The sequence below is a fragment of the Spirulina sp. LEGE 11439 genome (assembly GCF_059821285.1).
Genome location: NZ_JCAMRX010000009.1, coordinates 1 through 115343 on the forward strand (window position 1 = coordinate 1; position 115343 = coordinate 115343).

The following is a 115343-nucleotide window of genomic DNA, read 5'->3' on the forward strand; positions in this document are numbered from 1 at the left end:
GAACTACTTAAGAATCTCCCTCCTTTAGCGAAGCGGAGGAGGGGGAGAAGTCAAATGAGTCCGAAGAAGTGGAGAACCCCTTGTCCGGTAATCAATTCGACGGCGATCGCTGCAGCAAAACCAATCATGGCAAAGCGACCATTCAAGTTTTCTGCTTTTTCGGTAAAGCCAAATTTAGCGGTGGAGTTTTCTTGAGCGTTCATTGTTTTTCGAGATAGAGAGAGAAAGATAATTACAGAAGCTTTTGTCAAGCCCTACACAATCAATGTAACAAAAATTTACAAAAATGACAAGGCGATCGCAAATTTAAGGACATGCCTTCTTATCCTTTGGTTTGCACAAGCAAGAAAATTCAGGCTTTGTCACTCATTTGTGCGAGGAGGCGATCGCAGATCATCCAGCGTTCCGAGCCTCGTTTAATCCACTGATGCTTACTCTCATCGTAATCGCGCTGCTGTTCGATCGCGCGTTTGAGACGCTGCTTTTGTTGGGGAGGGAGACGGGGAATCATCTCTTCTGCGACCCGCAAAGCGCTCATTTGCTCGAAAGCCGAATCCGGCGACGCGATCGCTGCCAAAACCGGGGAAAAATAAGCCTCAATTTCTTGCATTTTTGCCAAACAAGACAAGCCCACCAAACGCCGCCCTTGATGCTGGGACTGTAAGTGAGATACAATCTCAGACTCCGATAAATCCGCCGCATTGACCAGCGATCGCATTCCCCCTCCCACCGCCTCAAACAAGAAATTCCGCCGCGTTCCCGAGGGATAGTCCTCCTGTAGCATTTGATAGCGATCGGCCAATTTAACCAAATCCTGTCGCGCTCGTTCCGTGGGGACGCGATCGCTGCACTCCTCGGCTAATTGTTCGCGGATTTCTCGCAATTGACCCTGTTGGCGATAAGGGGCAATTTCCTCGGCATCTTCTAAGACCACCTTAAACGCCCCCAATACCTCATCGCGCGTTTCCGGGGCAATTGCCTGTAAAATCCCTTCCAGTCCTCCTGTGCTAAATCCTCCCGTGGGGGTCTCAATACGCCCTCCCACCAACGCCAATAACTTAATCCCAGCAGGAATCCACACCGCCGCTAACAAAAGAACTGTCGCATTTTTCACCCCAAAATTAAAGATAAATCCTTCTCCATCTGTCCAACCCACCTGAAATAAACTTAAAAACGCCAACAATAATATCGGTTTTAACCAAACCGAAGGCAAGCGCAACAGCGATCGCAATAATTGCGCGATCGTCTCGAGTTTAACTGGGGAAGGAACGCGATCGGACATAAAAAGCAGGAATTGGGAATTGGGAATCGGGAATTGGGAATGGAAAAGAACAAAACAAAAATTTGCTTTTTCTCTATCCTGATAGTTTAAGACTGTACTAGCTTGGCCAGCCACGCATCGTAGTGTCCGGCGTTTTCCCCTTCCATTGCATCATCGGTATAGCCGGTAATATAGATATTGCCGCGAGCATCTAAAGCGATCGCATTGCAACCATCTTCCCCAGAAGTCCCGATCTGTTTAATCCAATGTTGCTTGCCATCCATATCGTATTTTGCCACCCAAGCATCGGACTCTCCTGCATTTTCGCCCTCCATTGCCCCAAACGTAAAACCTGTCAGATAGACATTCCCTTCGCGATCGATCGCAACTCCAGTCGATTCCTCATCATCTTGGCTACCCAGTTGTTTGACCCATTGTTGAGTTCCTTCTGCATTATACTTAGCCACCCAAGCATCATTGCCCCCCGCATTTTCTGCACCCATTGTTCCCTCTGTATAGCCAGAAACATAAATATTGCCCCGATCGTCGATCGCAATATCATTGCATCCTGTTTCCTCTGCATTGCCCAAAGGCACAATCCATTTTTGAATACCTTCACCACTATAGCGAGCGATCCAAGCATGAGACATTTCTCCGCGCCCTGCAATGGGCATAGAGGTATTGCCCGCCACGTAAACATTAATATATGTCCGTCCCGTATGGGAGCTAACCTCTTCCCCAAGTGCTAAAGTTGTCGCCGCTTCTTCGTGATATTTCCCCAAAGGAGTCCACCACAACTGCACTCCCATCCCATCATATTTTGCCAACCATGCTTCCCAGTCACCTTCTTCCGGGACGGTATAACCCGTAATATAGAGATTGCCTTTGCGATCGACCCCGATACTATTGGGGATTTGCGGATGGATTTCCGTGAGAGGTTTGAGCCATTCTTGCCGACCTTCAGAACTGTATTTTGCGAGCCACGTCCTCGCAATTTGACTTTCACTATTATCGAAACTGTAGGTATAGCCCAAAATATAAACGCTATCATCTGGCGCGATCGCGACACCATTCGACTCATCTTCTCCCACCGTTCCCAACTGCTGTACCCAAAGCTGTTGGCCTTCAGGGTTATACTTCGCAATCCAAGCATCATTGCCTCCCTGATTCTCTCCCGACAGGGCACCAGACGTATAACCTGTCACATAAATATTACCTACCGAGTCCACAGCAAGATCGTAAGCATCATCTTCTCCAGCCGTTCCCAACTGTTGGATCCATTCAACCGTTGCGTTACTCATAATTCAGTTCTCTTTAGAATTTTGCTTAGAATGAATTCTATTATTTCATCGATCGCCATTCAATTGATAATCGATCGTCGTTCATTATTCATGAGTTTTCCAGAAACCACCGCTTACGTCCGCATTACCCAACAATCATGGCAACAGGGACGCATCGCAGGAGAAGTCCAAGCTGCCGATTACGAATGGCACTTTCAATGGCACTTTCGTCAGGGTAAATTGCTCGTGCGCCCTTCTTTAGGACGTGCCCTCATTCTCGAACCCCTCAACCGTTTTCTAGAACGGTGTGACTATCAACTCGAACCAGGAGGCGATTATCAATTTACTGTGAGAGCAAAATTGTAACGAGTGACTGAAATCATTTTCGCTTTTCACAAAAAAATCCACCACAATAGAAAAAAGGTCATACTTGGAGGGTTAATGGAAGGAGATACACGACAGGTTTTGCTGATGTCTAACAATGCCGAAGATTATCAGCAATTGCAAAACTTATTCGATCGCCTCCCTCAATTTGAGTTGCACTGGCAGCAAACCCTTTCATTTCCAGTCGATCGCAACTGGGATGCCTGTATTCTGAGCGATCGCTGGCTGGAAAGCTTTCCAGCTTGTCCCGTTATTCTCTTGGTCGATATTCCCGAAACCGGAATTGCCGCCCGAGGGAGGGGAATTACCGATTATTGGTTGCGAGAAGAATTGACCCTCGCCTTTGTCGATCGCGCCTTGCGATCGCTCCTCGAACTTCACTATCTGCGACAGGAAAACCAAACCCTTACCGAAGAACTCGGCAAAAGCCAACGCATTGAAGGGGCTTTTCGCCAAAGCGAAGCCAGACTTCTCGAACTCATCTCGATCGCCTCCGATGGCATTCTCATTATCGATCGCCAAGGCCTCATTCGTTTTGCCAACCCCGTTGCGGCCAAACTTTTCAACCGTTCTCTTGATGAATTAATGGGGAGTGAATTCGGCCAGCCGATGATAACCGGAGAAAACATAGAACTGAATCTATTGCGTACCGATTGTCAATTGGGAATTGGGGAAATGAGAGTCACGGAAACGGAATGGCAGTCCGAACCCGTCTATATGGTTGCCCTGCGGGATATTACCGAACGGCGAGATGCAGAAAGTGCCTTGAGAGAAAGTGAAGAACGCTTTCAGCAAATGGCTGACAATATTCAAGATGTCTTTTGGCTGGCCTCCCCCCAACTCGATCGCTGGTTTTACGTCAGTCCCGCCTACGATCGCATCTGGGGACAGTCCCGCGATCGCCTCGATATCGAGGCAGATTCTTGGTTGGACGCGATCCATCCCGACGATCGAGATATCGCCCGCAATCTGCTCAAAAACGGGCCAAACCGTCCGTCGAATTCCTGTGAATACCGCTTGCAACGACCCGACGGCGAAATCTGTTGGATTTGCGCCAGAATTTTCCCCATTTACAATGAAGAAGGCGAAATTATTCGCATTGCTGGAGTTTGGGAAGAAATTACCCAACGCAAACAAGCAGAAATTGCCCTCGAAGCCTCGCGATCGCGCTTGGCTGGAATTTTAGAAATTGCCGACGATGCCATTATTTCCATCAATCTTCAGCAAAATATCACCCTTTTTAATCACGGCGCAGAGAAAATTTTTGGGTATAAAAGCGAGGAAGTTTTAGGACAATCTTTGAGCTTTCTCTTGCCCGATCGCTCGATGGATTTACATCAACAATACGTGGCTCAATTTTCCCACAGTTCCGGCAAGGCGAGAAAAACGGGAAAGCGAAGCACAATTCTCGGTCGCCGCAAAAATGGGGAGGAATTTCCCGCCGAAGCCTCTATTTCCATGTTGGAAATAGACGGCGAGAAGATTTTGACGACGATTTTGCGAGATGTTAGCGATCGCCGACAAGCGGAAGAACGATTGCAAAGAAGTCAGCATTTTATTCAGAGGGTGGCCGATGCTAGCCCCAGCCTGCTTTATATTTACAATCTGGTTGAAAATCGCAATGTTTATTTGAATGGCGATTGTAGCGTTCTGGGCTACTCCCGGGAAGAAATTATCCAGATGGGCGATCGCTTTTTGTTCCGTCTCTTTCATCCCGAGGATATCAAAGGACTCCCCCAACACCTGCAACGCTTACAGCACGCAAAAGATGGCGATGCGATCAAAACCGAATATCGCATTCGTCATAAAAATGGCCAGTGGCGTTGGCTTTACAGCCGCGATATTGTTTTTTCTCGTTCTCCAGACGGTCAACCCCGAGAAATTATCGGCGTTGCTGTTGATATCAGCGATCGCAAGGAAGCCGAAGCGCAGCTCAAAGAATATCGCGAACGTCTCGAAGAATTAGTGACTCAGCGTACGGACGAACTGCTCGCGACGAACCAAAAATTGCAACAAGAAATCCAAGAACGAAAACAAGCACAAGCGGCTCTTTATTTTCAAGCACGCTTACTCGATATGGTCGATCATGCCATTATCGCAACGGATCTCGTGGGAACGATTACCTATTGGAATCGAGGAGCCGAGATGCTTTACGGCTGGTTAGTAACAGAGGTGATGGGACGCAATATCATGGATATTACTCCCTCTCATACCAATCGAGAACGGACTGCGGCAATCATGGACTCTCTCTCCCGAGGCGAAAGTTGGTGTGGAGAATTTATGGTTCAACGGCGAGATGGTAGAGAATTTCCCGCGATCGTGATGGATTCTCCCGTTTATAACAAAACCGGAGAATTAATCGGGATTGTGGGCATTTCCTTCGATAACAGCGAACGCAAACAAGCTGAAGCCGCTTTGCGGAAAGCCAATGCAGAATTAGGCATTACCGTCGAACAGAAAACCCGAGATTTAGGAGGGGCGATCGAGAAACTCCAACAAGAAATCGTCAAGCGCAAACTCGCTGAAATTGAATTGCAAGAAAGTGAAGAACGCTTTCGCGTTGTCTTGCAAACGTCTCCGGTGATGGTTTTTCACCAAGATATCGACCTGCGTTACACTTGGATTTATAACACTCTCGATCCTTTCAAACCTGAAGATTTTCTCGGTAAGTGCGATGAAGATCTCTTCGACTCGGAAACTGCACAACACCTCGATCGCATTAAACGCGGAGTCCTCGAAAGCGGTCAGGGAACTCGCGTGGAAACATCAGTATTGTACGAGGATAAAGTTCTCTATTACGACATAACCCTAGAGCCTTTACGCTTTCGTTCCGGACGCATCATCGGTTTAACCGGAGCCGCGATCGAGATTACCGATCGCAAGGAAGCTGAAGAAGCTCTCAAGCAGCAAATGGAACGAGAGCGGTTGTTAGGACAAATCGCCCGTCACGTCCGACAATCCTTGCAACTTGACGATATTCTCAATACCACCACTCGAGAAGTTCGGCAACTCCTGCAAAGCGATCGCGTTCTCATTTTCCGCTATTATCCCGACGATAAAGGCATTATTACTCACGAATCCGTTCGGGAAGGACAAGAATGCCTTTTCGGTCTGGAAATTCACGAGGAAGTTCTCCATCGCAATTGCTATGAAAATTATTATCAGGGTAAAGCCCGCATTCTCTCTCTCCTTGACGATGATGAGATACCAGATTGCCTGCGAGAATATTTACAAGCCTTGGGGGTCAAATCTTCTTTGCTCGTTCCCATTCTCCAACAAAGCGATCTCTGGGGGTTGCTGATCGTTCACCAATGTCAAACCGTGCGCCAGTGGCAGCCTTGGGAAATTACGTTACTCGAACAATTGGCCGTACAGGTGGCGATCGCCATCCAACAAGCTGAATTGTATCGCCAACTCTCCGAGAAATTAGACCAAGAAAAGCAAGTTCAACTGCAATTACAACAAGCCAAAGAAACTGCTGACACCGCCAACCATGCCAAAAGCGAATTTTTAGCCAATATGAGCCACGAACTTCGCACCCCTCTCAATGCCATTCTCGGTTTTACGCAAATTATGGCGCGATCGCCTCTTTTGCCTCCCGACGAACAAGAATATTTAGAAATTATCAGCCGTTCGGGAGAACATTTGCTCTCACTCATTAACGATATTTTAGATTTATCGAAAATTGAAGCCGGGCGCATTTCCTTCGATCGCGAAGGATTCGATTTATTTGAATTCCTCGACAATCTGCAATCGATGTTACAACTCAAGGCCGAATTGAAGGGATTGTCTTTAGAATTTCATCGGTCTGCGGATCTGCCCCAATTTATCCAAAGCGATCGCAAAAAGTTGCGCTCGACTCTCATCAATTTAGTGGGGAATGCCATTAAATTTACCGAACGCGGCAGGGTCAAGATATCCGTCACCAGTCACCAGTCACCAGTCACCAGTCACCAGTCACCAGTCACCAGTCATCAGTCACCAGTCATCAGTCACCAGTTAATCAACCGATAACGATACGATTTGAAATTGAAGATACGGGAGTGGGGATTGCACCCGAAGAACTCGAGACTTTATTTGATGCTTTCGTGCAAACCAATTCTCGTCAAAAAGCGATGGAAGGGACGGGGTTGGGTTTAACCATCAGTCGTCATTTTGTCCGCTTGATGGGCGGCGATATTGAAGTGAGCAGTACCCTCGGACAAGGCTCGACTTTTGCCTTTTCGATCGCGACTCCCGCGATCGATGCACGGGAAATTTCAGCGAGTCCGAGCGATCGCCGCATTATCGGCCTCGAATCTGGGGAAACGATTTATCGCCTTCTTATTGTTGAGGATCGCTGGACGAATCGCAGATTATTGCGGGAATTGCTGGCGGCGATCGGCTTTACCCTTCGCGAAGCGACCAACGGACGAGAAGCGATCGCCCTATGGCAAGAATGGCGGCCGCATTTAATTCTTATGGATATGCAAATGCCCGTTATGGATGGTTACGCAGCCACGCAAGTAATTCGCCAGCAAGAAGAGAAAATGAGGACAGGGGAAATTGAGGGAGAACATCATCATTTAGTATCCATCTTTCCCAAGACTCCTATCATTGCACTGACTGCTAGTGCGTTCGAGTCGCAACGCCCTTCTATTTTAGCGGCGGGGTGCGACGATCTGGTTGTTAAACCTTTCTCGGAAAATGACCTGCTCGAGAAAATTTCTGCTCATCTGGGAGTGCGCTATCGCTATGAAATGATTCCCGAATCCGCATTCCCTTCCTTGGCTGCTCCACCCGTGCAGCTAACTCCCGAAGACCTCCAAACTCTTCCTCGAGAAGTGCGATCGCAACTCCATGAATTAGCACTCTGCGCTCGCGGGCGACAATTACGCGAGCGGATTGAGGAATTCCCTCAAGATGATGCCGACTTGGGGCGATCGCTTCTCTATCTCGTCGATAATCTTCATTTTGAACGCATCCTCGAATTAATCGAACTGGCACAAGGAGATTGAACTTAATTCTCAATATTATGAAGAAATCTTGCAAATTCTTAGCCTTTGCCTGTAAATAAATGGCAAATTTGTTAACAAAGTTGTAGAAGGTTGAAGCCGTTAGCTGATATGAAATTTCAACTTTATATCGATTCGATATTTTACTTTACGATTCCCCAATTAAAAGTGGATAATTAAACAGTAACCGATCGCTTGAGGAGAAGAGAAAGTAAACGTCGCTCACCTTTTATTTCTTTCTTTTCTTGTTAACATGGCCAGTCATGTCGAATTTACAATCAAAGGGGATATTTTAGTCGTTGACGATATTCCAGAAAATGTACGCTTATTGTTTGAAATGCTGGTCAAACAAGGGTACGAAGTTCGGCAAACGATTACGGGAAAGCAGGCTTTGCAAGCCATTCGCCACGATCCGCCGGATTTAATTCTCCTTGATGTCATGATGCCAGAAATGGACGGCTATCAAGTTTGTCAACGCCTGAAAGCCGACCCGAAAACCCGAGGCATTCCCGTTATTTTCCTCAGCGCCAAACACGACGCGCCCGCACGGGTTCGCGCCTTTCAAGTCGGCGGTGCGGACTACATTCACAAGCCCTTTCAGGTCGAAGAAGTGTTAGCGCGAGTCGAACATCAACTCACTTTGGTTCGACAACAAAAACAGCTTCGATCGCAAAATACTCGCTTACAACAAGAAATTGAAGAACGGAAAAAAGTCGAGACTGCTTTAAAAAATCAACAGGAATTTTTGCGCCTCGCGATCGATGCCAATCCCAATTTAATCTATGTCAAAGATGAACAAGGAAAGTTTACCCTTGCCAATCGTTCTTTGGCCGAACTGTATGATACAACCGTCGAAAATTTACTGGGAAAAACCGAGACTGATTTCAATCGCGATCGCCCCCAAACTCCACACAATTCACCTAAAAGTCTAGAAGCGATCGATATTCATGATAATACGACTTTAACAACTCAAACCTTTGCTGCCGAGCCGATCTTCGATCGCAAAACTGGAGAAATACGCTGGTTTCAAACCACGAAAACGCCTTTTGCTTCTCCCGACGGGAAAACCTTGGTGTTGGGGGTCTCCGTCGATATTACCGAACGCCAGCAAGCTGAACTTTCTCTCTGGCGACAGGCAGAACGAGAGCGCCTTTTGCGAACCATTGCTCAACGCATCCGCCAATCCTTAGAGGTTGATGAAATTCTCCAGCAAACGGTCAAGGAAATCCAGCAATTTTTACAAGCCGATCGCGTTTCGATTTGTCGTCGAGAGAGCGATCGCTCCTATCAGATCGTAGTAGAGTCGGTTTCCACGGAATGGCCTTCTCTCAAAGGGGTGACGATTGAGGATGAATGGCTCGTGCAAATCGCTCGAGAGTGGGAAGATAACGGCCAATTTCCCTCCTGTACCAGTGCGACGGCACACAATATTTCCCCAGCTTTAAAAGATTTTCTGCACGCATGGCAAGTTTGCTCTCAATGTATCGTACCGATTTTTAAAAGCTACCTCCCTAAAGTTCCTCTTGTTCATACACTTTGGGGGGCGATTGTCGTTCATCACTGTCGTTCTCCGCGAGAATGGCAGGAAGGAGAATTGGAAATCCTTTCTTCTCTAGCGGTTCAAGTTGCGATCGCGGTACAGCAAGGAGAATTGTTGGCTAAATTTGAGGCGGCCAACCGCGAGTTAAAAAATTTAGCGAATTTAGATGGGCTGACGGGACTGGCCAACCGACGGCGATTTGACGAAATCTTGCAAAAAGAATGGCAGCGAATGCAACGCGATCTCGCTCCCCTCTCCTTGATTTTAGCCGATATCGATTTTTTCAAGCGCTACAATGACACCTACGGCCACCAGCATGGAGATGAATGTTTAAAGGCCGTCGCTCGGGCTATTCGGGGTTGTAGCAAGCGATCGTCGGATATTGCCGCTCGCTATGGAGGAGAAGAATTTGCAGTGATTCTCCCCAATACACCCCTTGAAGGTGCTGTCCAAATCGCCCGTCAGATTCAAGAACGGGTGCAAGGGTTACAGATCGAGCATTCTCAATCGTCGATTCATCCCTATCTGACGATTTCATTGGGTGCAGCCAGTCAGTTTCCTCATCAGCAAGCGACTTTAGACGATCTCATCGGTGCGGCAGATGCGGCACTATACCGCGCCAAGGCCTCCGGACGCGATCGGGTAGAGTTTTAACAGTTATCAGTTATCAGTTATCAGTTATCAGTCACCAGTCACCAGTCACCAGTTATCAGTTATCAGTCACCAGTTATCAAGGAATGAGAATATGAGGAAATGAGGAACGATATCCACCATAAAATAAATAGAGGTACAATTCCTGAAATGAGGGTGCATTCGCGGAGAAAAGAGGAAAGGTATTGCCAATGACCAATTTCCATTACCGATAACTAATGCCAGCTTTAAACCGAAATGATAGCTTACAAGCCTTTTTTGAGCTTTGCCCGGATTTACTGTGCATTCGCGATCGCAATGGTTATTTTCGGGATTTGAATGAGGTATGGACGCAAGTTGTGGGTTGGAGTTTGGCGGAGTTGCGATCGCGACCTTGGCTGGATTTCGTTCATCCCGATGATGTCGAGATGACTTGGGAATTAGAGCAGCAAAATGAGCAAAAGCCCGATAATCTGCCTCAGCAATACAAACATCGCTTTCTCTGTCAAAATGGCGGCTATCGCTGGCTGAAATGGCGCTGGTCTCCTCCTCGCGATGGGATCTGCTACGGTATCGCCCGAGATGTGACGGAAACGCGGTGGCAGGGATCGGATAGTTATCGCAACACCGTCCGAGAAGCTGTTAAATTACGCGATCGCGCCATTGAAGCGAGTACCGTTGGCATTGTTATCGCCGATGCCCGCCTGCCGGACATGCCTTTAATTTACGTTAACCCTGCATTTGAGCGCATCACGGGCTATACTGCTGAGGATGTTTTGGGAACGAATTGCCGCTTTCTCCAAGGACAAGAAACCCAACAACCCGCTCTCAATGACCTCCGGACTGCCATTAAAGCCGGAGAATCCTGCACCGTTACCCTGCGGAACTATCGTAAAGATGGCCGGTGCTTTTGGAATGAACTCACTATTTCTCCGATTTACGACGATCTTGAGGTTCTCACTCATTTTGTTGGCATACAAAGTGATGTTAGCGATCGCATCCAAGCCGAACAAGCTTTGCGTCAAGAAAAGCATAAATCCGATCGCCTCCTCCTCAATATTCTTCCGGAAACCATTGCCAACCAACTTAAAGAGGCACGCGGGACTCTGGCCGAACAATACCCTCATGCTGCCATTCTCTTTGCCGATCTGGTGGGATTTACCCCCTTATCTGCCCAAATGCAGCCGTTAGAATTAGTCAGCATTCTCAACGATATTTTTTCCCGCTTCGATCGCCTGGCCGAAAAACACCAAGTTGAAAAGATTAAAACCATCGGCGATGCTTATTTGGCAGCAGGAGGTTTACCCGTACCGAAGGAAGACGGACTGGAAGCCATTGCAGAGATGGCTTTGGACATGCAAACCGCGATCGCAGATTTTTCGCTTTCTACGGGAAAACTTTTTCAACTCCGTATTGGCATCGATACGGGTATGGTTGTTGCGGGAGTCATTGGCATTAAAAAATTTATCTACGATCTTTGGGGCGATACCGTCAACACCGCCTCTCGGATGGAATCCCACGGACAACCGGGCAAAATACAGTTGACAGATCGAGCGGCTCGAGTGTTACAAAAAAAGTATATTTTAGAAAAGCGGGGCATAGTATCTATCAAAGGCAAAGGCGAAATGACAACCTATTGGTTAATTGGTAAAAAATAATATGCTGATTAATAATCAATAATCGTTCATTCTGTTGATACTTGCTCGTTGCTCATTGAAAAGATGCACCGATTATTAAAACGTCAGCTAAAACGATATCTCGGCATTGTTAATATAGAGGAAATTCCTTCTCATTTAGAGAAATTTATACAAGCGATCGACAATGCTTACGAACAATCCGATACAGACCGCCTTCTGCTCGAGCGCAGTATGGAATTAAGTTCTCAAGAACTCCTTGAAGTGAATACGCAAATGCGGGCAGCTATTCCCGATCTCTTTTTGCGTCTCGAGCGCGATGGCACAATTTTAGACTATAAACCCGGTCACACGAATGATGATGTTTATGTCCCGCTTATCGAACCCATCGGTAAATATTTGCAAGATTTTCTCCCGGAAAAAGTCGCTCACAGATTTGAGTCAGCCCTCGATTGTATTCATAAAGACCAAACTATTATTAGCCTCGAACATTCTTTAATCCTCGATCGAGAAAAATATTACTATGAAGTCCGATTATTTCGCCTGACCAACAACCAAGCGATCGCGATCGTTCGCAATATTACCAGTCGCAAACAAGCCGAACAAGCACTCAAAAAGGCTAAAGAAGAAGCTGATGCTGCTAATGTGGCCAAAAGTCAATTTCTGGCAAAAATGAGTCATGAACTTCGCACTCCTCTCAATGCTATTCTTGGTTTCAGCCAACTCATGACGCGAGATGATGCTTTGAGTCGCGAACAGAAAGAACATCTCAATATTATCAACCATAGTGGCGAACATTTACTCGCTTTAATTAATGATATTTTAGACCTATCCAAAATTGAAGCCGGACGCACGATATTAGGAGAAAATGTTTTCGATCTCCTCGAACTTCTCAATAGTATTTCCTCTCTATTGCAAATTAAAGCTGCAACAAAGGGATTGAAATTAATTTTTAACCTCGATCCTGAATTACCGCGATCGATCGAAGCCGATGAAGGAAAATTGCGTCAAGTACTCATTAATTTGTTAGGGAATGCAATTAAATTTACATCCCAAGGAGGCGTGACGCTACGAGTCAGACAATCTCCTCGCTGGCCAATGAACAGCGAACAGCGAACAGTTAAAAATGAACAGTCACTAATCCAGCAATCAATCACTAATTTAACTTTTGAAATTAGTGATAGTGGAATTGGGATTCCTCCAGAAGAAATTAAGGAACTGTTTCAACCTTTCGTGCAAAGTAAAATTAATCGCAGTTTTCAAGAAGGGACAGGATTGGGATTGCCCATTAGCAAACAATTTGTAGAACTGATGGGAGGAAAAATTGACCTTTACAGTGTTGTTGGAGAAGGAACGACTTTTGTGATTAATCTTCCGGTAAAACTCGTCTCAGAGGAATATCTCCCAACAGCGATTGAAACCAAACGCGCGATCGCGATCGCTCCCGATCAACCTCTATACCGTTTACTCGTGGTTGAAGATCGACCCGAAAATAGTCAACTTCTCGCCAAACTTCTGATGTCGGTTGGGTTTCAAGTTCGCACTGCTGAGAATGGCCAAGAAGGTATAAAAATTTGGGAAGAATGGCAGCCTCATTTTATTTGGATGGATATGGAAATGCCTGTCATGAATGGATATGATGCTACAAAAATTATTCGTAAAAAAGAGAAAGAAAGGCACGGTAAAAACCCAGAGAAAAATGTTCCTATTGTCGCTATTACTGCCAGTGCTTTTGAAGAAGATCGAGATATTGTCATCGCCGTAGGATGCAATGATTTTGTCCGCAAGCCATTTAAAGAGGCTATTATTTTTGATAAAATGGCTCAATATATGGGAGTGCATTATATTTATGAAAACGCGATCGTCAATGGAAAACTACAAGAATCCATCGGTAGCGATCTCGCTGAGGAACAGAAACAAAGCCTTGCCAAAGAACTTAAAAAATTACCGATAGACTGGGTTAATGCCATCTACCAAGCCGCCCTAGAAGCCGACATTGAGATTGTTGAAATATTGCTTGCAGAAATTGCCAATTCTTCATTGCAGATCGTGCAAACTTTTAGCGACTGGGCAAATAATTTTCAGCTTGAAAATATCGTCGAGCTTGTAGAATTTATTAATCGCGATCTCTGACCCACTATCTGCGAATAACTAAGAGGTTAAAACATGAAAATCGAACAAACGCGCTGGAGTGAAGAAAAAGGATGGGAACCCAATTCCCTTGAAGTCTCTCGCTGGGGAAAAACCGTCCAACTGGTTCTTGTTTTTGGCGATCGCTTGCTTCTCCTCCGAGCAGAACTCCTCGAGGTGATAAAAAATGCTTATCCTAATGCTTATTTACTCGGTTGTTCGACGGCTGGGGAAATTTACGATACCGAAGTTTCCGATGCAACCCTAACAATCGCGGCGATTGAATTTGAACGCACGCAAATTAAAAGCGCTTGCGTTAATATTCGCGAGGCTGGGAATAGTTTTGAGGTGGGGCAAAAGCTATCACGATCGCTTGCTCCAGAAAACTTAGTTCACGTCTTTCTACTTTCTGAAGGCATTAAGATTAACGGCAGCGATTTAGTTCGCGGCATTGCACAAAATTTGCCCCAAGGAGTCACTGTAACGGGAGGATTATCGGGAGATGGCGCAAACTTTCAAGAAACATCAGTACTCTGGCAGAATCGCCCTCATACCGATGTTGTTGTCGCTTTAGGGTTTTACGGACAGCATTTAAAAGTGGGTTACGGTTCTTGGGGAGGATGGGATCCATTTGGCCCCGAACGAGTTGTCACTCATTCTGAGGGGAATATTCTTTATAAATTAGATGGAAAATCAGCCTTGGGACTCTACAAACACTATTTAGGAGAATTTGCCAAGGAGTTACCTGCAAGCGGTCTGTTATTCCCGCTCAGTTTACGAATTGAATCGGAAGATATGCCAGTCGTTCGGACAATTTTGGGCGTTGATGAAGCCAAACAAACCTTAATTTTTGCTGGAGATATTCCGGAAGGAGGAACGGTGCGTTTGATGAAAGCTAATTTCGATCGCTTGGTTGATGGGGCGATCGAGGCCGCAGAAAAAAGCTATGTTGCTAATGGTTCGATCGCTCCCGATCTCGCCATTTTAATCAGTTGCGTGGGGCGAAAATTAGTTCTCAAACAACGTATTGAAGAAGAAGTTGAAGGCGTTCGAGATGTAATGGGAGATAAAACTATTCTGACGGGATTTTATTCCTATGGAGAAATCTCGCCCTTTGAAGAAGGAGTGCGCTGCGAATTACACAACCAAACGATGACCATTACAACTTTACGAGAAGAGTGAAAGCCGATTGCGATCGCATTCCCCAAAGCTCTCCCGAATTAATCTCTATTTAAGGATTTTGACGGATTTGCAACGCACTCTACTTCCTTTCTTCCGATATCATAGAATGCGATAGCCCGTACTAGAGGGGTGAAAATTATGCCCGATCCCGGATTGCGGAAACTCGCTTCGCAACTCTCCGACAAACTCAAAAAAGATCGACTTTTACAAGACACTGTTACTCAACTTCGCCGTTGCTTGGATTGCGATCGCGTAATTCTCTATTATTTTTATCGAGAATGGCAGGGTCAAGTTACCTTTGAGTCCTTAAAAGCACCAGAATTCTCGATTTTTGGCAGTACTGGAGCGGATGATTGTTTTAATGACGAATATGCCTTCCTCTATCAGCAAGGTCGCACCCGAGCGATCGCAGATATCGAAACCGAACCTCTCCATCCCTGTCACCAAACCTTCCTCCGCAGCTTGCACATCCGCGCCAATCTTGTCGTTCCGATTTTAACACCTCGCCTGTGGGGATTACTTATTGCTCACGATTGTACTCAGCCTCGTTCTTGGTTAACAGAGGATATCGAAACTATGAAAAATTCAGCCCGCAAACTCGCTCTTTTTCCCACAATTTGCGAGAAATAATTGTTTGTTGTAACTTTTGTTTTCGTTTTGTAAAATAATTTAAAGAGAATCTAAGAAGAGTAAAGTATAAGCGAACACAATAATTGTGGTAGAATTAGCAATGTCCTTATGAAATAAGAGAAACAGAGGAATTGAATGGGATGTCGCCAGCATTGGGGTCGGCGAGATCGGACAGTTTATTAGTTATCGATCGCCGATTATCGCGTTTATCACTTGAGTTAAAGTCACTCCACGCTTGATGGAAGGGGTCGATCGTGGGTCGAAAGTTCTCAACCTACACCAGATAACTGTTCGCTGTGTGGAGATGCTCGACGAGATCGGACAAAAGTTATTTCAGGATTTAAAGACAGATGAATTGCGATCGCAGCACAATCCCCAAGGCAAAAATTTGGCTGGTGGAGAATACCCAAGCCTCATTTCCCGATTTAGAGTCTCGACTCGAGAAACGAGGATATAAAGTGAAGCGCGTATCCTCAACAACCTATTTTCATCTCGACGAGAGCAGCGATCGTCCGGACTATATCCTGTGCGGGCAACCGATCGAGGGGAATTTAGCCTGTCAAAAATGCAAGTCTTGGCAATCCTCCGATCGCGCCACTACCATCCCTGTTTTATGCTTGCGGGATACCTTACAAAATCCAACTAGCGATTGGCAAGAAACCACCGCACCTCAAATCTCTCCCTCTCTTTGGGACATTGTCCTCGATTGGTTAGAACGAGAAAACAACAAAATGCCATCCTCTCAACCCCATCGCGATCGCCAAACTCACCTCGAAGCAGAAAATCAACAATTGCGGCGAGAACTCCAACACAGCCAACAAGCAGAAGAACGGTTATTGCGAGAGCGCACTCATTTATTAGAAGCCCAAAACGTAGCTCGGGCAGGGAGTTGGGAATTTGACGCGATATCGAGAACGATGGTTTGGTCAGAAGAAGCCTTTCGCATTTTCGGCCTCGCTCCCCAACAATCTCCCCCCACCTACGCTCACTTTCTCGCCAGCCTTCATCCCGAAGACCGAGAGCGCTTTCAAACCCTGCGAGAGCGAACGATTGCCCTCGGTCAGTCTGGAGAAATCGAACTGAGAATTGTGCGCTCGTTTGGGGAAATTCGCTATATTTTTCTGAAAATCCAGCCGATCTTAAATTCCGCAGGACAACTGCTGCGTTGGGTAGGAACCGTGATGGACATCAGCGATCGCAAAGAGGTCGAACGAGAACGGGATCTCTTTTTTACTTTCTCCCCCGATCTGCTCTGCATTGCCGATTTTTCGGGAAATTTTAAACGCTTGAGTCCTTCTTGGGAAAAAGTTCTCGGCTATTCTCTCGATGAATTGCTGGCGACCCCCTTCCTCGACTTCATTCACCCCGATGACCGAGAAATCACGCAAAAAATTTACGCCAAGATTTTAGCTGGAGAATCAATTCGCGATTTCACCAATCGCTATCGCGGGAAAAATGGGGGCTATCATTGGTTGGAATGGACGGCAATTCCTTTTCAGCAAGGAAGTTCCATCTATGCGATCGCGCGGGACATCAGCGATCGCATTATGGCCGAACAAGCCTTAAAACTGAGCGAGGCACAATACAAACGCTTAATTGACAGTTCCCCAGATTTGATCTATGCGTTTAGCGATCGCCGAGGAGGGATTTACTATTCCCCCAGTATCGAATCGATTTTAGGGTATTCTCTCCCCTATCTCTACGCCCATCCTCAGTTATGGTGGGACTCCCTTCACCCCGAAGATCGCTCGCGAGTCGAAACGGCGATCTCCGACTGTTTCCAAGGTCAAGACTTTGAGATGGAATATCGCATTCGCGATGTTGAGGGAAATTTACACTGGCTGTACGATCGCTCCATTGGCCGGCGCAAGGAAGGAGAAGAAATTATTATTGAAGGATTGGCGATCGATATTAGCGATCGCAAACAAGCTGAAGCCGAACTGCATCAGAGCAAAACCCGCCTTCATACCATCGTTCGCAACACCTCCTATGGCATCTTGCTAGTGGATCGCCAAGGAATCGTCCGCTTTGCCAACTCCGCCGCCCTCGTCCTCTTTAACCGCAAATCAGAAGACCTCATGAACCGGGAATTTGGCATTCCCATTGCCGTTGACGAACGCATCGCCGAGCTCAACCTCCTGCAAGCCAACGGTCAAACGAGTACCGTAGAAATGAGGGTTTCGGCGCTGGAATGGGAAGGAGAACAAGTTTATATGATTTCTTTGCAGGACATTACCGATCGCAAGCTGGTGGAGGAACAATTGCGCCATCGTGCTTTTTATGATGCCCTCACAGAACTTCCCAATCGCATTTTATTCGTCGAACGTCTCGATCGAGCCCTCCTGCGGACTCGCAAGAATCCGAATTATCAGTTTGCTGTTTTATTTTTGGATTTGGATCGCTCCAAAATCGTCAATGATAGTTTGGGTCACATTCTGGGGGATAAATTACTGATCGCGATCGCTCGCCTCCTCGAAACCTTAATTACGCCGAGGGATATTGTCGCCCGTTTCGGCGGCGATGAATTTACGATTTTACTTGAAGATATTGGCGGGTTGCAGCAAGCAACTCGCTTAGCAGAAGACATTGGCACGGCGTTGCAATCTCCGTTTCTCTTAGACGGTCACGAAGTGTTTACCACCGCCAGTATTGGGATTGCCCTCTCCTCCCCGGAATATTGGCAGCCCGAGGAATTGTTACGCAATGCAGACTTAGCTATGTATCAAGCTAAAGCTAAAGGACGGGCGCGATATGAAATCTTTAATCGCAGCCTGCACGATCTGGCCGTACAACGCTTGCAAGTGGAGCAGGATTTGCGTCGCGCCTTGTCTGAGGAAGAATTTCTCGTTTTCTATCAACCGATTGTGAATTTGCGCTCGGGACGGCTACAAGGATTTGAAGCCTTAATTCGCTGGCAGCATCCCCAGCGAGGTTGGATTGCCCCAGATGAGTTCATCCCCATTGCCGAAGAAACGGGATTGATTGTCGCGATCGGCGAATGGGTATTGCGAGAAGCCTGTCGTCAAAAGGCGCAATGGCAAAAGCAATTTCCCCTCGATCGCGGGTTGAGCATTAGCGTTAATCTTTCCGGGCAGCAACTGAAAGATCCGGAGTTTGTCGGCAAACTCGATCGCATTTTGGCGGAAACAGGACTTCCGGGCAGTAGTTTAAAACTGGAACTGACTGAAAGTATGTTAATGAAAGATGTCGATGCGATCGTGCTGCGGTTGTCTCAATTGCGAAGGCGAGCCATTCAACTCAGTATCGATGACTTTGGTACGGGCTATTCTTCTTTGAGTTACCTACAGCGTTTTCCCGTCAATACTTTAAAAATCGATCGCTCGTTTATTCACCGGATGTGCGAAAAAAGCGACAATTTAAATATTGTGGAAACGATCGTCACTTTGGCCCATCAATTGGGAATGGACGCGATCGCGGAAGGCATCGAAACGAAAGAGCAATTGGAACAATTACATCGTTTGGGGTGTGAAGCCGGCCAGGGTTATTTGTTTGCCCCGCCGTTAACACCAGAAGAGGCAGAATTGGCCATCGCTTCGCCGAGTTTATTTGTGGCTTCGGGTTATGGTTATCTTCTTTCCCTGCACAATTGGTCATTGGAAACCTCTCAATCTCCGTGAGGCGATCGCATTATCCCACAAAAATCAGAGGATACAGCAAGGTCTAATTCGAGGCAGCAACGCGATCGAACTTTGTTAATTGATGGGAACAAATGGACTTGAACAGCGCTAGAATTGTTAAGGTCTCCTGCAAGCCGTCCTCATGTCCCTAACTCTCGATCTGTCCGATCGCTTACCCAGCCTCGAAAACGAACCCGACTCGCGCAACACCATTCGCATTCGGGGAGCCAGACAGCATAATCTGAAAAATATCGATTTGGATTTACCTCGCGATCGCTTGATTGTCTTCACGGGAGTATCGGGATCTGGGAAATCTTCCCTTGCTTTCGATACCATCTTCGCCGAAGGACAGCGACGCTATGTGGAGTCCCTCAGTGCTTATGCGCGACAGTTTTTGGGACAATTGGACAAACCCGACGTAGATGCGATCGAGGGGTTGAGTCCCGCCATTTCTATCGACCAAAAATCCACTTCTCACAACCCGCGTTCTACTGTCGGCACTGTTACCGAAATTTACGACTATTTGCGACTGTTATTCGGACGGGCGGGAGAACCTCACTGTCCTCACTGCGATCGCAATATTGCCCCGCAAACCATTGATGAAATGTGCGATCGCGTCATGGAACTTCCTGATCGCACCCGTTTCCAAATTCTGTCCCCCGTGGTTCGTGGCAAAAAAGGAACGCATAAAAAACTGATCTCCGGTCTTGCTTCCGAAGGATTTGTGCGCGTGAGAATCAATGGAGAAATTAGAGAGTTAACCGATGCGATCGAATTGAAGAAAAATCAGACTCACAATATTGAGATTGTTATCGATCGCCTGATTAAAAAGTCCGATCTGCAAGAACGCCTTGCCGATTCTCTCTCGACCTGTCTCAAGCGTTCTGAAGGTACGGCAATTATTGCCCTACAACCGCAAAATGAGTCGGAAAAACCCCAAGAAATTGTATTTTCGGAAAATTTTGCCTGTCCGGAACACGGTGCGGTCATGGACGAGCTTTCCCCGCGTATGTTCTCCTTTAACTCTCCTTACGGTGCTTGTTCTCACTGTCACGGTATCGGCAGTATGAGAACTTTTTCTCCCGAACTGGTTATTCCCGATCCTTCGCAACCCCTCTATAGTGCGATCGCGCCTTGGTCGGATAAAGATAATTCTTACTATCTCTCCCTTCTCTATGGGATTGGACAGGCATATGGTTTTGAATTGCAAACCCCGTGGCATAAATTAACGCAAAAACAGCAAAATATTCTCCTTCATGGTTGCGAAGAACCCATATTAATTGAAGCAGAAAACAATCGTGAGGGCGGTTACTATCGTAAATTTTCGGGAATTGTCAATAACTTAGAACGTAACTATCAAGATACTAATTCAGAAGCGGTCAAACAAAAACTCGAGCAGTATATCGTTTTTCAAACCTGCGAAACTTGTCAAGGAAAGCGCCTCAAACCCGAATCTCTTTCAGTCCGTTTGGGACAGTATAATATTGATAATTTAACCAGCGTTCCTATTCACGAATCCTTAGAAAGAATTAATGCTTTAAACTTAACTCAACGTCAAGCAATCATTGGAGAATTGGCACTCAAAGAAATTAGAGAGCGCTTGCAATTTCTTCTCGATGTCGGCTTAAATTATTTAACCCTCGATCGCGCTGCGATGACCCTATCGGGAGGAGAAGCGCAACGCATTCGCCTCGCCACGCAAATCGGGGCGGGATTAACGGGAGTATTATACGTTTTAGACGAACCCAGTATCGGCTTGCATCAACGGGATAACGATCGCCTTTTAAAAACTCTGAAAAAATTGCGAGATTTGGGTAATACTTTAATTGTTGTGGAACATGACGAAGATACTATTCGTAATGCCGATTATTTAGTCGATATCGGTCCGAAAGCCGGACTTCATGGGGGAGAAATTGTTTGTCAGGGGGACTTTCAAACCTTACTAGAAAATGAGCGATCGCTGACGGGAGCGTATTTATCGGGACGCAAAGCGATCGCAACTCCAGAAGAACGCAGAAAAGGCAATGGACGCTCTCTCATTCTCAAAAATTGTCATCATAATAACCTGCAAAATATTGATGTTACGATTCCTCTAGGAAAGTTAGTTTGTATTACTGGGGTTTCCGGTTCTGGGAAATCCACTTTACTCAATGAACTCCTGTATCCGGCGCTTAAACACAAGCTCTTTAAAAAAGTACCTTTTCCCAGCAATTTAGATTCTTTGAAAGGTATTAATGCTATCGATAAAGTTATTGTTATCGACCAATCTCCTATCGGTCGCACGCCGCGATCGAATCCCGCAACTTATACGGGAATTTTTGATGGCATCCGCGCTATTTTTACAGAAACAGTAGAAGCGAAAGCACGGGGTTATAAGCAAGGAAGATTTTCTTTTAATGTCAAAGGAGGGCGCTGCGAAGCCTGTAGCGGACAAGGGGTAAATACTATCGAAATGAACTTTCTTCCAGACGTTTACGTCCAGTGCGATATTTGTAAAGGCGAGCGCTACAATCGAGAAACATTACAAGTTAAATATAAAGGATATTCCATCGCTGATGTTTTAAATATGAGCGTTGAAGAAGCCTTAGAAGTTTTTCAAAATATCCCTCGGGCGGCCAATCGTTTACGAACTTTAGTCGATGTTGGTTTGGGTTATGTAAAATTAGGTCAACCCGCGCCAACTTTATCAGGAGGAGAGGCACAACGAGTAAAACTAGCCTCAGAATTATCTCGTCGCGCAACAGGGAAAACCTTATATTTAATTGACGAACCGACAACGGGTTTATCGTTTTATGATGTGCATCATTTATTAAATGTTTTGCAACGTTTGGTGGATAAAGGCAATTCTATTTTAGTCATCGAACATAATTTAGATGTTTTGCGCTGTGCGGATTGGATTATCGATTTGGGGCCCGAAGGAGGAAATAAAGGAGGCGAAATTATTGCAGAAGGAACCCCAGAAACTGTGGCAGAATGCGAAAGTTCTTACACGGGACTCTATTTAAAACAAGTTCTAAAACAGCATTCTGTCTCGGCGATCGCCTAAATATTACAGGGAAAATAGAATCCAATGGCAACGGTAGCAGAATACAAACGAGCGATCGCGGCATGACAATGGGAAGAATTGCGATCGCTACCTACACGTAGCAGCCAGTAACAAGAAAGCCTCAAACCAGCAATAATGATTACCTATAATTCGAGATTCGAGTTCTTTATTGCTGGCTGCTATACTTTTGAAGTTCTACTCACTTTCATAGCTACATGAAACTTTTGTTTTACCTGTCTTAGTATTATAACTAGCCTTGCATGAAAATTCTGCCCTTGGCATATGTTCAGGAGGAGGATTAACTGCATTTCGAGTTAGTTTGTAAACTGTTACAAAAGAATTTGCTCCCTCTGTTTTGAAGAAATCAAGTAGCTCTCCATCCGTCATTGTTTCTAATTCATTGCTACGAATTTCAAGCTCGAATGTGTACCTAGATTGTTCAGACATAATTTTACCTCACTAAAGTAAGACTTAAGACATCTAATTAAATGGTGAAAATTGATTGTCTTATAAACTCCTCATTTTGATATCCAAATTGTTCATAATTAGGTGTTTGTATGGGCGGCATAATAGAAACTATTGATTTACAAAAATCATAGTAGTTACCTTTATAAGTACCATTATTCCAAATGTGCTTGAGTGCAGATGTGAATCTCCCATTCTTCACTCCATCAGCAGCAAATTGATTATCTTGACACGCTGATAAAGAAATTATGCTAGCTAAAATTGGCAAATGATGACCTCTAAAAGTTATCCATTGATTAGCATCATATAAGTCTTGATCATTCAAATAGCTATTCAGTGCTATATCTGCTGGCAAGCTACGACTAACCAAAGACTCATTTATTGTATATCCTGAAGTTAAGGATTCTGAATCTAGTCCTTCCCTTGCTATTGAGCCACTACGACAACTATCTGAGATAACAACGATGCGAACACCTTTTTCAAAATAAGACCACAATTGATACAATTCATCGTCAAGCAACATTTGGTTATATAAAACCCAAGTTTCATCCATTTCATCTGACTCATCTCCAGATATATCTTTTATTTGCGATCCATGCCCTGCATAGGTAACTAGAAATATATCACCTTGCTTAAGTATTGTTGATGCTAAACTTATTTGCTTAATAACATTCAGATAAGTTGCTTCTTTTGTTAAGAGCAATGTTGCTTGATAACCTAAATCATCTACGATTGATTTCATATCATTGGCATCATTTTCACATGACTTCAAATTTCCTGACCATCCATTGTAACATTTAGAGTCAACCTTATTTAGTCCAATATGAAGTGATAAACCTTTAGGCATGGCTTTTTCCTCACATGAATAATGTATTCTCTTGCTTGACATATTACTATAATATCAATCTAATAAGGTCATAATTCTAATTCAACATTATTCGTTACAAAAGACAAGAAAAGTTTACTAAGAGCAAAGTGATAAATCTGGCTATATTTAAAAACCCAAAATAAAAAACAATAATATTGTTTAAATATCAAATTTAAAAAGCTGTGGTACTAAGTGTAACAGCCAGTAATAACAGAGGCTCAAACCAGCACGATCCTTCCTTTTGAGCCAGCATTATTTGCACTAGACTGAGCCTTTGAACCATAATGTGGGTCGAAAAATGCCTTGTTTGCAGGTCGCTACACCCACAAGTATTGCTTGCAACAGAATTACTGGGAAGTCTGAGCTAAGTTGGAAAAGGCAAAAAATGATGATTTAAACTTAGGAAGCAAGTATGCAAAGTGTAGGAGTCCTCAGCAAATTCCATCAGTCCGTTTGGAAAGATGTTTACGCAGACTCCAGTGGCTTGCTCGGTCTCTAAATATCCTCGCTACCCAACCCTGTCATTTTCAAGTTTTTCCTTTCCCTCTAATAGATTTTGAATTGATTAGAGAGAAAAGAGTTTCTTGTTGTGATATGGGAAAAATTACAAAATTAAGTCGTATATTCGGCGTTAATTTTGACGTAATCGTAACTCAAATCGCAACCCCACGCCTTACCCGTTCCCGAGCCATTGCCCAAATTAACGGCAATAATTAAAGGACTATCTAAGTGTTGAATGAGTTGACCCGTTGCTGTTTTCCCGGAAGATTTTTCGGCAATTTCTTTCATATAATTGCTGGCAGCTTGTCGGTCAAACGGTAGCGGTTGTCCCTCTTCTATTAAGAGAAAATCTCCTAATTTAATGGTTAAGCGATCTTGCTCGAATCGCACCCCTGCCCGTCCTGCGGCTCCAGCAATGCGTCCCCAGTTGGGATCTCGGCCAAAGATTGCAGACTTCACTAACGACGAGCCAGCAATGGTTTTGGCAACCTGTCGCCCGTCGGCATCATCCGGCGCACCGGAGACTTGCACTTCAATTAAACAGGTGGCTCCTTCTCCATCGCGAGCGATCGCTTTGGCTAAATACTGGCAGACTTCTGTGAGCATGGCTTCTAGCTTTTCCGCATCGGGTCCCATTTCTCGGATCGCCGTGGTGCGAGATTGACCGTTAGCAAGGGCAATTAAAGTGTCATTGGTGCTGGTGTCCCCATCGACGGTAATTTGATTAAAACTCTTATTGGCGGCGCGTCGGAGCATTTGCTGCCACAGATCTGAGGAAACTAAGGCATCGCAGGTCACAAAAGCGAGCATGGTGGCCATGTTGGGATGAATCATCCCCGATCCTTTAGAGATACCGCCGATCCGGACTGGGCGATCGCCAAAGGTTGTCTCGAGGGCGATAGATTTGGTCACTAAATCTGTGGTCACGATCGCGGCTGCCGTGTCATCTCCTCCTGTCGGAGATAGTGCGGACACTAATTGGGGAATTCCAGCGCGAAACGATTCCATCTTCATGCGCTGTCCGATTACTCCTGTGGAAGCCAGTAAAACGGCATCGGAGTCAATGTTTAAGTTTTCGCCGATTAAACGGGCAGTTTCGAGGGCATCTTGTAATCCTTGTTCTCCAGTCGCCGCATTCGCTTGTCCGGCATTACAGAGAATGGCACGGGCAACGGCTTTCTTTTGCAAAACCTTGCGGCAATAGTCTACGCAGGCTGCCCTCACGACGGATTGCGTAAATACTCCCGCCGCGATCGCTTCTGTTTCCGAGACGATCAATGCTAAATCTTTGGCCCCGGAAGGCTTTAATCCGGCGGCGATTCCTGCTGCTTTGTATCCTTTGGGGGCTGTGATTCCGCCGTTTACCTGCTGCCAATCTGCCATATCAATGAATAATGCGATCGATGAACAATTATCAATTATTAATCATTAATCATTAATCGCGCAATTCAGTGATGATGAAATTCAAAGCGAAACAAATATACTGCAATGAACTTATTCTTGAAGGAGAGTAGCTCAATGAGTAGAGCCTGCGGTTGAAGCCCGCAAAATACGGGTTCAATTCCTGTCTCTCCTGTAATCGAGTTACGATCTGAGAAGTAAGTTGATTGAATTCGCGATCGGTTGTTTTTTCGATCGCTTCTTTTGTGTCATGAGGAGGGTATTAAAGGAAGAGAAGAAGCGATATAAACTTAGCAAAATAAAGTTTAATATTAAGTTTTTTTGATGATTTGATTGAGTTCTTGTTTATGCGATCGCATTGTGATATGCTTATTTCAAAATGGGAAATAGTGGCAGCTATAGATAAGTCAAAATATTCCCATTATGATACAAATAAAAATAACAGAAAAAACAATAAAAAGCAAGGATTTTAACCCAAAAAAATGTTAAAAAATATTACTAACAGCCATGAACAGTTATCGATATCAAGTTGGCGGAAGTTTAACCAATGATGCACCGAGTTATGTAGAAAGAAAAGCCGACTCAAAACTCTATAATGCCTTGAAAGCAGGAGAATTTTGCTATATTCTCAACTCGAGACAAATGGGAAAATCCTCTCTCCTCGTCCGTACTAAATATCGACTCGAAGCCGAGGGATTTCATTGTACAGCATTGGATGTAACGGGAATTGGTAGCGAAAACATCACCTCAGAACAATGGTACAAAGGAGTCGTTTCTCAACTCTGGCTGGGTTTCAACTTACTCGGTAAAGTCAACCTAAAAACATGGTGGCAGGATCGGAGTGATTTATCACCTCTGCAACGTTTAAGTCAGTTTATTGCCAATATTATTCTGCCACACTTTGAAAGCGATCGCATAATTATTTTTATCGATGAAATTGATAGTATCCTGAGTTTGCCTTTTCCCATTGATGATTTTTTTGCACTTTTACGTTTCTTTTATAATCAGCGAGCGATCGATCCAGAATATCAGCGCATTACCTTTGCAATTTTTGGCGTTGCGACTCCTTCTGATTTAATTCGCGATAAAAAAAGAACGCCATTTAATATTGGTCAAGCCATCCCATTATCTGGTTTTACCCTCGAGGAAGCACAACCGCTAAAAAAAGGATTAAGTGACAATGAAGCCAAAGCCCAAAATATCCTCGAAAAGATTCTTGAATGGACAGGAGGACAGCCATTTTTAACTCAAAAATTATGTAAATTGCTGAGAGAAGAAGAAACAGTCACCAGTCACCAGTCACCAGTTGAACAACAGATCGGAGAAAATAGCGATCGAAATCTAGTTGCTCAAGTTGTTAATCTGCGTATTCTTGAGAAATGGGAATCTCAGGACGATCCGGAACATTTACGAACAATCCGCTATCGCATTCTCAGTAATGAATATAGGGCAAGTCGCTTATTGGGAATTTACCAGCAAATTTTGAGAGGAGAAGAAGTTAAAACTGATGATAGTCGGGAACAAATTGAATTGCTACTCTCTGGATTAATAGAAAGCGATCGCGGCAAATTACAGATCAAAAACCCAATTTATCAAGCTGTTTTTAATGAGAAATGGGTCATTACGCAATTGGAAAATTTGCGTCCATACTCTCTTAAATTTAATGCTTGGATTAAATCCAAACAACAAAATGAAACGGAACTCTTACAAGATTGGGAATTGAAAGAAGCCCTCGCATGGTCTCAAAACAAGCAACTCGGAGATCTCGATTATCGTTATCTCGGAGCGAGCCAAGAACTCGCCAAACGTAACGCCGAAAGTAACTTAGCTGTCGCCAAAGAAGAACGAGAAAAAGCAGAATTTGCTTTGCAAGCAGCAACCCAAGCCAATCATCTTTTAGTCGAAGCAAGAAACACTGTAAAAACCGCCGCAAAAACTTTGCGATCGCGACCTATTTGGATCCCTTCGATTGCCGCATCGGTCGCAGGCGGTATATTATTATTACGCTGGCTGAGTCTCTTACAAGGACTGGAATGGGTCGCGTTAGATTGGCTGTTTCAAAATCGTCCTGCATCAGGAATTGACCCGAGAATTACTATTATTACAATTGACGAACCCGATTTACAAAAAATTGGTCAATATCCGATTCCTGATGGTATTTTAGCTCAAGCGATCGCAAATCTTAAACACCACAATCCGAGAGCAATCGGCTTAGATTTATATCGAGATTTACCCGTCGAACCCGGACACCAAGAATTTAAGGAAGTCTTAGAAAATACGCCTAATTTAATTACTGTAGAAAAGCTCATTGGCAGTCGTATTTCACCTCCACCTGTATTAGCAAAAAGCAATCGCGTTGCACTAGCAGATCAAGTATTAGATGAAGATGGTAAAGTTCGTCGTGCTTTACTCTCAGAACGATCGCCAGAAGATCGATTGCGTTTTAATTTAGGCTTAGAACTCGCCTTGCGCTATTTGAAACCTGAAGGAATCGAACCAAAATCTTTAAGCGATCGCAGTATCCAACTCGGAAAAACGCGCTTAGTTCCTTTTCAATCTAACGATGGGAGTTATATTCGTGCAAAGAGTGGCGGCTATCAGATTTTATTAAATTATTGGGGAACAAAGGAACAATTTACAACCTTTTCTTTCAGAGATCTATTGAGCGATCGCATTCCCTCGGAAGCCTTAAGCGATCGCGTAGTTTTAATTGGTGCAACCGCAGATAGTGTCAACGATCTTTTTCAAACTCCCTACCGAGAATTATATATGGCTGGCGTTATCATTCATGCCAATATCGCCAGCCAATTATTAAATAGTGCTTTAGCTGGACGATCGATGCTGCAAGTATGGCGCGAACCTTTAGAATGGGTTTGGGTGTTTATTTGGGGAATAATGGGCGCAACTTTGGCATGGTATTTCAAGGAATTCCCTGATATTGCGATCGCGACTTTCATCGCTTGTCTTTGTTTAGTTGGTATAAGCTATGGTGCATTTTTAAACGGATGGTGGATCCCCCTAATTCCGACCTTATTCAGTGTGATTTTTAGTGCGATCGCGCTTCCTTTCGCAACTGCAAAACAATTGGAAAAACAGCAACGCGATCGCGTCGTCGAATTATTACTAGAAACTCGCAAAGCATATCCCGCCGCCGGACAAATTGCCCTAGAATACCTCAAACAGTCAGAAAGTCCCGAAGATCGCCAAGCGATCGAACAAATTATTTGCAATTCAGACAATACTGAAAATGGCTTAAAATCAGTTAACTAAATCCCAGAATCACTGATGAATTGTGACGGTTGAAGTGTTAATTATTTTATTTCCTTTGCTAGAATTGAGAGAGATAAAAGGTTTGGGAGAAAAAATGTGGTCCAACTGCTGAAAACACCCACAGCATGGCAACAATTAAGAAATCGTCAAATTACTTGCGATCGCGCCTTATCTATGTTAGTAGATGAAGAAGGGTTAATCGACTCGACTTTACTCGATGCAGAAGTTAGCGATCGCTTTTTTCGCGAATTTCCCCACAAAAAACTTTTACCTCCCGTTGTCCCTTTACTACTCTGGCAAAATTGTTATTACTTGGGAAGTCCCGTCAAGATTTCGACAGCAGATTTGCGAATGATGCGCGATCGCACCTTTGCAGAGATCGAAATCGTTCCCGTCACAGACAAAAGTTACAATAAATGGTATCACACTTATCATTATAATCCCAAAAATATCACTTCAAGCCCTCTTGTTAATCCCCTTACTGGAAAAATAGAACAAGAGGACATTAGCGAAACCACCGAACTTTATCTCGCCAAAGCCGTCGATCAAATCGAGCGGATAAAAACCCTAATTTCCGGTGCTTTGCGAAACCGTGCCAGCGATATTCACCTCGAACCCATGCAAGAAGGGTTGCGAGTGCGCTATCGTATCGATGGCGTATTGCGGGATATTACGACACTTCCCATTGAAATCAGTCGTCGGGTGATTGTTGCGCTAAAAGTGATGTCTGAGATCGACATTGCTGAAAGTCGCAAACCTCAAGATGGACGGATCGGCGAACAATATGCCTCGGGAGAACAAGTGGAATTAGGGATGGATATGAGAGTGAGTACCCTTCCCTGTGTTTTTGGAGAAAAAGCCGTTATTCGTTTACTGCCTCGCAAAAATCCCTTCAAGATTCTTGGTGATTTAGGTTTCTCTCAAAAAACCCTTGAGATTTATAAAACTTGGTTGACGCAACCTCAAGGAATTATCGTCTTTACCGGTCCCACGGGTTCGGGAAAAACCAGCACGCTCTATACGAGTTTGCAAGCTATTTCGACAGAACACGTTAATGTCGTCACCGTAGAAAACCCCGTCGAGTATATTTTACCCCGCATCACCCAAACTCAAGTCAATGAAGCGGCGGGAATGACCTTTGCAGCAGGAATGCGGGCAATTTTACGGCAGGATCCAGATATTATCATGGTGGGGGAAATTCGCGATGAGGAAACGGCTGAGACTGCCGTGAGAGCCGCATTAACAGGACATTTAGTTCTCACAACGCTTCATACGAATGATGCTCCCGGTGCCATCCCTCGCCTCAAGGATATCGGACCCGATCCGGGTTTAATTAGCGATGCTTTATTGGGAATTGTCGCACAGCGTTTAGTGCGGCGAGTTTGTCCCCATTGTGCCGAACCTTATGCCCCCACGGAAGAGGATTTTGATAAGCTCAATGTAGACTCCAAACGCATTGATGTTTCTCAATGGCGTAAAGGAAAAGGGTGTAATATGTGTTTTGAGTCGGGATATTTGGGACGAGAAGCGATCGTAGAACTTTTGGATGTGGACGATACCATCCGAGAGATTATTTATGATGGTACGATGACTCAATTACACCGCTATTTAAAGAAAATTAAGTTTGCTTCTTTCCGCATTGCAGCGATCGAAAAGGTCGCTTTAGGCGTGACAACAGTTGAGGAAGTATTGCGGGTTTTACCTTATAGTTCTTTACGCCGAAAAGCATTGGGAGAATAACAAAAATAGCCTGCTATTGGTAGAAAGACCCAGATTACAGAATGGGCGCTCTGTAGAAATATATTTCCTTTTCCTCTTCTCCTCTAGCTGCTATAAGAAAAGTTCATCCAGCAGTCTTATTTGGTATAATTTACTTAAGAGAATTTTTTGCTTAAACTTGAGGAAAACCGCGATCGCATCTCTAAACAACTAAGTCAAAGTATCGGGATCGATACCGAGTTTTAACCAGCGATCGCGAAACTGTTGATTTTTGCTTTGTTCTTCTTCTAAAGCCGCTTGAGTTTGATAGCCAGTCATAGTTTGCACGCATTGAGATAACTCCAGAATATCGCAGTCAAATCAAGCGAGAACGTTGATTTTTCCTTGGCGCGATGCTCTTATCCCTTTCGCCAAATCTTATCGCTCAAGCGACAAACATCCACCATTTCCGGGACATCGTGAACCCGCAAAATATCGCAACCTAAAGCGATCGCACTACAACAAGCCGCCGCAGTTCCCCAAATTCGCTCTTTAGGGTTCTTTTTTCCTAAAAAATGACCGATGAAACTTTTGCGAGAAGGACCCACCAAAATCGGCAAATTCAGAAACTGAAATTCCGGTAGACGTTGAAAAATTTCAATATTTTGCGGGTAAGTTTTCGCAAAACCAATACCGGGATCGAGAATGAGGCGCGATCGCACAATTCCCACTTTCACGGCTTTCTCAATTTGTGCTGTAAAGAATTGATAAATTTCCTTGACAACATCCTCATAATCCGTAAAAGATTGCATCGTTTCGGGAGTTCCGCGCAGGTGCATCAAAATATAAGGCACCGCCAATTGAGCCACAACGGGAAACATGTCCCCATCAAAAGTTCCCCCGGAAATATCATTGACGATATCTGCCCCCGCTTCAATGGCTGCTTTGGCGACTTGCGATCGCGTCGTATCAATGGAAATGGGAATCGAAGAGTGAGATCGCAACCGTTCAATCAGGGGAATCGTGCGCTCTAACTCTTCTTGTAAAGAAATCTGTCGCGATCCGGGGCGAGTAGATTGTCCCCCCACATCAATGATATCTGCCCCAGAAGCCTCCATTAACTGAGCTTGAGTCAAAGCAGCTTCGAGGTTATCAAACTCGCCTCCATCGCTAAAACTGTCGGGAGTCACATTTAAAATTCCCATTAAAAAAGTGCGTTCTCCCCAGACAAAAGAACGCCCTCGAATTTCTAAAGGAGTTAATCGCTCACTCATTCCTTCTTACTGATAATTAACAAGGCGAGCAAAACTTTCCGGTTCTAAACTCGCCCCACCAACTAATGCCCCATCAATCTCTGGTTGTGCCATAATTTCATCCACATTGCCCGGTTTGACAGAACCGCCATATTGAATAGAAACATCAGCATTCGTCAACTGAGAACGAATTAAACCGATAATCCGGTTCGCTTCCTTCGCATCGCAAGTATCCCCGGTACCGATCGCCCAAATGGGTTCGTAAGCAATGACCAAATTATTTTGATCGATATCCACCAATCCTTTTTTCAACTGATGGGAAATAATCGCTTCGGTTTCTCCCGCATCCCGTTGTGCTTTGGTTTCACCAACGCAAAGAATCGGAATTAAAGTATGGCGTTGAGCCGCTTTCAGACGCAAGTTTACGGTTTCGTCCGTTTCGCCAAAATACTGACGGCGTTCGCTGTGACCGACAATAACATAACTCACTCCCAATTCAACGAGCATCGCCCCCGATATTTCTCCAGTATATGCCCCCGAATCTTCCCAATGAATATTCTGTGCCCCCAAGCGCACGCGACTGCCATGCAGGGTTTTAGACATGACTCCCAAGGAGGTAAAAGTCGGACAGAGAATAATCCCTCTGTCTTCATCAGTATCGGTAGTTTCAGGTAAAAAGGCTTGCAAAAACTCGCGGGACTCCGCCTGAGTTTTGTGCATTTTCCAGTTTCCAGCAATCAGTATTTTTCGCACGGTTTAACGAGATTCGCTCCAACGCAAATTGCAAATAAACAGTTTAGAACGTTATGGGGGTTAAATCAAAATTATTGGGGGCTGAAGCCGGAATATTGCATCATAACGTTGAGAAAAGTAAAATTTTGTTACAATTTTTTCAATTCATCGATCGCAAAGGCTTGTAAATTATGGCAGTTCGTCAGGATACTCTTTGGAAACAGGTACTCGAGCCGATTTTCGGAATCTTGCTCGATGGCGAAGCGATTGAGCAAGTGCAAAATAAGATTGATTGGCCAAAGGAATGCGATCGCTTTGAGACTCCCGATTTTATTTACCCCGAGTATTACCGATCGCAGAATTTTCATGGCGTTGAAGGCGGTTATTTAACCCCGAGTGCGGCGACAACTTACGATCCGATTACTCAATGGGTTCTCCCTCCGAGTGAAGCGTGGATCCGGGAAGCGGCGATCGCGGCGATCGAAGGACAACCCCAACGCATTCTCGATCTAGGTTGCGGTACTGGCTCGATGGCATTTCGCCTCAAACAGGCGTTTCCGACAGCCGAGGTCACGGGATTGGATTTATCGCCGTATATGCTGGCGATCGCGGATTACAAGTCACGAGAAGCCAATTTAAAGATTGACTGGCAACATGGAAAAGCAGAAAAAACCCTATTTCCCGAACAATCATTCGACTTGATAACCGTTGCGTTACTCTTCCATGAAACGCCCTCCCAGATCGCCCGAGAAATTCTCAGAGAATGTTTCCGCTTGTTGACCGTGGGAGGACAGATTATTATTTTAGATGGCAATCAAAAAACGCTACGGCATACGGAATGGTTGAACAATATTTTTGAAGAACCCTATATTCAAGACTATGCAGCCAATGCGATTGAAGCTGATTTAGATGCCGTTGGATTTGTCACCGTACAAGCCCGAGAAATTTGGTGGATTCATCAAGTGACCCAAGCCATGAAACCCACATCGATCGCGAACCCACCATTAGCTAAAGTACAGCCAACAACGAATAACCCACAACCAATTCAATGAGCCTCAAAGCAATTCTTTTTGATTTTAACGGCACGATTATTAATGATGAGCGCCTTCATAAGAAGCTCGTGTATCAGATCATGCTCGAAGAGAATTTGCGTCCGGTTTCAGGGGAATATCGCGAGATTTGCTTGGGGAGATGCGATCGCATTGGGTTGAGAGACTTGCTCTCTCGTCGAGGACGAATGGTTTCTGATACTCACCTCGAAGGGTTAATTCGTAAAAAATCGTTGGCGTATCAGCGAAAGTTAGGGAAATTAGAAACTTTGCCAATCTACCCGGGAGCGATCGCATTTCTGCAACAACTCCAAGCCGCTAATATTCTCATGGGAATTGTCACCGGTGCCGTGCGATCGGATGTTGATTTTGTTTTAGAACGCGGGAAAATACAAGAATATTTTCAAATTTTTGTCACGGGAGATGAAATTCAGACGAGCAAGCCCGATCCCTATGGTTATCTCCTCGCGATCGAACGCATTAACCGCCAATTTCCTCAATTGCAAGTTCAACCGAAAAATTGTTTGGCGATCGAAGATTCTCCTGCTGGGATAGAGGCGGCAAAACGAGCGAAAATACAAGCGATCGGTATTGCTCACAGCTACCCTTTTCACATGCTCCAACGTCAAGCCAATTGGACGGTAGATTCCTTTGACGAAATCGAGTTGGAGCGACTGCAAAAATTCTTCGCTCTGGGCAAAGAAACTGTGTTACAATAGTAAGCTGATTCGGGGGATTAGCTCAGTTGGTAGAGTGCTGCGATCGCACCGCAGAGGTCAGGGATTCGAGCTCCCTATCCTCCATAAATATTTCCCTAAACATTTGCTAAATTACTATTTTTCCCAAAAATAGTCCCAAACCGGTGATGAGCAGACAGGCAATTCCGGCTAAACCAGCAAGGGGTTTTTGCCGAATTCCGATCAGCCAATTTGGTGCATTCTCGGTATAGGACATCAAAGCAGAAGAATCCAAGCAAGTTAACCCCCAAATCCATCCTGCATGAAGTCCCCAAGCTAATCCCAAGCTCCCATCATCTACCCATCTGGATAATAACAAAACCCCCCCCATTAACCCCAGTCCGGGTAATTGAGGCAGGGTATCCTTCGCCTCCCAAAGCAGGTGGGAGAGGGCAAAAATAAGGCTGGAAAATACAATTCCTGCCCACAATCCACTCTCTCGGGCGAGGACATTAAATAAAAATCCTCGAAAGATCGCTTCTTCCACGATCGCGATCCAAAGCGCTAGGGCTAAAATTGGCATTAATAATTTACCAAAGTGGGATAATTTTTCCCGATGCCATTGCACCCAACCCCATCGAGATTCACAGGCAAAGACAAGCGACAATCCGAAAATTCCCCCGATCAGTCCCATGCCGAGAGAGACAAAAAATTGGGGCTGTAAGATTAAACCATAATGGCGGAAAGATTCTTCGCGTAGAGAAATTAACCCTCCAAGAATTAAGGGCGCGATCGCATAAAGAGAAGCCAGTAAGGGCAGTTTTTGCTCGGGAGTTAGAGGTTGAGTTGGCTGCCATTTGAGGAAGATTGCTAAGGGTAAAGCAATCGGTAACCACGCTATCGCCCAAATTACGAAAAAGGCGATCGCAATGCCCCATCCTTCTGCCCTTATCAGTCGCTCAATTCCCGGTTGCAAGAACAATAAGTGTTTCCAGATAATCAGCGTTTTATTGCGTTTTATGACGTTGAACGCCTACCGAGAGCAAAGAGAAATTGCTTTAAAATAACCCTCAGTAGACGTTGAATTTTATGTCAAAATAGAAGCGATCGCGGTCTTAAGCGACTTCGGCCTCTTCCATTTCTTCCTCATCGTATTCACCATCCTCAGCCGTCTCGTCGAGTTGCTTGAGGTGAATGTGCTTGTAACCCAGCTTAATTTCAAACATATCGCCTGGTTTCAATCCCATTGCCTTTGTATAGGTAGAACCGATGACAATTTGACCGTTTTGATGCACGCTAACTTTATAAGTCGGTTCTCGTCCGCGACCGTCTTTTGCACTGTCTGGATCGAGAGCAACGCCTTTGGCGGCAAGCACTGCATCGTAAAAGTCCGTCAAATTGACGCGCACGCTGCCACTTTTTGTCGAACTGTAATAACCGCAACGTTTTGCTGTTTCTCGACGGGGCAGGTGGGATAGCTCTTTAACTTTACTGAGTAAGGCTTTTCCCGTTAATGGATTTGGTTGTTCGGACATAATCTGAAAAAATATCCTCGAAGTTTCAGTGTTTGTCTGAAGCGTTTCGCTTCTAATATCTCATCATATAAGAAATATATCCCTAAATGTCTACTCATCGTCAAGTTTTTTTCTGAATAATTTTAACAATTCACAAAATTTAGGCGATCGAGATTTACTTACCTCGAAAAAATAGAGGATTGCGATCGCGACAGATCGGGGTAAAACGTTAATTTTTTTGAGAGGTGACACGGATCTGACACGATTTTGCCGCACACGATCGCGCTTTTTATAGGGAAGATTTTGCCGCGATCGCACCGGATGAGCAACAGAGGGAAATTTTTTGCACGGGGAGTTGTGAAAAAATGAGACGGGCAATAGCCAATGGCTGAAATTGAAAGGAGACAATGAGAAAAAAAGAAACGGGGCAGGAAATGTTTTAAACTAAGAGAAGGCTCGAAGGTCTTGCAACAATAGAGAAAAGAGGATTGGTTCGGGAAATTTCTCGGGCGGGAAAGGTTGGCAAGGAAGCATCGAGACTGAATCGCGATTAAAAAATTAAATTTTGTCAAGGCATGGAAGTTACTTTTAAGATTCTCAGGCAGCAACCCAACACCCCGCCAAAATTCCAGAATTATACGTTGGCGGTCGAGGGCGGAAAGACTATTTTGGAATGTCTTAATCGTATTAAGTGGGAGATAGATGGAACTCTCGCATTTCGCAAGAACTGTCGCAACACGATTTGCGGCAGTTGTGCCATGCGGATTAACGGTCGTTCTGCTTTGGCTTGTAAGGAAAATGTAGGCAGTGAAATTACTCGCTTTGTCAAGGAAAATACTGAGGCGAATTCTACAAATATTCCCGAAATTACGATCGCGCCTTTGGGAAATTTTCCAGTGATTAAAGATCTCGTGACGGAGATGAAAAGTTTTTGGGATAATTTAGAAGCGATCGATCCTTATGTCAGCACTCGCGGGCGCAAAATTCCCGATCGCGAATTTTTACAAACCCCAGAAGAGCGATCGCATTTAGAAGCCTCGGGCAATTGTATTTTATGCGGTGCTTGTTATTCCGAATGCAATGCGCGAGAGGTGAATCCCGATTTTGTCGGTCCTCATGCTTTGGCGAAGGCGCAACGCTTGGTGAAAGATTCCCGGGATAATGAAACGGAAGAACGCTTAGACGAGTATAAGCAAGGAATACAAGGGGTTTGGGGTTGCACGCGTTGCTATATGTGCAATGAAGTCTGTCCGATGGAGGTCGATCCGATGGATCGCATCGGGGAGATTAAACAGGAAATATTGACCCGCAATACTCGCAGTGTCAGCCGTTCCATTCGCCATCGCAAGGTTTTAATCGACCTCGTAAAAGCGGGAGGGTGGATCGACGAGCGTAAATTTGGCATTCAAGTCGTGGGCAATTATTTACGCGACTTACGGGGCTTAATGAGTTTAGCACCCTTGGGACTGAGAATGATCGCCAAGGGCAAGTTTCCCGTCACTTTTGAGGCATCTGAAGGGACTCGGGAGGTGCGATCGCTAATTGAGTCAGTGAAAAGGAGTAAAGAGTAAAGAGTAAAGAGAGATTTATTCTTTCCGTTTACTTAAGCGTTGATAGACGGTTGCGAGGCCGCGATCGTCTCCAACGTTACCGGGAAAGAGGACGACAGGAAGTTTAGGAAATTGAGGATGATTATCTGGAGTAATGACCATCGAACATCCCGGTAAAATTTGCCCCAATAATCGCGCCGATCGCAGTTCTAACCCCGTACTTAAGACATCATTGGAGGTAATGCCCCCTTTACTAATCAAAAAACTGATTTCGGCAGGCAAGCTTTTAACAATATCCATCAATAAACCGGACACCGCTTTACCAAAATTTAAACGCTGTTGAATGTCAGTAAACTGTAACTCTGTTCGACTCGTATAAATAGTCGGAGTTTGTCCGGAATGATAGGCTGCGTTAACTTTTTCTAAGATTTCTGCTTGTAATACTGCTTTTGCAGCTAAATTATCTCGCAAGCGCGTCACATCGACTTCGATCGCTGCAATGCCCGGTTCTTGTAATAATTGTTCGAGTTGTCGCGTGGTTTTTTTGACGTGAGACCCCACTAAAATAACACCCGGTTTTGGCGATCGCTCGTATTCTGCCATATTTTCGGCAGGGACGGGTTGCGGCCCCAATTGTGCCAAAGAAGTCAGCAAACTGGCCGCACTGCGAAATAAGAAGCGCTTTCCTGCGGCTGCTGTCGCTAAAATATCCTCGGCGAAACGATCTAAATCTGTTTGTTTTTCAGCATTGACGACACCGCAAACATTTCCCGTTAAACCCATTAAGCGATCGCGCGTTCCTTGACGAATTTCCGTTAAAGAAAAACATTCTACAGCATTACTTTTGATACGTCCCTTGGTTTTTTCTTCTACATAATCCGGTAAATAACTATAGCGATAACCAAATACAGAATCTTGAGCGAATTCGGTTTCGTGAACGGGAGTTTCTACTCCATCAATTAATAAGTAATGAGTATTATTGCGGGTAATGCGTCCTCCTTCAAAAAAAGCAGGGGTTAAAAAATGCGCGTCAAAAGGTCCCAATTCTGCGGCGATTGTATCGGTTTCTACGGGATAATGACCGCGTAGAGTGGAATCGGAACGACTGACCACGAGAAAATCTTTAATTCCTTCCGCTTCAATCGCAATTTTCAAATTGCGGGTAACTTCCCTTGTGACTTCTGCGGCTTGTTCTGGGGTTAAAGCACGAGTATTGCTTAAAATAAAGACAATCGGGGCATCATCAGCAAGTCCCAAGCGCAGGGTTTCGACATCCCAACGCATTAATAATAAGCAACTGTGAACGGTTTGGGAGCCGGTGGGGTCGTCGTCGAGAACGATTATTTTTGGGCGATCGCTCATAATGTTTCACTAAGCAGACAATTTTCTAGTAAAGCAGATTTTGAGCAATATCGAACAATTAATTTTTAGGCAGAAAAAAGACGATCGCTTGCTCATTAATTTGAAGCGAAGGTGAAGAATTTTAGGGGAAAAAAATAAAGATTTAGCGATCGCGTGACAATGTATTGCATTTTCTTGCATTTTCTGCAATGATGCGGTAACTAAAGGACAAAAAGTGTATTATAATATAATACATAAACTTGTAAAACCAAGGAGGTGAGGGATGTGTTCGATATCTTCAAAGGTGACAAGCTACGCGTTATTGAGTTATCCGATACGGTAAAAATCGAAACGAATATCGCTGATATCTACCTCCCTGCTTTGCGTGCTGGCTTTGTAGGCTGTCCTACAAATCCTCGCTGGACTGCAATTAAGTTTCACGCATGGAAAGTAGGTCGTCAATGGCGTAATGCGCTGAATGTGGGAGAATTAAAGGTGCGTGCTTCTGATTCGATGTTGGTGCATCGCGATGAAGAAGAACTTCAAGAAACTTGCAAACATTCTCTCAGGGAAACAGTACGCAAGTTCGCATTCTGGAAACTTAAGTTTAATCGATCGTTGTCTATTCCTTCAATTTGAAAACTCACTCCGAAATTAACTCCGATGTTAGATTATCTCCCCTTGGAATCATCTGCATCGGGGTTATTTCAGTTATCAGTTATCAGTTATCAGTTATTTCGAGGCTGTTTTTTCAATCTAAAGAAAGTTGCGGAGAAGTAAGGCTAATTCGGAAGCGCGATCGCGATCGCTGCCGCTATAAAAACAATGAATGGCGGTGGGATGATAAGATTGTAGGGTGATGGTATAATTCTGTTCTTCTTGGTTTGTAGGGGAAATGTCCAATTTTAAAGCACTAAAATCAAATTGATATTCTGTCGGTTGAAAGGGTAAGATTTGATTGAACCATGTCATTGTTTGTGTATTTTTATCGAAAGTATATTTTTCTCGGGTGAGGATGGCAAGAATTAAGAGCGTTAAGGTAATTAGTAAAATTGGAAAGTAGATCGCGCAAAAAATAATGAGGATGGTATAAGATTTGAGTTTAATTTGTAAATGTTCTTGATCGCGATCGCCGATAAATTGATTGATTTGCCAGACAATCGCATTTTTAGCACGATTGGAGAGAAAAATTAAGTCGAAATAGTTAGCAGTCGGAAAAGAAATTTCGCGATCGGGGATAGGAACAAATCCCAATACTGTTTGATTGGTTTGCAGTTGAATATAGCGATCGGCAAAGTAGGAGACAACGGATCGATCGAGTCGCGATCGCGCTAATCCTGTAAATTTGTCGATTTTCGGCGTTCTTGCGATCGCAAAAGTTTCTTCAATTTGACATTGTAAGGGAGAATTGGCAAAGCGATCGCAGGTTAATATTGAATTTTTTGGCATTGCAAAGCCTAATAAATAGATCGAGAGATTGATAATTGCCAAAACAATAATTGCAAAAAATATCAGTGTGGCTTTCAAATCTGAGGATTTGGGTTCAATGACTAATTGGGTAGATGTCGGTGCTGAGATTTTCATAATGCGATCGCTTTTAGTGTGTTAAATTGATTTGGGATTGAATTGAGAGTTTAGTTTCTGTTTGTTCGATGATTTTCGTTATCTGCGATCGCTTTGTTCTGAAATATCCAACGCATCGATCGCAACATCAACTAATCCTGATAAATAAGGTTGACTCAGATCGAGTTCTTTCGCCGTATCTCGTGTTTTCCCTAACAGTGCCTTTTTTGCACCGAGAGTTAACGCTAAAACTTCGCCGCGATCGTTCTTGATTCGCAATTCGTTGAGAGAAATCCAAAAACTACAATTAAAAGAACGTTTTTTATAAACAAATTTAGCTTTTTTGATTTTATTTTGAGAATTTTCTTGTTTAATATCTGTATTTTTGTTTTCCAGTGGGACATCTTTCTCTGTTTGTGTCGCAAATCTGATCCCAACAACTTCTAGTTCAATATTCGTCGAACCATTAAATGTATTTTCCTTTAATTTGTAGGCAATATCAAGAATTTTAGGTAAAGGGAAATATTCTCCCCAACGCCATGCCATGCCTTTCATTTTAAACATTTTGCCATCGATATCTTGTCCTAAAGTCAGCTTGAGATGATTGCCTCTAACTGTTTTTTGATCTAAAAGATGCACGCTAGGAGTCCAAAACACCGGCGTTGCATTGCCGATCCCCCAAGGTTGCAAACTTTCGATTTGTTCGTAAAAATATGCTGTCAAGCGATCGAAGTTAGCTAAAGTATCTACATTAACTAATGGTTTTAAATGTTCCGGCAGCAAACAACTACAAGCAAATTCACTGAGCTTTTTCTGGAACTCGGAAAAGTTTTTTCCAGCCAAGCTAAACCCTCCTGCCGCTTTATGACCGCCGAATTTTATGAGTAAATCCTGACAGTAATCTAGCGCTTCAAAAACATGAAATTCGGGAATTCCTCTCGCCGATCCGCGAATCATTTCTTCGTCATGTTCTTCGTGAGTACAAATAAAGACGGGAACGCCATATCTTTCTATTAAACGCGAGGCAACAATACCAATAACGCCATGATGCCATGTTTCTCCCAGAATAACTAAAACTCTATCTTTTTGATAATCGATTTCTCCTTCTTCGATCTGTTGAATTGCTTCGAGTTCGATTTGTTCGCAAAGACTCTGGCGTTTTCGGTTGGTTGCTTCGCATTGCATGGCTCTTTCTAAAGCCATTGACTCATCATCTGTTGTTAGCAATTCAATCACAATTTCTGGGTCATTAATGCGCCCAACTGCATTAATCCTTGGTCCCAGACGAAAGCCGATCGCATCGGGTTTGACGGGCTTTTTTTCATCCTTAACCCCGGATAATTCCATTAATGCTTGTACGCCAGCTAGTTCAGATTTTGCCAGCTTTCTCAAACCTCGTTTTAACCAACGTCGATTGACTCCTGTAAGTGGGGCAAGATCGGCAATTGTTCCTAATGTAAACAGTTCTAATAAAGTATTGGTTAAACCCCTTAACATTCCCAAACGCTGCCCCGTTGTTACGGCTAAAATATAAGCGACTCCAACCCCAGCTAAACCACGATAAGGAGAGGTTTCAGGAATGAGTTTAGGGTTGAGAATTGCATCGGCTGGAGGGATTTTTTCTGGTAATTCGTGATGATCGGTAATAATAACTTCCATACCAAGATCGATCGCTAAGGCAATTGGATTATACGCAGAAATGCCATTATCAACCGTGAGAATTAAGCCTACTCCGTCTTCTGCAAATTCTGTGACAATGCGTTCATTAATCCCGTAACCGTCCTTCATGCGGCTGGGAATAGCATAATCGACATTGGCACCAAAGGATTTTAGGGCGCGTAATAATAGTGCCGTACTGGTCATGCCATCGGCATCGTAATCCCCACAAATGGCAATTTTTTCGCCTTCTGCGATCGCTTCTTCTAAGAGATCTACACTCTTCTCTAAATCGGGAAATTCTTGTAAGGGGGGCGGTAATGTTTCCGACTCCGGATTGATATAAAATTGCGCTTGTTCTGCGGTTTTAATCTCGCGCTGAATTAAAACTTGGGCAAGGAGGGGAGATAGTCCCGTCACACTGACTAATTCAGCAATTTGTTCTGGAGATTCTGAGGCAATATACCAGCGTTGTTGAGGAATCATTTCAATGAGCAATGAACAATGAACAACAATATTTCGGGCTGAAGTTGTCGGTTTGCAATCGGGAATATTGTCTTGTTATTTCGTTAAGGAGGGAAAACCAAAATAATATACTATATTGCGATTTTTGAATAGAATTCGGGTACGCCTTGAATGCCTAAGTTAAGAGTATACACTCCTCCTGCACCTTGTCCATTTTCCGCTCGATTTTCTCCTCCCGCCGTGGTAATAAAAATATCGGTGCAATTTTGGCCGCCAAAAGTGACGCTAGAAACTTTTTTAGAAGGTAAGTGCAATCGTAAAACTTCTTCCCCGTCGGGAGTATAGCGGAAAAGATGATGACCGTCCCATCGCGCCGACCAGAGATAACCTTCTGCATCAATAGTTAACCCGTCGGGGACTCCTTCGTTTTCTGAGGTTGTGATGTGAATGGCGCGATCGCTAATTTCCCCCGTTGTTTCATCATAAGTAAACCTATAAATTTCTCGCCTCGGAGAATCGGTATAATACATTTTTTGGCGATCGCAACTAAAAGCAATCCCATTAGAACACTCTATCCCTTCGAGGAGTGGGGTTAAGGTTCCATCGCGATCGAGACGATACAAGCGTCCGAGACGGTTAGAAGTCGGCATGGTTCCGCAAAAAACTCGCCCTTGAGGATCGGCGATGACATCATTAAACCGGGTTTCTCTCTCTTCGGGAAGTTCGGCAATTAAAAAGGTTTCCTTTCCGTCTTGCCACCGAGAAATTGCACCCCTCGCTTTAAACAATAATAGAGATCCATCTTCTTGAATGGTAAAAGCACCGACAGACTCCCCGCGATAAATCTGTTCGCTGCGATCGCTTTTCGGGTCATAACGAAACATCCGTCCCGTCGGAATATCTGTCCAATATAATTGCTGCTGTTGGGGATGCCAAAGGGGACTTTCCGCATTATGGCATTGATAATCGGCAATGAGTCGGGGAATTACCATAAAAGTCAATCTAACTTAGCTGGTTGTAAAAAATTTCCCAAAACTGAACTTGTTACTCATCAATAAGAACGCAACAATGGGAAGTTTCACGAATAAAGGGGCAAAACACAGACTGACCAACAAGCAAACCAGAGCCACGATCGCGGCGGTTATTTTGATGATTTCTTCATTGCTGCTGAGGTTTAAATAGACTGCCATAAATGCAATCGATAAACCAATTGCGAGAGGTGCAAACATAATAATCCTGCAAATTTTAGAGTTTAGACTTCAGAAGGATGAATGCGTTCCTTCGGTATCAACCTACTTCCGTCTCTCCACATACGGCACTCATACTAGCGCTATTACTATACGTCGCGTTTAGCGCTAAACCCGAAGAATTCCAAAAAATCTAGAATTCAGAAAAATCTTAACAACCGATTTAATACTAATTCAATGCGGTCGCGTTATTTTGTTGTGGGGAGATGAACGTCTCGAACATTCCGTTCTCGTTGTACATCCATTTTCACACCCTGTCAAGACAATTCTCGGAAATTTAACAAGTTGGCATTGCGATCGCGATCCCCGCTACAGTGCGATCGCGATCCCCACATTATATCGATCGCGATCGTGTCAAAATTCGATCGAATTCACAGGAGATGGAGGGGATCGATCGCCCTCATCTGGGAAGAAGTAGGAGACACTTAGTAGCATCAGATTGGTTCTCAAAGATTATGACTCCTCCCATTCGTCTACTTCCCGGTTCTATTGCTGAAATCTTGGCAACCGCCAGCGAAACCGGTCAAATTTCCCAAGCCGATCGCTATGGACTCATGGCAGCAATGCTGGAAGAATCTCTAGACGAGGAAGAAGTTCGTGCCATTAACCGCCTTCTCCGTGCCGTTAATCGAGGCAAAATCAAAATCAGCGAACAGTTATCAACGAATATTTATTAAACCCATATCTGTAACCCATCCAACTCCCCCAATCATCAGCCCGCATATTATCGGAAAGAAACCATGAAATCTACCATCGCAACTCGCTTAATCGACTTCTTACAAAACGAATTGGCTATTCCGACTGATGCTATCAATTTAGCCTTGCGCCATCGGGAACAATCCCCCAGCATCTTACCTATGATTCTCTGGCAATATGGCTTAATCAGCCTCGAGCAAATGGAGAGAATTTTTGATTGGTTGGACAATACCTCCTACGCGACGATCGCTTAGGCTCAATTTGAGTCTGACGATCGCGCTGGAATTGTCGAGGAATGAGGCACAATAAAAGAAGAAATGCGGGCGCTTATCATCCCGCCGATCGGTCTCTATCCCCTCTGCGCCAATGCAAGGAACTATCCTTGGCGAAAGATATGGTATTACTCGCCACCTCTCCACCGGAAGATTCAGCCAAACTTATCTCGCCGAAGATCTCAATTTACCCGGCAATCCCCGCCGCATTCTGCGCCAAATTCTTCTGCGATCGCGTCATCCCCAACTGGTTAAATATGCCAGACATCTCTTCAAAAAGGAAACGCGCATTCTCGCTGAAGTTGGCGAACATCCCCAAATTCCCACTCTCTACGATCGCTTTGAACGGGATTACGGTTTTTACCTCATTCAAGACTATATTGAAGGCGATTGCCTGACGGATTTCCTTGCGGGTAAACGTTTGTCGGAAGGCAGAACTATTTTACTCCTGCAAGAAATCTTGCAGGTTTTAGCATTTATTCATCAACGCGGACTCATGCACCGCGCCATCAGTCCCAATAGCTTTATCCGTCAGGAAAAAGACGGCCAACTCGTATTGGTGGATTTTGGCAGCGTTCAACAAATTGGCACCCTTGACATTAACGATCGCGGCACTATCGGTATTCGCGGTACTATCGCCATTCCCGGTTACGCCCCCTCAGACCAGCGAGGGAAACCCGATGCCAGTTACGATGTTTATGCCGTCGGCGCGATCGGCATTCAAAGCCTCACGGGATTTCCCCCCAATGCTTTACCGCGAGACGAAACAGGGCGTTTAGAGTGGCGAGAACGAGTCAACATCGGCGATCGCTTTGCCGAATTTCTCGAATGCAGCCTTGATGAGGATGGCGATCGGCGTTATCCCAACGCCACGGAAGCCTTACAATGGTTGAATGCCTCCCCGATCACCGAGGTCAATGAGAGAGAATCCCGCACTGTTGCGGTCAAACCCACGATCCCGCTTTCTCAAACCCCCCTGCCTATTCCGCCAACCTCTTTTACGGCCGATCGCTTGCTGGGCGATCGCTATCGCCTGCGAAAATCTTTAGGAGAGGGGGGATTTAGTTGCACCTTTTTAGCCCAAGATGAAAAATTTCCCGGGATGCCCGAATGCGTGGTCAAACATTTGCAACCTTATCGCAAAAATCCCGAAACCCTTCATCTCGCCAGACGCTTATTTGATAGCGAGGCTGAGGTTTTGAGCCAGTTGGGACAACATTCCCAAATTCCCCGCTTGTTGGCGCATTTTGAGGAAGATAACGAGTTTTATCTCGTCCAAGAATATATTGCTGGTCACGATTTGCAACAAGAATTCATTCCCGGTCAATCTTTACCGGAAAGCACCGTTGTGATTATCTTGCGGGATATTTTAGAAATCCTTGTTTTCGTGCACAAAACAAATGTTATTCATCGGGATATCAAACCTGCCAATATTCGCCGGCGAGAGGAAGATGGCAAGCTGGTCTTGATTGATTTTGGGGCGGTTAAACAGGTTGAGGAACGTTTGGATAAAAATGGCACAAGTAATCTCACGGTCGGGATCGGGACACCGGGGTATATTCCTAGCGAACAGGCACAAGGTAAACCTCGGTTTAGCAGCGATATTTATGCGGTAGGTATTGTTGCGATTGAAGCCTTAACGGGGATCGATCCCGAACAATTGCCCGAAGATGCCGATACTGGCGAACTGCTTTGGCGACATCGCACCCATGTTAGTTCCGATCTGGCGGCTATTATCGATCGCATGGTGCGGTATGATTTTCGTCAGCGCTATTTCTCCGCAGCCGAGGCACTTGCGGCGATCGATGCCCTTCTCCATCGCCCGACGCGACCTTTAGCAAAACCTTCTTTCTCTCTGCCGCCATTTTCCCCGCGTTTGCGCCAATTGAGTATCGGGGTGGGAGTTGCATTCACGATCGCGATCGCTTTATTTTTGGCGGGACGCAAATATCGACCATTGCAAGTATTGCCCGATGAACCAGAGGGTCCCCGCGTCGTTTCTCCAGCCGAAACCCCCGATCGCGACGCACCTTTAACGGTAGCCCTACCGGAATTATCGGGGGAAATTATCCCTTTAAACTTTGCGGCGATCGATGCGGAATATCATCCCACTCTCAATAAAATTGCGATCGCGATCGATAATCCGCCCCGTCTCGCCCTCTATAGCCCGCTTTCCCGTCGCCAGCAAGAGATTCCCCTCGATTATCCACCGATTGGGGTCTCTGTGGGTCCCAAGGGGGAGTTTGCTGCGATCGGACACGATCGCCATCTTTCTTTAGTTAATCTGCGAAAGGGGCGCGTGAGACAAACCCGATCGCTGGCGATCGCGCTATTTGATGTGGTTTTGGGGAATAATGGCTGGGCTTATCTGTCTCCTCAACGCGATCGGCGTTTGTGGGCGATCGATTGGAAAACGGAAGAAGAAATCCAAACCCCCGATGACGATCCGAGGGATTTTTCGCAAACTCATTTTTCTTTGCATCCGGGAGGAAAACATCTTTTTGGCATGATTCGGCGATCGCAAATGCCCACGCTACAACAAATCGATATTTCGCAAGCAGAACTGCGTCTCACGCGTCAATATCAGCCGATTTCTGGGGCTTTTTCTACGAGTCGTTATTTATGGTTCGATCGTGAGAAACGCCGGGTTTTAACGGATGATGGCGCGGTCTTTACATTAGTTTTGAATACTCGCGAGATCGATGTTAACCGCTTAAAGATTAATGTTCATCCTCCAGCGAGTTTGCCAACGCCCGGAAGACTAGCGTTCTCGAGTTTGTCCCAAAAAATTATTGTTTTGGATGGCAACAATACGGCTGCGGCTGCAACGTTCGATCGCCTCTCTATTTTCGATTACAACACCCTACAACTGGATAAAACGCTACTTTTACCGACGGTTCGCGTTAATAACGAACCGCAACGATTAATCGGTCAATTTGTTTTTGCCAATACCCGAACGAAGGAATATTATATTCTCGCAAAATCTTCTCAGTCTGCCAGTTCTCGGTTTTATTTAATTATCGGTCAATTCTAACTGAGATATGAAGAATGTTCACCACAGAGTCACAGAGGTACGCAGAGAGGGAGAGTTTGTCAAGTCTGAGTGCTAAAACGTAACGGCAGGCTAGAGATTTTGTTCTAAGATTTGACCGTTATCTTTTAACCATTGTTTGGCTTTTTCCATGTTGATAATTTGGGCTTTGATGATATTCCAAAAGCGGGGGGTATGGTTGGGTTCGATTAAGTGTGCGAGTTCGTGAACGATAACATAATCGATCGCAAAAAAAGGCGCTTTGATTAATCTCCAATTGAAAGTGACGTTATCTTTAGGGGTACAAGAACCCCAATGATATTGACTACTGGTAATTTTGGCTTGGTTGTAGGTGACTCCCAAGCGTTGGGCATGAAATTGGACGCGGGGTAAAATTTGCGCTTTTGCTTGTTGGATATACCAGTTTTTAAAAACTTCACCTCGTTTATTCTGTTGTCTTATGGGGACGAGAAAATAGTTATCGACAAATTGGATGTCATCAACGGTATCGACTAATTTGAGTTGATAGGGACAGCCTAAATAAAGTAGGGATTCGCCGTTAACGAGTTCTTTCCCCGGTGGGTCTAAAGGTTGATATTTGGGAGTATGATAGAGTTTATTGTACAACCATTCTTTGCGAGATTCGACGATTTGCTGGATTTTTTCGGGGGGCGTTCCCATAGGGGCTTTAATGACAATGCTGCGATCGCGTTCGACGGTAATGGTGAGTTTTTTGCGGCGAGACGAATAAATAATATCATAATTGAGTTGCATTACTCTTTCCTCAATTGATTATTGGGGGTGGCGAATTATATCTTTTCGGCTTTCGGCGATTTCCATCACTCTGGTAATAATCTGGTCGCGGTTTTTCATCATACCGGCAATGGCCATAAAATCCGAGGAAAGTAAAATTTGTTTAATCTCGCTTCTCAACTTGTTACGCGCGGGACTTTCCCAAAACCCGACGAGGTTTAATTCTCGTTCGACAATGATGAAAACTTGCCGGGTGAGGGCGACGCATTGGGCGATCGCTTCTTCGTCTAATTCTTCCTCGCCAAAACATTCTCGTTTGAACATTCGGAAAAAGGGCATTTCTCGCGTTTTATCGAGTCCGTAGGTGGGTTCGTTGGCAATATTTTTAATCCGTTGGCGCAGTTTTTCTAATTCTGCATAGATTTTTCCCCAATTGTCTTTAAAGTTCTCGAAAATGGCGGCTAGGGCGGCGGAAAAGGAGGCTTGCAGTTCTGGATCGTTAGCGAGTTCGATCTCGATATGGTGGCGTAGGGCGTGTTCGACGGCGGCGGCTTTGGTTTTGGTGCGCTTATAGGTCGCAACTTGGTTGGCGAAGTCTTCGTCAAGGATAGAAATGGGTTTGATCTGGATGGTGAGACCGCGAGAGGCTAAATAAGTATCCACGAGGTGTCGCAGTTTGGGAGGGATGCCTTTCATGCTGGGGCGATCGCTTTCTTCTTGGAAATACAGGCTGGCGCGATCGCTAATTTCGACGAGTTTTTGGTAGTCTTGGATATATTTGAGGGCTTCTTTGGCGGGGAAAAGTTGGTTCAGGCTGCGGGTGAGTCGGGCAAATGCCTGTCGGAATTCAAAGCGAATCTCTTCATCGCCAAATAAATCGTAAAAGGCTTCGAGGTCTTCAAGATCGGCGATACCGTAACCGGAGAGGAGATCCAGAATTGCCCGATAGTCGCTTTCGAGTTGGCGGATCTCTTCTTCGGGGAAACTAAGGGCGCTTTTGATTTCTTTTTGTTCTCGTTCTTTATAAGTTTCGATCGCTTGGGTTAAATGATGTCCGATGCCTACATAGTCGATCACATAACCTTTCTCTTTATATTCTCCGGCGACGCGGTTCACTCGGGCGATCGCTTGTAACAGTCCGTGGTTTTGGACGATGCGATCGAGGTACATCACTTGTTCGATGGGGGCATCAAAGCCGGTTAATAGCATATTATTGACGATCGCGATGCCGATATCGCCGTTGATGCCGTTGTCTTCTCCCTCAAAAGGAAGTTTGAAGCTGGCGATGCTGCGATCTTGTCGAGAAGTTTGCGTATAGGGTTTCAGGTGGGGGGGATCGTTATGATTGCCGGAAATGATGACATCGGTTTTTAAGCGTTTTAAGCGATCGCAGTTGAGATTATGGGGGTTCGCGGTTTCTAAACGGGCGATCTGTTCCGCGATCGCCGCATCTAAGTGAGTTTTATACCGGACGGCGGCTTCTCGGGAGGTGGCGACGACTTGGGCTTTATAGCCGTTGGGGAAAATATGGGTGAGATAATGTTCTAGCATATCTCGGGCTTTGGCGGCGATAGTGGATTCGGCTTCAAGGTAAGCATCGCGGGATCCGTAGCCTAATATCTGCATTCTTTCTGGCAAGTTATAGTCGCTGAATACGTCTGCAAAGGCGGCATCCATTGCCTCTCGGTCGGGGATTTCGGCGTTATGGGTGCGACCTTCGTAGACGATTTCGAGGGTGACTTTATCGTCAATGGATTGGCGCATGGTGTACTTGTCGATGTAGTCCCCAAAAACTTTCTCAGTTTTGTCGATGGGGGTGCCGGTATAGCCGATGCGGGTGGCGTTGGGGAGGGCGCGATCGAGGTTGGCCCCGAGTAGGGAATATTGCGATCGGTGTGCCTCGTCGGTCAGGATCAGGATATTGGTGCTGCGGTTGAGTTCGGGGAAGATAGTTTGTAAGTCTCGTTCTTGGAATTTGTGGATCATGGCCATAACCAGGTCGGAGGAGTCGCGACGCAAGAGTTTTTTCAGGGTGGCGATACTGTTGGCGACGTTGACGGTAAAGCCGATTTTCTGCCCGGTGTCGGAAAGTTGTCTTTCGAGTTGGCTGCGATCGGTGATAAAAACAATTTTCCACTGGCAGAGGTGAGGATCGCGGTACATGGCGCGAACCATAAACATCATGGTGAGGGATTTACCGGAGCCTTGGGTATGCCAAATGATGCCGCTTCGGGTTTTTGGGGTTTTGGCTTCGAGGAGGCGTTTAAGGGCTTTTTTGACGGCTCTAAATTGCTGGTAGCGTCCGACAATTTTAATGGTTTGGCCGTTGTTATTGGTGGAAAACAGGGTAAAGTCGCGGATGATTTCGAGGAGGTTGGCGCGATCGCACATTCCGGCTACGAGTCTCTGTTGATCGCTGGGGGAACCATCACCGCGATCGAGGTCATTGAGGGTGCGAGGATAGGGATCGGACCAGCGATAAAAGTCTTTTTCACGAGGGGTGGTGATGGTGCCAAATTTGGCTTGGTGGCGACAGGTGGCGATGATGAATTGATTGTAATAAAGGAGTTCGGGGTTGCCTTCTCCGGTATAATCGCGTTGGTTGCTGTAACGTTTTATCTGGTCGATCGCTTCAAAAAGGGGGCGTTTCAGTCGGGAGGATTTACATTCAATGAGGACGACGGGTAAACCGTTGAGAAAGAGGACGATATCGGGGATGATATGACTTTCTTGTCCCCATTCTTTGACTTTGAATTGGCAGATGGCGATAAAGCTGTTATTTTCGAGGCGATCGAAGTCGATATATTTGACGGTGGGGCTTTTTTCGCTGGTTTGTCGGTTTTCGGAGACGGTGGTATTTTCTTGCAGGAGGTTGAAGATGCTGGCGTTATTTTCAAGGAGATTTCTATTGGGAAAGTCGGTGAGTTTTTTGCTGACTTCTTCGATCTGATCGGGTTCTAACCACGGGTTAATCTGTTTGAGTTGTTGGTGCAGGATGGGGAGGAGGATGACTTGAGAGAAGTCCTCGCGGTGACTATCTTGGGGGTGTTGGGTTTTATCGAGGTCGAGGATTTCCCACCCTAAGCTGTAGAGTTGGTCGAGGAAGGGCTTTTCAACGTAATTACGTTCGTTATTTTTGAGAGTTTTGTCGATTTTCATCTCGATATAAGGGGTGATAGTCCTTCTCTCGTTACTATAAATTTATTCCGGTCATTATATCCTTTTTTCGTTTGCGATCCGTCAGGGAATGGAATTCTCTATCTCATACGAAAGATCTATTGAAATGGGTTGGGGATTTTGCGATCGCAAGGGTATTCTCAATTTTAATCATTATCTCAAATCCGGAAAATGAACTGTAATACCGTAGTTAGCGAAGTGCGTAACCCAACACAAACATTAGAGATTTTCAATTGAATGTTTCTACCTGATTTCAGATTGTCATTGTTCTCGATTAATCATGGGTTTGATTTAAGGATTTTTGAGTAATTGGGTGACGCGGACTTTGCCGGTGAGGAGGTCTTGCATGAGGGCTGTTTTTGTGTATTTTAACTTTTTTATATTCTGTATAGTTAAGAAAATTTTATTTTGAATTAAATCAAATCTTTTGACAATTCGCTGCTGTTCTTCAATACTAGGGAATGGAAATAACATTTGGTTAATGCTAGAACCTTTCAAGTTCTTTTGAACACCTCCTTCTGCCAGATAAAGTAAATGCTTACGTCCACCGGACCAATTAAAATAAATTTTGACATATTCAGGACAAACAAGCTCTTTAATAAGACGAAATCGAATTAAAAATGCTCCGGGTATCGTGGGAAGGCTAAAATCACTAAATACGGATGTAATACCACAAGTTCCACTCCGTGTTATTAAAAGATCATCTTTTTTAAAAATATGCTTGTTAAATTCTGAATTTGGTAAATTCACTAAAGGCATTTTTTCATAAGATATATTTCCTTGAATATCAACATCAGTCGTTCTTAATAAAGCAAAATTACCATTTTTAGAATATGCAGTTGATGAAAATCGAGGACCAAAAGCACTTTCACTAACTCTACTTCCAAAATTTTCTACAGCCCATTCTACAGGAATGCGTCCTAGTGGTGAATCCTTAAACTTGTGGGTTTCTTCCTTGCGAATATTACCATTTTCGTCGATTCCTTTGGTTAACAAGTCCTGCATCAGTCCGGTTTTTATTCGCTGCTGTTTTGCTGCGATCGCTTCTGTTTGAGAAATCGCGCGATCGATTGTCGAGAGAATATCAGCGATTTTTTCTTGTTCTTTTTTATTCTCAAGAAAAGGAATTTTTATTTTTGCTAATGCAGTTTTTGAAATTTCTGTAAAAGTTGTTCCTTCTCCAATATTCTTTATCTTGTGAATGTTAAAAGCAAGGTTATAATAAACAAATTCGGAGTTATATTCTGGCTTAAGTTTAAAACTTTTACATCCTTGACTTGTACAAAATTCGATTTTAGAAATTGCAATATAACCAATGGGGGCGCGTGATGAAATAACGATCGAGCCAGATGGAAGTATATGAGCCGAACAATTTTTTAATCCTTGTTTTGTTATTTTCTTACTTGAATCTTTTACATAAGTCGTATTTAAACAGCTGAGATCATTCGGTGTTACCCAAATAATATCGCCATTCCAAAAAACTGGATTAGTAGTTAAAGGAGTAGAACCTGAATAGATTTCTCCTATTTCTTCAAGTCGTTTTAATTTCCATCCTTCTATACCGCTCACACTCAATCCCCCTATTTTCTCCCTTTTATCTCCATTCTATACATCAATGACCTCCTATAACCCTTGAAAAACATCAAACTTTTTGCAAAATCTCCCCTTGTCTCAAAAACGATCGCGCTAAAATAGCATTCAACGACCCAAAACAAGAGATAAAAAGAAAATCGCCCTCATGTCAAGCCTAACATCCCGATCGCTACCATGACTCTCACCACCTACAAATGGACAAGCGATCGCTACCATCAAGCGATCGACGCAGGATTATTTACCGACCAAAACCTCGAACTTTTACGAGGCGAACTCATCGTTATGTCCCCAGAACGAGAACCCCACGCCTACAATAATAGTGAAAATAGTGACTATCTGAGAAATATCCTCGGGCAACGTGCCAAAGTCCGAGAATCCCATCCGATCGCCCTTCCCGACCACTCGGAACCGATCCCAGATATCGCCATTGTCCGACCCCTTGGAGCCATTTACCGCGATCGCCACCCTCACCCGAAAGATATATTTTGGCTTATTGAAATTTCCAACACGACCTTACAGCGAGATCTAACCATAAAAAAAGCCATTTACGCCGAAGCCGGAATTCTTGAATATTGGGTTTTAAATCTACGCGATCGAGAACTCATCATTTTTCGCAACTTAGAAAACAATACTTATACAACAACACAAACCCTGACCACCGGAACACTTTCCCCTCTCGCCTTCCCCGATCTATCCATCGATTTACAACAACTGATCAATCCTTAATGAAAATACCCCAACTGACTCAAATATTCATTCAAAACCTGCATAGTCTCCTCTCTCTCTACCTCCAACTCCTGCATCGAAACCGCGTACTTGTCCCATAACTTCTCAATCGAAGCAATCAGCGATCTTTTCGCAGCATTGAGATAGCGAGTCAGATGTTCCTTTATCCAATCATAGAGCTTTTTCAAGATTAACATTTTTGCTTCCTCTGAGGTCAACTGTCCCCCAATTTCCGCCAATAACTTATTAATCCGAGAGAGGCGAGTTTCAAGAAACTCCCGATCCTTCAATAAAGCATTCACCTTCCTTTTATCCTCCTTCTTATCTGGATCTAATTCTGCTAACTTTACCGTCACGCCGGTAATTAACTCCTGAGTTTCCAGCTTAAACTCATCTTCTCCAATGCGCTTCAAACGTAACTTTAAGTCTAACTCATCCCGCTTCTTCTGCAAACTCCTTTTCAAAGTTGCAATGTGCTTCTGAATCCGATTAATTGCCTCATATTCCGTCTTATATCGCCTATACTCCCGCAACGCCGAAATCCCTTCAACCCCCTTCAAATCGTCCATCAACGCCTTTAAAACCCTCTTGATCGTCGTAGCCGTCACCGTCTCACCCTCATCCGGTTCATAATTCGCCACCTCCTGCGCCATCTCCACCGCCTCACTAAGTTCCCCTTGCGTCGCCCCGATCTTGCTCTCTAACTCCTCAATTTTCCTCACCTCATCCCCAAAAAACTCAGCAATGAGATAATCATTGGGAATCAAAGTATGATGCCACCCCGTGTTAATAATCGTTTTCAAATCATAGCGAATCTGTTGCCACCAATTCACAAAAACTCCCGCCCCTTGAAACTCATCCAAGATCCCCAAGGGAAGTAACTTCTCCTTTAAACCCAATAATAACTCCCGCCGCACCTCCGGCATTTTCTTCCCCTCCCGCAATAGGGCAAAATCATCTCGCGCCACCTGCCACCAGTCCTCTAACGTCCGATAATGAAAGGCGATCGCAGCTTGCAAACTAGAATTTGCCTCCAATGTCCTTTTAATCTCCCCCTTCTCCTCAATTTCCTCAGAAAACTGCTGATAACCCGATCGCAACGGTTGAAAAAGTTCCCTTGCTTCGATGCCAAAACGCGCAAACTCCGGCGATCGCGCCTCGATCTCCCCGTCGGGAATCCCCCCGATGAGATGTCCCGTCACATCCTCCGGCTCCGGTTCCGGGGTATTGTCCACATAGCGGCGAATATTGAGATTATAATCGTGCTGTTCCGCGATTTCCTCCTTACTCACCAAACGACTATACTTTGCATACTCCTTCTTGTTCGTAAACACATAATCGATCTTTTCAATATCCTCCGGACGCAGCTTATTTTGTGCCTTTCCCTCCGCATATTCGCGATCGCCATTGATAAAGAGAATGCGATCGCGCAACTCATCCGACTTACTCTTATTCCCCACCAAAATACAAGCCGGAATTCCCGTCCCGTAAAATAAACCCGGAGGCAAACTAATAATCGCCTCGATAACATCATCCTCAATCAAAATCTCGCGGATCAGCTTCTCCTTACCTCCGCGAAATAGTACCCCATGAGGCATGACGATCGCCATGCGTCCCTCCTCCTGCAAACTTGCGATCGCGTGCTGTACGAACATGAGATCTGCTTTTTTCCCTGTCTCCGGACAAAACTCCCGAAAGCGATTGACAAACTTTAAATTTTTCTTACTATAGTTTTGAGAAAAAGGTGGATTAGCCAAGACGCGATCGAACTTGCGGATCTGTCCATTTTCTAAAATCTGCGGATCCTCCAACGTATCCCCATTCTCAATCGTAAAGCGAGTGATATTGTGCAGAATAATATTCATATTGCAGATCGACCACACCGTGCCATTAGAGTCCTGCCCGTATAACATGAGATTATTGGCATCTTGTCCCTGTTCTTCTACATACTGATAGGATTGAATGAGAAATCCTCCAGATCCCACCGTCGGATCGTAGATGCGATTGCCCGCTTCCGGCTTCACTAAACGTACCATTAGCCGAACCACCTCCGCCGGGGTATAAAACTCCCCTCCTTTTTTCCCCGCACTATCCGCAAAGAACTTAATCAAATACTCATAAGCCGCCCCCAACAAGTCCGGAAACTCAAAATTTTCATTAATCAGAACAAAATCCGGATCGTTAAAATGATCGATTAAATCCTTCCATTTGCGATCGGGAATCTTCGTTTTCCCCTTAATCGCATTAAAATTAATATTATTCTTTAAAACCCCCGTCAGAGAAGCATTTTCATCCTCGATCGCCCCTAATGCCTTATTGAGCAAATTGCCGATATCTTGCTTCAAATGTTTAATCGGTGGTATGAGAACATCATTACCCTCCTCATCCTTATCAAACCAAGATTCATGCCACCGGGCTCGAGTTGGCACAAAAAAAGTTTCCCCATAAGAATCTTGCTCTATTAGTATCTTTGCAAACTCTTCGGGATCTTTTTCCTTAAGATGAGCATATTCCCGTCGTAATTGTTCCAGCTTGCGATCGAACTCATCCGATAAGCGTTTGAGGAATAGCATCCCAAAAATGAACTCCTTAAACTCCGAAGCGTCCATTTTTCCTCGCAGTATATCCGCCGCTTTAAAGAGGAAATTTTCTAATTGAGAGAGGGTAATTTTAGCGTTTTGCAAAGGTTCGGCTAGAATTCAAAATAGTCTTTCTACTTTACCACTTGGCTCGTTATTTTGCTTTAGCAGCCAGCAAAAATCAGCCGATCGCAAATTCGGTATATTGTCGAACATCGGGAGGATGAAAAGCGAGAACGATATTTTCCTTGGGGACTCCAGTCTCGATAAGTTCGGCGGTAATTCCGTCTTCAATGCCATCGCGATGAATCCAAATTTTATCATCGCGAATTTCGACATGAACAATGAGACCGTGAACCCGAAATCCATCTTGCCAACCTTCATCCATGAGGATAAATTGATTGCGATCGCCACTCACTACCAAAAAAGTTCTTACGTCGCCATAACGATAGGGTAAATTAGCATATCTTTGCAGAATGCGATCGAGGGCATCGCGATATCGATCTAAAGTATCCATTTGACAATTTCCTCCGTTTTTGCGGCAAATACCATTAAGCGCAAATCTGTTGTTTCTAGGAGAAGTTGACCCACTTCTTTGAAATAATTATACATCTTCTAATTTCTTTGCCAAAATACTATAGATATCATCGCGATCGCCTTCTCGACGCATACCAACCCCCACAATAATTACGATAATACGATCGCGATCGATTCGATAGACAATTCGATAGCGTTGACCAACAGCCCGAATGCTGCGATAGCCCTTAAATTGACCCGATAAAGGTTTGCCTTGTTTTTCTGGATCTTGCTTGAGTTTTTCAATCCTTTGACGCAGGATTTCTTGTTCTCTTAAATCTTTGATTTTGGCAAGAAGTTGAATGGTTAGAGGAAGCAATTCGATTTCATATTCCATCTTTTCTAAATAAATTGAGCCACTTATTCCCAACCTAATTTTTTCTTTGCTTCTTCCCAGCTTACTCGCTTTCCTTCTCGATCCTCTTGGATACCTAGTTTCAATTGAGCAGTAAATTCAGAATCAGATAATATTTCCAGAGTTTCAAGCATAGAAGCATATAATTCATAGCTGAGGGCGACCATCACGGGCTTGCCATTTTCGACAATTGCGATCGGTTGGCCTTCTACATTATCCGAAAACTCAGGGATTTTTTTGCTAATTTCAGAAAGATGAATTGTTTTATACATTTTTATTTGATCGGTTTCGATCGATCTGAGAGATTCAATACAAAGAGAATCATGTTATTTGAATTATAGCAGTTGTAATGCTTTAGCGATCGCGCTCTTCCCCAGAAGGTAAAAAAGAGGCGGGCAGAGATTGAAAATTCGGCTCGTACCACTCTTGACGATAAATCAACTCTAACTCGCTACCAATTGCGGAAAAATAATCCATTTGTTGTGCTTGTAAAGTTACCATGACTCGAAATACTAAAAGTGCCAAAATCGCCACAATCATACCTGCCGCCGTAGTAATTAATGCCTCACCAATCCCCGCCGCCGCCCGAGCGGTATCGATCGCATTTCCCGACCCGATATTTAAGTTTTCAAAGGTTCGAATGAGTCCCGTGACCGTTCCCAATAATCCCAATAAAGGCGCGACGGCTACCGTCGTTTCGAGAAACTTTTCTCCCTTTTGCATCTTCGCAAATTCCTTATCTCCTGCCGCTTCCATTGCGAGGCGAAATGTTTCTGGGGAAGGGGTTGTTAATTGTAGGGGAGCGACTAAAAAACGACCGATAGGCAAATAACTCGCACCTTTAGCAATATCAGCCGCTTTCACTAAATCAATTTTTGCCATTTCGAGAACATCCCGTGCAATGCGATCTTCTTGAACTAATAAGCGTACCCAAAACCAGCTTCGATCTAAGGCACAAGCAAGGGTAAAAACAGAGAGGAGAAGAAGAGGATACATAATCGGTCCTCCTCTGAACAAAAACTCGTAAAGGCGAATCATAAATCAAGATATGGGTAATGGGTAATCGAGCAGTATTGTCAAGTTTTACGGTTATTTTCAGAAAATAATAAAATAAATGAGATTTGTTTGAGATTCATTCATGTCTTTAAAAATTTCTTTGTTCGCGATCGCGATCGCCCTCCTTTTCTCAGCCTTTCTCTTTCTGCCCGAATTTCGCAGACGAGACCCCTCGCAAGAAAGTTCTCCCTCTGAGTTTGTTTTACCCCAACAACAGGAAGAACAATGGATTATTGATGGCGATCGCGCCCGAGAACTCATCCAACAAGAGGCGACTCTCCTTGATGCCCGTCCCTTTAATTTACGCCACCAACGCCCGAAAAATTCTCATTCTGTTGCATGGCAGGATTTTTCTCAACCGAATGCCCCCCACCGAGGCAAACTGCTCGAGGATGATGCCGTATTAACAGAAAAATTACAAGCCTTGGGGATCGATCGCGATCGCCCCGTCGTCGTCTTCGGCGATCCTGTGAGGGGATGGGGAGAAGAAGGACGCATCGTTTGGATGTTAAGGACTTTGGGACATTCTCAAACTTATCTCGTCGATGGGGGCATCAAGGCGATCGCGAATGTTAAGGTAACTCCTGCACCCAAACCGGGAAACTTTACCGTACAGCGCCTTACCACTTGGGAAATTAACGCGAATGAACTCAAAACTGCGATCGCGCAAAATTCTTGGGTTGTTATTGATACCCGAGAAACTAGAGAATATGAAGGACAAACCCCCTACGGCGAATCTCGAGGCGGACATCTCGCAGGATCGATTCACCTATACTATAAAGATTTGCTAGATAGAGAGGGAAAACTTTTGGGACGAGGGGAAATAATGGCAAAATTGCAAGCAAAAGGCATCGTTTCGGGAGTCGCGATCGCAGCTTATTGTACTGGAGGTGTGCGATCGGCATGGCTGACGGCAGTTTTAGTCGATTTGGGTTTCGAGGTCAAAAATTACCCCGGCTCCATGTGGGAATGGTCGTCACGGCCAGAAATTAATTATCCCCTTGTTCGAGATGGAGAAGAACAAAAAGAAAAGATCGATTAACAAATAATAAATAACCAACAACAACCCACCCCCAACCCCGACCCACCCCCAACCCCTCCCAAGAGGGGAGAGCAAGAGGGGAGTAACTAATAACCAACAACAAATAACCAGCAATAAATATTAATGTATTTGCAGAATTTATATGTCAGAAATTTTCGCAACTACCTCGAACAGGAAGTGAAATTTGAGGCACAAAAAACAATTATTGTCGGGAATAACGCCCAAGGAAAATCCAACCTTTTAGAAGCCGTCGAACTCCTCGCCACCCTAAAAAGTCATCGAACCAGCCGCGATCGCGATTTAGTCAACGAAGGGGCGATCGCATCGCAAATTGAAGCTACCGTTAAAAGAGCCTATGGAGATACCGATCTCGGCTTAATTCTCCGCAAACAAGGCCGCAGAACCGCCAGACTCAATCACGAAAACTTGCGCCGTCAAATGGATTTTCTCGGGCATCTCAACGCCGTGCAGTTTTCCAGTTTGGATTTGGATTTAGTGCGAGGAAGTCCGGAAAATCGGCGTAATTGGTTGGATTCCTTACTCATTCAACTCGAACCCGTCTACGCTTATATTTTGCAACAATACGATCGCGTTCTCCGCCAACGCAATTCCCTCTTGCGAAAACTCAAAAAAGCCGACGAAAAACCCAGCCCAGACAGTTTAACCCAACTGGCACTCTGGGACGCACAACTGGCAGCCAATGGATCGCGAGTGACAAGACGGCGATCGCGGGGTTTGGCTCGCCTTGCCCCCATTGCCCGAGAATGGCACGCTCGGATTAGTGGGGAAAAAGAAGTCTTAGAAATTAACTATACTCCTAGCGTGAATTGCGATCGCGACGATCCCGAAGCCGTCCAAAATGCCTTTTTTGCCCGCATTCGCGATCGCGCCATCCCCGAACGCCATCAAGGGACGACCTTAGTGGGACCCCATCGCGATGAAATCGAACTCAGCATCGATCGCACCCCCGCCCGATTTTACGGCTCTCAAGGTCAACAGCGTACTTTAGTTTTAGCTTTGAAGTTGGCTGAGCTAGAATTAATAGAAGAAGTGATCGGCGAAGCTCCGCTTTTACTCTTAGATGATGTTTTGGCAGAATTAGACCCCAGCCGCCAAAACCAACTCCTCGAAGCCATTCAAGACCGCTTTCAAACCTTAATTACCACCACTCATATTCACGCTTTTGACACGCAATGGTTAAATGCGTCCCAAGTTTTATCCGTGATGGAGGGTGACATCAGTATTTTCTAGAAGAAATTTCAACACTATAATTGCCTCAATTCCCGATCGCTCCCTACTCCTTACCCTAACCCAATGCAACCCAAAGAAATTCAATCTCTCGGACGCTCTTTACGGGCCATCGATCGCAAGCTCCTCAGTCACGATCGCCCGGCCGGGTTAGAACGGATATGGTATCAAGGGGGCGAGCCTTACTTCGATCTGTTTGTGGATCTGCGAAATGATGAGATTGAGTGGTTTCAATTGACCTTGAGAGGGCGATCGATATCTTGGCATTGCCAAGATAAACAATGGCAAACGGGAAAAACCAACGAATTTCGCACCGACGATATTACTTTCTATGCCGCGAGTAAGATCGTGGAAAGCGATCGTGAATGCGATCGCGAATTTTTCGAACTTGCTGGGGAAATCGTGCAAACTCGGAGGGGAGAACCCTTATTTGATAGGCTCTCCCACCTTTTTCAAACCAACCGCGCTACCCTGTTGTGAAAAAAAATTTCCCAGAACCCTTCCCTTTTACATTATTCTTTGCTATCTTAGATATTCGTGTGCAATACGCGATCGGGTTGCTAGCTCAATGGTAGAGTATTCGGCTTTTAACCGACTGGTTCTGGGTTCGAGCCCCAGGCAACCCATTCTCAGTCATCAGTGAACAGTTATCAGTTATCAGTGAAATGAAACTCGAACAGGTCGTTCCTTGGGGACGCTCTTTGGCAGATTATTTGAATATGTTTCATTTGACGAGGAGCGATTTTAGAGCTTCTATTCTTGACTGTGCGGGGGGACCGTCCAGTTTTAATGCAGAAATGACGCAGCACCAGTGTCGGGTTATTTCTTGCGATCCTGTTTATCAATTTAGCGTTGCGGAAATTCGCCAGCGCATTCAAGAGACTTATCCGATTATTATCGAAAAATTAGAGCAGAATTTCGATCGCTTCGTCTGGCAAGAAATTTCTTCTCCACAACGGTTGGGGGAATTGAGAATAGCAGCAATGACCAAATTTTTGGCAGATTTAGAAGCAGGAATTCTGGAAAAACGCTACCTGATGGCAGAATTACCCGAACTTCCTTTTCGCGATCGCACTTTCGATCTGGCGCTTTGCGGTCATTTTTTATTCTGCTATTCAGAACAATTGTCTTTAGAATTTCACCTCAATGCCATTCGGGAAATGTGCCGCGTTGCTAAAGAAGTTCGCATTTTTCCCATTGTTGAGAACTTCTCGGGGGCGCGATCGTGGCATCTCGATCCTTTAATTGCACAATTAATAGAACAAAAGTATCAAGTTGAGATCGAATCCGTCAACTATGAATTCCAAAAAGGCGGTAACGAAATGCTGCGAGTTGGGAAAATCTAGTTAGGTATATTTAACTTCTTTTCCTTGAACTCCGGGGATTTTCGGTAGAGATAGTGATGGCGATCGCAACTTTCCGGCTTGTGCGATCGCAGTTTCCTCAGATTTTCGTCTCTCTTACAGTGTAATTGCCATCCGGTCGCAGGTTGACGAAGTTCGCCGATTGATAGCGAAGTACGTCACCCCTCACCCCCAAAAAAAAGGCGATACTAAGATTGTTCGGAGTTCAGAGTTCACAGTGAGAGTCATGATTAGCCAAGCCCAGTTACTTCCCAACGCACTATCTAACCTTTTTGCAACGACGGCACATACAGGGGTGATTACATTAGCCGATCGCTACGGTTTACTCACTGCTTTAACCAACGAAAGTTTAAGCGTGGAGGAACAAGAAGCGATCGATCGGATGCTTCATGCTGTAACGAGAGGTCGTTTTCAACTCAGCACGATTTAAAACCCAATTTAGCCCGCGTTTAGCCAGAATAGTAAGGAGAATAAAACCATGCTACAAGATAATAATACTGTTGCTAACGTTTTGCTCGAAGTTTCTGAAGAACTAAGCGAACCCGATCGCGATCGCGAATTTGGCAACGCGATCTTGGAAGTTTATCTGGCGGCGATGAACCGAGAACTCGATGAAATTGAAGAACTCTGGAAGAGTCAAAGTCAGCGCTACAAATCTTTTCGATTTAATACAGAAAGTTAAAAATAAATGCAATTAAAAATTACCGACTCTGCCTCGCTGTAAAATTGGTAGAGTCGTTTTTCAGAGTTTTATGAATATCGCGATCGCTTCGATCTCGCGTATTATCCTAAAATTTGTTTTAATGTTGCTTTCATGACCGCATTAGTTTGTCCTGTGACGGTAAAAACGAGCGCTTCTCGATAAATTCGTTGTGCGGGATGGTGTTGTTGATTTGCTCTTCCTCTCGATACGGTTATGGCAGCTAAACTACACTGGTTAGCTAAAGCGATCGCCTTGGCTCTTAATTCTAACTGTTCCTCACTGGATAAATTTTGCTCTTCGAGTGCGACTAAGATTTTCTGACGACAATCATTCAGTTTCGCAGCTAATGCGAGAAAAGTATCGGCAATAAAAGATTGAGTATTACTCGCATTTTCCACAATATCCAACCCCGATCGCGCACATCCCAAAATAGAAGCCGTCGGGTTTAAAATACCTTGGCAATCCTTTTCCTGCATCCAGTTTCCCGGTTTAATGGCAATTACTTTTTCCGAGGGGATAAAATAGCGATCGCATTCTACACTCACTGTATTTGTTGACGGCATTGCCGCTAAAGACATCGGAACAGAAAAGCGTAAATTATCGCTAATAGATGGAGATAAAGGAATGAGAGCAAAAAGAATGCGATCGCGAAGCGTTGCGTTAGCAGTATCGCCCTCTAATATAGCCGCAATAACAGCTTCTTGAAACAAATTGAATCCGGTAAGCCAAGGAATATTACCTGATAATTCATAGCCTCCTCGAACTTCAATCGCTTTTAAACAAATTTTTCCTTGTCGTCGTAAATGGGAATATCCTACCCCCACTAAAATTTCACCGCAACGCATTAGAGAAAGATAATCAGCTTTCAGTGTTTCATTTTCTCCATTGGCAATAAAAGAACCTGCCGTTTGATGTTGATTTTGTGTAAAGGTTAACGTCCCAGAATATCGCGCTAATGCCTCTTGAAAACAGAAAAAATCGAATTTCGTGACTTCTTGTTTTCTCCCTGCTTGAGGGACATTTAAAGCCAATAGCGATCGCGCTCCCAAACCCGCCAAACCTTCTTGCAAAATCTCTGTTTTCCCTTCCATTGCCTCTGGGTTTGGGGCAATTTTGAGATAATCTTGCGTTTGCTGTAGCAAATCTGAAGAAATGGGCGTAACTCCCTGCATTATTTTAATTTTTAACTATTTTGTAGGTTGAGTAGAATTAGATTTTGCCGCATTTTGAACTTGCTCTAAAACAGCCAAGATTTCTCGTTCAAATGTCACTTTAGCCCGATTGGTTTTTCCTCCCAGATAAAAGCGATCGCCTTCCTGTAAAGCCCAAATTTGCGAGTGAGAGAAATAACTCATAACAACACCAAGCATCAGTAACGCAAATCCACTATAAACAATTGGTGTACCGGGATCGGCTTTGATTTGTAGCCCCGTAGAACCCACTAATTTTAACACTTTTAAGGTTACGCCATTGAGATCGATTCCCATTCCTTCTCGAACCGCACCGATTAAATTTCCCGTTTTATCGTAAACAAATAAAATCCCTTGTAAATCTCTGGCAATGAGAGATACGCCATCGCTTAAATCTGGTTTTGTCGGCACCCACGTCCCCCAAAATTTGCCTTGTCCTCCTGTCTTTAATTGTGCCATTGGTAGGCGGAAAACAGGACTATTATTTAACTGCACTTTAACCGCATCAATTCCCCAATTGGTTTGATAAAGGGTAACGCCTTGATAGCGAAGAGGTTGATTGACATAGATTGTTTTTCGATCTAGCTCTTCTCCTTGGCGATCGACAACAGAAAGATCGGAATAAAACTGATCGATCGCACCCTCTGGCGTATAATCAATCCAAAATCGATTCACTTTAACTGCCCAGTTTTTAGGAATTTGGCTGGCGGCAAACGGTCCGGCCTCGATAATATTACGAATCTGAAATGTGCCACCACTTGGTGCAATTTCTTGAGCAAAAAATCCCGTCATTGCACCCAAAATCGATCCGGCTAGAATCACCAGCATGCCGATGTGAACGATGATGGGACCGATACGTCCAACAATCCCTTTTCGCGCATATAAACTATCTCCTTCGCGAAAAATTTTGTAATTTTTCTGTTCCAATAAAGGTGCGAGAGAATTGAGAGAGCCGGAATCTAATTCTGCGCTTAATACCAATTTTGTAAATTGCTTGGCTTTCTTGTAATAACTCCAGCGTCGAGCGGATTTGAGTGTCGGAATTTGTCGAGTAAAACTACAAGCCGTTAAACTACTCCCAAAAACCACTAAAAGCGACAAAAACCACCAAGTCCGATAAACATGGTCTAATCCTAAAAACAAGAGAACTTTCCATGTTAAAAAGCCAAACAATGCCGGATTTTCGGGATAGTTGGCTTGATAAAAAGCGAGGCTTTGTCCTTGTTCGATAACGGTTCCCGAAATACTAAATAAGGCGATCGCCAGCAATAGGACAATGGCTAAGCGCAAATCCGCCAGAATTTTAAGACTACGGCGAAATGCACGCTTCAGATCGAGTGAAAATGATGAATCTGGAGATGTTTCTTCTAAGCTCATGGAATCAAAAAGGAAATACGAGAAAGGAGAGAAAATGTACCGAAACCAATTAACAAAACACCGCTAGTCGGATTAATCCAACTCGACCAGCGACGCAATTCTAAGAGTTTTTTGATGGAAGCCGTAAAAGTTCCGGCTAAAATTAAGGGAGTAACATAACCGATCGCATAACACAAGAGTAAAGCTCCTCCCATCATAATATTTTGCGTTTTAACAACCCATGCTAATAACGCAGCTAAAACAGGAGTACTGCAAGGAGAGGCGACTAAGCCAAAGGTCAACCCTAATAAATAAGAGCGAATACTTTTGGGAAAGTGGGGAGAAATCCAATCGCTTCCTCCTAAAGAGGGAAAGTTAAGAGGAATAATTTCTAAGAGATTCAATCCCATTAAAATTGCAACTAAACTCACAAAAATCGGTAAACCAATGCCGATTTGTCCGTAAACTTTACCCAAAGAAGCGGCAACAATTCCCAAACCTGCTAAGGTACTGGCCAAGCCTAAAGCAAACCACGCGGATTGAATTGTCCCTTGCCAGCGATCGCTATTTTCCTCTCCTTCATACCCCCCAATGTAAGCAATCGTTATGGGCAGCATGGAGAGCATACAAGGGGTTAAACTGGTGAGTAAACCTGCTATCAAGACGATCGCGATACTGGTGAGACTGAGGCGATCGAGTTGTGCTGCTACGATCGCCTCGGCAAATTGCGAGAGTTGATAGAGTTGAGTTTGCAGGGTTTCGAGCATAGTTGGATGAGCAGGAGTGCGATCGCATTTTAACACTGCATTTTAACTCGTTACGATCGCGAAGTCAGAACTCACAGATGCTTTCGGGTTACACCGGACAAAGTTGTTGGCGTTTCTGAATATCAAGGACAGCGTTTAGCACCTATGTTTCTCGCCAACCGACGCGATCGCCAAACACCTCAAAGGCTTCTTCATCATCTCGTCCCAATTCTAACCGCATGTCCTGCCAAATTCGTGCCTGTACGCTGTAACCAAAGCGTCCCTGAGAATATTTTACCCAGAGATCGTCAAGGATTTTGAGAGATTCGCAGGGAAAAGCGGTAATATTTTCGCGATCGAGCTTTTGTTGTCGCGATCGATTACAGATATCGAGGAGAATTCGCCCGGTTTCGCGATCGGCGGCTTTCCAGTTTTCCTGCATCAGGGCATTTCTTAAAGGACTATAATCGATCGCGGGCAGTAGTGGGGCAGGTTGAGGGGAGAGATTGCTAAACAATTCGCATCCATGCAATCGGGAATACCAATCGCAACCATATCCAAGCAGACAATGAAAAATCTCTCATACCAAAATTAAAATGAGGAGAATGAGGAATTTCTATATAAGCATTACCGGGAAAAGCAAGAAATTTTCCCCATTTTTCCAGACGAATAAGAGTTGTGTTTTCTCGTAATATATTCTCCTTTTTCAGGATTCGCTGCACTGCTCAAAAATATAAGCGATCGCGCCCAAAAGAGAATCTAATTGAGAAATTGTATAACTATTAAACTTCTTTTAAGACTTCAGCTATATTTTTGTAAGATTCAAAAGACATTGCTTTCTCCTTGAGAATTTATAAGAATTATTATACTATTGACAAGGCGATCGCCTTTAACGTGACAATATTGCTAACATGATTGAGAAACAGGCAAGCAGGAGGAAAAGCAATGACCTTCAAAATTTTGAGTTTAGATGGGGGTGGAATGCGCGGGGTGATTTCTGCCCGGATTTTACAACAAGTAGAGATCGATCTTTGGGAAAAGAGAAAGCTCAAACTTCACGAGTATTTCGATGCGATCGCGGGAACTTCTACAGGATCGATTTTAGCAGCCGGGTTGGCGAAAGGAAAAAATGCTCGAGAATTAATCGATCTGTATAGAGACAATGGCGATCGCATTTTTCCAAAACCATGGACGGAGAATTTTCCCGGAACATTAAGACCGATCGCTGGATTGTTTTTTTCTCCCAAATACAGTCACGAAGGCTTAGAAAATGTATTACAAGAACAGTTAAAGAATACTCCGATTAAAGCCATTAATAAACCAATTCTGCATATTCTCGCCTACGATACATTTTATCGCAATACCACTCAATTTACTAACTTCCATCCCCAACTCGGCGATCGCTGGTATGATGATACGCCACTGTGGAAAATTTGCGTTGCTTCTGCCTCGGCACCGACTGTTTTTCCCCCTTATGAATTAGTCCCAGAAAATACCGAAAAATTTGGCGATTGGAAATTCCCGCATATTGATGGAGGAGTAGGAGCAAATAATCCCACTTTATCGATGATTAGCGAAGCCTTGTTATTGAGCCAACAAGAAATAATTTCTGAGGAAATTAAAGTAGAACGAAATTTAAAAGATTTGACTTTAGATAAAATTGCTGTCCTTTCTATTGGTACGGGAAATACCGTTCAACCTTTTACGTATAAAACCGTTAAAAGTTGGAAAACGATGAAATGGGCGAGTCATATTGGGGATATTTTTATGGCGGCTCCGCAAGAAATAGATAGTACCATTTGTCAGCAGTTAATGGGAGGATATAATTCAAAACGCTATCTACGCTTGCAGTTCGATTTGAATGAATGGTATGTTGCCAAACCGGGGGAAACTTTCCGCGATCCGCGCAATTTACTCCCCCAAAGCGAAACTAAAAATCGCTTTACCGGACAGCACATCAGTGAAGCGATCGATGATGGTAGCCCAGAAGAAATTGCTAAACTCATTCATACTGCAAAAGAATTTATCGAAAAAGGAAAAACTCGCTATTCTCGAATTTATGGGGATGGAGATTTTGTCAAAGTCGCGATCGCGAATTTTATTGACAATCACGACTAAATTATGCTCGATAAAGCCAACCTCGCAACAAATAGTAAATACTGGCCAGATATTCATCAACAATATCAGTTGTAATTCCCAATGCTTCAACAGAAGGAAGTATATCTTGCACGGTAATGCGTCTTTTGGGTGTAGAGTCTTTTTGGAAGGTATAAAAATCTGTTGGTGTCGGAATAACGCGGATTTTTTCTTTTCTGAAAGTTTGAATTGCCCGGCGCATTTTTATGCCCGATGTAATCAGAAAAACAGGCTGGCTTAAAAGACCTTCTCGCCCTAAGATTTTCTCAACTTCTACCGCATTCATACGTAAATTTAAGCCTCGAGTTTCTTGAAGAATTTGACTCTCCGGAACTCCAAATCGTCGTAAAATTCCGGCAATATCTTTCGCTTCATTTATTTGTTCGGGTTTTCCAGCCAAATCACTTCTCGGACTCGCACAAATAATAATTATCGGAAAATTGTTTAAATTTCTTTGTTGATAATAAAGTTGAGTGGTATAAAGAATTCGATTTCCCGTTCGCTTAAATTGAATTTGAGTTCTATAAGGAATATAAGGTTCGGTTGTATCTTTACCTAATAATACGATCGCGCCTACTCGTTGTTGCGTTGGAGAATCGGTTGCCAAACAATTTTCGACGCAGATATCTCGGAGATCTTCTTGTGTTTCGATGGTATAATTCTCAACAGCGTAAGCAATTTGATAAGCAAAATAAGGGTTACTCGATACTAAAAGTATAATAAGACCAATCGTTAAAAAAATATGACCCGGTTTTTTAATCGCATCTCCTTTTTTAAAATCCACTTTATTGACTGCTAGTAAAAAGAAGAGAAGAGAAAAGCCCAGAGGTTTTAAAGGAAAAGAAAGGATAGACCAAAATGCAGAAACTGGAGATAAACTCGGTTTAAGATACGAAATTAAAATAATGCTAACAAAAAACGCACCTCCTGTAATAGTTAAAGCTTGTTTGGGAATGATTTTTGCAATCAGAAAATAAAAGAATAATAAAATCAGAATCGAAAGTAAAATAATAGAAAGAACTTCAATCATTTTTATAAGGAGAAAAATAAAGATAGTTATCGATTAGTAGTAACGCCCCAATTTCTCAAAAAAATGGGTGTATTACTACCATACACCCGATCGCTATTCACTGCTAACTGCTAACTATTCACTGATTTAAGTTTGGCTTCGATCGCATGAATAACCGTTTCCAGCACGAAAACCCGAGCGTAATATTTATTATCTCCGGGTACGATCGTCCAAGGGGCGGCGGGGGTACTGGTGCGTGCGATCGCGTGATTGACAGCAACTTCGTATAAATTCCATTTTTCCCGGTTGCGCCAATCTTCTTCCGTGAGCTTGTATTCTTTAAAAAGATTCTCTTTTCGTTCCTCAAAACGCCGTAATTGTTCCGCTTGGGAGAGATGCAGCCAAAATTTCACCACGACGCAACCATCGGTAATCAGTTGTAGTTCAAATTCATTGATCTCGCGATAGGCGCGTCGCCATTCTCTTTCCGTCGCAAACCCTTCCACTCGTTCTACCATAACGCGACCGTACCAACTGCGATCGAAGATGCCAAATTTGCCCGCTTCTGGCAACCTGCGCCAAAATCGCCAGAGATAGTGATATTTATTCTCTTCATCTGTGGGAGCCGCATAAGCATTCACTTTGTAGCTACGAGGGTCTAAACTATCGGTTAGGCGTTTAATTGCCCCACCTTTGCCTGCCGCATCCCAGCCTTCAAAAAGCAAGACGACGGGGATTTTCTGCTGATAAAGTTGGACTTGTAACTTTTGTAATTTAATTTGTGCCTTTCGCAAGCGTTTTTTATAAGCATTCCGATCTAAACTAAGGCTTAAATCTACTTTTGCGAGATAATCCGGTTCCGTCGGGAGGAGTTTTTCTTGAGGTTGAGCGAATGTTTCCGGTTGTGCGATCGCTGTGCGATCCAAGGCTTCTCTCAGGACGGCGACCAATTGAGAAAGAACCTTAATTCTCGCCCAATACTTACAATTAGACTCGACTAAAATCCACGGTGCAACTCCCGTGCTGGTATGTAGCAGCATTTCCTCCGCTAAGGCGCGATACTCCTTATAACGATCCTCCTGCTGCCAATCCTCCGGACGCACTCGCCACGCCGTCAGATCGTCCTCAGAAGCCTTTTGCAGACGCTTTTTTAATTCCTTGTGACCGAGATGGAGAAAGAATTTTGCGATCGCTACTCCATCATCGCTTAATTGTCGTTCAAAGGCGTTAATCGTGGCCATAGCTTGCGGGATTTTGGCTTCTTCCACGCGATGAAACAGTCGATCCTCAAGTAAGTGAATATACCAACTGTGATAAAAAATTCCGATACTGCCATGAGGAGGAAGTTGTCGCCAAAATCGCCATAAAAACGGATATTGTTGCTCTTCTGGGGTTGGCGGTAAAGTAGGGTATACCGAGAATCCGCGCGGATCCATGTAATTGACCATTTTCTTTAATAATCCGCCCTTTCCCGCCGCCGCCCAACCTTCCAAGACCACTACAACCGTTAATTTCTTTTCCCAGCAGGCTTGTTGGAGCGATCGCAACTGGCGCATTAACTCTTCAATTTGAGTTTTATAGGTTGCTTTATCGAGAGAATGCCCTAAATCTAAGGTCTTTAACATCAGCCAAATCTTAAGAAGTAACTGCTCATTATATAATAATTAATTATTCTTGCGATCGGTTGTTCACCGTCCCCAGTACCCGAAAATTTAAAACAAAAGTCGGTTCGGGAATAAGTGAGATTAACTCTTTTTTTCTCTCCGGCAGTGGGTTGGGAACATTACCCGGGATTAAATAGCTTCTTGAATCGTTGTTGAATCCATTCAATGGGGTTTTGTGCGGTTTCTTTTGCAAATCCACTTAAGTCTAGGTTATAAATATTTTCCAAGATATCCTTGCGACTGGCTAGCTCTCGAGTAATATCTTCTGCCAGTACCGGATAATCTTGCAACAGTTTTTCAAAGCCTGTCGCATCAATAACAAATAGAATTGTATGGGACATTGCCTGGAGAGTTCCGGGAGAAGGAATCCCGAGCATTAACGGAAGCTCGCCAAAATACATCCCCGTCTCAAAAGTAAATGCGGGCTTCTCTCGAGGGTCGCTTTCGTGAAATGCACCCACTGCACCAGAGAGAATGATACAAAATTCCCTCACGACATCACCTTGTTTTATCAATATCTCAGATTTCTCAAACTGCTTGCGATACCCTATCTCGATCAAACTTCTCATTTGTAATTCGTTAAAATGTTCAAAATAGGAAATCTGCGCTAGAGAGGCACGCAGGTGAATGGGTTGCGATCGCGATTCTTGGCTTTCTTGGGACAGAGTGGATGAGGTCGATCGCAACTTCTCGATATTTTCAGCCGGCGATCGCATCCACAGATCCAATTGAGGAAAAGGAATGTCAATCTGATTCCGGCGCAGATAATATTCGACGGTGAAGGTTAAATTACTTTTAATCTTGGGACGGCGATCGATGCGCTCTGTCCAAGCCCACAACTCAAAGTTAAGCGCACTATCCCCAAAGCCCACAAAAACCACTTCCGGCCGCGGAGTCGAGAGAATTTCTTTGAGAGAGTAGGCGGCTTCGAGCAAGGTTTCGGTGACGAGAACGGGATCGCTACCATAGGCAACACCGACTTCGATTTCAATCCGGCCTTCAAAGTTGCGATAGCTCCAGTTAGCAATGCGCTCTTCGGCAATTTTCGAGTTGGGAATCACCACATCAGATCCCCCTAACCTGCGAATTATCGTAGAGCGAATGGAAATTTCTTCGATATAGCCTTCAACGCCATCAAATTCGATAAAGTCTCCGACGCGAAGTTTCCGCTCGATCAAGATCGTGATCCCGCTCAGTAAATTTTTGATAAATCGAGTAGCAATGCTAACCATGAGCAATGCACCCAATAGTTGAGCCATCCAGAGTAACGATATGGATTGCCCGCCGAGTTCAAACAGGGATGTTTTAAATATCTCAGTTAGACGTTCGATCATGGGATTGATTGAGAAGTTTCCCTCGAGAGAATAAGCGGAGGTAGGTGGAAACGCAGAATTCCTTCACTGGAAAGGCAATGTAAGTAATGGGATTGACCGTGACGATAATATTACGGATATCTCGGGTTGCTAAATTGACAATTTGACCGGCGACCCAATTGGCCGACATGATGCCGATGGGGTTGAGATTGCTTTTAAAGGGTCCCAAAATCAGCTTGCGAATAATACAAGGAGAATCCAAACGGCGCAGGGTGACTAAATCTCCCAAGGTGCGCTTGCTGAGTTCGTAGAGGGGGCTAAAGGCGGGATTTACTTCTGCTTCAGAGGTATTCACCCAAACTTCTTTGGTGGCAATTTCCTTGTTGGTGCGGACGGTGGTTAAAAAGAGTTCGAGAAGTCGCCAACTGGAAAACGCATTCACTTCATAGGATTTTGCGATCGCTTCTTTATCCCTTGCTCCATGTACGTTAATCCCGTGATTGAGAATGAGAATATCGACCTTTTGTAATGCTTCTAACAGTTCTGTTTCTTCTCCCACTTGCCAAACCAGAGAAGGAATAGGCTCGCTCTCTCCAGCTAAAATAATCTCTTTCGTTGTGGAAGTTAAGGCGATAACCTTTGCGCCTTTTTGTTGGAGTTTCCCGAGCAGCGATCGCCCTAAAGTTCCCGAAGCTCCTGTGACTGCGATCGTTTTTCCTTTCAGGGACAGTGCTGTTCCCATAACCTTATCTACTAATGTGAGAGTGCCGCAATAATAAGCCTGTTGATTGTCAAAATGGTGTCGCCAGTGGTAGGGACGATTAACGAGCCAACGCGAGGGTAAACTGGCAAATGCGCCGGGTCGGTGGGTGAGATCCGTTAACTCATCTGCATAAGCCAAACCGCTTCCCCGAGCGATCGCCCCGAGTAAAAAGGTCAAAGTATAAAGCGACCCCAACCCCGTCAGCCAAGCATGGGAAAAATGACTACCATAGAAAGCAAGAATAGGCAACCCACTCATGGCCAGCATGACCAAAGATTCGGGTACATCGTTATACCAATGCGCCTGTCGATAAATTGTTTCACTGGCCGCGGATAGATCCGGACGAAAAACCCGATGATGCCAAACGTGTAAGCGATATAACGGTTGCCAATGATGAGCGAGGACGTGATAAGTATCTCTGACCAGTTCTACCCAGAGAATCGTTAATAATCCCGTTGCGATCGCCACGAGCCAATCAATATCGAGCATTCTGTTAAAATTAGTAAATTAAATTAAAGGTTTGTTAATGACGAAATCCTCCGTATTCTAAGGGAAATCGAGCATTTTTCGCTATTTTAGCCAGAAAGATTAAGCGAAAAGCGATCGCTCCCTTCAAATTTCGCTAAGAATTTTAACAATTTTCGATACAATGAGACACCAATAGCGTAACGAATCTATTTTTTGCCTTTATGCAATCTACCCTAGCGGAGCGATCGTGACTATGCCAGAACATCCTTGGTCCAATACTGAAAATGAACCCGAACTAGATCCCTTGAGTTCTTTACTCTCGGAATGGGAAGATCCAGAAGATGAGGAAGAAGAATTTAGAAGTGATTTTTTCCAAGGGACGGAAGGACGCAGAAGTAAAGCCGCTTTTCTGTTGATCTCGGTTTGGGGAATTGTTGTCACCCTCCATCTCGTCTCTTGGGGTTTTGGGTTGGTGATGAGCGTCACGGGAATTTTAGTGGTTTATTTTCTCCGCCTGATGGTGGCGAAACCCGATCCCATGCCCCAAATGTTAGGAGGCGATCGGCTTGCGGATGCACCCCTCGTTTCTCTATTGGTGGCGGCGAAAAATGAAGAAGCGGTCATTCATCGCCTCGTAAAAATACTCTGTAATTTGGATTATCCTCGCGATCGCTATGAAGTTTGGGTCATTGACGATGCCAGTGACGATCGCACCCCAGAAATTTTAGATGCTCTTGCCCCTCAATACCCCCAACTCACTGTCATACATCGTCCGGTGGGGGCAGGTGGCGGCAAATCTGGTGCGTTGAATCAAGTTCTCCCTCAAACCCAAGGCGAAATTATCGCCGTTTTTGATGCCGATGCGACAGTCAACCCAGATTTATTGCGTCGGGTTGTCCCCATGTTTGACGATGACAATATGGGAGCCGTGCAAGTCCGCAAAGCGATCGCCAATGCTGATGAGAATTTCTGGACAAAAGGACAAATGGCAGAAATGGCCTTAGATTGCTATTTTCAACAGAAACGCATTGCCATCGGCGGTATGGGAGAATTGCGAGGAAACGGTCAGTTTGTCCGGCGTAAGGCGTTGTCCAGTTGCGGCGGTTGGAACGAGCAAACCATCACCGATGACCTCGATTTAACCATTCGCCTGCACTTGGATCGCTGGGATATTGGTTGTTGTCTCACTCCTGCCGTCAATGAAGAAGGAGTCACAGATGCCGCTTCTCTCTGGCATCAGCGCAGTCGTTGGGCAGAAGGAGGCTATCAGCGCTATCTCGACTATTGGCGCTTAATTGCTCGCAACCGCATGGGTTTTACGAAAACGTGGGATTTGCTCACCTTTGTTGTCATTCACTATCTATTACCGACAGCGGCGATCGCGGATTTTGCGATGGTGGTAGCGCGACATCATTTCCCCATTTTAGGGATTTTATCCACTTGTGCGCTGGCTTTTTCCACCGTTTGCACGTTTATCGGTTTGTATCGCGCTCATCCCCCAGAGCAATTTAATCTCAAAGACGTGTTAGTTTTGGGCTGGCGATCGCTTCTCGGTACGATTTACCTCGCTCACTGGTTTTTTGTCATGCCCGCTACTACTGCCCGGATGTCCGTGCGCCGCAAACGATTGAAGTGGGTTAAAACGACCCATCAAGGAGTCGTTGAGGAAGGTTTAAAAGTCAGTTAATCAAGGCGATCGGGTGCGGAAAACAGTAACCCTCTTTTCGTTTTAACTCGTTACTTTAGAGTAACGAGTTATTTATTTGTGAGCCAGATCGCATTGTTATCTGCACTACATCACGATCGCTACCGAAAAAGGTCACATGGGAGAAGGGGACGCGATCGCAAAATTTTTTCCCATTTCTTTATATTCTGGATCTAGTGGAAATACCGAAACGATTATGCGCTCCTACCCATTCTACGTTTAAACAAAATTAATCAAGGGATTCCTGTTTGGATCAACAGACAAAGGAATTTAAAGGCTTAGACCTTTATTGCGATCGCGATCGCGTTACTAGAGAAGAAGCGTCACGCGACTTTCTACTCCAGCATCACCCAAATCGCCCGAAACTGTCACCTTTTGTTTCGGTAAACATCACGAATTGCCCGGGTTGCGATCGCGGAAATTTTCTCGAACCTGTCCGATAGTAAAGATAACGAGTTTTACAGGGTTCGAGATGAAAACATTACTCTTTGCATTTACCGGGGTAGTCGCATTCTTGCTCATTACACAACTGCTCCACGCTAAGCATTACGGGGGACAGACCTCGTTTGACAGTTCCGACAATACTCAAGAAGTCGAGTACGCGCCCCCAAATCGTGGATTTCCAGCAGCCACAATGCCTTCAGGAACGCGCTAAGATTTCTCTCAATTCGAGCTCCCATTTCTATTTCCAGCGACAAAATATTAAATATTGTTGCCAGCAAGTTGCAAGGTTATTCTCTTCCTCGGGTATGATAGCGAGACGAATAAAATTAGAGCTATTATGACCTCTCAGACCGATATTCCCACCTTGGCGAGTTTAGAATATTTTCCCTATTTGGACGAACACAACCAGATTTCTGAAGAGTTGCAGAAAAAGATCGGCGTGTATGCAGTCTTCGATCGCGAACAAAATCTTCAAGCGATCGCCTACTCCCGCGATATTTATCTGGGTTTAAAACAACATTTAATTCGCAAGCCCGAATCCTGCTACTGGGTCAAATATCAAACCATAGAACGTCCCAGCCGGAAGATTTTAGAAGATATTCAAGCCGCATGGATTGAAGAAAATGGCGAGATTCCCGCCGGAAATGGTCTGGAGCGATCGGCGTGGAACGATCCCATTGATGCTAAAGTTGCCATGACCGAAGAAGAGCAGGAAACTTATACCAAAAGCGAAGACAAAGAAAAAATCAAGCTCCTGAAAACTGTCGCCAGACGAGTAGAAGCCGAACTTAAAGAGAAACTCAAACAAACTCGCAATACAGATATGGCAATGCGCTTTAATCCTAAGCTGAAAGAAAAAGGTCTCTTGGATTTGAAGTAAGTCTTGTCTTTGCTTTTTATTGATAGGTACTGTTTCACAAAATCAATAGCATTTTCAGGAGAGTATAAAAACATTCTAAATTTCATTAGATGTGTTAGATGAAAAGTTAGAGTGGATTTTAGTAAGTAAGAAAAAGTAATTTTTCTGCTCAAAATGTTTCTTAACTCAAATGTGGAAAAGATTATGAAACGATTAATGACTCTTCTAATGGCTGTGGTTTTAGCCATTTTGGCTGCTGCAAATTTTAATGTGCAAGCCTCTTCCGCAGAGGTCGATCCCTACCTCGTAGAGTATTGCAACTACACGATCGAGCACTACCCCGAAGCCAAGGACGATCCCGGTTTCATGAATGAATGCGGCGGTATTTTAGAGAATTTCGTAAAAATATACGACGATTCGGGCTTTGTAGAGTATTGCTTTTCTACATTAGAGCGTTACCCCACAGCAAAAGACGATCCTTACTTTCTAGAAGAGTGTAACGGACCGATTGACAGCATCAAGCAATGCCAAAACTTCTTCAAGAACCCCAATGATTTTGTTAATAAAACATTCGTGATGGAAGATCCTTACAGTAAATCCACGACACCTGAAGATTTTTTCACCTTTCACAATTACTGCGAGGATATCCATCTTTTGGTTCCTCTGATGGATGATGTGTCTCTGTTGGATAATTCTAAATCTACAGATGATTCTAGTAATATTGCACTCAACTTTATACGCGGGACTCAAGGTGAAACTTGCCCGAGGGGGACATCTCTTGTTAGTGTGAGCGAAGCACGAGCCAATGAGAAAACAATTTGTTATGACGTTCTCCATGCTTGGGATATTGCTCGTCTTGCTGATGGTGGCTCGATGGATGGTTCTGGATATGGATGTGGCATTCGCGATAAAGACGATCGCGGTATGGGAAATGCAGTCTGCAAATAATATTTTGCTGAGATGAATCGTCTTAATTTGGATATAACTGTATAGTCGTTTCCGGCGATCCTAGTTTCCTTACCGACTCTACAGACAATTCTTTATATACGGTCTAACCTGACTTTATGGGTAATTCGTAAAGTATAGAGCCGCCGAGCGTTTCAGAAAAGCCAGTTCCCTCAGGCGATCGCCCGAGGGATTTTCATTGCGATCGCTAACAACAAATCACAAACACCCGACAACCCATAACAAAATTTAACCTTACTTAATCTTGTAAACCTCTTTTCTTACAAGACATTGCAATTCTGCCTGAACCACTCCTTAAACGCGATAGGCTCTTGAATAGATTCAAGAAAATAACGATTGGCACGAAGCCGAATATTGCGATAGGCCACCTTTTGTCCGGTCGAGATGGGAACCGGAATCTCAAATGACTCTCTACTAGATCGCCCCCGAATTACCGATCGTGTCAGTCGGAAGAACCATTCGTGTTATATAGGGGTTTATTTTATGAACCGTATCTTAGACCGCGCCCGTAATGTTGCCATTGTCGGACCTTACTCGTGCGGTAAAACCACTCTTCTCGAAAGCCTCCTCTCGGTGATGGGCGCGGTTGCACGCAAGGGAAGCATCAAAGAAAGCAATACCGTTGGAGATAGTTCTCCTGAAGCCCGCGATCGCGCAATGAGCGTTGAAGTCTCTACCGCAGGAGGCGATTATCAAGACATTAACTTCACTTTTCTTGACTGTCCGGGATCGATCGAATTTAGCCAAGAAACCTATAATGCCCTCGTCGGAGCCGGAGCCGCGATCGTCGTCTGTGAAGCCATTGTTGACAAAGTTCTCACTTTAGCACCATTATTCAAATTTCTCGATGATTGGGAAATCCCGCACCTCGTTTTCGTCAACAAGCTCGATCGCTCCAAAGACAGCTTTATGGATATTCTCCACGCCCTCAAAGTTGTCTCCAGTCGTCCTCTGATTCCTCAACAATATCCCATTCGCCAGCAAGAAGAACTTGTCGGCTACATCGACTTAGTGAGCGAGCAGGCCTATCACTATCATTCCGGCAGTCCTGCCGATCCCGTCCCCCTTCCCGAACATCTGCAAGAAGAAGAAAAAGCGGCACGAGAGGAAATGCTGGAAACCCTTGCAGACTTTGACGACCATCTTTTAGAAGAACTCCTTGAAGAAATCGATCCCCCTCAAGCTGAAATTCTCCAAGACTTGAAAAAGGACTTAAGTGCGGATCTGATTGTTCCTGTTTTCCTTGGTATTGCCGAACGAGATTATGGCGTGCGTCCCCTTCTCGATGCTTTGGTGAAAGAAGCCCCCGATCCGGGGATTACGGCGCAACGGCGAGGACTCGAACCCATTGCCGATGGCAATCCGTTGGCTCAAGTCCTGAAAACCTATTACACTCCTCAAGGTGGCAAACTTTCCCTCGCGCGGGTTTGGCAAGGTAAGTTAACCGATGGCATGGTTCTCAACGGCGTGCGCGTGGGGGGACTCTATCGCCTAATGGGTAGCAGCACCGAATCGATCAATGAAGCAACCGTCGGGGAAATTGTGGCGATCGCTCGCATGGAAGGTATCCAAACCGGAGACACTCTCAGCAATGGTGAAAATCCGCACACTTTACCCACCGCCGACAAATTAGAACCCGTTTACGCCCTAGCCATTACTCCCGAACGACGCAAAGATGAAGTCAAGCTCAGTAGTGCCTTAACAAAATTGCTGGAGGAAGATCCATCTCTGCATTGGGAACAGCACGGAGATACACGCGAGATTATTCTCTGGGGTCAGGGGGAAATTCATTTGCAAGTTTCCCTAGACCGCTTGCGCCGCAAGTACAATCTCCCCATGACGACGCATTTACCGCGCATTCCCTACAAGGAAACCATTCGCAAAAACACAACTTCTCACGGACGCTATAAACACCAAAGTGGCGGTCACGGTGCCTTTGGGGATGTCTTTTTAGAGATCGAACCCTTACAGCGAGGAAAAGGTTTCCAGTTTAGCGATACCATTGTCGGCGGTGTCGTTCCCAAACAATACATTCCGGGGGTGGAAACCGGGGTGCGAGATTATCTCGATCGCGGACCGTTAGGATTTCCCGTGGTCGATGTGTCGGTCAATTTGAGTAATGGCTCCTATCATTCTGTGGACAGTTCGGAACAGGCTTTTAAACAAGCTGCACGTATTGCCATGACGGAAGGAATGCAAAAATGCGAACCGGTGTTATTAGAGCCGATTTTGTTAGTGAAGGTGGCGGCTCCTGCAGATTTTACTTCCAAGGTGCTGCAATTGTTGTCAGGACGGCGGGGACAAATTCTCGGTTACGAGTCCCTTTCTGGTTGGCAGCATTGGGATGAGGTAACGGCGTATTTACCGCAAGCAGAGATGCACAACTTTATTATTGAGTTACGGTCTTTGACTTTGGGAGTGGGTTTTTTCCACTGGGAATACGACCGCTTGCAAGAAGTTCCTGATAAGTTGACTAAAGGTGTCTTAGCAACAATTTCAGCCGCATAACCGCGCTGCATTTTACCAATAAGGGCAAAAGAAAGGAAATTTCTTTTGCCTTTTTGCATAAGATTCTCATTAAAGATAAAGATTGCCGCACTCTATTTTGTTTCATTTTAGCGATCGCAAACAGATAGAAACTCTGCTCAAAAACAACAAACCCAAAAACAAAAAAGTGACCCGGAGCCAACGCCTATCACAAGCATCCCGTATTGCTGCTCCTTCCGGTCTGACAAAGTTTGGGCGTTGAGATCGCATCGATCCGAGTCGTTTTCTAGTATAGCATCTTTTTTGCGCTTAATTCTCGCTTTCTTCAGAAGATTCTGCGCCGGAGTCAGATGGGGTTTCTGTTTTGGCCAGCAGTCTTTCTTGACGCTTCTGGCGATCGGTTTGGAGAACGTCTTCTAAAACTTGTTTGGCCTGCTCCATTTTTTCCAAATTACTCTGATATATCTCTAAATCTTTCTGCATTTTTTCTACGGGTAAATGCAGGCTGCTCCCAATCTCCGCAAGAATTTTCTCTCTGCGTTCTCCGTCACTAACGATCGCGAGATCGGCAACCTCGAGCAATGCGTACAGTCCGATGGCAAACAGGCGACTGTATTTGAAGTTAGCAGCAAAAGCAATAGATTTTAAGGGGTCATAGAGTTTTTCACTGCCTTCTACAGACACCAATGACGTATTCCAAGCGACCAACTGTTCCATTGATAGACGTTGGCCGAGAGCCTTCAATGCCACAGCATCATCGCGATATTTTTGCGGCTCATCTTGGACGGCCAGACACAAGCTATTAAAAATAGAGATTTTATCTCGTTCTGGTAGATATCCAGCCATAAAGCGATCGAATGCCGTGACAACTCCCAATCCATAAATTGGATTGTACTGGAAATTAACATTAACCGAGAGAAGGTGCATCTCCACCATTATCTCCTCAACAACACGCCGATAAATGGAGTTAATGGGACGAGCGTGGTGGCTATAAAAATTTCGTTTGGTATCTGAAAGCGTGCGAACGTTATCCACAAAGTCAACTCTAGACGAAACAGCTATTCTCATTTTCTCATAGAATTTCAGTTAAGTTGTTCCATTGCGATCGGTTTCCAAGGCTTCCTTTTCAGTCTCGAAAATTTCGAAAACTGAATCCATCATCGTTACTTCAAAGACTAATTTTGCTTCGGGATGGACATTGCAAATGCGAAAGCTGCCTTCTACTTTGTCAGCATCTCGCATTCCGGCAACTAACGATGTTAAACCCGAACTATCAATAAAATTAACCTGACTCAGATTAACGACAACGTGAGGACTGAGTTTGGAGATACATTCTTGCAATTTCAAGCGAAATTGCCAAGCGGTGGTAATGTCCAAGCGACCACTCGGGGCTAGGACGATTACTTTTGTCCCATCTTTGGTTGTGTGTTCTTTTTGTTCGATGTGAATCACTCGTCAATTCGCCTCAAAAACTCAAGCTGTGTGTCTTGGTTTGCGCTACTAGCCCGCAAAGCAGTCTTGTTGAAGGATTGCTGCGCGATTATCCAGAAGGTTGTTCTGGAAAAATCTTCCCTAGCTTACCATCAAGCGCGATCGATACAGGCCTTGATTCCAAAAAACAATTTTTGGGTTGGCTTTTTCTCTCGATTTTGATGGCAGCGATCGCCAGATTGTTCAAACTCGTTATAGAGTTTTCGATCGCTTTTTTGAGTGTATTTTAACACCCCAGTTTCTGTCAAACCGATATCCTGCGGCCAAGAACTGGATTTTATTGAGGAGTCCAAGCTGCCCAATCTTGGGGGGTGAGGAAAGTTTGATAGAGTTCGTCTTCTGAGGTGTTGGGAGTGGGGCTGTAGCAGTATTCCCAGCGAACCAGAGGCGGAAGGGACATCAAGATCGATTCGGTGCGTCCATTGGTTTGCAGTCCGAAAATGGTGCCGCGATCGTAAACCAAGTTGAACTCGACATAGCGTCCCCGCCGGTAAAGCTGGAAATTGCGTTCGCGATCGCCCCACTCTCGAGTTTGCCGTTTTTCAGCAATGGGGATGTAAGCCGGCAGGAAACCCTCAGCACAGTCGCGGACGAAGGCAAACAAGTCTTCCCAAGTCCGTTGAGGGGGTGCGCCCACCTTACGGCTGTAAGCGGCGGCAGTTTTATCGGTATGGGGGCCGCGATAGAGTTCGCCTGTTCCATCTTGATAGTCAAAGAAAATCCCGCCAATGCCTCGAGTTTCTTGGCGGTGCTTGAGATAGAAATATTCATCGCACCAAGGTTTAAAGGTGGGATAGTAGTCAGGATGATGGCGATCGCAAATTTCCTTGAATGTCCGGTGAAAATGGGCGGCATCTTCGGCAAATCCGTAATAAGGAGTCAAATCGATGCCGCCGCCAAACCACCACACTGGACCGGCTTCAAAGTAGCGATAATTGAGGTGAATCGTGGGAATGTAGGGATTGAGAGGATGCAAAACCATTGAGGTTCCCGTAGCGTAAAATCCGTGACCTTCCGCTTCTGGGCGCTGTTTGAGAATGGAGGGGGGCAACTGTTTTCCCCAAACTTCGGAAAAATTAACTCCTCCTTGCTCGAAAATTCTGCCCTCCCGTATGACCCGCGATCGCCCCCCACCCCCTTCTTCTCGTTCCCAAGCATCTTCGCGAAATTTTCCCGTTTCATCGAAGTCTTCTAAACCTTGACAAATTTTATCTTGTATGCCTTTCATGAATTGGCTGATGCGGGCTTGAGAATCGGCAGGAGGTTGAGTAGGAGTAACGACACTGGAAGCAGAAGCAACAGTCATGATTTTTGCTCTCTCGAATAGCAGATTTTTTATCGAACTCTTAATTCTTTCATGAACTGTGATAATGAATAACAAACGCTATACAATTCGCAATAACTATTTGAGCCGGGTTGGGAGTACGAGGTGAGAGAATTGTCCCTAGTAGACTCCACATCGGCTGTAATTTGCCTAAAATGGATTCTTTCCCCATGAGAGGTTGAGGAATGGCGAATTCGATTCGTCCTATCCAACCGACTTGTTGCAAACTGGTTAGCCTTATCGTCACTGTAGGAGGATTGATTTGATTCTGAGTTTATCGTTCAAACTCCTGATCCGACGAGGGAAAATTTTTTGTAAGTTTTCCCTCAATCAGCGCTATCGCGTCTTATGTCGTGCTTCAGTGGATGTCTTGTGGCAAAAACTCGTCAATCTTGCCGATGTTTCTTGGCATCCCTTCATCGATCGCACCAATGCCCCCAAAGGTTTAATTGCTAAACCCGGACTGATTTATCAAGCCGTGACACGCCTGACACCAATACCCGTGCGGGTTTTTGTCGAGCGAGTCGCCCCGGGAGAATTCCTCAGCGTCAGATTTTTAGCGCTGCCGGGGATTGAAAACCGCGTCACCTATCAATTTGAGTCCACGGTATGCGGCACTTATATTTCTTATTCCGTGACCATGCGGGGATTTTTATCGCCCCTGCTCTGGTGGTGGATTCGCCCTTACGTGGATCGCGTCGCTTCGAGCTTGGCTCGGGCGGCAGAAAGAGCGATCGCTTGATAAGATTTATGAAGTTAGAGCCTTCTCGCTTTCCCATTACCTTTTTCGACCCATGCTCGATCCCCAGTCAGTTTTAGAGATTTTACGTCCGGTGCAAGACCCCGAACTCCAGAAAAGTTTGGTGGAACTCAATATGATCCGCAACGTACAGATTAGCGGCAAAACGGTCAGTTTTACCTTAGTTTTAACGACACCAGCTTGCCCCTTGCGAGAGTTTATTGTCGAAGATTGTCAAAAAGCCGTTCGAGAACTGCCTGGGGTAGAAAAAGTCGAGATTGAAGTCACCGCAGAAACTCCCCAACAAAAAGAGCTACCCGATCGCCAAGGAGTCGAGGGAATTAAAAATATTATTGCCGTCTCCAGTGGGAAAGGCGGTGTCGGAAAAAGTACGATCGCAGTCAATATTGCTGTCGCTTTAGCCAAAACAGGGGCGAAAACAGGATTATTAGATGCAGATATTTATGGACCGAATGCCCCGACCATGTTGGGATTAACCTCGGCAAAGGTGGAGGTACAAAACAACGATAAAGGGCAAGATATCTTAGAACCCGCCTTTAACTACGGGATTAAATTGGTTTCCATGGGATTTCTCATCGATCCCGATCAGCCCGTAATTTGGCGAGGACCGATGTTAAATGGGATTATTCGTCAATTTCTCTATCAGGTGAATTGGGGAGAATTAGATTATTTAGTCGTAGATATGCCCCCCGGTACCGGAGACGCGCAACTCACTCTCGCTCAAGCCGTTCCCATGTCCGGTGTCGTTATCGTCACCACACCCCAAACAGTTTCTCTACTTGATGCCCGTCGGGGCTTGAAAATGTTCGAGCAATTGGGGGTCAATGTTTTAGGCATTGTCGAGAATATGAGTTATTTTATCCCTCCCGATTTACCCGATCGCCGTTACGATTTATTTGGTTCCGGTGGTGGCGAAAAAACAGCACGGGAATTAAATGTTCCATTATTAGGCTGTATTCCCTTAGAAATTCCCTTACGCGAAGGCGGCGATCGCGGCATTCCTATTGTCATAGGGGAACCCAACTCTGCTTCCGCGAAAGCCTTGACCCAACTTGCCGGAGAAATTGCCGCCAAAGTGTCCGTAGCCGCCCTAACTTAACGCGAAAGAAGGATAGAAGATGAAAGATTAAATGCTTTCCCGACTCCCAACTCCCTATTCCCTACTCTCTATTCCCGATTCTCTATGCTTCAACGTTCTTATAACGATAAAATCCCCCAGTGGAAAACATGGCTGGCTGGCTGGCAACAGTTAGATTTTTTTCTCCTCATTCTCGTCATTAGTCTGACCGCTTTTGGTGGCTTAATGATTCAGAGTACAGAAGTCAAACAAGAAACAGTTCGTTGGTTTTGGCTCTATCACTGGATTCTGGGCGCGTTTGGGTTGATTGTTGCCTTATTTATCGCGCGGTTGCGGTATGAATTTCTCATTCAATGGCATTGGATTATTTACGGACTCACGAATTTATCCTTGCTGGCAATTAAATTTTTTGGCGTAGAAATCAATGGTTCGACTCGTTGGTTAAACATTTTAGGGATTCAATTTCAACCCTCAGAATTTGCCAAATTGGGGCTGATTATTACGATGGCAGCCTTACTCCACGCTCGCCCAGCCACGAGCATTCCCGCCATTCTTCGCACCCTCGCCATTACTGTTATCCCTTGGGCGTTGGTTTTTGCCCAACCGGATTTAGGAACATCGCTTGTTTTTGGAGCTATTACCCTCGGAATGCTGTATTGGGCAAATGCCAATCCCGGATGGTTGATTTTAATGGTATCTTGTATCCCTTCCGCCGTGTTATTCAATGTATATCGTCCGGCTTGGTATGGTTGGCTCGGAGCAATGGGAATTATTGCGTGGTTGACGCTACCGTGGCGCAGGATCGGTACGGCGATCGCCATCTTTGCCAATACGATCGCGGGAGGGGCAAGCGGTTATCTTTGGAATGAGTTCCTCAAGGATTATCAAAAAGATCGCTTGATTTTATTTCTCCAGCCAGAAAAAGATCCCTTGGGTGGAGGCTATCACTTGATTCAATCCCGCATTGCGATCGGGGCGGGAGAAAGATGGGGTAAAGGTTTATATCACGGCACCCAAACCCAGTTAAATTTTATTCCAGAACAACATACAGACTTTATTTTTTCAGCAGTGGGGGAAGAGTTGGGATTTGCAGGTTGTATTGTACTACTCATCGTTTTCTGGCTGATTTGCCTGCGTTTGATCATCATTGCCCAAAATGCCAACGATAATTTTGGCTCTTTGCTGGCAGTGGGGGTACTCTCAATGATTATTTTCCAAGTTTTTGTCAATATCAGCATGACTATCGGCCTCGCTCCCATTACCGGAATTCCCCTGCCGTGGATGAGTTACGGGCGATCGTCCCTGCTCACAAATTTTCTCGCGATCGGTTTGGTAGAATCGGTGGCGAACAATCGAACGCGATTGCATTTTAAGCGAGGGGAATGGTAATCAGTCACCAGTCACCAGTCACCAGTCACCAGTCACCAGTCACCAGTCACCAGTCACCAGTTATCGGGAAATTGTAGAATGGGGAGAGATTTTGCGCTTCGATTTCTGTTAATCTGCAAGGTGAGTTTCTGTAATTGCAAAAGGAAAAGATTATGATTTTGCCCGGTGCAACGGTTCGCGTGATTAATCCCGATGATACTTATTATCGCTTTGAAGGCTTGGTTCAGCGTATCAGCGATGGAAAAGTTGCCGTTCTTTTTGAAGGGGGGAATTGGGATAAATTGGTAACATTTCAATTAGCGGAACTCGAAACCGTCGATCTCAAAAAGTAGTTATCGGCGATCGGTAATGAGTAATGAGCGATCGCTTCTTTACTCGTTACTTTTTACTCGTTACTCATTATGCGCCTTCCTCTGCCACAATTTACTAGTAGCGATCGCCATCCCGATCGCATTGCCGAAGTTATCGAAACAACAACGGTAGAAGTTCTGGCGCAATGTTTAGAGCCAGAAGATTTGAGCTTTCCCGTAATGCCTCCCTTTGGGAGTTGGGTGAAATCTCGCGATGAAGAATCGGGAAACAAGGTTTTAGGGGTTGTAACTTACGTCAAAACTTCTCCTATCGATTCGGTACACCGTGCCAGAGCCTTAGGATTATCCTTAGAAGAATTACGAGAACAGCAACCGCAAATTTTTGCCATGCTGAAAACAGAATTTCGCGTGGCATTATTGGGCTTTGAAACCCCTGCTCGAAATAATGACAACACTCGAGGCAGAATTTTTCAATATTTGCCCCCGCGTCCTCCTCAAATTCACCAAGCGGTTTATCGCTGTTTGCCAGAAGAAGTTGTTGCCTTTAGTGAAGAGTTGGGATTTTTGCGATCGCTTCTGCAAGTGAAAAATATTCCCGTTGAGGCTTTAGTCTCTGCCTCTCTACGAGAAATCTATCGCTTGAGAAAAGGCGATCGCCCTTGGTTGGTTAGGGCAGGACGAGAATTAAGTTTACTCTTAAAGGACGATTATGATACTTTGCGCTATATTTTGAGCCAGATCCATTGGTGATGGTTACTCAATTGTGTGGACTTTACTACTGAAAATTATTGACATTTTTATAAATTAATAATTCAAATGTCAAGTCCAGTACTGGCAAATCTGGATACGAACCCGATATTATTATCCTCGATTGGGAGGCCGTGAAGGCAGAATCTCGTTGGGAAAAAGAATCGATCCGGGCAGTAAAATTCAAACAGCGAGACCTCGATCTCTCACCCCGAATCCCATACCTGTAGCTGCATCCCTTATGAGACAACACAAAAAATCCGTTTGAGAGTCCGTTTGATGAATAGATTATGCAGCAATAACGTGCTTTTATGCTAGTATTCTACAGCAATATGTCGAACCCAATGCTTCTTCAAGAGTCGTCGTAAAATGGCGAGGCTTTGTGGAAATTATGGCTTACGATAACAGTATCTATCCAATTCACTCATAGTTCCTTCAGCCGTGGCGAGCAACTTACCCTTTAATAATATCGGGACATCTCTTCCCCCCAGCAGCGACTACTTAAGCCTTCCTCAAGAAACAACAGGGAGAAATAACATCGTGCCGAGCAATGCAGCAAAAATCAAAGTGATTGGCGTAGGTGGCGGCGGATGCAATGCCGTCAAACGCATGATTGACAGTGGGATTAGCGGGATAGAATTTTGGACGATTAACACCGATGCCCAAGCTCTCGAACTCACCCCTGCCGAAAATCGCCTGCAAATCGGTCAAAAATTAACCAGAGGACTCGGAGCTGGCGGAAACCCAGCGATCGGGCAAAAAGCTGCAGAGGAGTCTCGGGATGAAATTGCCAACGCTCTCGAAGGAACGGATCTGGTTTTCATTACTTCAGGCATGGGAGGTGGTACGGGAACTGGAGCTTCTCCCATCGTTGCGGAAACGGCCAAAGAATTGGGGTGTTTGACTGTCGGCATTGTGACTCGTCCCTTTACGTTTGAAGGTCGCCGCCGCATGAATCAAGCAGAAGAAGGTATTTCTGCCTTACAAAGTTGCGTGGATACGCTGATTGTTATTCCCAATAACAAACTCCTCTCGGTTATTTCTCCAGAGATTCCCGTGCAGCAAGCCTTTGTTATTGCTGATGATATTTTGCGTCAAGGGGTACAAGGGATTTCCGATATTATTGTTATCCCCGGACTGGTGAACGTAGATTTTGCCGATGTGCGGGCGGTCATGGCAGATGCAGGATCGGCACTCATGGGCATTGGCGAAGGAACGGGCAAGTCTCGCGCCCGAGAAGCCGCACAAATGGCGATTTCCTCTCCTCTCTTGGAATCGTCCATCGAAGGGGCAAAAGGCATGGTCTTTAATATTACAGGGGGTTCGGATCTGACTCTCCACGAAGTTAATACCGCCGCCGAAACGATTTATGAAGTCGTCGATCCCGATGCCAATATTATTTTTGGAGCCGTGATCGATGACACGATGGAAGGGGAAATTAAAATTACCGCGATCGCAACCGGGTTTTCGGGCAGTGCTTCGGGTGCATCTCCCTCTCTCTATCCTCCAGCAACGGTGAAAAAATCCAATCGTCCCGCCCCCCCTTCTAACACTCCACAACCTCGTCCCGCTCCCCCTTCTCCCCCCACTTCCAACCCGCAAGAAATGGGGACGGGTTTAGATATTCCCGATTTTCTTCAACGCCGTCGTTTTCCGCGAAGATAATTTCAATTATCAGTTATCAATTATTCAGTTTGGCATCAGGAATAGATGGATAGCGTGAAAACGGTACTAACGATCGCTGGCTCTGATAGTGGCGGCGGGGCGGGAATTCAAGCTGACTTGCGAACCTTTTCCTTTCATTGCGTTCACGGAACAAGTGCGATAACTTGCGTTACGGCACAAAATACGGTTGGGGTGCATCGGGTGGATGCTCTTCCGCCAGAAGCAGTCTCAGCACAAATTGAGGCAATTGTCAAGGATATCGGCAGCGATAGTGCAAAAACAGGAATGCTGCTAAATGCTGAAATTATTGTGGCAGTGGCGGAAAGTGTCGAAAAATGGGGGATTTTTCCTCTCGTGGTGGATCCGGTAATGGTCTCTCGCACGGGAGCGCAATTAATCGACGATCGCGCCATCATTACCTTACAAGAACGATTGATTCCTCAAGCTACCATCCTAACTCCCAACCGCTATGAGGCGCAGATTTTGTCGGGTTTGGAGATCGATACCCTTGAAACGATGAAAATCGCTGCCGAGAAAATTTACCAATTGGGCGCAAAAACCGTGTTGATTAAAGGCGGGGGAATGCTGGGAGAATTAAGAGGCGTTGATGTTTGGTTTGATGGGCAAAACTGGGAAGTTCTACAAACCGAAACTGTTAATACTAAAAATACTCATGGTACCGGCTGCACTTTATCGGCGGCGATCGCCGCTAATTTAGCGATGGGACAAGACCGATTCACCGCCGTCTGCAATGGGAAAGACTATGTAACCCGTGCTTTGCAATACGCTCTGGAAATTGGGGCAGGAACGGGGCCTGTGGGACATTTCTTTCCTTTACTAACGAGAAAGAAAGTTGATCTTAAAATCAAAAATTAAGGTTTTGTCGCAATGACGTTAGTAATTAAAAGAATTGATTTATGATAAATATTTAGCAACTTTATCTGTGGTTTCTCTCGTGCTTAACCTCGAAAATTACTCTAAATTGTTGCCCTATTAGTGTTGTTGAGAACTGAGAATGTTTAAATATCAACAAGAAAAGCAGAAAACTCAAGACAATGGAAAAGCGCCAGACGGTAAGCAAAATTATCGTCCCGCCGTTCCCATTAGCGTCTATCGGGAGTTAGCCAAGGAATTACAAACGACCAAAGGCGAACTAGAAGCAGTAAAACAACAGAATCATCAGTTAACCAACCAAAATAAACTGATGCGACAGGAGTTAGATAAAATCACTCAATGCGTGCAAGCGTTTCAGCAAGCTAAAGGGAATCCTCACGCACCCGATAATCCAGCCTTAAAACTCGAAAAACCTGTTATTCCCGATTTTCCCTCAGAAAATCAGCCTGTTTCCCCAGTCCCTTCTCCTCCTCTCGAACCGGCTTTTGAAGAGATGGATCGGAATGAGGAATATGCGATCGAGATTGAAGAACCTTCTAAGAATCGACGTTTTAGCCTGCTCGATAGCTCTGGCGATATTAGTGGCTGGTTATTGGCGATCGCGATCGCCCTCATGGTATTAACGGCATTTGGGGCGGGTTTCCTCTTTGTGCGTCCTTGGTTGCTGAATAACAGTAATAATAACGGTTCATAAGAAATGCGATCGTTTCACGATTATCGATGTCAAATTTAACGAGCGATCGCCATGAGAGAATGACAAACGCCCTCCTTTCTTTAGAGGGATTGTCTTTGGGAGATGCTTTTGGACAGTGCTTTTTTCTGCCAGAAGAAACGGCATTATCGCTAATTAATGCTCGCACGCTCCCCGATCGCTTTTGGTACTATACCGACGATACGGTGATGGCGATCGCGATTATCGAAACTCTGGAGAACTTTGGCGCGATCGAGCGCGATTATTTAGCCCGAGCATTGGTGAAAAGATATCAACAAGAACCAGATCGAGGAGGCGCAAGCGGCATCAGAAGTTACTCATGCTCATCCCGACGCGCAAGCAGGAGCGATCGCCCTCAATCTTGGTTAGAATGTCGAGAAAACTTAGCGATCGTCGAACAGATTTAAAAATTAAGAACAATTAGATTATAGCACTACGCGAATACGTTAGAATGTTCAGAAAATTCACCACAGAAGCACAGAGAATGCAGAGAGAGGGAAACTAGAACTCATCAGATCCACATTCAATAATGAGGCCGGGTTCTATAAAACGCTGAAACTCAACATGATAATTCGCTGGCAATTTAGGAACGAGATGCCAAGCAGTAAGGTTGGCATGACCTGCACAAGGACCAATTCCACTCACCACTGTATGGTAATAAAGTCGGCGATTTGTATCTTTGGTTACGCGAACAGTAAAAGAATTATAACGAGGAAAGCGCGAACATCCTCCCGGAATGTTAACTTGCCGACCGATCGCCGTCCATTTAGTCAAGTCTGGCAGAGGAATTCCCTTGCATTCTGGCGAATTATTCAGATAGGTTTGAAAAGTAGATTCATCCTGAATAATTACTTCGCGAGCCTTTTGCTGAATAACATAAAGAGGTGTGAGACAGCGATCGAATTCATAGGCTTGAATCCAGAGAGGTTCAAGAGTATTGTTGTCTGAATAATGCGGCTGTATGGCGATCGCATCGCCAATAATCACCATGACAACGCAGCAGATACAAAATACAAACAGTACAATCCTTTGCATGAATTCCTTCCTTTCTCAATCAGAAATTAGTCAATTAAACCATTCATTCTTATTAGCCCAGATTGGGCAGTAATTGCGGAAGAAGTTGACCGGGAACCTGAGACAGGGCGAGATTTTGTCCTGCGATTCCTCCTTGTTTGTAAAAGGCACGGACAGTGCGGATAATATAATTGAGCGCGGTTTCATAACTTCCCGAATCTTGAGAAACATTACTGAGAGCTTGTAAATGAGCTTGTAATGCCGTTTCCAAATGTTGTAATTTTTCGGATTTAGAGAGGGGAAATTGCTCCTCCGTTCCCAATTGATACGCAACCAAGCCGAGATTGTTATAAGTGCCTAAAAAGTTAAAATTAACTTTCACGGGGGGAGTTTGGCGATCGAGATGATGGGCAAGTTTGGTGGCAATTTGATAAGCCTCTGCTGCTCGTTGTAAATAGTCTTGTTTGAGGACAGATTCTAAACCTTCCGTTGCTGTTAAATGCCAATAAGCCGTCCCTAAATTATTTTGCGTTGCCGCACAAGCACTAGGGGCATTTTCTCCCGTGCGATAAATGAGGCTCTGTTCGTAACAATCGATCGCCGATCGCAAATGTCCTTCTCGGTTGTCATATTGAGATAAATTCCAATAAGCTGTCCCTAAGTTATTTTGAATCATCGCCCAGTTCAGGGGATCACCTTGGGGATCGTAATATTTTCCCGCTTCGGTATAGGCGGCGATCGCGGCTTGTAAATTAGTGGGGGCGTTCTCGTGTTGCGCCAAATGCCAATAAGCCGTCCCTAAATTATTTTGCGTCGAACCGTATTTTAAAGCATTATTTGCTGCCGTGCGATAGTGTAGGGCTTCCTCATAAGCGGCAATGGACTGACGCAGGTTTTCCGGCAAATCTCGATAGCGGGCCATATCCCCATAAGCCGCCCCTAAATTATTCTGGATCATGGCGTAGGTTTGGGGCATGGCTTCGCGATCGCTCAACGTCGCGATCGCTTCGTGGTAGATAGCAAGGGCTTGTTCTAAATCGGGATACGCTTGTTCTGGACTATCGGGACGACGCGATCGCATCCAATAAAAATTCCCCAGATCGTTATAAATTTCTGCGGCGACGGGAAAAGTTTCTCGATACTGTAACGCTTGTTCGTAGGCTTGGATCGCTGTCGTGAGGGTGTCGCGATCGACTTCTCCTTTGGCAATGCGATCGCGATGTTGATGGGCAATTTGCAAATAATGTTGAGCCGCCATTGCTGGAGAATAATGGGGTGGTAAAGGTCGGCGTTTCGGGGGAGGAGGAGGCCCGGGAATCTTCGCTTTCGGCACGTTGGGAATAGGCGCAACGGGGGCGGAGAGGGTCTTGAGCGATACAAAAGGAAATTCTCCCTCATTTCGGGTTCTCGCACCATTAGAGGCTGTTTTGACAAGGGAAGAAGAGCCATTGTTTTCGACGAGACAAGACGACTGGGTTGGGGTTTTGCTGCCGGTCAAGGTGTATGGTTGCAATGCACTCTCGTTCCCCAAAGCCGAGATTTCTCCTGTAAATTCAAAGACTCCTGTATGCCATTGCCAAAATTCCGGCACTGATTGACGAATATTATTCAACCAAGGTTGAGATACCCAGAGTAATAGAGAGAATTCTACTTGTGTTATATGGCGTTCGATCCGTCTGAGAGTGCGAATAAATCGCTGTTGAACGCTTGCATTCTTGCGAGTCAGATTTTCAATACCGACAATTTCAAAAGTGGAGTGAGGAGAAGGGTGAGGAGTTTGTTTGAGGAAAGCAGCGATCGCGGCGAGAAAGTTGGGATTATTGGCATCTAAGGTTAATTTAACCAAGGGGGAAGGGCGATCGCTCCGGGAAGCATGTAACTGTTGAGAAATGCGATCGCTCAGTCCGGTATTATCGCAGACCGCAAAAAAGATCTGACGGCGCAACCCGACATTCAAGGCTTGTTGCAGGCGATGATAGTTAGCCATATTGTTTGAAATGGAAGATGCAGACATCGATCGATAGTGTTGCAGTTTAAATGATGAGTGACCCTTTCCTACTAACTACAATCTTGTTTTTCTTGAATCTGCACGTTTTCAAATTTATCGTCCTCCCACAATGAAAAAAAACAAACGCCGTCCGCTTGTTGGGTAATTTGGGCATGACTTACGAACTTTTAGAAGATGAGGTCGATCCGGAGGATATGGCCGCCGAAAGGATGGCGGAAAAAAGGGTGCATCTCAAATTTGTAAATCTACCCTTTGTATCAAAATAACCCTAGGAAAAAGCGCCATTAAGGTGAACACAGTCTAAGGAGAGGATTTTAGGGAGATTGATAGTATGCCACTGAATCTAAATATTTTAACACGTTGTCCAATTTGTTGGATACCCGATTCAATCGTTCCCGAACGGATTGAACTAATTTGTTCTCGTTGATAAACGTCATAATTGATGATATGTTCAGAGTGTCTTTATGGAATGGAGAAAAATAGAATAAGATTAATTTTTATTTAAAATTATTGAAAAATTTCTCAATATAGCCTAAAAATCATAACATCTATCTATTACGGCGAAACAGCGATTGCGAAGCCAAAATCATATTAATCAATGAAACCTAAATTTAAAACAACTCAAGATTGGGAGAAAGCCCAAATTCTCATGCAGCCTTCCTTAATTCGCGTGATTGATAATATTAGGAAACATTTGGATACTTCTCGCTGGAAAGGAACTTATGAGGATATCCAAGACCCTTTTCCCGGACATCGACTGCGCTTGACGAATGAAGGGCGATCGCTAACTTTCGATATCTGGGATTTATGCTTTCAAGCCTGTTTTCTTAACTATCCTCCTCCTTCTCATTTCCAACCCGAAGGAGAAGTCGAAGTTGATATCGATTCTCGCTTATTTGATGAAGGAGGAGAAGTCGATTGGAATATCCTCGATGATAAAGTCAAACAATTGATAGATGCAATTTTTGCCGATTTATCTTAATATCAGTTATCAGTCAACAATTATCAGTCACCAATTATCAGTCACCAGTCACCAGTCACCAGTCACCAGTCACCAGTCACCAATTATCAGTCACCAGTTCCGGAAATGACACAAACATTAAGAGATATTCAAATTAGTTTAGGGGCAAATTTTGAGGAAAATTCTACTATTCCTCAGAGTTTTGGGAATGATGTAAAGGTTTTAGAATCAATAAAACAAGGCGTTATACTGTGCGATCGCTCTCATTCTGGACTGATTCGACTGACGGGACAAGATCGAGTTCAGTTTCTCCACAATCAAAGTACCAATGATATTAAGCGCTTGCAACCCGGAGAAGGCTGTCAAACTGTATTTGTTACTTCTACGGCGAGAACGATCGATCTCGCGACAGTTTACGCGACAGAAGAGGAATTATTGCTCTTACTTTCTCCCGGTCAGAATCAGTCGATGATAAAATGGTTAGATCGCTATCTATTTCCAATGGATCGCGTTAAATTAACTGATGTTTCTGAAGAATTTGCTATTTTTAGCCTCATTGGTGAAGGAAGTGAAGATTTTGGTAAAAACTTTAATTGGGAAGAGCTATCGAGTCATTTAGAAGGCAATCATATTAAATCAAATATTGATGGAGAAGAGATAAGAATTGCTGTCGGCAATGGTTTAGGATTGAAGGGCTATACTTTGATAATTCCCGTACAAAGTGCGGCGAAAGTGTGGGAGGAGTTGGTGCAAAAAGGAGCAATCCCCGCAGGCGATCGCGTTTGGGAACAGCTTCGCATTCAACAAGGAAGACCGCTCCCCGAAGCCGAATTAACAGAAGAATACAATCCTTTAGAAGCAGGATTATGGCAGACTATTTCTTTTGAAAAAGGCTGTTATATCGGTCAAGAAACAATTGCTCGTCTCAATACCTATAAAGGGGTCAAGCAACGTTTATGGGGGATTAAACTCGATGCACCTGTCGATCCTGAAACTCCGATTATTATTGATGACAAGAAGGTCGGCAAAATTACCAGTTTCATTGAGAGTCCCGATGGTTTTTTGGGATTAGCTTATCTAAAAACAAAAGCCGGTGGAGAAGGTTTAAAGGTTAAAATCGGAGATAGCACAGGAGAACTAATCTCTGTTCCTTTGTTAACTCACGAATATTATGAAGGAAAACAATCTTAATGTTTAGTTTTCTCTTCTTGCAAATATTCAGCTTGTAATTCTTCTAACTCGCGATCGATCGCATTCTGTAGCGGAGGAACTGCGATCGCTTGACTCGAAAGTTCTCCGGTGAACTGCGTTTGCAATTGTTCTAAGGTTAAATCGACAGAAGTCGGAATCGTTTGTAAGTCCTGTAATATTTCCGAGACTGCCGTATAACGCTGACTCATGGCTGACTTTAACATCTTATCTAAAATACATCCAAATTCTTCATCAAGAGAACTTTTTAAATGTTGTCTCCAAATCCATTTTCCTTCTTGAATATCAAAAAGCTCGAAAGGATGCAAACCTGTTAATAAACTGATACAAGTTACTCCCAAACTATAAATATCGCTGGCATAAGTTGCCCGACCGATCGTTTGTTCTGGCGCGGCAAAACCCGCCGATCCGATCGCCGTTCCGGTTTGTTCTAATGTTTCTGAATCGATAATTTTCGATGCACCAAAATCCACCAAATATAACAAGCGATCGCATTGGCGGCGAATAATATTTTCTGGCTTAATATCTCGGTGAATGACCTGATTCTCGTGAACGAATGCTAAAACCGGGAGGAGATTTTCTAGTAAAGCGCGAACTTTAATTTCTTCAAACGGTCCGAATTTACCCACTTCCCGGGCTAAATTATCCCCTGCAATAAATTCCTGTACCAAGTATTGGCGATCGTCCAAAGAAAAATAAGCCAATAAATTAGGAATTTGGGGATGATTGCCCAATTCATCTAACTGAATAGCTTCGCGTGCAAATAATTCTGCTGCTTTGACAAGGGTACTTTTTTCGGTGGTACGAGGCAAAAATTGCTTAATCGCACAATAGGGTTTTGAGGGTTTATCTTCATCGATCGCTAGAAAGGTTTTCCCAAATCCTCCTTGTGCCAAAGGTTTCAGCGTCCGATAGCGGTCTTTGAGCCTTAATGTTGTACCACAAGTATGACAATAATTCCCATCGTCAGGATTTTCAGGTTGAAAACAGTTGGGATTAATACAATAGCTCATGGGTTTGCAATGCCAAAAATCATTCCTCTTTCTATGGTATGGCTTATAGTGGGAAACGATAGCGATCGCAAATCTTAACCGTTCGACGATATGATAGAGAGACAAGATAAATCGTAAAGCAAAGTTTGAGGATGGAGACTGCCGAACAGGAAGTTTACAAAGATAATCTCTTCGATCGTTTATTTATCGCCTTGGTTGCGCGAAAAATAGCGATCGCTTTGGGAAAGGAAACCCAACTGAAAGGTTATGACGGTTTTGTAGACCTGTCCAAACAGATTGTACGAGGTCGCACCCCCCAAGAACAGCAAGAATTAGTGGCTGTTATTTTACAATCCTTGGTTCCCTCACAACTCCTCGCGATCGTGCGTGCTGTGTTTTCTCCGACTCAATTGGTTTGCGAACTCAATGCGTGGTTTGGGGCAACTTTCTTTCAATGGCTGGTGGGATCTTGCCAAGTGGTAGATGTTGAAGTTCCGATAGAAGAAGCAACAAGAACACAAAAAAGTGGCATTCATATTCAGAAATGTAGATATTTAGAAAATAGTGGTTGTGTCGGCATGTGCGTCAATATGTGTAAGATTCCTACGCAAGATTTCTTTACCCAAAAATTTGGCATTCCCCTCACCATGATTCCCAATTTTGAGGATCTCAGTTGCGAGATGATTTTTGGACAGACCCCTCCCCCTCTCGCAGAAGATCCCGTCTCTACCCAATCTTGTTTAATCGATCGCTGTTCGATTACCAAGGCTAAAACCCAATCCTGTCCCAAAGTTTAGGGGATTTTTGCCGATTTTTCTGGATTGATTTCTTTGCCTAACATAAAATCCCAAAAAAAACAAGATCGATTGTGGATCGGTAAGATCGTGTTGGGTTTTCCCCATACCGATCTTGTTTGGCCGAGGTTAATCCCGCATCTTTAAAGATAAGCCAGCCTGTAAATGTCCGACGCGATCGCCTGATTTTCAAACCCCAGACAGATTCTTAAGTGGCATATTTCCGGAAACAAAACTTTTTTCGAGAAAGACTGATTAACAAGACAGCAATCGCGTCATTTGTCAATACTGTCTAAACTCAGCAGAACATTGGGAGAGATTTCATTATGTTTGGCCTCTTTAAGAAAACAGATCGCCCCTCGGGTCGCAAATTCGATCTTTGGAAAGGCAATGCCATTGTTACCGAACCCATTGAATCCGATCGCCGCGGCCGCGTCAAATTTCGCGGGGCTTGGTGGTTTGCCCGAGGGGTAGGTGAAATTAATGCGTCCCCCGGAGTTTGGGTGAATGTCATCGGACGAGATGAGATGACATTACTGGTTGAATTGCCCGCGCAGAATTAAAGGTTTGTTTCGTTGCGATCGCCTCAAATGATAAAATTATAGATAAAGTATGACGTTGAATTGCGATCGTGACTCAATTCGCTCTTGTTATTGGCAATAAAAATTATTCTTCTTGGTCTCTGCGCCCTTGGCTGGCCATGAAACAAGCTGGCTTGAAATTTAGCGAAATTCGCATTCCTCTCGATACTCCCGACAGCCATCGCGAAATTCGCCTTTACTCTCCCTCCGGACGAGTTCCTGTTTTGCTGCACGATAATCTCACGATTTGGGAGTCTTGGGCAATTTGTGAATATATCGTGGAAAACTTTGCTCCGCAATTATTGCCTCGCGATCGCCAAGCTCGGGCGATCGCGCGTTCTGTTAGTCTGGAAATGCACTCGGGATTTCAGCACCTGCGGCAAAATATGCCCATGGACTGTCGCAACCGCTTTCCCGGGGAAGGTATGAATCCTAACGTCCAAACGGATATTATCCGCATTAAAGACATTTGGCGCAATTGTCGCGATCGCTTCGGAAAAGACGGACTCTTTTTATTTGGCGACTTTTCCCTAGCGGATGCCATGTTTGCCCCAGTTGTTTCTCGATTTATTACTTATGACGTTCCTTTGACAGATAACGAAAAATCTTACGCTGCAAGTGTTTGGCAACTTCAGGCCATGCAAGAATGGTTAGATGCTGCTTCACGGGAAACAGAGATTATTTCCCATCCTTAGAGGAATTAGAGATTAAGTTACGCAGCAATATCTTTTTCTGAATTCGAGGCTGCGATCGCGCTTAATTTGGCCTCTGAATTATTATTTTGTGTTGCATTAACTTGTAATAACTTTTCTTGCTCATTTTTGTGTTGCCATTCTTCCACTTTCAGAACAATCAAATACTCATAAAAAGCCTGTAAAATACACCAAGTTAACCCAGCTTTCCCGTCGAAAATTCCTCCTAACACGAAATACATATAAAAGAAGCGAATTAAAGGACGAAAAGGTAAGCGCAACGATAAATCTTTTAATGCCCGTCGTCGTTTGATTTCTGTCTTCCCGAAAAATAAGTCTTTCCAGCGAACTTTTTGATATTGCAATTGATAGATCGTTTCTCTGGCTTCATTGGTAGAGTAGCGATCGTGTTTTTCCAACCAGCGACTCAAACCTTTACTACAGGTAAAATGAGGATAGTTGGACTTGAGCAAATCTGTTTTTCCTTGACACTCCTCTCGTTCTGCATGACCATAATCAGAAAACCAAACTTTATTCTTCTCTAATAAACGCAATTGATAGCGAGGGTATTGAGTAGAATGGCGAATCCAATGTCCCATAAACATGACCTGTTCGGCAACGTAATAGCCCACATTTTCAGTATTTTCGATCGCTTGCAAACATTCGGCAAATAATTCCGGTGTCATGCGTTCGTCGGCTTCGAGAATATACACCCAATCGTGGCGAGTCGCAACATTTTGTAACATCCACGTTCGTTGCTGCCCATGACTGACAAATTTGTGACAGACAGTTTGTACGGGATAACCTCGGGCAATTTCTAAGGTGCAATCGCTACTATAAGAATCGACAATAATTACATCATCAGATAATAAGGCTGACTCAATACAAGCGGCAATATCTAATTCTTCATTATGGGTCAGAATAAAAATAGAGAACATGATAGGGGGTAGATATGGATACTTTTTATATCTTACTGTGAGAGAATAATTCTCTGAAAGAGATAAAGTTATGTTGAGATGGTAATGCACCCTCCCGAGGAAATTCGGGAATTTTAAAGACTCAACAAACAGACTGCCGCAATAACAAAGCCTCCTATTACAGTGAGTATCCCAGTGTTGTCCGGTTTCTTTTTGTCCTCTTTCTTTTTTGAGAAGTCCTTCGTAAAATCGCAATTCAGACATCGCCAGAGGGTTGCATTGATCGAGATTACAGTATGCCGATGGCATTCTGGACATTCTGTTCCCGAACAAGTTCCATGAGACTCGTGAGACATAAATTTAACCTCCCTGTTGGTGAGATGGATTTGTCTTCCTATTCCTTCTTCTGAGGAGACGAGGAAAATTTATGCAAGTTGCAATACTTGTTAATATGGGAAATTATTGCTATAATGATCGAATATGACCTTGGAGAGGTGGCTGAGCGGTTGAAAGCGGCTTCCTGCTAAGAAGTTATGAGGGTTAAACTTCATCGAGGGTTCGAATCCCTCCCTCTCCGCTTTTTCAATGAGCAACGATCGACGTTCTATTCAGGAATTGAGTCTCTCTACGTTATGGGAGAGTGAAGCCCCTCATCTATCCGAAGGATGATGAGCGGGTGTATTCACTAGATGTTGAATATTGATATATCGTTATCAATATAATGAGAAGTCTGGTTTTTATGTTAAAATAAATAATTTTTCTTCTAAGATTGCATTTGACCTTCTACATATTTCTTTACAAAATCATCGGCAGTTAAACACTCAAAATCTGCGATCGCCTTAAGCAACTCCCGATTTCCAGACACAAAACAATTTGCATTTCCATATTTTGCGGATAGATAAATTTCGATATCTTCCGAAGGAATTGTGTTTTCATTGATTAATCGTAATTTTTCCTCATCCCAATCTCTAGTAGAAGGAACATAAAAAATATTAAACCAACGCCAAATATTAGAAATTAGTTGAGAGGCTCGCTCCTTACCATATAAATATTTACTGACTCTTCGGATTTGATCTATCAGTTCATCAGAAAGAATAACTTCAGCTTTAAGAATGCTGGTTTTTCCTCGATAACCGAGAGCTTCTAAGATTCTACTTTCTTGACTTTGCTTATCCGCATCGCCAACAATGAAAATATTAGTGTCCAAAAAAATTCATTCTAATTCAGACATTTCTATGTCCGTCCCTTTTCTTTTAGAATTTCTAGCTTAATCTGGCGAATTAATTGCATAATCTTTTCTCGATTATCGTAACCTTTTTCAAGCATAAGTTGATGGCGCTGCTCAAATTCGTCCGGTTCTTCTTTCGCCACAATAATGATATCTACTTCGCTATTGCTACATTCTTCTGGCAATGTAGCTTTTACTTCTCCATCTTTAATCATTCCTTTTACTTGTATCATTTTCATGAGTTTTTCAGGATTTCCTTTCTCTTGTCGTCGTTCTATTATAATTTATTGTCTATATAGTATCAATTCTCATTTTTTACCGTTGAATTTAAACGCAGCGATCGCTTCCCCAATTTTGATGCCCTCTTCCTTCCCAGCATTGAACTTGAGAACCGATCCAGTCTAATTGCCAGCGATCGCCATCCCATTGAAACTCTAAACGATAGCGACGACCTCGCAAAGAATCATCAGCCAAACCGACAATTTCTACCGTAACAACGGCAATTTCTCGGCTGGGATACTCAATCGAAATTGCTTCGGATTTTCTGCCTTCTGACTCTCGAGTATATTCCTCAAATAAACTGAGGGCAACTTCGCGAGGGTGAGGGTTAGCGAATAATTGGCGAGAGGAAAGAAATCGTTGCGGATCGAGAGAATTGTATTGAGTGCGATCGCTTTCCTGCGCCAATAACTGACACCCAACAGAAGTCAAGAGAAAAATTGCCAGAAAGCATCGTTTGAACATGACAATAAATAATCAATAACCAATCACCCAAACTGTAAATGTTGGGGGCTGCCGATCTTCCGCATGAACAGCAATTAAGCGCCTTCCTTCCGCAAAAATGGGTTCGATCTCGGCTTCTGTACTCACCAATAAAGCTCCATGTGCCGATCCCATAAAAATTTTAATGAACTTGCGGATCGATAACCCCCGGAAACATTGTCAAACCTTGCGCGTCAAGGACATCATCCGTGGATTCTGGTGTAATATTCTCAGCAATGCGAGCAATTTTTCCTTGGCGGATCTGGACATCTCCGAGGAGAAAATGACCGTCTGGGAGGAGAATATTAGCCTGACGAATTAAGCGATCGGTGTCGGAAAACATGGAAGGTTAAAATTAACGACGTACAAGCTATGATAGAGAAATTAGCCCCTAAAATTTTTCTTCTCACCAAACCCGTAATTTTTTGTTGTAATTCTGTGATTATTGATTAGCTTATGTCTCGGTTAAAAAGTACTTCGGTTGAAGCACTTAAAACGATCGCCCTGAGTGCAGTGCTGGCGATCGGCATTCGTCAATTTGTCGCTGAAGCGCGTTACATTCCTTCAGAGTCGATGTTACCGACCCTTGAGGTCAACGATCGCTTGATGATCGAAAAAATGACTTATCGTTTCCGCAAACCCGTGCGCGGCGATATTATCGTGTTTAATCCCACGGATGCCCTCGAGCGTCAAAACTTCCACGATGCTTTTATTAAGCGCGTCGTGGGTTTACCCGGGGAAACTGTCGAGTTAAAGGACAAAAAGGTTTACATTGATGGCGAACCCTTAGATGAAGACTATATTGCCCGACAGGACTCAACAGAGGTCAATATCTGTCGTTTCCAATCGGATAAGCCTTATCTGGCCGATCCCGTCACTGTTCCCGAAGGATCTTATCTGGTTTTAGGTGATAATCGTAACAATAGTTATGATAGCCGGTGCTGGGGTATTGTCCCTCACGAAAAAATTATCGGTCGTGCTGCGGTACGTTTTTGGCCGCTCGCCCGCATGGGAGGCGTTGAAAAACAAGAGTAATTTGTTTTTTGCGAGCTTTGTGAATTGAATTTTGTGAATTGATGAAAGGGTTAACAAGTTGTTGACCCTGATTTTTTTGGCGGAGCAGTTTTTAATTTAAACTGAAACTATTATTTAACTTTATTTCTTGATGACTCAAAATGCCGCACTCGAACTTACTAATATTACCTTTAGTTATCCCGATCGCCCGCCCATATGGAAAAATTTAAACCTCCAAATTCAACCCGGCGAAAGAGTCGGCGCGATCGGTCCCAATGGGGCGGGGAAAACGACTTTATTTTTATCAATTTGCGGGATTTTAGCTCCTCAAAGCGGTCAAATTGACCTATTTGGCAAACCCGTTCGAACTCAAGAATTTCGCCCAGAAATTGGCTTTGTCTTCCAAAATCCAGACGATCAACTTTTTTGTGCGTCCGTGTGGGATGATGTGGCTTTTGGGGTGGAAAATATGGGTTTATCCCCTCGAGAAATTGAGATTCGCATTGAAGAAGCATTACAGATTACAGGAACTTCTCAGCTTCGCGATCGCATTCCTTACGAACTATCGGGAGGGGAAAAATGTATGGTTGCGATCGCTTCTATTCTCGCCATGCGTCCTCAACTAATTCTTTATGACGAACCCAGCGCCAATCTCGATCTCAGCGCTCGCCGTCGTCTGATAAACTTTCTTCAGCAGTCTCGCGAAACCCTCTTAATTTCCTCCCACGATCTGGAATTACTCCTAGAAGTTTGCGATCGCATTTTCCTCCTCAATCAAGGGACAATTATTGCCGATGGAAAACCCCAAGAAATCTTATGCGATCGCGCTCTCATGGCAGAAAATAGCTTAGAAGTTCCCTATTCTTTGACTAGCGCCTAACAAGTCACAATTAGTGTTTAACTAAAACCAGAACTGCAACCGCAAGGACGAAATAACCAAACCCTTTTTGTAGGTGTTTTGCCTCGATATTTTGGGTTAAATAAGCCCCGGCGATCGTTCCCAAACTTGCCGCAATCGTAAAGAATAACATCAATGTCCAATCCAGCATAACTTGATCGACATATCCCCAAAACCCCGTAATTGATTTCAGTGCAATCACGATCAAAGATGTTCCGATCGCTTCTTTCATGGGAATGCCACCTAACAGCACTAAAGCAGGAATAATCGCAAATCCTCCTCCCACACCCACAAATCCGGTCAACACCCCCACGCCAAATCCTTCAAGAGGAATTGCTAACCATTTCTTAATACTATGATGGGATTTGATGGACTGTTTTTGTGTCTTTTCTGAGGGTGCTTTTCGGCTTTGAGCGATCATGAGAATGCTGGCGGCAATCATCACTATACCAAAACAAACAAATTGAATCGTTTCCGTAATAAAAGGTAACGTAGCAAGACGCGCACCTGAATAAGCTCCCAGCATTGCAGCCGGAGCAAATAAGGCTGCAATTTTTAAGTTAACATTCCCTTGAAACCAGTGAGGAATCACCCCAATTAAACTGACAGTGCCGACAATAAATAAGCTCATCGCGATCGCTTCTTTAATGCCAACTCCCATCACGTAAACCAAAATTGGAACCGCGAGAATTGAACCGCCACCGCCAATTAACCCCAAACTCAATCCGATCGCTACTGCCAAAAAATAACCGAAAATCAAAATAAACATGATATTAATCTCCTTGAAAAATATAAATCTCAAGGGTAAGATAAGTTAGGCTTTAGCGATTTTTTAAACTCATTGATTGTAAGGAAGTTTGGCCAGTAACATTGCCATTGCACAAGTATCACTCGCTCCAGCAAAGACCAAGCCAGACCCGACAAAGCCACTGAGAATTAAAAACCAAGGTGAGACAAATGCCCCTAAAATTGTCCCTACCAGCACCAAAGATCCGGCAACAATCTGTACTTGACGCATAATGCTAATGGGGGCATTGCGATCTATCTTTGTGGGATAATTGGCGGCTTTCCAAGCATTGAGTCCTCCTTGAAGTTCATAAATATCTGTCCATCCGGCAGCTAATAACTGTTTTGCTGCCTGTCGGGAACGACTTTGACTCCGACAGTAAAAAACGAGATTTTTTCCTTGTTCTTGAGGAATGTGTAGGGGATCGAACTGAGATAAAGAAACTCGTTTTGCGCCAGAAATATGTTCTCCAACATATTCAGAAGGTTCGCGTACATCGATCAGCGTGACGGTTTCTCGGTCTAACCATTGTTTCAGCGTAGCAGCATCGATCGCCGTGACTTTTGGGGTTGATTTTTGAGGAGTTACAATCATTATTTTAGTCTCCTTGACAGTACAAAATGATCAAAAGTGAAGCTCTCTATTAGGCAGCAAAATTAATCTTGCCGCAACGTTCGTTAGCAGGAACCGCTTCCATCATCTTTGTTGGATTAGGAAGATTGAGATGGGTCATAAAGGCGATAAAATCATCGCGATCGCGGCCGACAAAACGAGGATTCAAGCGCTTTTCTTCTCCAATTGCAGATAAGGTATGACCCCGATAGTCGTGACCCGGATAAACAAGGGTTTCCTCGGGCAATGTCAATAACCGTTGGGTGACGGTATCATAAAGCGTCCCAGCATCACCACTTTGGAAGTCAGTTCGCCCGCACCCACGGATAAAGAGGGCATCTCCCGTTAAAATCCGATCGCCATTGACGAGATAGGCCATGTGGCTGTCGGTATGGCCGGGAGTGGCGATCGCTTCGATCTCAATTCCTCCCAGTTGGAGAATTTCTCCATCTTTAATCTGTCGATCCGCACAGGGGATATCGGCGTTTTCCGGCACGATGCCCAGACACCCCGTAAGTTCTCGCAGCTTTCCGGTTCCGGTGATGTGATCCGCGTGAATATGGGTTTCCAAGCAATAGCGGAGAACTAAATTCAATTCTTGAATGAGTTTGAGATCGCGATCGACTTGTTCGAGGACAGAATCGACAAGAATGGCATCGCCTGTCTTGCGATCGGCGATGAGGTAGGTATAGGTATAGGTTTCCGAGTCAAAGAGTTGACGAAATAGCATTTTTCTCCCAGTTACATTCGGAGTTCATCTCTTTATTCAACTATATTGCTAAATAGGAATATTGTCAAGTCAGAAAAATTATCTCGGGACTGACGAAATCGCTCAAACAGCCAACAATTAAGCCACCTGTAACAAAGATTCTAATTGTTGAATGCCGCGATCGACATAGCGCGTCACTGTCATGGGACTGATGCCAATTTTTTTAGCAGCTTCCTTGCGAGTGAGATTTTCGAGAAAGACTAACTCGAGGGCTGTTTGCGTTTTTGTTTCCAATTGTTCGATCGCATGGCGTAATTGCGAACATTCTTCTCGTTGCTCGCGATGGACAGTAATATTAACGTCGGGTAGGGTATCGGCTAGGGTCACAGTTGAATCAACCTGTCGCGTTAGGGTTGCATCTAAACTCAGCAATAAGCGATTTTTCACCGCCATTTTGCACTCGCGCCATTCGGGCAAAGGGACTCCCAAAGCGCGAGCAATTTCGGCATCTTGGGGAATGCGTCCCAATTCGCTTCTCAGTTGTTTGCAAATCTTCCGCGATCGCCCGTGGAGTTCTTGCCAGCGACGGGGAATTTTGATCGTTGTGCCTCTATCCCTTAAGTAATGTAAGATTTCGCCGCGAATGTAAGGGAGTGCAAAAGAACTAAAAGCTCGACCTTGTTTGGGATCGAAGCGATCGATCGCGCGAATCAGACCTAAATATCCCGTTTGCTCTAAATCTTCGTAAGGTTCGTTACACTGGCGACAAAGTTGATGAGCAACTTTGCGAACGAGACCGCTATTCAACTCAATCAGTTCATTTCGCAGGTTAAGAGAGCGATCGCGGGAGTAAGCGACCAATAGTTCCATATCGCGGGTTCGCAAGGCAGAATGTGTCATGTCAATGAACAATGAACAATAAACAATGAACAATATCTTCGACTTTAAATAGAGGATTGAAGTCTAGAATGTTATCGTTTGATTTACGGTGAGTCGTAAGTACAAGCACTTATTGCGTAAAACGTTGGGTGCATTTACTGTGACGCTCTCTCCTGCAATAGAATGGGTTTTCCGAGGCCAAGAGCTTGAGACTCTCTCGTTCATTGTGCAAATTCAATATTCGTCGCGCCATCGTTGTTATACGGAAATCTCAGGAGGCGATCGCGATCGCCTCCGCAGAAACACGGAAAATAACGGAAGGCGTGCTGTGGTTGGTCGTGCTTTATAACATTACAATGGCTGATTAAGACATATTTCTCCTCGATCGCATTGCCGATCAAATTGAGAAATACTGGATTGGGTTGCCCGGGATAACATTCAATTTCTGGGAGTTGACCGTATTCTTTGACGATAACGATCGATATCTCCAGAATGAACGGGCAAAAAACAAAACAGAGAAAGAATCAAGAATACTTGCGAACCTTAAAAAGATTGAGGAATTCGCGACGAACGCGCTCAGCCAGAGAAATAGTATAGGGAGAAGCAATCTTAGCATAAACCTTAGCTCCGGGTTGCAACCGTCCAGCCTCTTCGATAACCGCAATCACCTGTAAAATGGACTTATCCAACTGCTCATCCTTATCGAGAACCGAAACAATCTCGCGAATCTGCATCTCAAAAGAAGGCAAACCGGGTTCTGGAGGCGAAAACTTTACCATTTAGAGGCTTCATATTCCTGTCGCGATACCGCACTCAAACGAGAAAGGCGAGTTAATTCATCCTGCCGCGTCTCTAACTCATCGCGTAACTGTCGCTTCGCCGTCTCCATCTTCGCGCGATGCTCTCCCAAAAGAGATTCGATCGCATCGACTTCCCGATACAACGCATCGATCGGTTCTTGAGAATAAACTCCCTCTTTGACCAAAGACTCGTGACGAGCAACTGAAACCTTCATCTTCTGCAAACGACTGTGCAAAGATTGCAACTGAAACTCGTAGACGCGAATGTGGTCGGGAGGAATCCCTGCATCCATGCGATGAACTTCTCCTTGCAACTTCTGTACCCGCAAGCGCGATCGCCCTTCGACGGCTTGGGCTTGTTCCCAACGAGATCGCACTGCCAGTATTTGTTGTTGAGCGTAATGGAGTTCGGCATTACTCTGCAATAAACTCAACTCAGTATCTTCAATTTTCTCCTCTAAAGATTCGCTTTCAATCAAGGCTAAAGGTTGACCTTCCCTCACGTTTTGATTGGGCAAGACCAAGACTTGGCGAATCGTACCGGGAACATCCATATGAACCACACGGCGAGCATTGGGGTTGGTTTCCAGCCAAGCCTCTGCTCGCACGGAAGGGCGAACGCGGATCTGGGAAATTCCCCCTAAAGTGACAAGAATGGCAACAGCGATCCAAAACCCTCGTTTTTTGAGAAAGGTTTTGGGAGCTTCGGGAGTGGGGGAAGCGTTGGGAACAGGGGAAGCAGGGGAAGAGGGAGAGCGATCGCGATTTCTCGTTGCTTTTTGTTTGCCTGTCCCCAGTTTTGCCGGGGTGCTGTTTGTTGTTTTCTCCCCTATCCGTCCTTGCCTCCGATGCTCCCCATCCTCCTCCATATCCTTGTTCGGCGGTACGACGCGAAAACGACGAGGAGATTGCTCTTTCGCTTCAGAGGCGGAAGAATTCGGTTCTGGTGACGGGTTTCGATGCGTCGCATCGCCAGTAACAGGTAATTGATTATCTGGTGACTGGTGACTGGTGACTGGTGACTGGTGACTGGTGACTGATTCATGATGCCTCCCGATTATTAATATGAGGAAAGAAATAATAAATCGCCCATGCGATTAATAAAAACAGCACCGTCATCGGCAAATTGTCGAGAATCCAATAGAATAACCAACGGAAAAGACCACCAAAAACGAAGATGAGATAAAGCAAGCAAAAGGGTGCGTAAACCGCTAAAATCTCGCGATCGCCTCTCTTCTCTCCACTCGGTTTCCTCCGCAACCAATTCCCCCACAACATAAAAGCACGTCCTCGTAGATTGTTAATTCCCGTCGCAGCCACCGCCAAATAATAACCATCAAATTTGGCCATGGGATTGAGATTTACGGTCACGGTAAAGAGAGAAGCCACCAATAAGAGAAAACTTAAGCCTTTGAGGGAACTATTATCTGTCGCGAGATACCACAACCAAAACGCGATCGCTCCCACCCATAATGACATAATTAAATAAGGGGACTTTAAAAAAGAGCAATTGTAAGGGCGTGAATTTCTTCTTGGGAGGTTGGGCCGGAGTTGTTCCTTCTAACATTCCCGTTGCTGTTAGTAATTGCAACAACGATCGCATTTAGTGAGGAGAAATGCCGCAATGAGAACATATTTTTTCGGGAGGCAAGCGATCGAGCAGAGAAAGTGCTTCTTTAGAACGGCGATCGACTTGTAAATAAGTCGCATGAATGGGATTACGAAGAATCCAATGCCCTTGAGGATGGGGAATCCATTCTACTCCTTCTTTCAATCGAGGTAAACTGCTCCTACTTGTCTCCTCCTCGGGCTGAGCGAAGTCGAAGTCCTCTGCAATGGCTCCCCAAATCAGCAATTTTTCTAATAGTTCTAATACGAAATTAGAAGATATTTCCGAGCCAAACTTTTTCTCGCACAGTTGTTGCAATTCCACAACACTCAAATTCCCCTTAAAGCGTTGCAGCGCATAACTTTCAACTTTATCGATCTCGTGGCGAGGCGTACCCTCGTTGGCGGCAAAAATCCACTGTTTGGCAGCAGGTAAATAACCCACTTGCCAATAAGGAGTGAGGTCGGGGCATTGAATAGAGTTTTGTTTGAAAGTTTGTTGCTGAGCTTGAAACATGGCCATTATTTCTTAAGTTTTTTCTTGTATTTCTCTGTCATTGACTCTTTTTAATTTCCTTTTAACTTGGCCAGATTAGAGGTGAATTATTACAAAATATGACGAAAGTATTGCTCTGGCTAACGAAAAATCAGTGGTTTCAGCGATTAATTGATTGATAAGTAGATTTGCAATTGAGTGTTTCTCACCTTACCATATTTTTTCAAGTCGAGTTTTTACTCAAATCTGACTCGAAAAGCGATCGCACTTTTTGCACTCATTTTTCAGATCCTCCCGATGAAGTTCTTCTCTCGCCTGTTTGGTAATCGGAAAAAATCAACGACTCCCAAAACAGATCTGAAAACAGATCGGTTATCTTCTCCCACAACAGCCAAAGGAGAAAAATTTGAGGAAGATTTTAATACCTTTATCTTAGAGCCGATATTAACGCCGAGCGCTCTTATTGATGGTGGAGAAGACACACCGGATCCCGCGATATTAACCGGAGATGACCTCCCTTGGCTCGAGACCTTGGATGCGATCGCCACCTCAGACAACATTATTCCCTCAGTACCGCCAACCCCGACAATGGGCTGAATTGGGGACAAATTGCCGACGTGACAGGAGACGGGCAAACCTTCGTCATGGAAGACGTGCGTTTTGATAGCAACTGGTATGACAAAGATTACAACGACATTATTTTCCAAATTCGCGGAGCCAAAGGAGAAGCCCCCGACTTAGATGAAGTCATCGCCAACGGGCAAAACTGGCGAGAAACCGAATTAGGGCAAGAGATTCTCGAATTTGCCGAGATTGAATCAGATTTCGTTCCTTTGAGCCAAAACGCTGAAATTGAAAGCATTACAGCGATTGAAGTGGTAGAAACGAATCAAATTGAAGCCATTATCGATGCTTTTGAACTCGGAGAAGTAACAGGAGAAGAAATTGCTACATCGCCCGAAATCTTTTGGGACTCAGCCCTAGAGATTTTAGAACCCCAGCTCGAAAACCTGCAACAACAGCCCGAATTCATCGAGCAAATGCAGTTGACTTTCGGAGAAAACTGGAATCTGGAGCAATTGGGAATGAAACTGAATATAAATATTTGTAACAGAAACTTGACAAAGCAAGTGTCAGGACAAAGAACACAAAGCGATCGCGGAATAAGCGATCGCGTCATCTCCGATCGCTTAGAACCCCTGAAAACTTGATATAGTAGATCGTCGGATCGACGAGTGCGGTAGGAATGTATCGAGAGCAAAGTCCGTGTTTGAGTCTGGCGGTCGATCGCTTACTCGCAGCAGGAAAAGAAAATTATGCGATCTGGGTTCTCAATGCCCCCTTACCGGGAGGGTACGTTCACCATGACTGTGTATGGCCTGCCCGAATGACGAAACAATGGCTGACATGGCAGGAAATGTTTGCCCTACAAGAACAACTGCACGTCCCTCTGATCGGCTCTCCCGATGAACTCTTCCCGAAAGCCACCCGAGATCCGTTTGATTCCCCCACAGATCCCGATACTCCAGCACAGAACTATGGCGGGCGCTTAATGCAGAACCTTGGAATCGATTTGTGGAATTGGCTATTACAAGGATCGATCCGCAGCAGTTGGGCGCAAAGTCGGGGAATTGCCATCGGTCAAAATAAACCCTTACGCTTGCGTCTCGATATCCGAGATCCGAATTTGATTCCCCTCCCTTGGGAAATCATGCAGCCCGCCCCCGGCAAACAATCGATTTCTCTGAATCGCCAATTTTTATTCAGTCGTACCACCAGTGATGTCGATCCCCTTGCTCCTCAGCAATCGCAAGACCGATTAAATATTTTATTGGTATTGGGGGAAAGTAGCGCCCCGAACAACCAATCCTTGCAACTCCAAGAGGAAGCGCGATCGCTAGAAGAAGCGATCGAGCAACGCACGGAAGAAGTTAATTATCAACGGTCTTTTTCTCCCGTTCCTCCTCGCGTTGACGTTCTCCTACAACCTACCCCCGCCGAACTCGTTCAAGCCCTAGAAAAAGGGATTTATAATGTCTTTTTCTACGCCGGTCATGGGATTCCAGCCCCCGACGGCGGCTCCCTCTTTTTGCGTCCCGAAGCCACCATTAACGGCACAGAACTGGCTCAAGTTCTCGTGAGAACTCAAGTCGTCCTCGCCGTATTTAATGCCTGTTGGGGAGCACAACCCGATCGCGTCGATCGCACCACCATTCCCCGCAGCAGTTTAGCAGAAGTGCTGATCCATCATGGGGTGCCGGCGGTTTTAGGGATGCGGGATGCGATCGCCGATCGCGAGGCATTGAGTTTTATTCAAATCTTTACCGAAGCCCTCTCCGATCGCATGTCCATCGATCGTGCCGTGGCGATCGCCCGACAGCATCTCCTCACCCTCTACAAATTCAACCAACCGGCTTGGACTTTGCCGATCTTATATATGCACCCAGAATTTGAGGGAGAACTGATTAAGCCCCTCAGCGAAGGCATTACCGAGTTACCAACAGTTCTGCCCGGTGGGAAAAAGACCCTCATGCCCAAAGCCTCCCTTTATGCCCTCCACGGCGATCGCACTTGGGAAATTCAGGGGGGATTAATGCGCGTGGGTCGCCGTCCCGATAACGATCTGGTCATTCAAGAACGATGGGTCTCGCAAAATCACGCCGAAATCTTTTATCGAGAAACATTTTTGGGGACAAAATCTGCCCCGAGTTATTTTTTACGAGATTTTTCGCGCTATGGTACGCTTCTTTCTCAAGGAGAAGGCTGGCAGAAAGTTCACCATCAAGAAGTCCTCTTAGAGTCCGGCGTTAAACTAAAATTTGGCAGTTCTCAAGGTCAAATGCTAGAGTTTAAAATCGAAAAATCTTAAAGCGAGATCTCTCCATCACTGATAACTAATAACTGAAATGGATTCCATTCATCTCGAACGAAATCTCACAGCCGAACGTTATCAAAAAAGCATTATTCTTTCGGTTGACACTCGTTACCAATTCTGTTAGCAAAAAGTAATTTCCTGTGAATCTCGAAGCCTCGACTCACCGTAAAACAGCATAGTTGAGGTATTAGTTCGAGAGAGAATAGTTCTTAAGTATTGTTTGTGAAGGCGATTGTATTTCGTAACAAATTGCAAAGATTGCGTAAAATACCTGTTTTGAATACGAGTCCTTTATAGAGTTTTGCGTTACTTCCTATCGGAATCTTATCGAGTATTTACATCATGAGCGATGAGTTAGATGCCCATTTAAAAAAACTGGCTCTAGAAGCCCAAAATCATCCCAAGCAGTCTTTCTCGCGGCGAATCGCCCTCGCAAAACTCATGAGTGAAATTCAGAAATCGGGCAAGCTCTATTATCCTCGTCCGCCGCGATCGCAATGGTTCTGGGATCTTTATGCAGAAGCCCGTCAGGAATTATTTGTGTATATTAGCGATCGCATTGACAAATACGATCCCCAAAAAGAAGTTTTGCAATGGGTTAATTTTCGCCTGAAAATGATGGTCAAAGACCGCATACGCAAAATCTCGCGGCCTTTGCCTCCAGTCGAGCCGCCAAAGCCTCCAGAATTCAGTCTTTTAGACGAAGTGCGTCAATATATTGACGAAGACCCCGAAGGACTATTCCGAGCAGCTTATATCGGCAAAAAACCGCAAGCCAATTTTCAATTTTTAGCCCAAAGAATTCTCGATGGATATAAGTGGCGAGAAATTGCGGAAGAATTAAACATTCCCATGACAACATTGAGTAGCTTTTATCAGCGCTGCTTGACTAAATTTCTGCCCAAATTTAAAGCACATTTCTCAGATCGAGCCAATATTAACCAGGAGGACAAAAATGAGAACGATTGATAGCAATATCCTAACTTTCAGCGTACCGCTCACTCTCGAAAGCCATCAAATTGCCCAAAGATTTAAACAAAATATAGTAAATTCCCAGAACATATCGAGAGAACAAACTGAGTTTGCTCGAGAAAAAGCCCAACAGATTTATCTCAATACCTTAGCCGTTTATGCGACTCATTTTTTCTTGACTTGTTTGGGGTTAGAAACGAATTGGCAAGAAGAGGAGCAGATCGATACCGTTATTTCTGAAAGAAATATCGCGAGATTATTAGCCAATACAGCCGACTTAGAAGTGGAAGGGTGGGGAACACTCGAATGTCGCCCCGTTTTAGCCGACGCAGAAACCTGTCATATTCCCCTAGAGGTTTGGAGCGATCGCCAAGGTTATGTTGCCGTGGGTTTCGATAAAGACTTAAAAACAGCAACGTTGTTAGGGTTTATCGAATCCGTTGGTCGTGACGAAATACCTTTGCGAGATTTTCAACCCCTCGATCGCTTAATTGAATGTGTGAGTCCACCCGAATCCATTCCCTTGAGTCAGTGGTTTCAAGGGAATATTACAACAGGTTGGCCAACCTTAGAAGAATTCGAAAAAATCTTCTCGCCTCAACAACCCAAACTGGCTTTTCGGTTTCGATCTACTACTGACAGAGTTGAATCTGCTGCTGGCATCAAATGCGGTAAGATATTAAATGTAAAAGGAGAACAAATTGTTCTACAGGTCAGCCTCACTCCTCCTAAAAACTCAAAAATGGACATTGCGGTGGAAATTTCTCCTCTGATCGAACAAACTTATTTACCAGCAAATCTTCAACTCATGCTCTTGGATGAAGGAGGAGACACGATTATGCAAGCGAATACGAGACAAACTGAAGCAATGGAATTAGAGTTTGCGGGAATGACAGGAGATATATTTCAAATTAAGGTAGCTTGGGAGAATACGAGTCTTACCGAACAATTTGTTATTTAACAATGGGAGCGGGAAAATGGGAAAACTGGCCATCTTGGAACTTGAGGGCGATTTAAAAGAGGAAGGCTTTCGAGTAATCTTGGAAATTTACTTGGAGCAGGCAAACTCTGCATCTCGCCATTGCCTGATACGAGAAAGAGGTGAGTTGCCAGCGAATCCCGCTTTAGCAGCCTTGCTGGAAACTTGGCAAGAACGCTATCGCCTCATCGAGAAAAAATACCGTCATCTCGAACCGAAGAAAATCACCTATACAGGGACAATTTACGATCTGATTGAAGATTGCCAAGAAGCCGCCGAACAGCTAAAACAACAGTTTGAAGAGTGGCTGAAATATCCTTTGTTTAGCCCGTTAAATCTTACGTTGCACCGTGAATTGAATAAAGATGAAGCAATTCGACTCTCCATCGGTACTCGAGACCCTCTGATTCAAAAATTGCCTTGGCATTGTTGGGATCTCATCAAGCATTATCCCCAAATCGAAGTTTGCTTTAGCGCTCCCGATTATTATTCACGTCATCCCGATCCTCCCCGGAAATATTGGCATGACACTTCCTTGGGAGAACGTTTAAGCAATATTCTCTTTCGGAAACGATCGCGCGATCGCGTTAAAATTTTAGGTATTTTCGGCTACAGTGCTGGCATTGAAACCGAGAAAGACAAGCAACTGTTGGAAAGTTTACCTAACGCAGATGTTTGCCTATTGGACAAACCCAAGTTAAACCAATTGACCGACCAATTATGGGAAAAACCTTGGGATATTATTTTCTTTGCCGGTCATGGTAAAACAACAGAAGAAAATGAAGGGCAAATTGCCATTAATGCGACGGAAAGTATCAGTATCCAGCACTTATGGTTTGGGTTAAGAAAAGCCGTTGCTTCGGGCTTGAAACTCGCTATTTTTAACTCTTGCGATGGTTTGGGACTCCTTGCTCGCAAACTCGATAACGACCCGCAGATTCCCCAAATGATTGTCATGCGAGATTTAGTTCCCGATCGCGTGGCACAAGTGTTTTTAAAGTATTTTTTAACTGCATTTTCCGCCGGAAAATCCTTATATCTAGCAGCACGAGAAGCACGAGAACACTTACAAGGGATGGAAAGTGAGTATCCTTGTGCCAGTTGGCTACCCATTATTTGGCAAAATCCGACTGCAATACCGTTTGCTTGGCCTTTGGATGAAGATAAGCCAAAACCCGCTCTGATAACTCTCCGACTAACCGCTCTCTGGTTCTTGGGAATTGTAGCAGGAGGTCTGAGCAGTTATTTGCTCTTGGGTCATCAAGGAGCCATTGCTATGAATAAGTTGGGCATGGCTAATCACAAAAAA

109 protein-coding genes, 4 tRNA genes, 1 other RNA gene and 3 pseudogenes (1 of these 117 running past the window's edge) are annotated in these 115343 nt (G+C 44.5%); 62 read left to right on the forward strand and 55 right to left on the reverse strand.

Translation table 11 applies throughout. From position 1 onward, the window contains the following. Positions 1-50: 50 nt before the first annotated feature. The 3 genes from AC6RV6_RS08565 to AC6RV6_RS08575 all read right to left on the reverse strand — a co-directional run bounded on the left by AC6RV6_RS08565 (position 51) and on the right by AC6RV6_RS08575 (position 2562). Entirely contained in the window at positions 51-203 is a 153-nt protein-coding gene (locus AC6RV6_RS08565) for a CAB/ELIP/HLIP family chlorophyll-binding protein (protein ID WP_500240425.1), read from the reverse strand. Between the two features lie 149 nt (positions 204-352). After that, a complete protein-coding gene (locus AC6RV6_RS08570; RefSeq protein WP_500240426.1) occupies positions 353-1396 on the reverse strand; it encodes a hypothetical protein in 1044 nt (347 codons plus the stop codon). Beyond that, positions 1369-2562, reverse strand: coding sequence for an SBBP repeat-containing protein (locus AC6RV6_RS08575; protein WP_500240427.1), 1194 nt, complete (start codon positions 2560-2562; stop codon positions 1369-1371). The genes AC6RV6_RS08570 and AC6RV6_RS08575 overlap by 28 nt, the downstream gene beginning before the upstream one ends. 90 nt (positions 2563-2652) lie before the next feature. Here AC6RV6_RS08575 and AC6RV6_RS08580 point away from each other — a divergent pair, with 90 nt between their 5' ends. From AC6RV6_RS08580 to uvrA, 10 genes are all read left to right on the forward strand, one after another. After that, positions 2653-2907 carry a DUF3146 family protein gene (locus tag AC6RV6_RS08580; RefSeq protein ID WP_500240566.1) on the forward strand — a complete coding sequence of 85 codons (255 nt, stop codon included), beginning with the start codon at positions 2653-2655 and terminating at the stop codon, positions 2905-2907. A 75-nt stretch (positions 2908-2982) separates the two neighbouring features. Further along, positions 2983-6939, forward strand: a complete 3957-nt coding sequence (locus AC6RV6_RS08585; RefSeq protein ID WP_500240428.1) for a PAS domain S-box protein — start codon at positions 2983-2985, stop codon at positions 6937-6939. A gap of 29 nt (positions 6940-6968) precedes the next feature. Next, a complete protein-coding gene (locus AC6RV6_RS08590) occupies positions 6969-7922 on the forward strand; it encodes an ATP-binding response regulator (protein ID WP_500240429.1) in 954 nt (317 codons plus the stop codon). A gap of 250 nt (positions 7923-8172) precedes the next feature. Next, positions 8173-10113: a GGDEF domain-containing response regulator gene (locus AC6RV6_RS08595; protein ID WP_500240430.1), complete on the forward strand. Its 1941-nt coding sequence runs from the start codon at positions 8173-8175 to the stop codon at positions 10111-10113. Between the two features lie 215 nt (positions 10114-10328). Beyond that, complete coding sequence (locus AC6RV6_RS08600) at positions 10329-11747, forward strand: adenylate/guanylate cyclase domain-containing protein (protein WP_500240431.1); 1419 nt, start codon at positions 10329-10331, stop codon at positions 11745-11747. 63 nt (positions 11748-11810) lie between these two features. Further along, entirely contained in the window at positions 11811-13856 is a 2046-nt protein-coding gene (locus tag AC6RV6_RS08605; RefSeq protein ID WP_500240432.1) for a PAS domain-containing sensor histidine kinase, read from the forward strand. 33 nt (positions 13857-13889) lie between these two features. Then, positions 13890-15035, forward strand: a complete 1146-nt coding sequence (locus AC6RV6_RS08610) for an FIST signal transduction protein (RefSeq protein WP_500240433.1) — start codon at positions 13890-13892, stop codon at positions 15033-15035. Positions 15036-15173: 138 nt separating this feature from the next. After that, the gene (locus AC6RV6_RS08615; RefSeq protein WP_500240434.1) at positions 15174-15665 is read left to right on the forward strand and encodes a GAF domain-containing protein; all 492 of its coding nucleotides are present in this window, start codon (positions 15174-15176) and stop codon (positions 15663-15665) included. A gap of 350 nt (positions 15666-16015) precedes the next feature. Beyond that, complete coding sequence (locus tag AC6RV6_RS08620; RefSeq protein ID WP_500240435.1) at positions 16016-19303, forward strand: sensor domain-containing protein; 3288 nt, start codon at positions 16016-16018, stop codon at positions 19301-19303. Between the two features lie 142 nt (positions 19304-19445). Continuing rightward, positions 19446-22349, forward strand: a complete 2904-nt coding sequence (gene uvrA, locus AC6RV6_RS08625; RefSeq protein WP_500240436.1) for an excinuclease ABC subunit UvrA — start codon at positions 19446-19448, stop codon at positions 22347-22349. Positions 22350-22544: 195 nt separating this feature from the next. On the opposite strand, the gene AC6RV6_RS08630 is transcribed toward uvrA, so the two are convergent. From AC6RV6_RS08630 to argJ, 3 genes are all read right to left on the reverse strand, one after another. Next, on the reverse strand, positions 22545-22796 hold the full coding sequence (locus AC6RV6_RS08630; protein WP_500240437.1) for a hypothetical protein: 252 nt from the start codon (positions 22794-22796) through the stop codon (positions 22545-22547). Positions 22797-22833: 37 nt separating this feature from the next. Then, positions 22834-23661, reverse strand: a complete 828-nt coding sequence (locus tag AC6RV6_RS08635) for a caspase family protein (RefSeq protein ID WP_500240438.1) — start codon at positions 23659-23661, stop codon at positions 22834-22836. Positions 23662-24294: 633 nt separating this feature from the next. Continuing rightward, entirely contained in the window at positions 24295-25566 is a 1272-nt protein-coding gene (gene argJ / locus AC6RV6_RS08640) for a bifunctional ornithine acetyltransferase/N-acetylglutamate synthase (RefSeq protein WP_500240439.1), read from the reverse strand. 121 nt (positions 25567-25687) lie between these two features. Between argJ and AC6RV6_RS08645 the strand changes: the two genes are divergently transcribed. The 3 genes from AC6RV6_RS08645 (at position 25688) to AC6RV6_RS08655 (ending at position 30594) form a co-directional block, all read left to right on the forward strand. Beyond that, positions 25688-25759, forward strand: a tRNA-Phe gene (locus tag AC6RV6_RS08645). Between the two features lie 332 nt (positions 25760-26091). Next, complete coding sequence (locus AC6RV6_RS08650) at positions 26092-28854, forward strand: CHASE2 domain-containing protein (protein ID WP_500240440.1); 2763 nt, start codon at positions 26092-26094, stop codon at positions 28852-28854. A 96-nt stretch (positions 28855-28950) separates the two neighbouring features. Beyond that, positions 28951-30594, forward strand: a complete 1644-nt coding sequence (locus AC6RV6_RS08655) for a GspE/PulE family protein (RefSeq protein WP_500240441.1) — start codon at positions 28951-28953, stop codon at positions 30592-30594. A gap of 377 nt (positions 30595-30971) precedes the next feature. Here AC6RV6_RS08655 and folP read toward each other — a convergent pair whose 3' ends face one another. Continuing rightward, positions 30972-31826 carry a dihydropteroate synthase gene (gene folP / locus AC6RV6_RS08660; protein WP_500240442.1) on the reverse strand — a complete coding sequence of 285 codons (855 nt, stop codon included), beginning with the start codon at positions 31824-31826 and terminating at the stop codon, positions 30972-30974. A gap of 6 nt (positions 31827-31832) precedes the next feature. Beyond that, entirely contained in the window at positions 31833-32558 is a 726-nt protein-coding gene (tpiA, locus tag AC6RV6_RS08665; protein ID WP_500240443.1) for a triose-phosphate isomerase, read from the reverse strand. 170 nt (positions 32559-32728) lie between these two features. Between tpiA and AC6RV6_RS08670 the strand changes: the two genes are divergently transcribed. The 3 genes from AC6RV6_RS08670 (at position 32729) to AC6RV6_RS08680 (ending at position 34389) form a co-directional block, all read left to right on the forward strand. After that, positions 32729-33589, forward strand: a complete 861-nt coding sequence (locus AC6RV6_RS08670) for a class I SAM-dependent methyltransferase (RefSeq protein ID WP_500240444.1) — start codon at positions 32729-32731, stop codon at positions 33587-33589. Next, entirely contained in the window at positions 33586-34305 is a 720-nt protein-coding gene (locus AC6RV6_RS08675; RefSeq protein WP_500240445.1) for an HAD family hydrolase, read from the forward strand. Before AC6RV6_RS08670 ends, AC6RV6_RS08675 begins: the two co-directional genes overlap by 4 nt. A gap of 11 nt (positions 34306-34316) precedes the next feature. Next, a tRNA-Ala gene (locus AC6RV6_RS08680) sits at positions 34317-34389 on the forward strand. A 22-nt stretch (positions 34390-34411) separates the two neighbouring features. Here AC6RV6_RS08680 and AC6RV6_RS08685 read toward each other — a convergent pair. Beyond that, the gene (locus AC6RV6_RS08685) at positions 34412-35239 is read right to left on the reverse strand and encodes a CPBP family intramembrane glutamic endopeptidase (protein WP_500240446.1); all 828 of its coding nucleotides are present in this window, start codon (positions 35237-35239) and stop codon (positions 34412-34414) included. Positions 35240-35378: 139 nt separating this feature from the next. Then, positions 35379-35798: an AbrB family transcriptional regulator gene (locus tag AC6RV6_RS08690; RefSeq protein WP_500240447.1), complete on the reverse strand. Its 420-nt coding sequence runs from the start codon at positions 35796-35798 to the stop codon at positions 35379-35381. A gap of 554 nt (positions 35799-36352) precedes the next feature. On the opposite strand from AC6RV6_RS08690, the gene AC6RV6_RS08695 reads away from it, so the two are divergent. After that, entirely contained in the window at positions 36353-37348 is a 996-nt protein-coding gene (locus AC6RV6_RS08695; protein ID WP_500240448.1) for a succinate dehydrogenase/fumarate reductase iron-sulfur subunit, read from the forward strand. 15 nt (positions 37349-37363) lie between these two features. Here the strand turns inward: AC6RV6_RS08695 and AC6RV6_RS08700 are convergent, their stop codons facing one another. Further along, positions 37364-38689 carry a four-carbon acid sugar kinase family protein gene (locus tag AC6RV6_RS08700; RefSeq protein ID WP_500240449.1) on the reverse strand — a complete coding sequence of 442 codons (1326 nt, stop codon included), beginning with the start codon at positions 38687-38689 and terminating at the stop codon, positions 37364-37366. Between the two features lie 264 nt (positions 38690-38953). Between AC6RV6_RS08700 and AC6RV6_RS08705 the strand changes: the two genes are divergently transcribed. Further along, positions 38954-39307, forward strand: a complete 354-nt coding sequence (locus AC6RV6_RS08705; protein WP_500240450.1) for a hypothetical protein — start codon at positions 38954-38956, stop codon at positions 39305-39307. 117 nt (positions 39308-39424) lie between these two features. Here the strand turns inward: AC6RV6_RS08705 and AC6RV6_RS08710 are convergent, their stop codons facing one another. From AC6RV6_RS08710 to AC6RV6_RS08725, 4 genes are all read right to left on the reverse strand, one after another. After that, the gene (locus tag AC6RV6_RS08710; protein ID WP_500240451.1) at positions 39425-40252 is read right to left on the reverse strand and encodes a hypothetical protein; all 828 of its coding nucleotides are present in this window, start codon (positions 40250-40252) and stop codon (positions 39425-39427) included. A gap of 78 nt (positions 40253-40330) precedes the next feature. After that, positions 40331-42373 (reverse strand): single-stranded-DNA-specific exonuclease RecJ, encoded by a 2043-nt coding sequence (recJ, locus tag AC6RV6_RS08715; RefSeq protein WP_500240452.1) that lies wholly within the window; start codon positions 42371-42373, stop codon positions 40331-40333. 110 nt (positions 42374-42483) lie between these two features. After that, complete coding sequence (locus tag AC6RV6_RS08720) at positions 42484-43344, reverse strand: SMP-30/gluconolactonase/LRE family protein (RefSeq protein ID WP_500240453.1); 861 nt, start codon at positions 43342-43344, stop codon at positions 42484-42486. A 15-nt stretch (positions 43345-43359) separates the two neighbouring features. Then, positions 43360-43581 carry a hypothetical protein gene (locus tag AC6RV6_RS08725; RefSeq protein ID WP_500240454.1) on the reverse strand — a complete coding sequence of 74 codons (222 nt, stop codon included), beginning with the start codon at positions 43579-43581 and terminating at the stop codon, positions 43360-43362. Positions 43582-43792: 211 nt separating this feature from the next. On the opposite strand from AC6RV6_RS08725, the gene AC6RV6_RS08730 reads away from it, so the two are divergent. The 4 genes from AC6RV6_RS08730 to AC6RV6_RS08745 all read left to right on the forward strand — a co-directional run bounded on the left by AC6RV6_RS08730 (position 43793) and on the right by AC6RV6_RS08745 (position 47601). Continuing rightward, complete coding sequence (locus tag AC6RV6_RS08730) at positions 43793-44017, forward strand: hypothetical protein (RefSeq protein WP_500240455.1); 225 nt, start codon at positions 43793-43795, stop codon at positions 44015-44017. 37 nt (positions 44018-44054) lie between these two features. After that, positions 44055-44276, forward strand: coding sequence for a hypothetical protein (locus AC6RV6_RS08735; protein WP_500240456.1), 222 nt, complete (start codon positions 44055-44057; stop codon positions 44274-44276). Between the two features lie 63 nt (positions 44277-44339). Beyond that, positions 44340-44549 (forward strand): DUF2949 domain-containing protein, encoded by a 210-nt coding sequence (locus AC6RV6_RS08740; RefSeq protein WP_500240457.1) that lies wholly within the window; start codon positions 44340-44342, stop codon positions 44547-44549. Positions 44550-44661: 112 nt separating this feature from the next. Next, positions 44662-47601 (forward strand): protein kinase domain-containing protein, encoded by a 2940-nt coding sequence (locus tag AC6RV6_RS08745; RefSeq protein ID WP_500240458.1) that lies wholly within the window; start codon positions 44662-44664, stop codon positions 47599-47601. Positions 47602-47691: 90 nt separating this feature from the next. Here the strand turns inward: AC6RV6_RS08745 and AC6RV6_RS08750 are convergent, their stop codons facing one another. The 3 genes from AC6RV6_RS08750 to AC6RV6_RS08760 all read right to left on the reverse strand — a co-directional run bounded on the left by AC6RV6_RS08750 (position 47692) and on the right by AC6RV6_RS08760 (position 53097). Continuing rightward, positions 47692-48372 carry a M48 family metallopeptidase gene (locus tag AC6RV6_RS08750; RefSeq protein WP_500240459.1) on the reverse strand — a complete coding sequence of 227 codons (681 nt, stop codon included), beginning with the start codon at positions 48370-48372 and terminating at the stop codon, positions 47692-47694. Between the two features lie 18 nt (positions 48373-48390). Continuing rightward, positions 48391-51510 (reverse strand): type I restriction endonuclease subunit R, encoded by a 3120-nt coding sequence (locus AC6RV6_RS08755; RefSeq protein ID WP_500240460.1) that lies wholly within the window; start codon positions 51508-51510, stop codon positions 48391-48393. 309 nt (positions 51511-51819) lie between these two features. Continuing rightward, positions 51820-53097, reverse strand: coding sequence for a restriction endonuclease subunit S (locus AC6RV6_RS08760; RefSeq protein WP_500240461.1), 1278 nt, complete (start codon positions 53095-53097; stop codon positions 51820-51822). 198 nt (positions 53098-53295) lie between these two features. Between AC6RV6_RS08760 and AC6RV6_RS08765 the strand changes: the two genes are divergently transcribed. After that, on the forward strand, positions 53296-53847 hold the full coding sequence (locus AC6RV6_RS08765) for a Uma2 family endonuclease (RefSeq protein WP_500240462.1): 552 nt from the start codon (positions 53296-53298) through the stop codon (positions 53845-53847). Here AC6RV6_RS08765 and AC6RV6_RS08770 read toward each other — a convergent pair. The 5 genes from AC6RV6_RS08770 to AC6RV6_RS08790 form a co-directional block, all read right to left on the reverse strand. Continuing rightward, entirely contained in the window at positions 53844-56531 is a 2688-nt protein-coding gene (locus AC6RV6_RS08770) for a type I restriction-modification system subunit M (RefSeq protein ID WP_500240463.1), read from the reverse strand. The genes AC6RV6_RS08765 and AC6RV6_RS08770 overlap by 4 nt on opposite strands. Before the next feature lie 76 nt (positions 56532-56607). Beyond that, positions 56608-56943: a XisI protein gene (locus tag AC6RV6_RS08775; RefSeq protein ID WP_500240464.1), complete on the reverse strand. Its 336-nt coding sequence runs from the start codon at positions 56941-56943 to the stop codon at positions 56608-56610. A gap of 87 nt (positions 56944-57030) precedes the next feature. Then, the gene (locus tag AC6RV6_RS08780) at positions 57031-57339 is read right to left on the reverse strand and encodes a type II toxin-antitoxin system RelE family toxin (protein ID WP_500240465.1); all 309 of its coding nucleotides are present in this window, start codon (positions 57337-57339) and stop codon (positions 57031-57033) included. A gap of 23 nt (positions 57340-57362) precedes the next feature. Next, positions 57363-57629, reverse strand: coding sequence for a type II toxin-antitoxin system Phd/YefM family antitoxin (locus AC6RV6_RS08785; RefSeq protein ID WP_500240466.1), 267 nt, complete (start codon positions 57627-57629; stop codon positions 57363-57365). An 82-nt stretch (positions 57630-57711) separates the two neighbouring features. Next, a complete protein-coding gene (locus AC6RV6_RS08790; RefSeq protein WP_500240467.1) occupies positions 57712-58395 on the reverse strand; it encodes a MotA/TolQ/ExbB proton channel family protein in 684 nt (227 codons plus the stop codon). A 100-nt stretch (positions 58396-58495) separates the two neighbouring features. Here AC6RV6_RS08790 and AC6RV6_RS08795 point away from each other — a divergent pair, with 100 nt between their 5' ends. The 7 genes from AC6RV6_RS08795 (at position 58496) to AC6RV6_RS08825 (ending at position 62749) form a co-directional block, all read left to right on the forward strand. Next, positions 58496-59455, forward strand: coding sequence for a sulfurtransferase (locus tag AC6RV6_RS08795; protein ID WP_500240468.1), 960 nt, complete (start codon positions 58496-58498; stop codon positions 59453-59455). 123 nt (positions 59456-59578) lie between these two features. Continuing rightward, positions 59579-60706, forward strand: a complete 1128-nt coding sequence (recF, locus tag AC6RV6_RS08800) for a DNA replication/repair protein RecF (RefSeq protein WP_500240469.1) — start codon at positions 59579-59581, stop codon at positions 60704-60706. 63 nt (positions 60707-60769) lie between these two features. Then, complete coding sequence (locus AC6RV6_RS08805; RefSeq protein WP_500240470.1) at positions 60770-61183, forward strand: hypothetical protein; 414 nt, start codon at positions 60770-60772, stop codon at positions 61181-61183. Positions 61184-61257: 74 nt separating this feature from the next. Continuing rightward, a tRNA-Lys gene (locus AC6RV6_RS08810) sits at positions 61258-61329 on the forward strand. A gap of 39 nt (positions 61330-61368) precedes the next feature. Then, positions 61369-62049 carry a class I SAM-dependent methyltransferase gene (locus AC6RV6_RS08815; RefSeq protein WP_500240471.1) on the forward strand — a complete coding sequence of 227 codons (681 nt, stop codon included), beginning with the start codon at positions 61369-61371 and terminating at the stop codon, positions 62047-62049. A 244-nt stretch (positions 62050-62293) separates the two neighbouring features. After that, positions 62294-62497: a hypothetical protein gene (locus AC6RV6_RS08820; RefSeq protein ID WP_500240472.1), complete on the forward strand. Its 204-nt coding sequence runs from the start codon at positions 62294-62296 to the stop codon at positions 62495-62497. A 48-nt stretch (positions 62498-62545) separates the two neighbouring features. Next, entirely contained in the window at positions 62546-62749 is a 204-nt protein-coding gene (locus AC6RV6_RS08825; RefSeq protein WP_500240473.1) for a hypothetical protein, read from the forward strand. Between the two features lie 101 nt (positions 62750-62850). Here the strand turns inward: AC6RV6_RS08825 and AC6RV6_RS08830 are convergent, their stop codons facing one another. The 5 genes from AC6RV6_RS08830 to AC6RV6_RS08850 form a co-directional block, all read right to left on the reverse strand. Further along, positions 62851-63942 (reverse strand): acyl-CoA dehydrogenase family protein, encoded by a 1092-nt coding sequence (locus AC6RV6_RS08830; protein WP_500240474.1) that lies wholly within the window; start codon positions 63940-63942, stop codon positions 62851-62853. A gap of 15 nt (positions 63943-63957) precedes the next feature. Next, positions 63958-65337 carry a cytochrome c biogenesis protein gene (locus AC6RV6_RS08835; RefSeq protein ID WP_500240475.1) on the reverse strand — a complete coding sequence of 460 codons (1380 nt, stop codon included), beginning with the start codon at positions 65335-65337 and terminating at the stop codon, positions 63958-63960. Further along, positions 65334-66083 carry a cytochrome c biogenesis protein CcdA gene (locus AC6RV6_RS08840; RefSeq protein WP_500240567.1) on the reverse strand — a complete coding sequence of 250 codons (750 nt, stop codon included), beginning with the start codon at positions 66081-66083 and terminating at the stop codon, positions 65334-65336. The genes AC6RV6_RS08835 and AC6RV6_RS08840 overlap by 4 nt, the downstream gene beginning before the upstream one ends. Positions 66084-66225: 142 nt before the next feature. Continuing rightward, positions 66226-66579 carry a GUN4 domain-containing protein gene (locus tag AC6RV6_RS08845; RefSeq protein ID WP_500240476.1) on the reverse strand — a complete coding sequence of 118 codons (354 nt, stop codon included), beginning with the start codon at positions 66577-66579 and terminating at the stop codon, positions 66226-66228. Beyond that, complete coding sequence (locus AC6RV6_RS08850; RefSeq protein WP_500240477.1) at positions 66572-66784, reverse strand: hypothetical protein; 213 nt, start codon at positions 66782-66784, stop codon at positions 66572-66574. The genes AC6RV6_RS08845 and AC6RV6_RS08850 overlap by 8 nt, the downstream gene beginning before the upstream one ends. A 223-nt stretch (positions 66785-67007) precedes the next feature. On the opposite strand from AC6RV6_RS08850, the gene AC6RV6_RS08855 reads away from it, so the two are divergent. Next, a complete protein-coding gene (locus tag AC6RV6_RS08855) occupies positions 67008-68180 on the forward strand; it encodes a patatin-like phospholipase family protein (RefSeq protein WP_500240478.1) in 1173 nt (390 codons plus the stop codon). A gap of 1 nt (position 68181) precedes the next feature. Here the strand turns inward: AC6RV6_RS08855 and AC6RV6_RS08860 are convergent, their stop codons facing one another. The 4 genes from AC6RV6_RS08860 to AC6RV6_RS08875 form a co-directional block, all read right to left on the reverse strand. Continuing rightward, complete coding sequence (locus tag AC6RV6_RS08860) at positions 68182-69228, reverse strand: YdcF family protein (RefSeq protein WP_500240479.1); 1047 nt, start codon at positions 69226-69228, stop codon at positions 68182-68184. 110 nt (positions 69229-69338) lie between these two features. Further along, a complete protein-coding gene (gene pap / locus AC6RV6_RS08865; RefSeq protein WP_500240480.1) occupies positions 69339-70832 on the reverse strand; it encodes a polyphosphate:AMP phosphotransferase in 1494 nt (497 codons plus the stop codon). 158 nt (positions 70833-70990) lie between these two features. Continuing rightward, entirely contained in the window at positions 70991-72205 is a 1215-nt protein-coding gene (locus AC6RV6_RS08870; protein ID WP_500240481.1) for a mechanosensitive ion channel domain-containing protein, read from the reverse strand. Continuing rightward, the gene (locus AC6RV6_RS08875; protein WP_500240482.1) at positions 72186-73436 is read right to left on the reverse strand and encodes a bifunctional sterol desaturase/short chain dehydrogenase; all 1251 of its coding nucleotides are present in this window, start codon (positions 73434-73436) and stop codon (positions 72186-72188) included. The genes AC6RV6_RS08870 and AC6RV6_RS08875 overlap by 20 nt, the downstream gene beginning before the upstream one ends. A 232-nt stretch (positions 73437-73668) precedes the next feature. Here AC6RV6_RS08875 and AC6RV6_RS08880 point away from each other — a divergent pair, with 232 nt between their 5' ends. The 5 genes from AC6RV6_RS08880 to AC6RV6_RS08900 all read left to right on the forward strand — a co-directional run bounded on the left by AC6RV6_RS08880 (position 73669) and on the right by AC6RV6_RS08900 (position 79897). Further along, positions 73669-75102, forward strand: a complete 1434-nt coding sequence (locus AC6RV6_RS08880; RefSeq protein ID WP_500240483.1) for a glycosyltransferase family 2 protein — start codon at positions 73669-73671, stop codon at positions 75100-75102. 266 nt (positions 75103-75368) lie between these two features. Continuing rightward, positions 75369-75563 carry a hypothetical protein gene (locus AC6RV6_RS08885; RefSeq protein ID WP_500240484.1) on the forward strand — a complete coding sequence of 65 codons (195 nt, stop codon included), beginning with the start codon at positions 75369-75371 and terminating at the stop codon, positions 75561-75563. 338 nt (positions 75564-75901) lie between these two features. Next, positions 75902-76444 (forward strand): GIY-YIG nuclease family protein, encoded by a 543-nt coding sequence (locus tag AC6RV6_RS08890; protein WP_500240485.1) that lies wholly within the window; start codon positions 75902-75904, stop codon positions 76442-76444. A 183-nt stretch (positions 76445-76627) separates the two neighbouring features. Then, a complete protein-coding gene (locus AC6RV6_RS08895; RefSeq protein ID WP_500240486.1) occupies positions 76628-77371 on the forward strand; it encodes a hypothetical protein in 744 nt (247 codons plus the stop codon). 501 nt (positions 77372-77872) lie between these two features. Beyond that, complete coding sequence (locus tag AC6RV6_RS08900) at positions 77873-79897, forward strand: elongation factor G (RefSeq protein WP_500240487.1); 2025 nt, start codon at positions 77873-77875, stop codon at positions 79895-79897. A 165-nt stretch (positions 79898-80062) separates the two neighbouring features. Here AC6RV6_RS08900 and ffs read toward each other — a convergent pair. From ffs to hemF, 5 genes are all read right to left on the reverse strand, one after another. Further along, positions 80063-80157, reverse strand: an RNA gene (ffs, locus tag AC6RV6_RS08905) — signal recognition particle sRNA small type. 28 nt (positions 80158-80185) lie between these two features. Next, complete coding sequence (gene psb29, locus AC6RV6_RS08910; protein WP_500240488.1) at positions 80186-80944, reverse strand: photosystem II biogenesis protein Psp29; 759 nt, start codon at positions 80942-80944, stop codon at positions 80186-80188. An 18-nt stretch (positions 80945-80962) separates the two neighbouring features. Continuing rightward, the gene (locus AC6RV6_RS08915; RefSeq protein ID WP_500240489.1) at positions 80963-81328 is read right to left on the reverse strand and encodes an STAS domain-containing protein; all 366 of its coding nucleotides are present in this window, start codon (positions 81326-81328) and stop codon (positions 80963-80965) included. 131 nt (positions 81329-81459) lie between these two features. Further along, entirely contained in the window at positions 81460-81660 is a 201-nt protein-coding gene (locus AC6RV6_RS08920) for a hypothetical protein (protein ID WP_500240490.1), read from the reverse strand. Further along, entirely contained in the window at positions 81645-82673 is a 1029-nt protein-coding gene (hemF, locus tag AC6RV6_RS08925; RefSeq protein WP_500240491.1) for an oxygen-dependent coproporphyrinogen oxidase, read from the reverse strand. Before hemF ends, AC6RV6_RS08920 begins: the two co-directional genes overlap by 16 nt. A 280-nt stretch (positions 82674-82953) precedes the next feature. Here hemF and AC6RV6_RS08930 point away from each other — a divergent pair, with 280 nt between their 5' ends. From AC6RV6_RS08930 to AC6RV6_RS08975, 10 genes and pseudogenes are all read left to right on the forward strand, one after another. Continuing rightward, positions 82954-83433, forward strand: a complete 480-nt coding sequence (locus AC6RV6_RS08930; protein WP_500240492.1) for an SRPBCC family protein — start codon at positions 82954-82956, stop codon at positions 83431-83433. Between the two features lie 52 nt (positions 83434-83485). Next, positions 83486-84550 carry an Mrp/NBP35 family ATP-binding protein gene (locus tag AC6RV6_RS08935; protein WP_500240493.1) on the forward strand — a complete coding sequence of 355 codons (1065 nt, stop codon included), beginning with the start codon at positions 83486-83488 and terminating at the stop codon, positions 84548-84550. Between the two features lie 84 nt (positions 84551-84634). Continuing rightward, positions 84635-85918 carry a rod shape-determining protein RodA gene (gene rodA / locus AC6RV6_RS08940; RefSeq protein WP_500240494.1) on the forward strand — a complete coding sequence of 428 codons (1284 nt, stop codon included), beginning with the start codon at positions 84635-84637 and terminating at the stop codon, positions 85916-85918. Positions 85919-86070: 152 nt separating this feature from the next. Next, on the forward strand, positions 86071-86250 hold the full coding sequence (locus tag AC6RV6_RS08945; protein ID WP_500240495.1) for an NAD(P)H dehydrogenase subunit NdhS: 180 nt from the start codon (positions 86071-86073) through the stop codon (positions 86248-86250). A 69-nt stretch (positions 86251-86319) separates the two neighbouring features. Continuing rightward, positions 86320-86979 (forward strand): HAS-barrel domain-containing protein, encoded by a 660-nt coding sequence (locus tag AC6RV6_RS08950; RefSeq protein WP_500240496.1) that lies wholly within the window; start codon positions 86320-86322, stop codon positions 86977-86979. A 62-nt stretch (positions 86980-87041) separates the two neighbouring features. Continuing rightward, positions 87042-87146, forward strand: a pseudogene (locus AC6RV6_RS08955) (Uma2 family endonuclease); the annotation flags it as partial. Between the two features lie 256 nt (positions 87147-87402). After that, on the forward strand, positions 87403-88641 hold the full coding sequence (ftsZ, locus tag AC6RV6_RS08960) for a cell division protein FtsZ (RefSeq protein WP_500240568.1): 1239 nt from the start codon (positions 87403-87405) through the stop codon (positions 88639-88641). A gap of 45 nt (positions 88642-88686) precedes the next feature. Next, positions 88687-89517 (forward strand): bifunctional hydroxymethylpyrimidine kinase/phosphomethylpyrimidine kinase, encoded by an 831-nt coding sequence (gene thiD, locus AC6RV6_RS08965; protein ID WP_500240497.1) that lies wholly within the window; start codon positions 88687-88689, stop codon positions 89515-89517. 139 nt (positions 89518-89656) lie between these two features. Beyond that, entirely contained in the window at positions 89657-90229 is a 573-nt protein-coding gene (locus AC6RV6_RS08970) for a hypothetical protein (protein ID WP_500240498.1), read from the forward strand. Between the two features lie 26 nt (positions 90230-90255). Then, positions 90256-90654 (forward strand): hypothetical protein, encoded by a 399-nt coding sequence (locus AC6RV6_RS08975; RefSeq protein ID WP_500240499.1) that lies wholly within the window; start codon positions 90256-90258, stop codon positions 90652-90654. 94 nt (positions 90655-90748) lie between these two features. Here AC6RV6_RS08975 and AC6RV6_RS08980 read toward each other — a convergent pair whose 3' ends face one another. The 3 genes and pseudogenes from AC6RV6_RS08980 to AC6RV6_RS08990 form a co-directional block, all read right to left on the reverse strand. After that, the gene (locus tag AC6RV6_RS08980; RefSeq protein ID WP_500240500.1) at positions 90749-91282 is read right to left on the reverse strand and encodes a hypothetical protein; all 534 of its coding nucleotides are present in this window, start codon (positions 91280-91282) and stop codon (positions 90749-90751) included. A 52-nt stretch (positions 91283-91334) separates the two neighbouring features. Continuing rightward, entirely contained in the window at positions 91335-93248 is a 1914-nt protein-coding gene (locus AC6RV6_RS08985; protein ID WP_500240501.1) for a tetratricopeptide repeat protein, read from the reverse strand. 289 nt (positions 93249-93537) lie between these two features. After that, positions 93538-93728: pseudogene (locus tag AC6RV6_RS08990) on the reverse strand (ISKra4 family transposase); the annotation flags it as partial. A gap of 139 nt (positions 93729-93867) precedes the next feature. On the opposite strand from AC6RV6_RS08990, the gene AC6RV6_RS08995 reads away from it, so the two are divergent. Genes AC6RV6_RS08995 through ygfZ form a run of 3 tightly spaced genes read left to right on the forward strand, consistent with a single transcriptional unit; the run spans position 93868 to position 95421 of the window. Beyond that, positions 93868-94251 carry a hypothetical protein gene (locus tag AC6RV6_RS08995; protein ID WP_500240502.1) on the forward strand — a complete coding sequence of 128 codons (384 nt, stop codon included), beginning with the start codon at positions 93868-93870 and terminating at the stop codon, positions 94249-94251. Continuing rightward, positions 94226-94360, forward strand: a complete 135-nt coding sequence (locus tag AC6RV6_RS09000) for a hypothetical protein (protein WP_500240503.1) — start codon at positions 94226-94228, stop codon at positions 94358-94360. Before AC6RV6_RS08995 ends, AC6RV6_RS09000 begins: the two co-directional genes overlap by 26 nt. Beyond that, positions 94357-95421, forward strand: coding sequence for a CAF17-like 4Fe-4S cluster assembly/insertion protein YgfZ (gene ygfZ, locus AC6RV6_RS09005; protein WP_500240504.1), 1065 nt, complete (start codon positions 94357-94359; stop codon positions 95419-95421). The genes AC6RV6_RS09000 and ygfZ overlap by 4 nt, the downstream gene beginning before the upstream one ends. On the opposite strand, the gene AC6RV6_RS09010 is transcribed toward ygfZ, so the two are convergent. Next, on the reverse strand, positions 95418-96452 hold the full coding sequence (locus tag AC6RV6_RS09010; RefSeq protein WP_500240505.1) for a protein kinase domain-containing protein: 1035 nt from the start codon (positions 96450-96452) through the stop codon (positions 95418-95420). The genes ygfZ and AC6RV6_RS09010 overlap by 4 nt on opposite strands. 131 nt (positions 96453-96583) lie before the next feature. Here AC6RV6_RS09010 and AC6RV6_RS09015 point away from each other — a divergent pair, with 131 nt between their 5' ends. From AC6RV6_RS09015 to AC6RV6_RS09025, 3 genes are all read left to right on the forward strand, one after another. After that, complete coding sequence (locus AC6RV6_RS09015; protein ID WP_500240506.1) at positions 96584-97228, forward strand: DUF4033 domain-containing protein; 645 nt, start codon at positions 96584-96586, stop codon at positions 97226-97228. 323 nt (positions 97229-97551) lie between these two features. Continuing rightward, positions 97552-97788 (forward strand): NfeD family protein, encoded by a 237-nt coding sequence (locus AC6RV6_RS09020; RefSeq protein WP_500240507.1) that lies wholly within the window; start codon positions 97552-97554, stop codon positions 97786-97788. Between the two features lie 68 nt (positions 97789-97856). Then, the gene (locus AC6RV6_RS09025; protein WP_500240508.1) at positions 97857-98501 is read left to right on the forward strand and encodes a glutathione S-transferase family protein; all 645 of its coding nucleotides are present in this window, start codon (positions 97857-97859) and stop codon (positions 98499-98501) included. A 17-nt stretch (positions 98502-98518) separates the two neighbouring features. Here the strand turns inward: AC6RV6_RS09025 and AC6RV6_RS09030 are convergent, their stop codons facing one another. Next, a complete protein-coding gene (locus AC6RV6_RS09030) occupies positions 98519-99436 on the reverse strand; it encodes a glycosyltransferase family 2 protein (RefSeq protein ID WP_500240509.1) in 918 nt (305 codons plus the stop codon). A gap of 467 nt (positions 99437-99903) precedes the next feature. Between AC6RV6_RS09030 and AC6RV6_RS09035 the strand changes: the two genes are divergently transcribed. Continuing rightward, positions 99904-99992, forward strand: a tRNA-Ser gene (locus AC6RV6_RS09035). Between the two features lie 186 nt (positions 99993-100178). On the opposite strand, the gene AC6RV6_RS09040 is transcribed toward AC6RV6_RS09035, so the two are convergent. From AC6RV6_RS09040 to AC6RV6_RS09055, 4 genes and pseudogenes are all read right to left on the reverse strand, one after another. Beyond that, entirely contained in the window at positions 100179-100622 is a 444-nt protein-coding gene (locus tag AC6RV6_RS09040; RefSeq protein ID WP_500240510.1) for a PIN domain-containing protein, read from the reverse strand. A 26-nt stretch (positions 100623-100648) separates the two neighbouring features. Next, positions 100649-100882: a hypothetical protein gene (locus tag AC6RV6_RS09045; RefSeq protein ID WP_500240511.1), complete on the reverse strand. Its 234-nt coding sequence runs from the start codon at positions 100880-100882 to the stop codon at positions 100649-100651. Between the two features lie 88 nt (positions 100883-100970). After that, positions 100971-101387, reverse strand: a complete 417-nt coding sequence (locus tag AC6RV6_RS09050) for a hypothetical protein (RefSeq protein ID WP_500240512.1) — start codon at positions 101385-101387, stop codon at positions 100971-100973. Positions 101388-101438: 51 nt separating this feature from the next. Continuing rightward, a pseudogene (locus tag AC6RV6_RS09055) lies at positions 101439-101748 on the reverse strand (hypothetical protein); the annotation flags it as partial. Positions 101749-101861: 113 nt separating this feature from the next. Between AC6RV6_RS09055 and lepB the strand changes: the two are divergent. Together lepB and AC6RV6_RS09065 are read left to right on the forward strand one after the other, a co-directional pair. Continuing rightward, entirely contained in the window at positions 101862-102440 is a 579-nt protein-coding gene (gene lepB / locus AC6RV6_RS09060) for a signal peptidase I (RefSeq protein WP_500240513.1), read from the forward strand. Positions 102441-102570: 130 nt separating this feature from the next. Continuing rightward, positions 102571-103299 (forward strand): energy-coupling factor ABC transporter ATP-binding protein, encoded by a 729-nt coding sequence (locus tag AC6RV6_RS09065; protein ID WP_500240514.1) that lies wholly within the window; start codon positions 102571-102573, stop codon positions 103297-103299. Positions 103300-103309: 10 nt separating this feature from the next. On the opposite strand, the gene AC6RV6_RS09070 is transcribed toward AC6RV6_RS09065, so the two are convergent. The 4 genes from AC6RV6_RS09070 to AC6RV6_RS09085 all read right to left on the reverse strand — a co-directional run bounded on the left by AC6RV6_RS09070 (position 103310) and on the right by AC6RV6_RS09085 (position 106325). Next, complete coding sequence (locus AC6RV6_RS09070) at positions 103310-104086, reverse strand: sulfite exporter TauE/SafE family protein (RefSeq protein WP_500240515.1); 777 nt, start codon at positions 104084-104086, stop codon at positions 103310-103312. A 69-nt stretch (positions 104087-104155) separates the two neighbouring features. After that, positions 104156-104698, reverse strand: coding sequence for a rhodanese-like domain-containing protein (locus AC6RV6_RS09075; RefSeq protein ID WP_500240516.1), 543 nt, complete (start codon positions 104696-104698; stop codon positions 104156-104158). A 49-nt stretch (positions 104699-104747) separates the two neighbouring features. Then, the gene (locus tag AC6RV6_RS09080; protein ID WP_500240517.1) at positions 104748-105446 is read right to left on the reverse strand and encodes an MBL fold metallo-hydrolase; all 699 of its coding nucleotides are present in this window, start codon (positions 105444-105446) and stop codon (positions 104748-104750) included. Between the two features lie 117 nt (positions 105447-105563). Beyond that, positions 105564-106325 (reverse strand): sigma-70 family RNA polymerase sigma factor, encoded by a 762-nt coding sequence (locus AC6RV6_RS09085; RefSeq protein WP_500240518.1) that lies wholly within the window; start codon positions 106323-106325, stop codon positions 105564-105566. Positions 106326-106510: 185 nt separating this feature from the next. On the opposite strand from AC6RV6_RS09085, the gene AC6RV6_RS09090 reads away from it, so the two are divergent. Next, positions 106511-106672 (forward strand): hypothetical protein, encoded by a 162-nt coding sequence (locus AC6RV6_RS09090; protein ID WP_500240519.1) that lies wholly within the window; start codon positions 106511-106513, stop codon positions 106670-106672. A 156-nt stretch (positions 106673-106828) separates the two neighbouring features. Here AC6RV6_RS09090 and AC6RV6_RS09095 read toward each other — a convergent pair whose 3' ends face one another. The 5 genes from AC6RV6_RS09095 to AC6RV6_RS09115 form a co-directional block, all read right to left on the reverse strand. Then, positions 106829-107083, reverse strand: a complete 255-nt coding sequence (locus AC6RV6_RS09095; protein WP_500240520.1) for a hypothetical protein — start codon at positions 107081-107083, stop codon at positions 106829-106831. After that, a complete protein-coding gene (locus tag AC6RV6_RS09100; RefSeq protein ID WP_500240521.1) occupies positions 107077-107973 on the reverse strand; it encodes an HlyD family secretion protein in 897 nt (298 codons plus the stop codon). Before AC6RV6_RS09100 ends, AC6RV6_RS09095 begins: the two co-directional genes overlap by 7 nt. Then, positions 107934-108149: a hypothetical protein gene (locus tag AC6RV6_RS09105; protein WP_500240522.1), complete on the reverse strand. Its 216-nt coding sequence runs from the start codon at positions 108147-108149 to the stop codon at positions 107934-107936. Before AC6RV6_RS09105 ends, AC6RV6_RS09100 begins: the two co-directional genes overlap by 40 nt. Beyond that, the gene (locus tag AC6RV6_RS09110; protein ID WP_500240523.1) at positions 108146-108583 is read right to left on the reverse strand and encodes a hypothetical protein; all 438 of its coding nucleotides are present in this window, start codon (positions 108581-108583) and stop codon (positions 108146-108148) included. Before AC6RV6_RS09110 ends, AC6RV6_RS09105 begins: the two co-directional genes overlap by 4 nt. 124 nt (positions 108584-108707) lie before the next feature. Next, positions 108708-109229, reverse strand: coding sequence for a hypothetical protein (locus AC6RV6_RS09115; RefSeq protein ID WP_500240524.1), 522 nt, complete (start codon positions 109227-109229; stop codon positions 108708-108710). Between the two features lie 276 nt (positions 109230-109505). On the opposite strand from AC6RV6_RS09115, the gene AC6RV6_RS09120 reads away from it, so the two are divergent. The 6 genes from AC6RV6_RS09120 to AC6RV6_RS09145 form a co-directional block, all read left to right on the forward strand. After that, the gene (locus AC6RV6_RS09120; protein WP_500240525.1) at positions 109506-109805 is read left to right on the forward strand and encodes a hypothetical protein; all 300 of its coding nucleotides are present in this window, start codon (positions 109506-109508) and stop codon (positions 109803-109805) included. Further along, on the forward strand, positions 109727-110419 hold the full coding sequence (locus tag AC6RV6_RS09125) for a DUF4114 domain-containing protein (protein WP_500240526.1): 693 nt from the start codon (positions 109727-109729) through the stop codon (positions 110417-110419). The genes AC6RV6_RS09120 and AC6RV6_RS09125 overlap by 79 nt, the downstream gene beginning before the upstream one ends. A gap of 35 nt (positions 110420-110454) precedes the next feature. Beyond that, positions 110455-112077 (forward strand): CHAT domain-containing protein, encoded by a 1623-nt coding sequence (locus tag AC6RV6_RS09130; RefSeq protein ID WP_500240527.1) that lies wholly within the window; start codon positions 110455-110457, stop codon positions 112075-112077. Between the two features lie 348 nt (positions 112078-112425). After that, on the forward strand, positions 112426-113052 hold the full coding sequence (locus tag AC6RV6_RS09135; protein ID WP_500240528.1) for a sigma-70 RNA polymerase sigma factor region 4 domain-containing protein: 627 nt from the start codon (positions 112426-112428) through the stop codon (positions 113050-113052). Beyond that, the gene (locus tag AC6RV6_RS09140) at positions 113039-114016 is read left to right on the forward strand and encodes a DUF1822 family protein (RefSeq protein ID WP_500240529.1); all 978 of its coding nucleotides are present in this window, start codon (positions 113039-113041) and stop codon (positions 114014-114016) included. Before AC6RV6_RS09135 ends, AC6RV6_RS09140 begins: the two co-directional genes overlap by 14 nt. A gap of 145 nt (positions 114017-114161) precedes the next feature. Next, positions 114162-115343, forward strand: partial view of a tetratricopeptide repeat protein gene (locus tag AC6RV6_RS09145; protein ID WP_500240530.1) — the 5' portion only. It continues 540 nt past the right edge of the window; 1182 of the gene's 1722 nt are visible here — the first part of the coding sequence; it begins with the start codon at positions 114162-114164; the stop codon falls past the right edge of the window.

Excerpts from the sequence above, each read along its gene's own strand:
- AC6RV6_RS08675 (WP_500240445.1), top strand. The coding sequence starts at position 33,586 with ATGAGCCTCAAAGCAATTCTTTTTGATTTTAACGGCACGATTATTAAT.
- AC6RV6_RS09085 (WP_500240518.1), bottom strand. The coding sequence starts at position 106,325 with ATGACACATTCTGCCTTGCGAACCCGCGATATGGAACTATTGGTCGCT.
- recJ (WP_500240452.1), bottom strand. The coding sequence starts at position 42,373 with ATGATTCCTCAACAACGCTGGTATATTGCCTCAGAATCTCCAGAACAA.
- AC6RV6_RS08620 (WP_500240435.1), top strand. The coding sequence starts at position 16,016 with ATGAATTGCGATCGCAGCACAATCCCCAAGGCAAAAATTTGGCTGGTG.
- AC6RV6_RS08935 (WP_500240493.1), top strand. The coding sequence starts at position 83,486 with ATGCTCGATCCCCAGTCAGTTTTAGAGATTTTACGTCCGGTGCAAGAC.
- AC6RV6_RS08815 (WP_500240471.1), top strand. The coding sequence starts at position 61,369 with ATGAAACTCGAACAGGTCGTTCCTTGGGGACGCTCTTTGGCAGATTAT.
- hemF (WP_500240491.1), bottom strand. The coding sequence starts at position 82,673 with ATGACTGTTGCTTCTGCTTCCAGTGTCGTTACTCCTACTCAACCTCCT.
- AC6RV6_RS09020 (WP_500240507.1), top strand. The coding sequence starts at position 97,552 with ATGTTTGGCCTCTTTAAGAAAACAGATCGCCCCTCGGGTCGCAAATTC.
- AC6RV6_RS09000 (WP_500240503.1), top strand. The coding sequence starts at position 94,226 with ATGCAATTTTTGCCGATTTATCTTAATATCAGTTATCAGTCAACAATT.
- AC6RV6_RS08880 (WP_500240483.1), top strand. The coding sequence starts at position 73,669 with ATGCCAGAACATCCTTGGTCCAATACTGAAAATGAACCCGAACTAGAT.
- AC6RV6_RS08575 (WP_500240427.1), bottom strand. The coding sequence starts at position 2,562 with ATGAGTAACGCAACGGTTGAATGGATCCAACAGTTGGGAACGGCTGGA.
- AC6RV6_RS09050 (WP_500240512.1), bottom strand. The coding sequence starts at position 101,387 with ATGTTCAAACGATGCTTTCTGGCAATTTTTCTCTTGACTTCTGTTGGG.
- AC6RV6_RS08595 (WP_500240430.1), top strand. The coding sequence starts at position 8,173 with ATGGCCAGTCATGTCGAATTTACAATCAAAGGGGATATTTTAGTCGTT.
- AC6RV6_RS09010 (WP_500240505.1), bottom strand. The coding sequence starts at position 96,452 with ATGAGCTATTGTATTAATCCCAACTGTTTTCAACCTGAAAATCCTGAC.
- AC6RV6_RS08870 (WP_500240481.1), bottom strand. The coding sequence starts at position 72,205 with ATGATCGAACGTCTAACTGAGATATTTAAAACATCCCTGTTTGAACTC.
- AC6RV6_RS09065 (WP_500240514.1), top strand. The coding sequence starts at position 102,571 with ATGACTCAAAATGCCGCACTCGAACTTACTAATATTACCTTTAGTTAT.
- AC6RV6_RS08780 (WP_500240465.1), bottom strand. The coding sequence starts at position 57,339 with ATGGAATATGAAATCGAATTGCTTCCTCTAACCATTCAACTTCTTGCC.
- rodA (WP_500240494.1), top strand. The coding sequence starts at position 84,635 with ATGCTTCAACGTTCTTATAACGATAAAATCCCCCAGTGGAAAACATGG.
- AC6RV6_RS09120 (WP_500240525.1), top strand. The coding sequence starts at position 109,506 with ATGAAGTTCTTCTCTCGCCTGTTTGGTAATCGGAAAAAATCAACGACT.
- AC6RV6_RS08600 (WP_500240431.1), top strand. The coding sequence starts at position 10,329 with ATGCCAGCTTTAAACCGAAATGATAGCTTACAAGCCTTTTTTGAGCTT.
- AC6RV6_RS08835 (WP_500240475.1), bottom strand. The coding sequence starts at position 65,337 with ATGAGCTTAGAAGAAACATCTCCAGATTCATCATTTTCACTCGATCTG.
- pap (WP_500240480.1), bottom strand. The coding sequence starts at position 70,832 with ATGTTAAAGACCTTAGATTTAGGGCATTCTCTCGATAAAGCAACCTAT.
- AC6RV6_RS08970 (WP_500240498.1), top strand. The coding sequence starts at position 89,657 with ATGTTTAAATATCAACAAGAAAAGCAGAAAACTCAAGACAATGGAAAA.
- AC6RV6_RS08775 (WP_500240464.1), bottom strand. The coding sequence starts at position 56,943 with ATGGATACTTTAGATCGATATCGCGATGCCCTCGATCGCATTCTGCAA.
- AC6RV6_RS08700 (WP_500240449.1), bottom strand. The coding sequence starts at position 38,689 with ATGAGCGATCGCCCAAAAATAATCGTTCTCGACGACGACCCCACCGGC.
- recF (WP_500240469.1), top strand. The coding sequence starts at position 59,579 with ATGTATTTGCAGAATTTATATGTCAGAAATTTTCGCAACTACCTCGAA.
- AC6RV6_RS08580 (WP_500240566.1), top strand. The coding sequence starts at position 2,653 with ATGAGTTTTCCAGAAACCACCGCTTACGTCCGCATTACCCAACAATCA.
- AC6RV6_RS09030 (WP_500240509.1), bottom strand. The coding sequence starts at position 99,436 with ATGTTCTCTATTTTTATTCTGACCCATAATGAAGAATTAGATATTGCC.
- AC6RV6_RS08975 (WP_500240499.1), top strand. The coding sequence starts at position 90,256 with ATGTCAAATTTAACGAGCGATCGCCATGAGAGAATGACAAACGCCCTC.
- ygfZ (WP_500240504.1), top strand. The coding sequence starts at position 94,357 with ATGACACAAACATTAAGAGATATTCAAATTAGTTTAGGGGCAAATTTT.
- AC6RV6_RS09110 (WP_500240523.1), bottom strand. The coding sequence starts at position 108,583 with ATGTCATTATGGGTGGGAGCGATCGCGTTTTGGTTGTGGTATCTCGCG.
- AC6RV6_RS09140 (WP_500240529.1), top strand. The coding sequence starts at position 113,039 with ATGAGAACGATTGATAGCAATATCCTAACTTTCAGCGTACCGCTCACT.
- thiD (WP_500240497.1), top strand. The coding sequence starts at position 88,687 with ATGGATAGCGTGAAAACGGTACTAACGATCGCTGGCTCTGATAGTGGC.
- AC6RV6_RS09075 (WP_500240516.1), bottom strand. The coding sequence starts at position 104,698 with ATGATTGTAACTCCTCAAAAATCAACCCCAAAAGTCACGGCGATCGAT.
- AC6RV6_RS09100 (WP_500240521.1), bottom strand. The coding sequence starts at position 107,973 with ATGGAGGAGGATGGGGAGCATCGGAGGCAAGGACGGATAGGGGAGAAA.
- AC6RV6_RS09115 (WP_500240524.1), bottom strand. The coding sequence starts at position 109,229 with ATGTTTCAAGCTCAGCAACAAACTTTCAAACAAAACTCTATTCAATGC.
- AC6RV6_RS09045 (WP_500240511.1), bottom strand. The coding sequence starts at position 100,882 with ATGAAAATGATACAAGTAAAAGGAATGATTAAAGATGGAGAAGTAAAA.
- AC6RV6_RS08720 (WP_500240453.1), bottom strand. The coding sequence starts at position 43,344 with ATGGTAATTCCCCGACTCATTGCCGATTATCAATGCCATAATGCGGAA.
- AC6RV6_RS08585 (WP_500240428.1), top strand. The coding sequence starts at position 2,983 with ATGGAAGGAGATACACGACAGGTTTTGCTGATGTCTAACAATGCCGAA.
- AC6RV6_RS08635 (WP_500240438.1), bottom strand. The coding sequence starts at position 23,661 with ATGCCTAAAGGTTTATCACTTCATATTGGACTAAATAAGGTTGACTCT.
- AC6RV6_RS08615 (WP_500240434.1), top strand. The coding sequence starts at position 15,174 with ATGCCCGATCCCGGATTGCGGAAACTCGCTTCGCAACTCTCCGACAAA.
- AC6RV6_RS08825 (WP_500240473.1), top strand. The coding sequence starts at position 62,546 with ATGCTACAAGATAATAATACTGTTGCTAACGTTTTGCTCGAAGTTTCT.
- AC6RV6_RS08980 (WP_500240500.1), bottom strand. The coding sequence starts at position 91,282 with ATGCAAAGGATTGTACTGTTTGTATTTTGTATCTGCTGCGTTGTCATG.
- AC6RV6_RS09080 (WP_500240517.1), bottom strand. The coding sequence starts at position 105,446 with ATGCTATTTCGTCAACTCTTTGACTCGGAAACCTATACCTATACCTAC.
- AC6RV6_RS08745 (WP_500240458.1), top strand. The coding sequence starts at position 44,662 with ATGCAAGGAACTATCCTTGGCGAAAGATATGGTATTACTCGCCACCTC.
- AC6RV6_RS08650 (WP_500240440.1), top strand. The coding sequence starts at position 26,092 with ATGAACAGTTATCGATATCAAGTTGGCGGAAGTTTAACCAATGATGCA.
- AC6RV6_RS09105 (WP_500240522.1), bottom strand. The coding sequence starts at position 108,149 with ATGAATCAGTCACCAGTCACCAGTCACCAGTCACCAGTCACCAGTCAC.
- lepB (WP_500240513.1), top strand. The coding sequence starts at position 101,862 with ATGTCTCGGTTAAAAAGTACTTCGGTTGAAGCACTTAAAACGATCGCC.
- AC6RV6_RS08985 (WP_500240501.1), bottom strand. The coding sequence starts at position 93,248 with ATGGCTAACTATCATCGCCTGCAACAAGCCTTGAATGTCGGGTTGCGC.
- AC6RV6_RS08755 (WP_500240460.1), bottom strand. The coding sequence starts at position 51,510 with ATGAAAATCGACAAAACTCTCAAAAATAACGAACGTAATTACGTTGAA.
- AC6RV6_RS08875 (WP_500240482.1), bottom strand. The coding sequence starts at position 73,436 with ATGCTCGATATTGATTGGCTCGTGGCGATCGCAACGGGATTATTAACG.
- AC6RV6_RS08740 (WP_500240457.1), top strand. The coding sequence starts at position 44,340 with ATGAAATCTACCATCGCAACTCGCTTAATCGACTTCTTACAAAACGAA.
- AC6RV6_RS08735 (WP_500240456.1), top strand. The coding sequence starts at position 44,055 with ATGACTCCTCCCATTCGTCTACTTCCCGGTTCTATTGCTGAAATCTTG.
- AC6RV6_RS08785 (WP_500240466.1), bottom strand. The coding sequence starts at position 57,629 with ATGTATAAAACAATTCATCTTTCTGAAATTAGCAAAAAAATCCCTGAG.
- AC6RV6_RS08610 (WP_500240433.1), top strand. The coding sequence starts at position 13,890 with ATGAAAATCGAACAAACGCGCTGGAGTGAAGAAAAAGGATGGGAACCC.
- AC6RV6_RS08890 (WP_500240485.1), top strand. The coding sequence starts at position 75,902 with ATGACCTCTCAGACCGATATTCCCACCTTGGCGAGTTTAGAATATTTT.
- AC6RV6_RS09015 (WP_500240506.1), top strand. The coding sequence starts at position 96,584 with ATGGAGACTGCCGAACAGGAAGTTTACAAAGATAATCTCTTCGATCGT.
- AC6RV6_RS08695 (WP_500240448.1), top strand. The coding sequence starts at position 36,353 with ATGGAAGTTACTTTTAAGATTCTCAGGCAGCAACCCAACACCCCGCCA.
- AC6RV6_RS08765 (WP_500240462.1), top strand. The coding sequence starts at position 53,296 with ATGACTCTCACCACCTACAAATGGACAAGCGATCGCTACCATCAAGCG.
- AC6RV6_RS08670 (WP_500240444.1), top strand. The coding sequence starts at position 32,729 with ATGGCAGTTCGTCAGGATACTCTTTGGAAACAGGTACTCGAGCCGATT.
- AC6RV6_RS08690 (WP_500240447.1), bottom strand. The coding sequence starts at position 35,798 with ATGTCCGAACAACCAAATCCATTAACGGGAAAAGCCTTACTCAGTAAA.
- AC6RV6_RS09135 (WP_500240528.1), top strand. The coding sequence starts at position 112,426 with ATGAGCGATGAGTTAGATGCCCATTTAAAAAAACTGGCTCTAGAAGCC.
- AC6RV6_RS08630 (WP_500240437.1), bottom strand. The coding sequence starts at position 22,796 with ATGTCTGAACAATCTAGGTACACATTCGAGCTTGAAATTCGTAGCAAT.
- AC6RV6_RS09130 (WP_500240527.1), top strand. The coding sequence starts at position 110,455 with ATGTATCGAGAGCAAAGTCCGTGTTTGAGTCTGGCGGTCGATCGCTTA.
- AC6RV6_RS09070 (WP_500240515.1), bottom strand. The coding sequence starts at position 104,086 with ATGTTTATTTTGATTTTCGGTTATTTTTTGGCAGTAGCGATCGGATTG.
- AC6RV6_RS08950 (WP_500240496.1), top strand. The coding sequence starts at position 86,320 with ATGCGCCTTCCTCTGCCACAATTTACTAGTAGCGATCGCCATCCCGAT.
- AC6RV6_RS08820 (WP_500240472.1), top strand. The coding sequence starts at position 62,294 with ATGATTAGCCAAGCCCAGTTACTTCCCAACGCACTATCTAACCTTTTT.
- AC6RV6_RS08805 (WP_500240470.1), top strand. The coding sequence starts at position 60,770 with ATGCAACCCAAAGAAATTCAATCTCTCGGACGCTCTTTACGGGCCATC.
- AC6RV6_RS08995 (WP_500240502.1), top strand. The coding sequence starts at position 93,868 with ATGAAACCTAAATTTAAAACAACTCAAGATTGGGAGAAAGCCCAAATT.
- AC6RV6_RS08830 (WP_500240474.1), bottom strand. The coding sequence starts at position 63,942 with ATGCAGGGAGTTACGCCCATTTCTTCAGATTTGCTACAGCAAACGCAA.
- psb29 (WP_500240488.1), bottom strand. The coding sequence starts at position 80,944 with ATGAGAATAGCTGTTTCGTCTAGAGTTGACTTTGTGGATAACGTTCGC.
- AC6RV6_RS08840 (WP_500240567.1), bottom strand. The coding sequence starts at position 66,083 with ATGCTCGAAACCCTGCAAACTCAACTCTATCAACTCTCGCAATTTGCC.
- AC6RV6_RS08790 (WP_500240467.1), bottom strand. The coding sequence starts at position 58,395 with ATGATTCGCCTTTACGAGTTTTTGTTCAGAGGAGGACCGATTATGTAT.
- AC6RV6_RS08900 (WP_500240487.1), top strand. The coding sequence starts at position 77,873 with ATGAACCGTATCTTAGACCGCGCCCGTAATGTTGCCATTGTCGGACCT.
- AC6RV6_RS08750 (WP_500240459.1), bottom strand. The coding sequence starts at position 48,372 with ATGCAACTCAATTATGATATTATTTATTCGTCTCGCCGCAAAAAACTC.
- AC6RV6_RS08860 (WP_500240479.1), bottom strand. The coding sequence starts at position 69,228 with ATGATTGAAGTTCTTTCTATTATTTTACTTTCGATTCTGATTTTATTA.
- AC6RV6_RS08945 (WP_500240495.1), top strand. The coding sequence starts at position 86,071 with ATGATTTTGCCCGGTGCAACGGTTCGCGTGATTAATCCCGATGATACT.
- AC6RV6_RS08795 (WP_500240468.1), top strand. The coding sequence starts at position 58,496 with ATGTCTTTAAAAATTTCTTTGTTCGCGATCGCGATCGCCCTCCTTTTC.
- AC6RV6_RS09095 (WP_500240520.1), bottom strand. The coding sequence starts at position 107,083 with ATGGTAAAGTTTTCGCCTCCAGAACCCGGTTTGCCTTCTTTTGAGATG.
- folP (WP_500240442.1), bottom strand. The coding sequence starts at position 31,826 with ATGAGTGAGCGATTAACTCCTTTAGAAATTCGAGGGCGTTCTTTTGTC.
- argJ (WP_500240439.1), bottom strand. The coding sequence starts at position 25,566 with ATGGCAGATTGGCAGCAGGTAAACGGCGGAATCACAGCCCCCAAAGGA.
- AC6RV6_RS08895 (WP_500240486.1), top strand. The coding sequence starts at position 76,628 with ATGAAACGATTAATGACTCTTCTAATGGCTGTGGTTTTAGCCATTTTG.
- AC6RV6_RS08605 (WP_500240432.1), top strand. The coding sequence starts at position 11,811 with ATGCACCGATTATTAAAACGTCAGCTAAAACGATATCTCGGCATTGTT.
- AC6RV6_RS08710 (WP_500240451.1), bottom strand. The coding sequence starts at position 40,252 with ATGAAAATCTCAGCACCGACATCTACCCAATTAGTCATTGAACCCAAA.
- AC6RV6_RS08725 (WP_500240454.1), bottom strand. The coding sequence starts at position 43,581 with ATGTTTGCACCTCTCGCAATTGGTTTATCGATTGCATTTATGGCAGTC.
- AC6RV6_RS08565 (WP_500240425.1), bottom strand. The coding sequence starts at position 203 with ATGAACGCTCAAGAAAACTCCACCGCTAAATTTGGCTTTACCGAAAAA.
- uvrA (WP_500240436.1), top strand. The coding sequence starts at position 19,446 with ATGTCCCTAACTCTCGATCTGTCCGATCGCTTACCCAGCCTCGAAAAC.
- AC6RV6_RS08855 (WP_500240478.1), top strand. The coding sequence starts at position 67,008 with ATGACCTTCAAAATTTTGAGTTTAGATGGGGGTGGAATGCGCGGGGTG.